A 111,939-nucleotide genomic window follows, 5' to 3' on the forward strand; every position below is an offset into this window, starting at 1 on the left:
CGGCAGCAACTGGGGCTTCATCCAGATACCGCGTATCGGCCAGGAGGTCATCGTCGACTTCATAGAGGGCGATCCCGACCTGCCGATCATCACCGGCCGCGTCTACAACGCGTCGCAGATGCCGCCCTATGGGCTGCCGGCCAACGCCACGCAATCCGGCTGGAAGTCGAATTCCTCGAAGGGCGGCGGCGGCTACAACGAGCTGATGTTCGAGGACAAGGCGGGCTCCGAGCTGGTCAATTTCCAGGCCCAGAAGGACCACCACCTGCTGATCAAGCACGATCGCAACAAGACGGTCCAGCACGACCAGTCAGACCGCATCGACCACGACGCCAAGCACTCAGTCGGCCACAACCTCGATGAGGACGTCGGCAACAACAAGACGGTCAAGGTCGGCGTCGACCAGACGACGAATATCGGGTCGAACGACACCGAGACGGTCGGCGCCAATCGTTCGCTGACGGTGATGGCAAACGAGACGATCCACGTCGTCGCCAATTCGACCGAGAATATCGACGCCAACCATTCGCAGACGGTGGGCCTCAACCAGACGGTGACGGTGGGCGTGGCGCGCGTCGATACCGTAGGGGCTGCCGAAGCGAGGACCGTGGGCGCCACGCAGACGAACACGATCGGAGCGACGCGATCGGTCAGTGTGGGAATCAGTCAAAGCCACGACATTGGAGCCGGCGACAGTTGGACTATCGGCGCGGCGCAGTCCGTAACTGTCGGCGCGGACCAAAGTTTCTCGATCGGCGGGGCGCAGTCTTCCCAGATAGGCAAGGCGAGGACCGCCGCGATCGGCGCGGACGATGCGACCGATGTCGGTGGAGCCCACGCGCTCAAGGTCGGTAAAGGCAGCGGCATCCAGATCGCGGAAGACAGCACGATCAAGGTCGGCAAAAAGCTTATGATCGATGCGACCGACGAAATCACGTTGGTATGCGGCGACGCCTCGATCAACATGAAGAAGGACGGAACGATTTCCATCAAGGGAAAAGATATCCGCATCCAAGGTAGCGGCGATGTCCAGGTGAAGGCCGACGGCGATGTCAAAATCAAGGGTAGCAATGTCTTCAACAACTGAAACCGCCAGCAGCGAGCACGGATCGATCGAACGCATCGACGGCGTCGTCATAGGGTTGCTGATCGGCTTCGACGACGGCGTGCCGCTGGTGGTGTTCGTGGGCAATCCCAGCGAGACGGCGCTCAAGGCACGCAGCTTGCAAAGCCTCGACTCTTCGGCCGTGGGCGAGGAAGTGGCGCTGCTTTTCGAAGGCGGCGATCCGCGCCGGCCGCTTGTTGTCGGGCGCATTGTCGATCCGGTGCGCGCGCGTGAGCAAGTGCAGGTGGTTCGGGACGGCGAAACGATGACGCTGACTGCCAAGGAGCGTCTGGAATTGCGCTGTGGCTCTGCCTCGATCATCCTTGAGAAGGACGGTCGCATCTCGATCCGGGGCAGTCAGTTGAGCAGCCAGGCAAGCGGCGTGAACCGCGTCCGGGGTGCGGCGGTTCACATAAACTGAGACGTCATGCAGCGGATTGCGACAATCCCGTCGATCATCGAGCAGCATGTCGAGGATGCCGCGTTTTTGTGGCATCGTCGCGCGCGGGAGATCGACGGTCCCGTCATGGGCGCCTTCGATATCGGCCGTATCGATCAGCGGCTCGATGCCAATCTCGACGGGCTGTTTGCGGCGGGGCAAGCCGCATGGGACCTCGCGGCATCACGTTTCGCGGACTACCAGGAGCCTCCCGAACTGTTTCTGCTGGGTGCGTTGGCATTCGAATGGCAATCCGCATCCGCCATCAAATTTGCCGTTGAGAGCGCGGGGCAACTTGGGAAGCGGGGGTTGTCGGCGCTGTCCGGCGCCGTCGCGCGCAGCGCGCCGGACAAGCTGAAGCCGTTCGTCGCGCGCTGGCTGGATTCCTCGGTTGCGCTGGAACGTGCGTTGGGCATAAGCGCGCTTCATCATCACAAGGTCAATCCGGGACCCAGGCTTAGGGAACTGCTGATAGACGGCGACGCCGAGGTTCGCCGAAGGGCGCTGAAACTCACGGGCGCGTTGCGACGCCGTGACGGAATCGTCGAGGTAACGGCATGCCTTGCGGCGCACATCGCGGAGGAACAGCTCGAAGCGGGATTGGCAGCCAGCCTGTTAGGCGAGTCGCGGCTGGCGCAGCCCGTGCTTGACAAGATCATGGTCAGTCATCCGGCGCTTGCGGGACCTGCGATGGAGGTCCGGTTGCTCATCACGCCGCCCTCTGCCGCCCGCTCCTGGTGGCAGCAATTCGTGGCCCCTGCCGAGACGCGCGAAGCGGCGGTCGCGGCTAGCGGATTGCTGGGCGACACGACGATCATGCCTTGGCTGATCGAGAAGATGCAGTTGCCGGAACTGTCCCACGCGGCTGGACTGGCATTGCGCGACCTGATCGAGATCGACTTCAACGACACCGACGTCTTCGTCACGGACCCGGCCAAGCTGGGGCCGGGCTTCGAAGCTGTCGAAGCGACGCCGCTGCCTTCCGCATCGCAGGTCGAAGCTTGGTGGGACAACGGCAAAGGCCCGACGAGGTTCGACCGGTTCCAATCGATGCGTCGGCTCAAAATGGATGCCATGAGGCAGGCCTTTGCCAACCCGGAAGCAACACTGGCCAACTGGCGGCGCTCGCGTCCGATCCCCGCCTGGATGTGAGGTACACGCGCCGCAAAGGCGTAGTCGGTGTTCACCGTCTCGCGGGAATGGCGAGCCTTTTCAAGCGATTCCGGCCGGGAGGGGGCATTCACGCTTTTCCGGCAAGTAGGCTACCTGCTGGCGACCGCGCTCACCAGGGCCGCGGCGCGCATTCCGGCTTCCGATGCAGCTTCGCACATTGCGACCTGGCCGGGGGCATAAGCCCTGGCGAAGCTGTCGGCGGCAATGAGCAGCGTGAGCGCGCCGGCGCCGGCGCCGATCTCGCCCATCGTCATCGCGGGATAGGCCATCGGAAAGGTCTCGCGGCGCGTGCGGTAGAAGCGTGGGCGCCCGATCAGCCCTTCCCAGGCGCTATACCGTTCGCCGTTGTCGTTGCTGACGATGAATTTGATATCGGGTTCGGTCGGACCTTTGCCCTCGATCGCGGCGCGGCAGGCCGCCACCAACGCCCTGCCTTGGCTATGGTTCTGAGACAGCACGGAGTTGTCCTCCAGCGCAACGCCGACGCCGTGAATGGCGCATTGGGCGGGCTGGGCGCGAGCCGGTGAGCGGCGCAGGCACACCACGGCGGCGCCTTCTCCCGGCACAAGACCTTGCGCGTTGTCCTCGGCCTTCAGGCGGTTGGCCGCCATGAGACGGGCGATATCCTTGTCGTTGACCAGGCTATCGACGCCGCCCAGCAGGACCTGCTCAACTCCGGGCGTTGCAAGCAGATCCGCTGCCCGATCCAGCAGTCCGATGCAGGCCGCCGCGCCTCCGTCGACGGCGCGCGAGGTGGGATGAAAATTTTCGCCCAGCCTGTCTTGCAGCCCTGCGAGGAAATCGCTGCCCGGCGTCTCCGAGAAAGCCGGATGTTCGCGGAACGCCTCCGGCATTACCAACAGCAGGGCGCTGGCGCCCGCCGTGGCGCCGCCTTTCTCCAGAGCTTCGCCCACGGCGCGCGCCGCCATGTTGGTGAGCCACGCGTTTTCAGTGAGGCGAAGGGAATAGTGCGAAGGAATGCGGGAAACGGTCTGGTCCTCGCCGAACGGGTCGCTAAGGGTCCGCCGTTCGAACGCGGACAGGCTGGCCCGAATAGCCGCGAGCGTCTGGCGCGCATCGAGGCCGGCCGGCGTCACGGCGCCGCCACCCACCACATAGATCGGAGCCTTCAGCCCAGCCATGTGTCCCTGCCGGCTATCGTTCCGTCATCGCCGCGCGGGCTGAGATAGGCCTTGCGCTTGCGTCGCGCCAGGAGGAAGGCCGGCGTGACATGGCCAAATACGATCTCCCGGAGCAGGGGCGCGTTGCGTCTGGTCACCATGGACAAGCGAGACCGCAACGTGACGCGACGCAAGTCCGGTTCGATGATGACTGTGTCGGGGCGGAAGGGACGATTTTCCACGCGATCGTCGAAAAGAAGGCGTATCGGCGCTACGACACGCGGCAGGCGGAAGTTCCAGCGACCGTCCGCAGTCATGCCCACGATGCTGACCTCCTCGCCCTCGTTCAACTGCCGCAGTTGCTGATCGGCGGGCGCACAGAGGTTGTAGCGCGTATCGAAATCCTTTGGCGGGAGAGGCCATTGGTTGTCGATCCAGGCTTGATCATATGTTCCCGCCAGCGGCAATCTTGGATGCCAGCCGCGGCCGATCACTCCAAACCCTGCCGGGCGCGGCTTGTCTGACGGGCTTTGGAAAGGCTCGTTCGCATAGGTGATGTTGGGTGCTTGTGTCTTCACGGCCTCATCCATGGAACGGGCATGATGGAAGCCGACGCCAAGCGGATTGCGCAGGTCGGTCCTGCCATTGTCGTCGGTGCCACCATAGGCGCGCTCGTAAACGATCGGCATTCTGCTGAAGGGATATGGCTGGCTATAGCTGCCCGCGTCGTAAAGGCGATCGCCGGTCACGTTCAGCACCTTGCGGATGGCCGCGAGTTTCAATCCAACCTGCATTTCAGCGACGCGGCCCCCGCGCGGTGCATGCGCCTGACCGTTCACGATCACGTCGACCCCGGGCTTGGTCGAAGCGATCTCTCCCTCATAGCGCGTCGACGAGCAGGCGGGATCGCCGAACGACATGTCGCCGAAGTGCACCGGCAGTTGCTCCACGGCCGGCTGAAGTTGCGAGGCGCTCTCCGGCATCTCGAAGCTTGCCGAGAAAACAGCCAGGAAAACCTCGTTGCCGTCGGCATCCGCCTGGACGAGCGTGTTGGCGACGAACGGCGTGTGATTTTCGATCCAGACCGCAAACATGTGGTCAGCACCAATTGCCGTTTTCGTCCTGGCCGATCGGCCAATAAGGCATGCAGGCGACGAGCTTGACCAACTCCTGCTCGCCGGCGTTGATAAGCCATTGCAGCAGGAAAATTTCGGCCGCGACGCCGGCACCCTCGCCGGCAGCGGCGTTGGCCGCGACGCATTTCAACCAATAGCGGCGTATCACCCAGACCACATTCGGGCTGGATGCGGCTCCTGCTATTCGATCATTGAACGCCTTCTCCAGGGCCTTCTCGCGGCTGCCCTGAAGCTCGTCTTCGGTGGAAACGATATCGGCCCACCATTCGGCCGCGATGTCGTAGGCTTCCGTCAGTTCCGCCACATACTCGACGAACAATGTTCCGTGCGCCGGGCTCGCTTCGTCGCGATTTTGCACCGTGCGGATGTCCGATGGCGGCGCTACGTCACGAGGCTGCGCGAGCAAGCGCCTGATACCGAGTTCAGGACTGTAACGCGTGATCAGTCCCATTATGCGACCTCGTCTTCAAGATTCATGGCCATCGGCACGAAACACAAGCCATCGATGATTGGTTGAAGCTGCGGCGCAAAATGCCGGACGTTGATGATCAGGATTTCGATGGGCCATTCGAAGCTCCGGCTCTTGCCGACGCTGTCGATCCCCCACTTTTCCTCGGGCTCCTCGCCTTCAAGGCGTTGCGCATCGTTCCAGTCGACGATCTCGAGATAATGCTTGCGGAAGATCGCCAACACCCGCGGGTGCCCCGCTATTCCGGTCGGCCAGCGCTTCCAGACGACCTGCCCTTCATTGGCGATCAGGTCATCCCACCAATCCTCCAGTTTGGGCTGGAGGGCGAGCAGTTCGTCGATGTAGCTGTCTCTGATTTCCTCGATGCTGCGCATCACTTGTCACCTAAATCGCCACGGGGACATCGTCGATGAAGTTCTTGGCATAGCTTGCGGCTGGGGAACCTTGCGACGTTGAGCATCTGCCGCAATGGGGCTTGACCGACTGCGGCGTGGAAAAATGAGCCAGGAACGCGTCCGGTGATTTTTGCATATTACAACCGCCCATCTCCCACGCTACGCAGAGTGGCGGTTGATGGTCATGGACCATCTCCTGTTTCATCTCGCCTGAAGGAGGGGTTGGAACCAGCTTTGAATAACGACCCCGTCTCGTCTTTTTGCATTGCCAGCAAGCCTTGCCGTTGACCTTGGCCGCCTGCTCGTCGTTACGTGGCGGGCGGTGTGCGACCCGGTCATATTTCTTAGCACACTTCGTCGTCTTCTGATCCTTGGTCAACGTGGCCAGGAACTTGTTAAACGCTGCCGGGTTGATGCAGTTGGGCGGTGGGTCGCTGGCGGTATTCTGGTCCATCATATCGCCATGCCGGTCGACACCTTTGCCTTCGGCTTTTACCGTGAACGACCAAAGCTTGAAGACGCCTTTCCCCTTGATCTTGTGGGTTATGACTCCTGCGCCGAGGCCTTGGGTAGCCGGTTCGTTACCGGTGCTGGTCGAGATTTCCGAGGCATTTTCGATGGCTGTCGGCTCGCCATCGATCTTGACGCTCTTGGTGCCCTTGGTCAGGTCGGACGACGACAACATGTTGACATAGGGTACCGGAACCGGGCCCGCCGGCGGGGAGGGGGGCGAGAGGCAGACGTCGCCGGGCGCTATGCCTTGGCCGTTGCTGCCCTTGTGAAAGAAGCCCATCTTCTCGGCGTAGACGCTAAGGCCCATGATCAGAACTCCTGGGGTACGGCGCGCGCCGCGCGCATCGCCGGCAGGGCGTTGTCCGCAAGGTCGTGAATGTCGGTGAAGGCGAGTTCACGCACCTCCCAGTCATCCGTCCAGAACACGATGCGATTTATCGTCGAAAATTCCCTTGGCGGCTCCAGCGCCCTCAGGCGCGCCGCGATATGCTGCTGGTCCCACAATTCCTTCACGGTCAGCTTGGCGATGTTGGCCATGCCTTCGAACCAGGGATCCGCTGTCTCGGGCATCGCGCCGATACCTACAACGGCGAACGGATAGCGGCGGCCCACCTTGTCCTGGCTCATGCGCCAGGCTCCGGCGCATGGTTGTTCGCCGAAAATCGCCCCCTGGACGACGAACCGCCAGATCCGGTCGTCGACTTCCTCGTCTTCGTCAGGTCGCGCGCGCAATTCCATCGACATCCACCGGTCCCAGCGGTCGATGAATATCCGCGGCAGGTTCGCGGCGACGAAATCGCCCGTCGCCGGAATCTTGCCGAAAAAGCCGGTGATCAGATCTGCGGCGGACATGTGAACTTCTTGAACATCTCTAACGTGTAGGGGTTTTCGACGCTGGCCGCCTTGAGCTCGAAATCGGCCCACATCCCCTTCGTGCCGAGGCGCAGGCTGTAGACGTCGGTTAGCTTGGTCGCGTTGAAGCGGCCGCCGCGCAGCATTCTCAGCCACGCCCAGCTGCCGGTTTCGTTGAGCATCACCTCGGGCGAGCCGTCGACCGGCTGGAAGGCGAGCGAGATCACGCCGGTGCCGTCCTTGCCCGGCCATGTCATCGGCTGCGGCCTCGTCGCGTTGTTGTAGTATTCCATGGTTTGGCCATCGAGGTTGAGGGTAATGCGAGCCACGTTGGGCGACAGGTCCTTCGGTTCCAGCGTGAAATTCATCACCGGGCCGGTGCCGCCCGGGAAAAGATCGTCGCGGATATGCCGCGCCTGCTCGAAGGCCGCCAGCGCCGCCGGGTCGAGACCGAAATCGGCGCGCCATTTCCACGGCTCGCTGGCGGTGTCGACATAGTTGATCAGATGGTCGTTGGTGAAGGCGTCGATCAGCCCGGTCGGCCCGAACAGGCGCTGGAAGTCGCGCACGTTGACATCGACCGCGCTGTCCGGGCTGAACGGATAGCGATTGTTGAGCGCGGCCTGGCAGAAGGGCAGGATGTCGGCGCGCCAGATCGCGTTTAGCTCGTTGGTGACGGCCTTCTGCGACAGGCCGCTCGTGTCGCCGGCAATGCCGCCCAGCCAGTCGTTGATCGGCGAAGGGAGGATCTGCGCCTGCCTGGCCACCGCGCCCGTCAGTTCGGCAAGCCCGCCCTGCTTCTTGATGGCGTCCTGCGGATTGGGGTTGGCGGTCACCGTCTGCAGCACGTTCGACAGCGCCGTCAGCGCCACGACGGCGGCATCGAGCGCCGGGGGCTGTCCGTCGACCTGCGCGATCGTGCCCTTGAGCGGCTTGAAATGCTCGGCCACCAGGCTGCCGGTCATGTCCACCTGGTTGGCGGAGCCGGCGCGCGGAAGCAGCTTTGCGCCTGTCGTCACCACCTTGCCGAGCTTGCCCAGTTTGCTCAAGAGCTTCGAGCCGGTCTTGGCGGCGCCGCCGCTCTTGTCGTCGGCTGCAGCATCGTCGGAGCGGGTGAGGTCGGTCTCCTGCACGACCGCGGTCAGCAAGCGCTTCAGGGCGGAGTCGGCGCTGGACAGATCCTTGAGGTTTTCGCTGGCGACGTTGAGGTCAGTCAGCGGCGCAAGCCGCATGTCGCGCAGGAAACTGTCCCACTGCGCGATATAGTCGTCATAGTAGAGCTTAAGCATATCTTCCGACAGCGCCGAGACCGACGTCTCCGAGTTCTCCGAGCAGCCGCCCGCGAACACGGCGCGGTCGAGCGCTGCCTGACCGGCGACGTCCTCCACCCGGTCGAGTATCGCGTCATGGAAGCCCGCATAGGTGTAGGGCCCCGGAACGCCGACGCGCAGCGTCTTGTCGGAACGGCGCGCAAACACCTTGGCGCCGTTCGGCCCGGCGAAGTTCGCCGGCACCCATTCCTTGGCGGCGGCCACTTCAGGGTCGGCCAGAAGCTGCTTGTAGGCGCGCTCCGGCAGCGAGATCGTGCACACCGTCTTCAGCGCCGCGGCGACCAGCTCCTTGTCCGGCGCGATGTAGCTGTCGTCGACCGCCATGCGGCGGATCGCGGCGAGTTGGTGCTCTTCGGCGTCGGCGGTTGGGAAGGGCGGGGCCGGCGCGAATTGCGGCAGGCTGTTCACCCACCAGTTCTGGACGAAGTCGGTGTCCATCTGCGACAGGCCGGTCATCATGCGGTAGGTCTTCAGCGCACCGAGCATGAAGTCCGGATCGCGGATCTGCCGCCACATCGTCGCTTCCAGCAGCGCGACCATATGCGGCTCCAGCACGTTGCGCAGCGCATGCTCGTAGGTGTCGGTCTGCGCGCGCACCAGCTCGGCAGAGGCGGTCGGGCCGAGCAGGTTGTGGATCGCGTTCGGCGGCACGGTCCGCGCCGTCGCCACGGCATCCATCGCCGCCAGCGCGCCGTCCATGGTCGGCTGCTCGACCGAAGCCGGCATGGCGGCGACATCCGTTAGCGGCTGCTGCAGCGCCTCGAACTGGCCGGCCTGTTCGGTGATCGCGTTGCGGTTGTCGAGATAGGACCAGGTGAACAGTCCGCCCGCGAGCAGGGCGGCCAGCGCGCAGCCGGCGGCGGCCCCGCGCCAGATCCAGGCGCGGCGGCGCTGCGCCAGCGGATCGAACGTGCCGAGGCCGGCCTCCTTGAAGATCACTTCGGTGAGCAGGTTCCTGAGGAAGAAGCTTCGCTTCTCGACGCGGGCAGCCGGCATGGCGCGGCGCGACGGCAATCCGAAGGATGAGGAAAGGGCGGCGGTCAGCCGGTCGATCGGCGCGCCTTCCTGGGTTGCGGAGGTCAGATAGAGGCCGCGCAGCCAGGCAGCCTCTTCGTAGCGGCTTTCGCCGAACATCGCCTCGACCAGCACCTGGATCGGCTCGGAGAGGCTGGCGAGCTGCGCCGGGAAACCGAAAATCTCGGCGCGCTGGCCGAGCTTGTCCTCGTCCTCCAGCCGCGGCACGAGCCGACGCTCCAGCTCGGTCGCAAGCCTGGCGAGTTCCGTCTGGATCGTGCCGGCGTTGACGCGGGCGTCGAGCGGGAAAGTCGTTCCCCATACCTGCTCGCGCGCCGTGGTCGACAGGCCGCCGAAGAACGCCTCGAAGCCCTTGATCAGGTCGGCCTTGGTCAGCATCAGGTAGACGGGCAAGCGGATCTCGAGCCGATCGTTGAGCTCCGCCAGCCGGCGGCGGATCTTTCTGCCATGCGCCTTGATCGCCTCGTCGCCTTCCGACAGCGCGTCGATCGACAGCGCGACGATGACGCCGTTGAGCGCGCGCCGGCCCCGGTGCTTCTTCAGGAGGTCGAGGAAACCAAGCCATTCCGCCGCGTCGACATCCGGCTGGCTCTCCTGCTGGACGTAGCGGCCGGCGGTGTCGATCAGAACCGCGTTCTCGGAGAAGAACCAGTCGCAATTGCGCGTGCCGCCGACGCCCTGCAGATCGTCGGTGAGATCGATCGGGAAATTGAGCCCGGATTGGCGCAGTGCTGTCGTCTTGCCGGTGGCCGGCGGCCCGACGATCACATACCAGGGCATCTCGCGCAGGAATTTCCGGCCGCCGAGCTTGCGGCGTTTCAGCTCGGCCATCACCTCGCCGAACTTGGCGCCTACCGCCGCGACGCTCTCCTCGCCGGGCGTAAGCTGCTTCTCGGCCACCGGGGCCGCGATCTCGGCCACGAACATGCGGTTGGCGCGGATCGCGCGGCGTTGCGCGATGATCAGCCAGATCAGCCACAGGATGATCAGCCCGGCGATGATGGCGATGCGCACATTGTCGGATTCAAAGGGCGCGTAGGGGCCGACCTGGACGATCGGGCCGAACACCCAGATCAGCAGCGAAAGCAGCGCGATGCCGATCAGCGTCCACAGGAAACGCGAGGTGATGACGGCCCAGAGGAAGCGCAGGATGAACATCTCAGAGCCTTTTCTCGACCAGGACCTCGACGCGCCGGTTGAGCGCGCGGCCCTCGCGCGTCGAGTTGTCCGCCACCGGATCGGTTTCGGCACGGCCCTCGGAAGAGATGCTCTCCGCCGGCACGCCGGCCTGCACCAGAAGCTTGGCTATGGTTTCGGCGCGCGCTTCCGACAGGCGCTGGTTGCTGGCAAGCGGATTGGATTTCTGCAGGCGCACATTGTCGGTGTGGCCGACGACGGTGATCTTTCCGATCAGTTCCTTGTTATCGAGGATCACCTTGGCGATCGACGCGATCAGCGGCTCGTAGCCTTCGGTCAGCGTCGGCCGCGACGACTGGAACAGCTCAGGATTGGAGGATTGGATGATCAGCTTGGCCAGCGAGACGCTCTCGGTGCCGCTGAGCGCTGTCTTGAGGTCGTCCGGCGCGGCGGCCTTGAACTCGGGCAGCAGCGCGAAATCGACCGGCTGCGGCGCTTCGGGCGCGGGGGCATCCTGCTTTGGCGGGGCGCGGGTGACGTCGCCGCGCGAGGCCGGCGGCAAGGTGCGCACCAGCGCGGAGAGTTCGACCGCCTGGCTGCTCAGGCCCATCGAAAGGCCGACATAGGCAGCGGCGGCGATGACGATCGCGGCAAGCGCCATCACCCAGATCGGCACGATGAAGCGCTGCGGCTCGTCCGATGCGATCACGCCTTTCCAGTTCGGCGACAGCGGTGCGTCCTCGGCGTCCGCATTGCGCAGGAAGCGCGCCGCCGCAACGCGTACGGCGTTGAGCGACCGGTCGCCGGCGCGGCCGGGTACGCGGTACTTGCCGCGGAAGCCGAGCGCCAAGCAGTAATATTGCAGCTCCAGCATTTCACGGTCGCGGTTGGGATGCCGCTCCAGTTCGTCGAGCCGGGTGAAGAACTGGGTGCCGGCGTCGACGTCGCCGCGCAGCATGACCACAAGCGGCTGGCGCGGCCAGGCGCTGGCGCCGCCCCACGGCGTGTTGAGCGCGAGATCGTCGAGCAGCGCCGCCACCGCCCATGCGGCCTGATCGGCGCGCTCCAGCGATGAGCCCGCGGCTACCGCGGCGTCGCGCGCCCGCACCAGCTCCTCGAGCAGGCGCGTGCGCATCACCTCCGGGTTCTCCGGCGCCAGCGCGCTTTCGAGTTCTGGGGCGAATTCGAGCAGTGGCGCGAAGATGTTGATGAGCGTGTTGGGATGGGCGCGCGCCCGCTTGACCGGCGCTCCAGGCGCCAGCGGCGCCATCGGCCGGGGCGCGGCACCGGTCAGCCGGATGCGGGTGCGCTCGCGATCCTCCGACAGTCCGAAAGGATCATCCCGGCTCATGGCCTCACCTGTTCACCGAATAGCAGTCGACCTGCGGCTCGCTCGGCAGTACGCCGGAAACGCCTATGACGAAGCCAGGCGCGTCGAGCAGCGAGGCCCAATGCTCGCTCTTCTGATCGAGCTCCAGACACAGCCGGTCGCCGTCATAAGGGATCTCGCGCGGCTGCGAATGAAGCGGTTTCAGCGGAATGCCGGGCAGGCGTGACTTCCACAAGCCCTCGAACTGATCCGCCGAGCCGACCGTCGCCTGATTGACGAAAATCTTGCGCAGCGCGTCTTCCGAAAGCTCGGAGCCGACGCGGATGACGATGCGGCTGGCGACCAAGAGCTTCGGGTTGTCGATGCGCACCTTCCAGACATTGGTCGCGTGCCGCATGACCGGCAGCGCGCGCGACTTCGGCTCGATGTGGCGCAGGCTGAGGATGAGCGAACGCAAGGCGTCGGCCAGCGCCATATAGGCGGGGCCGGGCGCCATGTGGTCGTAGGCCGGCAATTCGCCGAGCCGTCGCGAGCTCGAACCATAAGTGGCCATCTCGCCGGCGAGGCCCGCCAGCTCGAGATAGAGCTCGGCCGGATGGAAGACGTCCTGCGCCAGCATATGCGCAAGGCGCGGCCGCGCGGCATTGGCGAGGTGCAGCATCAACAGGTCCTCGACGCTGCGGCCGGCTCCGCCCATCACCATCTTGCCATGCGCCTCGGCGATCTGGTCGAGGCCGGTGACGACCTCCTGCAGCAACTGCCGGTACAAGTGCACGGCGCCCGTGATCAGCGTCGGCGGCAGGAAAGTCGGGTCGAGCGAGACGCCGCCGTCGGCGCGCACGCCCCTGATGTCGGCAACCGGCAGGGCGGTGTAGCCGCCGACCGATTTGCCGGGCGCCAGCAGCACCGCTTGCGGCCGGGCGACTTCGATCTCTTCCGGATCGGCGCCGCCCTGCACGGCGTCGCGCACCGGGACGATCTTGCCGTGGTAGCGCGCGCCCGTCGATGCGGCATGAGCCGGATCGAACCCGACGCCGCCGGGCGGCTCGAGCGGCAGCGCGACCAGCACCGGCCCTGCGCCGGTATCGGCCGTGACGGGCAACGGCTTGGGCGCATCCATCAGCTCCGGGATGGAGAAGGGCGTGCCGTCCGGGAAGATGCCCCGGGCGGACACGATCGACACCTGGCCGGCATCAAGCAGCGACTGGTCGAGCGTCAGCTGCTGGAAGCCGAATGTGTGGAGCTGGCCAGCCTGCAAGGCGCCGCGCACCATCCCCTCGAAGAACCGGTCCTGCTGCTGGAAATGCTGGGTCCTGAGGAACAGGCCCTCCGACCACAGCACCCTGTTTGCATCGCTCATGCCGTTGCTCTCTGCACTGCCTTGTTGCCGCGTTGCTAAGCGGAGATGCCGCCCTTGCCGAGGCTGACATTGATGGTGAATTTCGACCCCGGCGAAACCGACTTGGTCGTGCGCCAGTTGCGTCCGCCGGGTTCGCGGATCAGCGCGACGAAGCCGAGCGCCGTCGCGTTCGGTTCGACCGTGATGGTCTTTGCCGCCGTCTTGCCAGGCGCGACCGAGATCGAGTCCATGCCGATCAGATCCGCTCCGAGCGCCGCGCTGGCGCCTCCCTGCAACGCGAAATAATCGGCCGAATTGAACTTGCCGGTGCTGGCAAGCCGCATCACCAGAACCGTCACCGGCCGGTCGCCGCCGCCCGGTCCCGGATTCATGCCGGCGCCGCCGGTCACGTTGACCGAGATGACCGATGGTTTCGGCGGGCCGCTCTGGCAAGCCGCAAGCAGCCCCGTGGCGCCGATGGCAACGATGAATTCGCGTCTGTCGATCATGTCCCTACTCCTCTTCATATGCGTCCCTGAAGTCTGCGCCGATCTCGCCCAGGAAGCTCGATTCCGCGCTCTGGGCGATGTCGCGATGGCGTTTCTGGTAAAGCTCCCACAATTTGGCATTGCGTCCGCCGGACAGCAGGTTGCCGATCGCGGAATTGGACTTGAGCTCTTCCTCGATGGCGGCCGGGTCGAAACGGTCGATCATGCGTCTGAGCGCCGCCTGGACGCCCCGCCATGCGCGCACGTGATGCTGCGCCAAGTCCTTGACCGCGTCGCCGATCGCCGCCTCGCCGGAGAGGAAGCCCGGGCTGCGTTCCGCGATGATGGTGACGATGACATCCTCGACCGTCGGCAGGAACTTGAGCGGGTTGACTTCGGAGGCGCCGACCATGGTCTGTGCGACGCGCGCGCTGCCCTTCTCCTCGGCGCGTTTGCGCAAGAGCTGTATCAGTCCATCCAGCATCAGCCTGTATTCGCGCCCGAACTTTTCCATTTCGGCAATCGGATCGCGCCCGGGGAAATCGGCCTCCTCGACGCCCATGCCGCGCAGGAACGCCGCGCGCAGCGCCATGTCACTCGGCGCCGGTGACGTCGGACGCGATGGCCTCGGTGCTGGAGCAGGGCGAGCCGGCGGAGCAGGCGGTTCGGGCGCCCGCGCTGGTATCTCCCAAGGACGCGCGGCCTTCGACTTCTCGGCGGGCCGCCGCTCGCGACTGGCTGGATCGGCGGCGGCGGTGCCGGCAGCGGGCGTCGCGGCTGGCCCGAAACTGAAATCGTCGAAGCCTGACGATCTCAGTGCAGGCCCGGGCGTATCGTTGCGCGACGGCATCTCGCCGAAGCCGAACGGGTCCGACCGGCCGGCGGCCGGCTCTTCGCCCGAGGCCGGCGTCGCCACCGGGTCGAGGCTGAACGGGTCGTCGAAGGCGGGCGAGCTGCGCTGGCTCGACGCGCGGTCATAGGCTCCGGGCAAAGGCTGTTCGAAAGGGTCGGGCAGCCCTGCCGGGCGTGGCCGCTGCGGCTCCTCCTCGACCTTGGCTGAGAAGAAATCGTCACCGCCGATGCTAGGGGGCGTGCGCGGCCGCGGCGGCGACCACGCCGGCGCGGCGTTGGCAAGCGGCGCCTGGCCGATCGATGTCTGGCCGGCGCTGGGCTGGACCTCGACATGGAGCACATAGTCGCCCAAGCGCAGCCGCATGCCGCTCTGCAGCTGCGTCGACCGGCCGGCACCGAGCGGGCGGTCGGAATCGTCGATGAACAACCCGCTGCTGGACGTATCTGTGACGTAGTAGCCGTCGCGGCCGCCGGTGATCTTGCAGTGCGCCCGCGACACGAACATGTCCGGATCGTCGATCTGCCAACCGGCATCGGCGCTCCGGCCGATCACCAGTTCGCCCTCGTCCAACCGGGTCTGCCTTACCACTTGCGAACGCGGGCCTTGTTCGAGCGTCAGCAGCAGGCTCATGCGGCTGCCTCCGCCATTTCGGGCCGCCAGCCGACGACGGTGCGCAGCCTGAGGTCGTCGGCGTCCCCCTTTTCTGCGGGACGTGAAAGCCATGAAGTTCGGCCGAGCTGGATGGTTCCCATCTTCGGCGCAGGCACGGCATCGCGCGCGAGCACGATCCTGAGATCGACGTCGAGCGCTTCACCCATCATGTCGCGCACCGCCTTCTTGAACAGGGCAAGGCGCCGTTCTCCAGGCAGGAACGACCTGAAGTCGTCGAGGCTGAGCGGACCGATGCGCAATTCGATCCGGCTTTGGCGGCTGAAGACGCGCGGCCCGATTGTCGCGCCGCTGCCGAGCGACGCATAGGCCTTGCCGACTTGGCTCTGCAGCGCCTTCGGAATGGTGATCCAGGCTGCGACGAACTCCTTGATCTGCACCGGCACCTTGAAAGCGGTGGCGAGAAACAGCGTCAGCCGCTCCGCGCCGTCGACCTGGTTGGCCAATGATCCTGCCTGGCGCAGCCGAACCGCGTCTAGCTCGGGGTCCTGGGTGCCGGGAAGGCCGATGCCTGCCATGGCCTCCAGCATGCCGCGGACGCGTCCGCCGACCGAACGTTCGACCTGCACAGCCGGATGCGCGTCCGCCCATGCGCGGTAGTAGAGCGCGATCATGCGGTGCTGCAGGATGTTGACGAAATCGACGAAGGTCGTGTCGCTGGTCTGCTCGGCGTCGGCGCCCGTGAACCAGCGCTGCGACAGCCGGTCGAGCACCCAGCGCGTCAGATGCAGCGGCATCGGCCCTTCCGGTCCGAGCAGGCCGAGATTGGCTACGGTCACCCGCGCCGGAGCCTTGTCGCCGGCGTCCTGGAATTTGACCACGTCACGCGCCGAGAAGCTCAGGCGCACATGCTGGCCTATCCTTGCCGGCTCACGGTCCGCCGTCCCGGAGTGCCCGAACAGCCCGCGCCGCTGCTCCAGGCGGCGCAGCAGCTCGAAAAAGTCGTACCCTTCCGACAATGCCGCGGCTTCGTTCGGGGCCGGTTGCGTTAGATCAGGTAGCGATTGCCGGGCGTCATCGGCCATGGCACATCCTCCTGCTTCTGCAGCAGCCGCGTACGCGTCCGCACGAAACCATTTATCCCGGCATGGCGGGCAAAGAGCCGCGCCAGCAGGGCTGAAAGCAAAAGCGTGCTCTGGCCCGCCAGCACCGACTGGTCGACATGCAGCGTCACCTCCGTGCCGCGCCCGAAGCACATCGGCCCGTCGATCTGGAGCCGCTCGATCACCGGGCGCGAGTCGATGCGGGTGATCGAATGCACGTTGCGGGCAAGGCTAGGATCGCCGCGATCGGCGTAGAGGTCGAGCAGGGCATGCAGCGGATCGACGCCGCGGCCTTCCTTGGCGAGGCTCAGGAAATTGAGCGATAGCTGCGCCACGAGCCGCCAGGCGAGGTTGTCGGCGCGCGATTCGCCTTCGGCGCCCGCCGGCAGCGCTGCCGGGATCGCCGGCCGCGGCGGCCGCAGCGCGCCGAGCAGCCGCACCGCTTCCACCGGGTCGGCGGTCTCCAGCGTCAGCGTCGGCGTGTCGTCGAGGATCGGCAGGTCGCGGTTGGTGCAGAGCGCCATGATGTCCAGGCGCTTGAGCGGCCGGTTCGCCGGGTTGCCGGCCGGGCGCGAGATCGCGATAAAGACATCGTCGCCAGTGTAGGAGGTGCGGGTCAGGCCGTCGCGCCGCTCGTCCTCCGTCGCCCGGCGCGGGCGCCGCTCCGTCGAATAGACCCAGCCGCTGCCGCGGTTCTGCCCGAGGCTGAACAGTTCGGGAATGATCGCCTCGCTCCCTTCCGCCTCAGCGTCTTCAACCCGGGTGACCCGGAATATCTCGAAGTCGCGCGCCCGCGTGCGGTCGGCATGCAGCACCTGGCGCGTCCGGCGCGGATCGATTTCGATGACGTTGCACTCGCGTTCGAACAGATTGATGATCGGCGTCGCGAACAGCTCGAAATCGGCCGCCGTCACATCGGCGAGCTCCGGCACCGGACGCCGGAACAGGAAAATGATCTCCATTCCCCCATCGCATTTGCGCACCACGGGTTGCAGGCCGGCGACCCGCACATAGTGGAAGCGCTCGGGGATCATGAAATATTCGCGCAGCAGCCGGTATCCCTCGAAGGTCGGGCGGGTGCGCGGCATCAGCGCTTCGTCGTCATGGATCCCGATCATTTCGGGCTCGGGCAGCGCGGTCAGCGCGTTGGTCTTGCCTTCCGCCCGCGCGCCGACGGCCGAGCAGGCGCCGAAGATCGCGTCGAAGATGAGCGGCGCCTTGGTGCGACCGGCGAAATAGAGATCGAGACGGTCGAGCGACAATTCGCTGAGCTTGCCCTTTCCGGTGCGGGCCAGTGTGATGCGGAAAGCCGCTTCGGCGCGCACGCCGCCGATCGGCGCGACGCCGGCGGCCGCCAGCGCGCTGCGGTCCTGGAAATAGCTGACCGAGGTGATCGCGATCGGCCACAGCGTGACCTCCTGCGCGGTGGTGAAGGTCGAGCGGGTCGAGAGTCCCGGATGCAGGCCCGAGACCAGCCGTGTGCCGCGCGGGACAGCGTGGCCGGCGATCATCGACTGAACCTGCTGGCCTGGCTTCAGCACGGCCATCGCCGTCGCCGGCGCAGGCGTCACCAGGTCCGGATAGAGCACGTCGAGCACGGCGCGCGAAAAGCGCGAGCGCTCCGCGTCGACCTTGAGCCGCGTGCGCGCCGCGAGAAACGCCACGCCGTCGAGCAGTCGTTCGACATAGGGGTCCGGGCAGGGGACGGTGTCGAGGGAAAGGTTGCGGGCGACCGCCGGATGCATGTCGGCGAATTCCGCGGCCAGCGCCCGGATATGGGTCAGTTCCTCTTCGTAATACTCCACGAAGACCCGATCCATCTCAGGTCTCCCGGAATTCGGTTCGCGCCAGGCCGTTGTCGAGATTGATCGTGGTGCGCAGCCGCATGCGTTCCGGCGTCGGCGTCATGATCAGCACCGCGTCGATCTCGATCTTGAGGCCGACACTTTTGTCGCCGAGCGTGACATTGACGGTCGTGGCGCTCTCCTTGAGACGCGGCTCGAAGGTAGCGAGCACCGCGCGGATTTCGCGGGCCAGCGTATCGCGGTCGAAATCCCGCGACGAGCGGCCCGAAAAGGACGGCACGCCGTAGTTGACGACGCTGCGGCGCACTTCCGGGAAGTCGGCGAGCGACGGCAGTTCGTCCAAGGGCTGTTCTTGCTCGGCATCGGAAAGCATCGGTACGGATTCGAAGCGCTCGGTGTTGAACAAAGCCTCGATGTCGCGCCGCACGGCTTCCCGAAGCACGCGCGCCGAAACCACCACGCCGCGGCTTTCGATTTCGGTGCGATGCTCGGTCTGGAAGACAAGCCGATGCAGGCGTCGTTTCTGCTCGGGCGTAAGTTCGGCGTCGATATCGATGGCGCGCGCGCTGCCTGCCAGAAGAGCCTCGACGCGCTCGGCGCCGAGTTCTTCTTCCAGCAGACGGCGCAGCCCGTCGATCTCCGACGTCAGCCCTGGCAGGTCGTTGACGAGGCGGTCCCAGAGGGAGGGCTGGACCGCCTCGCTTTTTGCCCGGGAGCTGCCGGCAAACTGCGCTTTCGTGCCAGGCCGCTTGGCCTCACTTGCCGACATAGACGTCCATTTCGATCTCGTCGTCCTTGTCGTAGACGAACTTGATCTTCTTGTAGGCGAAGCTGACTTCTTCCTCGATCAGGTCCGCCTCGTCGCGAGCCTGCCGCATGTCGTACTCCATGATCGAGGCGTCGGTGAGCGTCACCACCAGATAATCGCTGGTCTCGCCGTCAATGGTGCGGCGTGCCGAGAAAACCACTTCGTCGAGCGCCTTGTTTTCGAACAGCGCCTTCTTCAGGTAGGGCGAGGACTTGTCGTAATGCTTGAAGAATTTGATCATTCCCATCGATACGCGGCCGCGCCGCGACAGCGAATTGGGATCGTAGGGCGCGATCATCTTGTAATCGACGCCATGGATCTCGATTTCGTCTTCGTGGCCGTCGCGCTTGCTCGGGCCCTTGATGTCGGGGACTTTCAGGAAACCGTCGATCTTCATCGAAGGCGCATCGGTTCTGTCTGGCATTGTCTTTCTCCACCGCTTTCAAACGAAATAAGATGACTTTGCTTGGCGATTTCAGCCCTTCACCGACGGCAGTTCCGACACCAGACGGAGCGAGGCGTTGATGCCTTCCAACTGGTAGTGGGGACGCAGGTAGAATCGGGCATTGTAGTAACCGGGCCGGCCCTCGACGCTGTCGACTTGCACCTCGGCCGCTGCAAGCGGGCGCTTGGCGCGCGCCTTGTCGTCGGCGAAGGCAGGGTTGGCCAGCACGTATCGGTTGATCCATTCGGTCAACCAGATCTCCATGTCGGTGCGTTCCTTGAACGAGCCGATCTTGTCGCGGGCGATCGCCTTGAGGTAATGCGCGAAGCGCGACACCGGGAAGAGGTAGGGCAGGTTGGCGGAGAGCCGCTCGTTGGACTGCGCGTCCGGGTCGACCAGGCGCCCGGCGCGGGTTTCGTCGTCCTGCAGCGAATGCGCTCCGATAAAGGCCGCGAGATCGGTGTTCTTGCGGTGCAGGATCGGCATAAGGCCGAGCTTTGCCAGTTCCGCCTCGCGCCGGTCGTCGATAGCGACCTCGGTCGGGCATTTCATCGCGATCGAGCCGTCGTCGGTCGGGAAGGCGTGCACCGGCAGGTTGAGCACCGTGCCGCCATTCTCGACGCCGCGGATCTGCGTTCCCCAGCCATAGAGCTTGTGGCTGCGGTTGATGTTGACGCCCATCGGGAAGGCGGCATTCATCCAGACATATTTGTTGTGATCGCCGCCCACCTCTTCCTCGAAGGTGAAGCCCTTCACCGGAACGGTTTCCGAGCCGTAGGGCAGGCGCGCCAGCACCCGCGGCATGGTCAGGCCGATATAGCGGGCGTCCTCGCTCTCGCGCAGCGACTGCCAGGACGCATAGGCCGGGTTGTTCACGATCATCTGCAGGTCCTGCGGGTTCGGCAGTTCCTGCCAGCTGTCCATGCGGAACAGGCGCGGCGAGGCGGCCGCGATGAACGGCGTGTGCGCAGACGCGCAGACGCCCGAGATGTTGCGCAGCAGGCCGACGTCGCGCGGGTGGTTTGAGAATTCGTAGGCGCCGATGATGCAGCCGATCGGCTCGCCACCCAGCATCGAATACTCGTCCGTGTAGACCTTCTTGAAGATCGGGCTCTGGTCCCACATCTGGCCTTCATAGTCTTCGAGCGTGTCGGCCAGCTGCTCCTTGGAGATGTTCATCACCCGGATCTTCAGCTTCGTATCGGTCTCGGTGTTGTTGATCAGGTACCAGAGGCCGCGCCAGGTGCCTTCCATCTCACGCACTTCCGGCGCGTGCAGGATCTCGTTGACCTGCGTCGTCAGCATCTTGTCGATGCCGGCGATCAGCGACTTGATAGACTTGATCGCGTTGGAGGAGATGGTCGTGGTCTCGGAGCGCGATTGCGCGGCCAAAGCCAGGTTGCGTACCAGTTGCTGCAGCTTCTCGCTGTCGTCTTTCTTGACCTTGAAATCCTTTTCAAGAAGGCCGCTGAATTCGCCGAGATCGATGGCTTCCGCCTCGGCGGTGGCGGCTGCGGTCTTTTGCTGTTCGGCCATGACTTACTCCTCGCCCTTGCCGTCATCCATCGCCTGGCTGGCGATCTTGCTCAGCAGCGGCTCGTTGTTCAGAAGCTGCGCGATGCGTTTTTCGGCGTCGACGCGGCCGTCCATGAAGCCCAGCAGCTCTTCGAGCTGGCGGCGCATCTTGAGGATCTCGGCCAGTTGCGGGACCTGCTCGGCGATCTTGTCCGGCGCGAAGTCGCCCATCTTGGAGAAGGTGAGGTCGATCGCGAGTTCTTCGTCTCGCTCCTGGCCCTCGGCCTGCGGCAGGGTGTTCTTCACCCTGGCCTTCACGCGCGGTCCCATCGCTTCCATGAATTTCGGGAAGCGGTTGGCGTCGGTTTCGACGAAGTTGCGGTCGAGGACCGACTTCGACGCTTCCTTGGTCTGCGAAGCGCCGGCAAGGTCGGCCATCACGGCCATCACGAACGGCAGTTCGATCGTCGTCGGGCTGCCGTAGGTTTCGACGTCGTAGGCGATCTGCACGCGCGGCGCGCGGTTTCTTTCGATGACCTTCGCTTTGCTCTCTGCTGGCATGCTTGTTACCTTTCATCCTTCTGGGCCGGCTTCTTGGGATCTGGGACACCGGCAAGCAGCCGGAACTCCTTCAGCCCCGACGGGGCGAGATCTTCCATCAGTTCCACGAAATCCATGTGCACCATCCGGCGCACGCGCCGGGCTAGATGCGGAATGGGGCTGGACGGTTCGGTCCGGTCGTAGAAGGCGATGACGAGGTCGAGGCACTTGACGACTTCGTCGCGCGAGTTGATCCGGTCCGGAAGACCGGCGCTCGCGTCCGCTAGGCTTGCCACACTTGCCATCGTCTCGGCTCCATGACCGTTTCGGGCGGGCATTGATGGTTCCGCTGCCTGCGGAGCAGGCTTCGCGGCGCCGTTCCCTGTCGCGCCGGCGCTGGAATTGCGCTCCAGCGTCGTCAGCAAACGTTGCAGGAACTTCCTCAATTCCGGGACGGTGGCGCCATTGCCTTCGATGCGGGCGTTGAGCGCGGTGTCCACTGCGTCGAGAGCTGCGATCGCGGCGCGCGCGTCGGCCAGCAACGACGCCATCGCGTCCGCCGCTTGATCCATCTGGGCCGCGCAGCCGGTGCGCACCCGGTTCAACAATTGGTTGTGGGCGCTCGTCAGGGCCGCCTTTTCGGCGGTCCCGAGGCCGGAGGCTGCTTCCTGGAGCATGACGCGCTCGTCGAGCGCCGCCTGCTCCAGGTCCCGGCCGCTGATCGGCCCGATCGCGCGCGGGGAGAAGAAGACCGCCTGCCTGAGGTTCGCCAGCAGGCCTTCCTGGCTGTTTTGCAGGTCGAGCAGCGCATTGATGCGGCGCAAGGCGGCTTCGCGCGGCGCGCCACTGCGCAGCGACGGGTGCATCGTGTCCCAGTACTGTTCGAATGTCCTGGCGATGAGCGTCAGGCCCTGGGCGAGGCCAGCCAGCCCTTCCTCATTGGCCAAGGCCCGCGCAACAATGACCAGCACGCGCAGGTCCCGGCCGCGGGCGCGTAACTCTGCAGCTCTTTCCAGGACCGCCGTCCAATCAACCGGACTGGCTTGCGAGGTGGGTTTGCTGTTGCCGTCATGGACAACCTTGACCTGAGGTTCGGTCAAGCGCTCCAGTTCATGAAAGGCCGGGTCGTTGCGCAAATCCTCTCCCGACGGATTCTCACCGTTCAGAGGATTCAGCCAGAGTGCGAGATCAATCACACAAACCCCCAGCCAGCGGCCCTGAGATCCTATGTGACGTTACGTTATCACCGGCCTCACGCGACGACAATTGAGCACCTGCGCAAAAACTAACGGAAGCTGAACGCAGCCGTTTTCTTCGACGAAACCAATTGCGCGATTGTCGGACCCGGTATGTGAAATGGCTCGCATAGTCCGGACGGCAATCCATGTTTGCTGCCAAGAGTTTGCAGGGCTTGTGTAACCGGGCGGTGCCGCCCGGATAGGTTTAAGGGGCCTTATCCTTCACGCCGCTTTGTAAAGCAGCCGCTTATATGGCAGGGTACGGTCGGCAGATTGCGGGATGAGGTTCGATGGAACAGCGCCGGTCATCGCAGAGCTTCAAGCGTAAGGAGTTGGTCGCCAAGCTCAACGCCACGGGGGTGCGAGCCTTCAAGGCCGCGGCCGACACGGCCAAGCTGCGCGGCAATCCCTATGTCGAACTGGCCCATTTCATCCAGCAGCTGGTTCTGTCCGAGCGCTCCGATGTGCAGATGATCGTCGCCGACGCCGGACTGGACGTCAGCCGGCTGACGGCCGACATGACCCGCGCCATCGACAAGCTGCCCTACGGCGCCACGTCGGTGGAGGAATTCTCCGACCACATTTTCCACGCCATCCAGGAGGGCTGGAACCTGGCGACGCTGGAGTTCGGCGTCGAAGAGGTGCGCAGCGCCCATATCCTGCTTGCCTGCCTGAAGACGCCGGCATTGGAAGGCTTGGTGTCCAAGATCAGCCCAGAGTTCGACAAGATCGACGCGGATGGTGTCATCTCCCGCTTCGCCGATGTCACCGAGGGGTCGCTTGAAGCCGGCTCACCTGCCGTGGCTCCCGCCGCAGAAACACCGATGAAGCGCGGCCCGGGCGGGGATTCGGCTTTGGCCAAATACGCCACCGATCTCACCCAGCGCGCCCGCGACGGCAAGATCGATCCGGTCGTCGGCCGTGATCCCGAAATAAGGCAGATCGTCGACATCCTGATGCGGCGCCGGCAAAACAATCCGATCCTGACCGGCGAGGCGGGCGTCGGCAAGACGGCTGCCGTCGAGGGCTTTGCCCTGCGCATCGCCCAGGGCGACGTGCCGCCGACGTTGCAGAATGTCAGCGTGCGGATGCTCGATGTCGGGCTGATGCAGGCGGGCGCCAGCGTCAAGGGCGAGTTCGAAAAGCGGCTGAAGGCGGTGATCGACGAGGTCCAGGCTTCCGAGGTGCCGATCATCCTGTTCATCGACGAGGCGCATACGCTGATCGGCGCTGGCGGCGCGGCCGGAACCGGCGATGCGGCCAATCTCCTGAAGCCGGCGCTGGCCCGCGGCGAGCTTCGCACCATCGCCGCCACCACCTGGGCGGAGTACAAGCAGCATATCGAGAAGGACCCGGCGCTGACCCGCCGCTTCCAGGTCGTCAAGATCGACGAGCCCCCGGAAGCCGTGGCCGTGCTGATGCTGCGCGGCGTCGCCGGTGTCCTGGAGCAGCACCACAAGGTGCAGATCCTGGACGAGGCGATCGAGGCAGCGGTTTCGCTTTCGCACCGCTACATCCCGGCCAGGCAATTGCCGGACAAGGCCGTCAGCCTGCTCGACACGGCCTGCGCCCGCGTCGCGGTCTCGCAGCATGCGACGCCGGCCGAGGTCGAGGATATACTGCGCCGCCGTCAGGCGCTCGAGGTCGAGAGCGGCATCATCGGCCGCGAGGCGGCGATCGGCATCGACGTGGCCGATCGTCAGACCCGTGTCGACGCCGGACTGGCGGAAACCGAGGCAAGCCTGGCTGCTGCCCAGGCGCGCTGGGACCGGGAAAAGGCTTTGGTCACCGAAATCCTCGACCTGCGCGCGAAATTGCGCGGCGACGGCGTGCCGCTCGACGAGACAGCGAGCGAGGAGCCTGCTGCCGGGACCGAGAATGCGGAGGGCGCGGCAAAGGCCCCCGAGAACAAGACCGGCGAGAACAAGACAAGCGAGAGCAAGACTGGCGGCGGCAAGGCCACCGAGGCCAAGAAGACCAAAGGCTCGAGAACCAAGGCGGCCAAGGCCGCGAGGGCTGAAACGGCTTCCGCCGAGCCGGCCGATGAAGCCGTCGCCGACCTGGCGCGGCTGCGCGAGTTGATGGCCGAGCTTGCCGCCGCGCAAGGCGAGACGCCGCTCATCCTGCCGTCGGTCGACCGCAATGCCGTGGCGGCCGTTGTTCAGGATTGGACCGGTATCCCGACCGGGCGCATGCTCTCTAGCCAGACCGAGAAGGCGCTGAAGCTCGCCGTCACGCTGTCCGAGCGTGTGGTCGGCCAGGACCATGCGATGGAGATGATCGCCAGGCGCGTGCAGACCAGCCGCGCCGGCCTCGGCGCGCCGGAAAAGCCGGTCGGCGTGTTCCTGCTTTGCGGCCCCTCCGGCGTCGGCAAGACCGAGACCGCGCTGGCGCTGGCCGAGACGCTTTACGGCGGCGAGCAGAACCTTATCTCGATCAACATGTCGGAATTCCAGGAAGCGCACACCGTCTCGACGCTGAAGGGCGCGCCGCCCGGCTATGTCGGCTACGGCAAGGGCGGCATCCTGACCGAGGCCGTGCGCAGGAAACCCTACTCGGTGATCCTGCTCGACGAGGTCGAGAAGGCGCATCCCGATGTCCACGAGATCTTCTTCCAGGTCTTCGACAAGGGCATGATGGACGACAGCGAAGGCCGTCGCATCGACTTCAAGAACACGCTGATCCTGCTTACCTCGAATGTCGGCTCCGACGTCATCATGGACCGCACCAGGAACGGCACGGTGCGGACCGGCATCGACGATCTCGACACCGCGCTGCGCCCCCCGCTGCTGAAGGTCTTCCCTGCAGCCTTCCTCGGCCGGGTCGTGACCATCCCCTATTATCCGCTGTCGGATGCGATGATCGAGGCGATCACCAGGCATCAGTTCGGCAAGATCGCGCGCCGGCTAAGGGCGACCAACGACGCCGAGCTGGTGATCGGCGAGGGCGTCATGGATCTGGTGAAGGCGCGTTGCACCGAGATCGAGTCCGGCGGGCGCATGATCGACGCCATCCTCACCAATACGCTGCTGCCGGAACTCAGCCGCGGCGTGCTCAACCGCTCGCTCGAGGGCAAGAAGATGACGAAGGTGATCGTCGGTGCCTCGTCGGAAGGATTCACCTACTCTTTCGAATAGGACCCGCGGCGGCTCGAGGCTCGACGGCACCGGCATGATGTGAAGTCCGTCCGCTTTTGATCACTCCGGCGCGATCTACCCGGCGGGCGGTGGTTTGACGGATTCGACCGCCCTCGCGCCCGAGGCCGGCCCGCCGCGCAGCGCCACGTAGATTGCAGGGATGACCAGCACCGTCAGCAGCGTCGAGGAGGCGAGGCCGAACAGCAACGAGATGGCCAGCCCCTGGAAGATCGGATCGGTCAGGATCACCGCCGCGCCGATCATGGCGGCAAGCGCGGTGAGCAGGATCGGCTTGAAGCGGATCGCGCCGGCCTCGAGCAGTATGTCGACCAGCGGCCGTCCGGTACCGCCGGAGTGGCGAATGAAATCGACCAGCAGGATCGAGTTGCGCACGATGATGCCGGCCAGCGCGATGAAGCCGATCATCGAGGTCGCGGTGAAAGGCGCGGCGAAAGCCCAATGGCCGAGCATGATGCCGATCAGCGTCAGCGGGATCGGGGTCAGGATCACCAGGGGCAGCCGGAAGGAACCGAACTGCGCGACCACCAGGATGTAGATCCCGAGGATGGCTACCATGAAGGCGGCGCCCATGTCGCGGAACGTCACCCAGGTCACTTCCCATTCGCCGTCCCACAGGAGCGTCGGCTTGGATTCGTCGTCCGGCTGGCCATGCAGCGCGATCTCTGGCTTCGGCACGGTCCCCCAATCCGCCTTGGCGATGGCGTCGTCCACGGCGAGCATGCCGTAGACGGGCGCCTCGAAAGCGCCGGCCAACTCCGCCATAACCATCTCTGCGGGGCGGCCGTTGTGCCGGAAGATCGGGTATGAGGCGGGTTCGCTTGCGACGTGCACTACATCGCCGAGCTCCACCACGTCGCGGGCGCCCGGCAAGGCATTGGCCGGCACCGGCGTCGCCAGCGCGCGCTGGTCGATGACGCCGTCGCCCTTCGAAAGGGCGATGCGGATCGGAATCGGATAGCGTCCGCCGCCACGGTGCGAATAGCCAACCGTCGTGCCGCCATAGAGGTAGCTGAGCGTGTCGTAGACGTCCGACTGCTCGACTTTGTAATATTCGAGATTGTCCTGGTCGATCGACAGTCTTTGTCTCTGCGGCTGGTTGTGGAAGCTGTCGTCGACGTCGACGATGAAGGGGACGCTCGCGAAGGTTTCGCGCACCTTGGCCGCGACGGCGCGGCGGGTCTCGGCGTCGGGCCCGTAGATTTCGGCGAGCAGCGTGCCGAGCACCGGCGGTCCGGGCGGGGGCTCGACCACCTTGATGACAGTGCCCGCCGGCATGGCCATGCCCTTCAGGCGCTCGCGTATGTCGAGCGCGATCGCATGGCTGGCGCGGCTACGCTCGCCCTTCGGCACCAGGTTCACCGTCACGTCGCCCTGTTCGGGGCCGGAGCGCAGATAATAATGGCGCACCAGTCCGTTGAAGTTGAAGGGCGCGGCGGTGCCGGCATAGGTCTGGAAGGAGACGACCTCGGGTACGCCAGACAGGCGGTCGACCGCTGCCTGCAACACCCGGTTCGTGTCCTCGACCGACGAGCCCTTGGGCAGGTCAGCGACCACCTGCAACTCGGTCTTGTTGTCGAAAGGAAGCAGCTTCACCGTCACATGCTTGGTATAGATCAGCGCCATGGACGATAGCGTCGCGACGCCGACGACGAGCAGGAACATCCACGCGCGACGGCGCGACTTCAGGATCGGCCGGGCGACCGCGACATAGGCGCGGCCGAGCGCTCCTATATGTCCGGCGCCATGGCCGCCCTGCCCACCCGCCTCATGCCGGCGGCCAAGCTTCATCATCAGCCAGGGCGTCAGCATCACAGCCACGAAGAAGGAGAACAGCATCGCGGCCGAGGCATTGGCCGGGATCGGGCTCATATATGGCCCCATCATGCCCGAGACGAAAAGCATCGGCAAAAGGGCGGCGACGACGGTCAGCGTGGCGACGATGGTCGGGTTTCCGACCTCCGCGACGGCGTCGATGGCGGCGGCGCTGCGCGAGCGCCCGTCGTCCATGGCCCAGTGGCGGGCAATGTTCTCGATGACGACGATGGCGTCGTCGACCAGGATGCCGATTGAGAAGATCAGCGCGAACAGGCTGACGCGGTTGAGCGTATAGCCCATGACGCGGGAGGCAAAGAGCGTGAGCAGGATCGTCGTCGGGATGACGACCGCCACCACCAGCGCCTCGCGCCAGCCTATGGCGACGGCGACCAGCACGACGATGGAGATCGTCGCCAGGCCAAGGTGGAAGAGCAGCTCGTTCGCCTTCTCGTTGGCGGTCTCGCCATAGTCGCGGGTCACGGTCATCCCGACGTCCTTGGGGAAGATCTGTCCGCGCGTCTGCTCCAGCCGCTTGCCGATGGCATCGGCGATGAGGACGGCGTTGGTGCCGGGCCGCTTGGCTATGGCGAGCGAGACGGCGGGAGCGCGCTGCAGCCCGTTGGCGGTCTTGACGACGTCCGTGACGCGGTTTTCAGCCGGCGACGTCGCCAGCACGATGCTCGCCACGTCTCGCACATAGACCGGCCGGCCGTCGCGGGCGGTCAGCAGCAGATTGCCGATGTCGGAGAGCCCTTGCAGCGTCTGGCCGGCGACCAGCACCCGCTGCTTGCCCTGCTCGCGCACCGTGCCGAGCTGAAATGAGCGGTTGGCGCCTGAAATCTTGGCGGTCAGCTGCTGCAGCGTGATGCCGTACAGCGACAGTTTCTCCGGATCGGGTTCGACCTGGATTTCCTCCGGCTGCTCGCCGACGATATAGGTCAGGCCGATATCGGGGAGTTTCGCCACCTCGACCTGAAGCTCGCGTGCCAGCCGGGTCAGGTCGGCCGAGGAATAGCGACTGGCGGCCTCCGGCGTCGGCGTCAGCGTCACCACCACGATGGCCACGTCGTCGATACCACGTCCGACGATCAGCGGCTCCGGAATGCCCACCGGGATGCGATCCATGTTGGCGCGCACCTTGTCGTGCACGCGCAGCACCGCCGCATCCGAGCTCGTGCCCACCTTGAAGCGGGCCGTTACTAGGGCACCGTCGTCCTCGGTCTGAGAGTAGACATGCTCGACGCCATCGATGCTCTTGATGATGGTCTCCAATGGCTCGGTGACCAGCTTGACGGCATCCTCGGCCTTGAGCCCGTTGGCCTGGACGTGGATGTCCACCATCGGCACGGAGATTTGGGGCTCTTCCTCACGCGGCAGCGTCACCAGCGCCACCAAGCCAAGCGCGAGCGCGGCCAGCAGGAAGAGCGGCGTCAACGGCGAGCCGATGAAGGAGCGGGTGAGCCCGCCGGCAATGCCAAGCTTCATGGCAGGACGACCTTGTCGCCGTCCGCGAGGCCCGTCAGCACCTCGATGCGCGCCTGGCCGGCGTCGTCGAACCGCTCGCCGAGCACCACGGCCACGTCGAGCGGGCCGTTCGCCGTTTCGACCGCGACGTAGTCGACGCCGTGGATGGTGCGCACCGCTTCAGGCGGAACGCCCAGCATGGCACGCTTGCCCACCGGAATGGACACCAGCGTGCGCTCGTTGACGAAATAGGTGCCGATATCGGCCACCTCGACATCGGCGATGACCCGGCCGTTCTCGATCTCCGGATAGACCTTGGCGATGCGCCCCTCGCGGGCCTTGACGAAGCCGGCATTCGACCCGGTGCCGCGTTCGCCGATGTCGACGGCGGCGCCTTCCGCGATCTCCGCGGCATGGCGTTCCGGCAGCGACAGACGAAGATAATACTGGCCGGAAGCGACGCGTGCGATCGTCTCGCCGGCCATGATGACGGAGCCGGCGGTGACCGGAACGGTCAGCACCCGCCCGGCGGCGGGCGCCAGCGTCTGTCCCTCGGTAGCGCTCTGTTCGATGACGGCCTTGTCCGCGACCGCCGCCGCGAGCTGGTTGGTCGTGACATCGAGCTGCAGCCGCGCGGCGTCGACCCGGCTCTGCGCGGCCACGCCCTTGGTCAGCAGGTCCTGCGCGCGCTGCATGTCCGTGCGGGCATTGTCCAGCTGCGAGTTGAGCGCCGCGATCTTGGCGTCTGCGGCGCGAAGCTGGAGGGCGATCTTGTCGTCGACCACGATGGCGATCAGATCACCCTGGCGCACCTCCTGGCCCTCGGAGACGCGGACCTCGCTGATGGTTCCCGAAATGCGGGCGCGCGCCGGCACCACCGTGCGGCTTTCGACCTGGCCGTAGACCGCTTTCATTTCGGTGACGGTAGTGGGTCTCACCGTGAATTCCGCGGCTTTCGCGTTCGATACCGCAAGGCATGCGGTGCCGATCAGGAGGATGTTGGCGATGGCCGATCGTGTGGTTCGCATTGCGCTTCTTCCGGTCGGTTGAAATGTTCCAGGAGGCGCGGCAAACGCCTCCTGGTTCGTGGTGGTGGGTTCCGAAGGGCGCGCCGCTACTTGAACGCGACGCCCGCCTTGCAGCCGAGTTTCTTGAACACCATCGCCGCCGGGCAGAAACCGGTGATCGAGGCCTGGACCATGTTGAGTCCGGCAAAGGCGGTCAGCAGCAGCCAATAGGGCGAATAGTAGGTGCCGAGCGCGAGTGAGATCAGCACAACGGACCCGGCGAACATCAGCACGGCTTTGTCGATGGTCATTTCATGTCTCCTTGGAAGTGAGCCGCCTATTCGACCGGCTCGATATGGATCGCCTTGAGCTTCTTGATGCCGAGCACGTCGAGCGCCAATCCCTCATAGAAGGTCTCGCTCTTTCCCTGCCGGACCTTGTGCAGGAAGTATTTCTCGAAGCCGACCTTGGCCGCGTGTACCCACTTGCCCTGCGAGGACCAGTTGACGTTGCGGGGAGGAATCTGAGGCTGCGCCACGAAGGCGATGCCCTCGTCGCCGAAGTCGGCAAGGCAGACCGCGTTCCACGTCGCCACAGCTCGCGGTTCCTCGCCGCGCAGCAGAGCGCTGATGTTCTCCGCCGCCGCCGTGACCATCGATTCGATCATGAACCCGGTCTTCGGCACACCGACGGGAAGCGGGGTCTTGCCAACCGGTGGGATGGCCACGCAGACGCCAATAGCGAAGACGTTCGGATGAGCCTGGTTGCGCTGATACTTGTCGATCGTGACAAAGCCGCGCGGATTGACCAGGCCCTCGACGCCGGCGACCGCCGCCACGCCGCGGAAGGCTGGCAGCATCATCGAGAAGGCGAAAGGAAGGTCGTGCCTGGCCTTGGTCGTTCCATCCTCGTTGACTTCCTCGACATGCATCATATCGGCCTCGACCGAGGTCACCTTGGCATTGGTGACCCACTTGATGTGCCGTTCGCGCATGGCGCTCTCGAGCAGGCCCTTGGTGTCGCCGACCCCATCGAGTCCGAGATGGCCGATATAGGGCTCCGGAGTCACGAAGGTCATCGGCACACGGTCGCGCACCTTGGCCTTGCGCAAGGCCGTGTCGAGGATGAAGGCGAATTCATAGGCCGGGCCGTAGCAGGACGCGCCTTGCACCGCGCCCACGATTACCGGGCCGGGCTTTCGGACCAGTTCGTCAAACCGCGCGCGCGTCGCGACGGCATGGTCGATATGACAGATGGACTGTGTATGGCCGGCAGGCCCGAGCCCCGGCACCTCGTCGAAGGCAAGGTCGGGGCCGGTCGCGATGATCAGATAGTCGTAGTCGACGAAGGAGCCGTCATTGAGCTCGATCCGGTTTTCCTTTGGATGCACCTTCCTAGCGCCTTCGGGACGAAGGGCGATACCGCGCCGCTTGAAGGTATCCGCCAGGTCGACGGTGACGTCGCCGCGCTCCCGCCAGCCGACGGCCACCCAGGGGTTGGAAGGGACAAAGGAATAGGTCGTGCCGAGCGTCACGACGCTCAGTTGGTCGTCGTGGCGTAGCTTGTCGCGCATTTCGTACGCCATGATGGTGCCGCCGAGGCCTGCTCCGAGGACGACAATGTGTGACATGATGAATCCTCCCGCTATTTTTGATCTCTCGTTGCAGACTGCGCGGGAAAGCCGCGCTCTGCATTGATCAGGCTCAATTTCCACACGGGCCGGCTTGATTGTAGGATAGAGGTTTCGATGGAGCCCGCATGGCAAGCTTGCATCTAACATTCAAAGATTATAAATTCAAGAGTATGAATGTAAAGGATATGATCCCTGCCTCCGGAGAGGCTGTCGAACTGCTTCGGAGCCTCTCCCACCCGCAGCGGTTGCTCGTGCTGTGCGCACTCGGCAACGAGGAGCGCTCCGTGGCTGAGCTGCGAGAACTCCTGGACATCGATCAGGTGCCGATGTCGCAACAGCTCATGCGACTGAGGGCTGACGGGCTGGTCGAGGCTCGCCGCGAGGGGACAACGGTTCACTACCGGATAACCCGTCCGGAGGTGCTCATCGTCATCGAGGCGCTGCATTCCGCCTTCTGCTCGATTTAACCTGGTTGATTGACCACGGCATCTTCCGCCATCAGGGATGGCTTGCTGCCTTGCCCCGGCTTTGATCAAGGTCAAAGCGATGCAGCTCCATCCGGGGTTACGTGTCTCGAAACAGCAATGAAATGATCGGTGGCGCCGCGGCGCTCGGCGATCCGGCGTTGGAGAGAAACATGATCCTGAATAACGGCACTCTTGTCGCGGTTACCGACGGCAAGAGCTTGCGGCTGTTTCACAACAAGGGACACGAACCTCATCTCGAGCTGATCGAAGCAGAGCATTCCGTCCTTGAAGTGGCTCACGCCGGATCTGGCGGCAGGCATCGCAGTTCAGCCGCCAATCCGGACGACTCCCGGCTGGGAGAAGACGACTTTGCTGCATCGATCGCGAACTACCTGAACCAGCAGGCCCGCGAGAAAGCCTGCGAGCACGTATTGGTGATCGCCGATCCGCGCACGCTTGGCGAGATGAGAAGGCACTATCAGCCGGCATTGAGCGCCAAGCTCGTCGGCGAGATCGCCAAGGACTTCGTCAAGCATTCCGTGATGTCGATCAAGAGTGCCATAGAAGCCGTCTGACGAGGGCTCCGCTCGATTGGATGCGAATGGTTCCCTCCAGGTTGAGCGCCATGCCTGGAGGGGAGGTATTGGTCACGTCGAAGGTCACCTTGCCGGCCGGCACGACCTTCTTGTCGAGCTGAATCTTCATCATCGCCATGCTCATGTTCGCCGGCATGCCCATCCCCATCTTGGCATCGGCGTTCATGTCGCCGTTCCTGTCCCACAATTTGACGTTGATGATGGAACCCCCGAACGCCGGGGCCGCAACCGTCAGCGTTTCAACGCCAGTCCTATTCTCAGAAACTGCATTCGAAATGCTCCGTCCATCATCCGGCGACCACGGCTGGCGGCTGCTTTAAAACATGATCGGTCGCAAGCGCCGTCTAGCAAGCGGTGCTGACAGGACGCCGACGGCGGCCGGCGGTCCGGACGCGCGATTACTGGCGCGAACCCCAAGACAATTGATTTGACGCAAAACGTCGGACGCGACTCCGCCCTAGCATCCGGCGGATCGTTTGGACGGGATCGCGATGCTGCAGACAAATACGCAATTCAACCCCCGGGCCATGGGGCGGGTAAGACGAACCGTCCTCCCCTTTGTGTCCGCCAACAAATGGCTTGTCGCCGCGCTATTGATCGCGGTGGCCGTAACGGCATGGCTCCTTGCCCGTTGGCTCATCGGCCCCGCGGTGGTTGTTTATCCGGTGGTGCGTGGCGACCTGGTGAAAACGGTTGTCGCCAGCGGCCATGTGGAATCCCCGTATCGTGTGAACATCGCAAGCCAGATCACCGGCACCGTGCGGGATGTCCTCGTCACCGAAGGCCAGACCGTCAAGCAGGGCCAGCCGCTTGTCGAGCTCGAACCCAGTGAGCTGAATGCGGCGACGATCGCCGCCGAGGGCGCGGTGGCGGAAGCCGAAGCCCGGGTTCGTCAGATGCGGGAGCTTACATTGCCGGCGGCCGAGCAGGCGCGGAAGCAGGCCGAAGCCAGTCTTGTCGACGCGCGCGCCGCCTACCAGCGTGCCGAGAATCTGTTCAGGTCCGGGTTCGGCACCAAGCAAACCCTGGACGAAGCCACCAAGAACTTCGACATCGCGCAAACGCAGGTTCGTACGGCCGAATTGCAGGTATACTCGTCGCGGCCCGGCGGCAGCGACTATGTGATGGCTGAGACCGCGCTCAATCAAGCCAAGGCCAATCTCGCCACAGCCAAGGCGCGCCTCGACTACGCCACGATCAGATCGCCGCGCGATGGAGTTCTCATCACGCGTAGCGTCGAACGTGGAACCGTGGTGCAGCCGGGGATGGCGCTGCTCGTTCTAGCGCCGAGCGGGAGCATAGAGCTGGTGCTGCAGATCGACGAGAAGAACCTTGGACTGGTTGAATTGGGGCAGTCTGCGCGGGCTTCCGCCGATGCCTATCCCGACAAGCTTTTCGACGCCACGCTAACCTATATCAATCCCTCCGTGGACATCACCCGCGCCTCGGTCGAGGTGAAGCTCACGGTCGCGGACCCGCCGCCCTATCTGCGCCAGGACATGACGACCTCGGTCGACATCGCGGTGGCCCGCAGGCCGTCGACCCTGATCGTTCCCGGTCGTGTCGTCCACGAATCCACTTCCGGGGCGCCTTGGGTTCTGGTCTACCGGGATGGCCGTGCCCGCGAGCAGCCGGTCCAGCTGGGCTTGCGCGCGGCCGACCAGGTCGAGATCCTGAGTGGCCTGGCGCAGGGCGAGCTCGTCGTGCCGGTCGCGGCGGGGGTGAGGGCGGGCCAACGCATCCGCCCGGTAAATTCATGAGACGCTGGCTGACATTTGCCTGGATCGCCGCCCTGCGCTTCCTGGGCGAGGGGCGTATGCAGACGGGATTCATCCTGGGCGGCATAGCCATCGGCGTGGGCGTGATCGTCTTCATGTCGGCGTTGCTCGCCAGCGTCCAGGCGAACTTCACCAACAGGGTTCTCACCTCGCAGCCGCAGATTCAGCTCAAGCCCCCGGACGAGGTGGCGCGCCCGTTGCGGCAGCTGGACGGGGTGGTCGAGGCGGCCATCGTGCAGCGGCCCACGCAGCGGATACTGTCGCTCGACCAGTGGCAGACGATCCTCTCCAGCATGCGGGCCCGATCCGACATCGTCGTCGCGACGCCTTCCGTATCGGGTTCGGCGCTCGCCGTGCGCGGCGACGCCAGCCGCAGCATAGGCATTCTCGGCATAGAGCCCGACGACTATTTCCGTATCGTCCGCTTGCCTGACTACATCATCGCGGGCGAGCCTAGCCCGGGGACCGACGACATTCTCGTCGGCATCGACCTCGCCAATGATCTCGGCGCCACGGTCGGCGACAAGCTTAACGTCACGACGGGGACAGGGGGGAGCCGCATCCTCACCATCCGCGGAATTTTCGACCTCGGCAACAGGGGAGCCAACGAGCGCAACGCCTACGTCCAGTTGCGGACCGCGCAGAGCCTGCTGAACCTGATCGGCGGCGTCACGGAAATCGACCTTACGGTCGACGACGTCTACGCGGCAGAAACGATCGCCCAGGATATCGGCGCCGTCTTGCCGGTGAAAGCCGAGAGTTGGATTGTCACCAACGCCCAGTTCTTCACGGCCATCTGGGCGCAAACCCTCTCCAGCCTGCTCATTCGCGTCTTCGTCGGACTCTCGGTGGCGTTTGGCATCGCCGCGGTCCTGATCGTTTCGGTGCTTCAGCGCTCCAAGGACATAGGCATCCTGCGAGCCATGGGCAGCTCGCGCGGCAAGATCCTGAGGATATTCCTCATCCAGGGCGGCGTCCTGGGCTTTCTCGGGTCGCTTCTCGGAAGCCTGTTGGGGGGCATCGCGCTGTTTGCATGGCACAACCTCGCGCGCCAGGCCAACGGGACCGAGCTCTTCCCGCTGGTTATCGAGCCCAGCCTGTTCGTGTTTTCGGCGCTGCTGGCCACGGTCACCGGAGTGGTGGCAGGGATGGTTCCGGCTCTTCGCGCCGCCAGGCTTGATCCGGTGGAGGCGATCCGTGGCTGAGCTTCTCGTCCTCGATGGGATCCGCAAGTCCTATAACGTCGGCACCCCGGTCGAGACCGAGATACTGCACGGCATCGACCTGGTAATGAAGGCGGGTGAATTCGTCGCGCTGATGGGGCCGTCGGGCTGCGGCAAGAGCACGCTCCTCAACATCATCGGTCTGCTCGATCGCCCCACGTCTGGCCGCTTGTTCATCGACGGCAAGGACACGACGTCGCTCGACGAAGCGGCGCTGACCAGGCTGCGTGGGCACTCGATAGGCTTCGTGTTCCAGTATCATCACCTCATCTCGGCTTTCACGGCCCGAGAGAATGTCGTCATGCCGATGCTCGTCGACCGCGGCCGGCCGGATATTGCAATGGAAGAGCGGGCCGACGAGCTGCTGGATCAGGTTGGCCTCGTCAAGTGGCGCGATACCCGCGCGCTGAACATGTCGGGCGGCCAGCAGCAGCGCATCGCGGTGGCGCGCGCGCTGGCCATGAATCCGCTCCTGGTTCTGGCGGACGAGCCAACCGGGAACCTGGACACGGCTTCGGCCCAGGGGGTGTTCGAATTGATGCGCCGCTTCAACATAGAGCGAGACACGACCTTCCTGATCGTCACTCACAACCACAATCTCGCCGCCCAGTGCGATCGCGTCATCGAGCTGGTCGACGGCCGGCTGACCGGCGACCGGCGCAATCCGGCCATCAACGGTGTCGCCCAATCGCGTTGATTTTCGCGGCCGCCTTCTAGTTTCGCTGGCCGTCCGGCCGCGAAACGGATTCGCTGACGGGCTGGCCAAGGTGGATCGATTGAGGCGGCAGTGCGCCCGAAGTCGAGAAGGGTTCCGCTGGCGAAACCTTGGCGCCGTCAGGCTCCGCGCCATCCGGCAATTGCTGCACGACCATTTCCTGCTCCCATACGGCAAGGACGCTTCGCCGGGTCGCCTCGGCGACGATGCAGTAGCCTCTGGGATCCAGGATCGAAAGCACGGCGTGATCGTCGCCGCGCGCCAGGCGGAAGGCTCGGTCGATCACGTCCAGGCAAGTGGCGAGGTGCTGCGGATCGGGCAGGCGCGTGTCGCGGAGCATGTCGGCGAGCCGGAAGGCCACAAGGCCCCGTTCGCTGATCGCTGTCCCTTCGCGAGCCAATTCGAAGAAGACGCTGACGACGGGCAGCATGCTTCTGATCGAGGCATAGATCGCCATCGCCTCTTGCGGGCCGCAGGCGGCGAGATGCGGCGCATCGGGCGGACCCGGTTCCGCTGACGGACCAAGTCCCAGCGAATGCGCGATCTCATGTTCCAGCCATTGCCGGACCGCCGGTGGAGCGGTTCGGATCTGTTCGGGGCTCAAAGTGATGCCGACCATTTCTAGCGTCTCCCGTTGATTGCCGTCGCCATCAGAACAGCAAGGGGGGCGCCGCAACCTTGATCCGCATCAAGTCCGACAGGCGACCCTCCAGCCAATCCAAGGATGACTTGGATGTTCAGATCACAAGAGGGTGAAATGCGAGCCAAGGAAGACGAGGACCTGACCGGTGATCAAGGGAATCCGCAACTGCGGACCGTTCTCTCCTATATCTTGCACCGGTTGCCCGCGCACGTATGGGTGCGCCTTCAGCACATCCCTCCAGATGGATGGAAAGTCGGATTCCTTGCTTCTTTCGGCGTTGCAGGTGTCAACAAGCCTCGCGACGGCTTTTTTCATGGAAGTGGCGTTACCTTAAGTCCCTGATTTCGTGACATATGAACGATCTCGGGACGAAGAAATTGATTTTGGTCAATGCATCGAAAAGAGTCGCTCACAAGGGCACCCACGCATTTCCTGCCTTACGGTAGCGATGCTTCACTGCGGCCCATGCGACACGATGGGCGATCTCCTCCCGCCTCTCGCCGCGGTCGACATATTCGTCCCAGGCGTTGTTGAACGCGGACCGGTAGATTTCTCTCGCATGCAGGGGGAGATGTTCGCGGATTGGTAGGGGCAGGTCCTCGATTGACGCGTATGGCAAGACTGCATCTCCAGAATCCCAACCGAGACGAATTGCCGATCCTCATAAGGACGGCGATTCCAGAATAAGCTTGGCGAAGGGATGTTCCTTGATTTCGCTCAAGGAGGCACCGGTGCCGCAACCCGCCGCGCGCTTCCGGGCGACATGCATCAGCCGGGCAGGAACATCATGATCGACGCTGCGGCCATGACTGCCGTTGCTGTCCAGCCCAGAATGACGATCGGCCGTCCGGACGTAAAAGGACCCATGACGGAGCGGCTTGAAGCCAGCAATATGACCACCACCATCAGTGGCACCGCGACAACTCCGTTTATGACGGCGCTCCAGAACAGCGCCTTCATCGGGCTGATGGGAAGGTACTGTATGACCAGCGCCGCGAGGATGCTCACGGCGATGACGCCGTAGAAGCCGCGCGCATCGCTTGCCTTGAGTTCGAGGCCCTCCTGCCATCCCATGGCCTCCGCCAGCGCGTATGCCGCCGAGCCCGCCAGGACGGGCACGCCGATCAGTCCGACGCCCATGATCCCGGTCGCGAAAAGCACGAAGGCGAAATCGCCCGCCAGCGGCTGCAGCGCGCTGGCGGCCTGCGCCGCGGTTTCGATGTTCGTGACACCAGCGACATGGAGCGTCACCGCGGTTGCCAGGATGATGAAGTAGGACGTCACATCCGAATAGAACATCCCGCTCCAGGTGTCCCACCGCAACCGCCGCAGTTCCGCTCCCGACCTGGTGGGGTCCTCGATAAGGGGAGCATCACCTTTCATTTCCTCGACCTCTTCGGATGCCTGCCAGAAAAAGAGATAGGGGCTGATCGTGGTGCCGAAGATCGCCACCGCCATGATGGCGGTGTCGGAATTGAGCGCAAGTTTGGGCCATACGGTGCGAAGTGCCACCTCGCTCCACGGCACGTGGACCGTGAACAGCACGGCGGCGTAGGCAAGCAGCGAAAGCGTCAGCCATTTGAGGAAATTTACATAGCGATGATAGGGAACGAGCACCTGCAGGACCAATGTGCCCAAGCTGAAGAACAGTGTGGCCAGATGCCTGTTCATGCCGGTGACAAGTTCCGCGACCTCGCCCATGGCCGCTATGTCGGCGGCGATGTTCAGCGTGTTGGCTACCAGGAGCAGGACGACGACGGATTTGAGTACGCCAGGCGGAAAGAATGCCCTTATGTTCGCGGCAAGCCCCTTGCCCGTGACACGGCCGATGCGCCCGCACATCGACTGGAGCGCCGCCATGAGCGGAAAGCAAAGCGGCATCGTCCAAAGCATGTTGAGGCCGAAATGCGCGCCTGCCTGCGAGTAGGTTGCGATACCGCTCGGGTCGTCGTCGGCCACGCCGGTGATCAGACCCGGACCGACGCGAGCGAGAGGATGTTCTCTCAGGCGGCCGATCAAACCCCGCAATCCGGAGGAGACGGAGACTTCGTTGGTGTTCTTGTCGACGATGTTCATGGCCGTGGGTCTTCAGTCACAGCCTGGGGGCTACATTGTCAGGCGCGGGTAGATTCGCGCCGCGATCGCGGTCATCATCGCGGCGATGGCGGCAAGCACGATGAAGTCGACGCCAAGGCCGTACCTGCTTTCGCCTCGCGCAAAGGATTTCGACAGCCGGTTGGTCTCGATCAGAAGATCGGATTTGTGTGGCGGAGAAGTGTCCATAGGTCACTCGCATGCAGTCTTCGCTTGGTAGGCTCTACAAACAGGGCGCTCCTTGATTTCGCTCAAAGTCTGGATGGCGCTGCGCGGATAGGCTGCGCAGAAGTTCCAGCCCTGCGAGGTTGATGATGGTCCGTTTCGGTGTCCCATCTGCCTCCATGCGAAAGGCGAACCGATCAACGCACATTGGCACGCCTGGTGATCTAAGCTGAAACAGCAAGTTTTCGCCGGAGACATTGATGGACAAGAAGCACGGTTTCAACATCGGATATTTCATTCTCGCGCTGGTTCTGGTCAGTCTGTTCCAGCTCTGGCTCGGTTGGCGTGACGTCGCGCAGCTCTCTTACAGCGATGTCATGAGGCTGGTCGGCGAGAACAAGATCGCCTCGGTGACGCTGACGGAAACGACCATCCAGGGCCAGTTCAAGGAGCCACAGGACGGCAAGAGCCTTTTCGTCGCCGCGCGCGTTGATCCGACCTCAGCCGAAGCCTTCGAGAAGGCAGGCGTGAAGGTGTCGGGCGGCAGCGACAGCAACTGGCTCACCAGCATCCTTTCGTGGATCCTGCCGGCGTTGCTTTTCTTCGGGCTCTGGATGTTCCTTTTCCGCGGCTTCGCCGAACGACAGGGAATGGGCGGCCTGATCAACATCGGCAAGTCCAAGGCCAAGGTCTATGTGGAGAGGCAGACCGGCGTCACCTTCGGCGACGTCGCCGGCGTCGACGAGGCCAAGCTCGAGCTGCAGGAGATCGTCTCGTTCCTCAGGGACAAGGACAAATATGGGCGCCTTGGCGCGCGCATTCCCAAGGGTATTCTGCTGGTCGGGCCACCCGGGACCGGCAAGACGCTGATGGCGCGCGCGGTGGCCGGCGAGGCGGGCGTGCCCTTCTTCTCGATCTCCGGTTCCGAGTTCGTCGAGATGTTCGTCGGTGTGGGCGCCGCGCGTGTCCGTGATCTGTTCGAGCAGGCAAGACAGGCCGCGCCATGCATCATCTTCATTGACGAACTGGACGCGCTAGGACGAGCGCGCAGCCCCTTCGCGGGCTACGGCGGCGCCGACGAGAAGGAACAGACGCTCAACCAGCTCCTGTCGGAGCTGGACGGCTTCGATCCTCGCGTCGGCATTGTGCTTCTTGCCGCCACCAACCGGCCGGAAATCCTTGATCCGGCGCTCACCCGCGCCGGTCGCTTCGATCGGCAGGTGGTGATCGACAGGCCTGACCGGAAGGGACGCGTGGCTATCCTCAAGGTCCATGTCCGCAGCGTCGCGGTGGCGCCGGGCGTGGATATCGATGAAGTGGCGGCGATCACGCCCGGGTTCACGGGCGCCGACCTTGCCAATCTCGTCAATGAAGCCGCGATCTTTGCCACCCGGCGCAATGCCGACAAGGTGACGATGGATGATTTCACCAATGCGGTGGAGCGCATCGTGGCCGGTTCCGAACGCAAGAGCAGGCTGCTCAATCCGGACGAGCGCGAGAGGGTTGCCTACCATGAGATGGGGCATGCGCTTACCGCGGCCGCGCTCCTCAAGACAGACCCCGTGCACAAGGTGTCGATCATCCCACGGTCGATCGGCGCGCTCGGCTACACCATGCAGCGTCCGACCGACGATCGCTTTCTGATCACCGAAAGCGAGCTGAAGGAGCGGATGGTCGCGCTGCTGGCGGGCAGGGCCGCGGAGGATATCGTCTATGGCGAGGTCTCGACCGGCGCGGCCGATGATCTCGCCAAGGCAACGGATGTGGCGCGCCAGAGCGTTACTCGCTTCGGCATGAGTTCCGCCGTGGGGCAGGCCGTGCTCGAGGAGCAAAAGCAGCAATGGCTGGGAGACGGATCGCTGCGCCAGCGCGATTATTCGGAGGCCACCGCGCGGGAGGTCGATATTGCCGTCCGCCAGATGCTGGACGAAGCCTTCGCCACGGCGCAGGAACTGCTCAGGTCCCGGATGGATGACCTAAAGGCGGGGGCCAGCCTGCTGCTCGAACGCGAAACGATCACACCGGACGACTTTCCGCCGCTGCGGCGGGCGGCCTTGGTTGCTCCTCCCGCCAAGAAGGCTGCCGCGGTGCCGGCGTGACAAGCAGCAGGCCCCGCGCGGCCCGCGACGACGCCTGCTGCGAATCCGATCGGTATTTGACGGCGATCAACGCCACCGCGCCACGCACGGGCCATACTTGCAGCGTTGCAAGAAATATCCCCTGAAACAGCGAGGTGGAAAATGAGTGACGGCATCCTGAAGCAGGACATCATCGATGAGCTGGACTTCGAACCCAGCATCGATGCCGCCCATATCGGCGTGGCTGTGGACAGCGGCGTCGTGACGCTGACCGGCCATGTCCCGACCTACGCTCAGAAGCTCAAGGTCGAAGACGTGGTGCGAGACCTCAAGGGCGTGAAAGCTATCGCCCAGGAAATGGAAGTGCGTCCCTTCGGCACCCACAGGACCGCCGATGACGAGATCGCCAAGCGCGCGGTCCACACGATCGCCTGGAACACGTCCATTCCAGACGGAGCGGTGCAGATCCGCGTGCAGGATGGTTGGGTCAAGCTCACCGGCAAGGTCGAATGGCAATATCAGAAGACCGCGGCGGAAGATGCCGTGCGTCACCTCGCCGGCGTCATCGGCGTTACCAGCCAGATCGAGATCAAGCCGCGACCGTCGACCGACGACATCAAGCAGCGCATCGAGAACGCGTTGAAGCGCAATGCGGAGATCGAGGCGCAGGAGATCAAGGTCGATGTCCTGGACAACGGCGCGGTCAGGCTCGAAGGCCGGGTGCATGCCTGGTCGGAACGGAGGGCAGCCGAGCGCGCGGCCTGGTCGGCCGCGGGCGTGAAGACGGTCGAAGACCGGATCACCATCGGCTGACAACCGGGCGGGCGAAAAGCGCCTGCCACCCGTCGACGTCAAGGTGTCGGTGCCCGCGAGCAGCACCGGCACCTTTTTAATTCGACGAGGCGATCGTATCGATACCCGGCATGCCATTAGCCCGGCAGGTTGACTTCGTTTCTTGAGGCTTTGTCTTATCTTTGTCTTGTCGTTTGTTCATTCTCCACACGACGGCCCGTTGGAGCAGGAGGACGGCAATGCCCACGCGCCAAGACCGGTTCGTGCATGAAGAGAATGTTTGCCGTTTCGAGAAATGTCTGGAAGCGAAGACTGATCTGGACAAGCGCTCAGTCCTGAGGAAGCTTTTTGTAGAAGAATGGAAGCAACTGGAGCATCTGCTGGAAGCACCTCGTTGCAAGCAGCCCGCGCAAACCGGCCTTGCCGAAAGCATGTGACCCGACATGACAGTGTCAGTTTGACATCAGCCGATTTAGCCAGACCTCGTCCAGCAACGAGCGGGTAACGCCGCCGAACACCCACTCCCTCAATCGGCTGTGCCCGTAGGCACCCGACACGACGAGCTCGGCGTTCACCGAGGCGAAGAAGTCGACCAGACAATTGTTCTCGTCATCGTCCGCCTTGATGATTTCGGTGCGCGCCTTGATACCGTGACCCGCCAGGAAGCTCGCCGCGTCGTCGACGCTGTCCTTGACCCACTCGTCGGGATTGCGGTCGACCGCCGCGACGATAACTTCGGTGGCCAGGGCCATGAACGGCACGGCGTCCGCCACCGCGCGCCTGGCTTCGCGTGTGTCCTTCCAGGCCACCACCACCTTGCGAGCCGGCAAATTTGCGGCGCCATCAGCCGCGACCAGGACCGGCCGGCCCGCGCGCAACACCAGCGATCCTGGATCGACCGCGCGGTAGGAATCGCCGAAAGATGCGCCTTTCGCTGCGCCGGTGACGATGATGTCGGCCATGCGAGCCCGCCTTGCCAGGGCATGATCCGGGTTTTCGACCTCCCCATACCAGCCGGTCTTGACCGCTCCTCCCGCAAGAGAGCCGAACTCGCCTTTCAGGTCGTGGAGGCGCCGTCGGATTTCATCCCGCGACTGTTCCCATATCTCGGCGGCGATGGCCGCGCCCTCGGGCGCCATCGTCACCGGCAATGGAGCGTCCGCGGCGCAGAATCCGATCAGACGGGCGTCGAAGCGCTTGGCGAGGTCCACCCCGATGCGCGTGAGCGGTTCGATCGGACCGTCAATACTGAGGTTCAGGAGGATTGACTTGTAGCTCATCGCACACGCTTCCGGTTTGATCGTTCTCGATGAGCTGAACCTATTTTGGCGGAGCGCGCATGCCTTGATGTGGATCAAACTCGCTTCACGGCATGCGGGATTGGAAATGGACAACTTCGCCATCGACCACGAAGGCGCCGTTCCCGATGTGATGGATGGTTTTCGGCCTCGGCTGTCCCGGATCGATCCAGGCCTTGACGACTTCCAGCACGAACAGATTATATCTGTTGACCAGTCGCGTATCGACCACGCGGCATTCGAGGTTGGCGAAGCACTCGGCCACCAGCGGCGCCGATACCTGTTCGGCGGGAAGCGGCGTAAACCATGCGGTTGCGAACTTGTCGGTGTCCCGGCCGGAGCAGTTGCCGACCTTCACGACCTTCTCCGCAAGCTCGACGGCGGGGATTGCGATCACGCATTCCCTCGTTTGGCGCAAGGCGAAGAACGAGAGGTCATTGCTAGATACGACGCATGCGATCGTCGGCGGGGCGAATTCCACCATCATATGCCAGGACATCGTCATGACGTTCGAGCGCCCTTGCCTGGATCGCGTCGAAAGCAGGACGACCGGACCGGGTTCGATGAGCCGGTAGACTTCGGCAAGCGGCAGTTCCTTCATATCAGTCTCTCGGTTCGCATCTGCAACAGGCTTGTTCCCGAAGACTTGTCGCTGGCATAGCCGTCATCCGCCTTGATCAGGGTCAAAGCCGGGACGCCTCTCTGAATGGCGGTCTAGCCGGATTGATCATGATCAATGCCAGCTCGCCCCGGACCTGCAATGTTCAAAAAACGAAAGGATGAACAAGGGGCCTATCCATGTCCACCGAAGACATCCTCCTGTGGGGTGCAGTGCTCTGCCTCGCCTTCATCGCGGGAGCCGCGATCTATTTCGATCTGGCATCGTTCAGAAGAAGCAAGCGCTTGTCCGCCGATCACGACTTGGGACCCTCACGACCCCACCAGCCGAAACCAAGAAGTTGAACGAGAGCGAAGGGAAAGACACCATGATCTGGAATTCGGAAGAGTTTCGTGCGCCCGAGCTGCCCCCTTTCGCACAAACCGGCCAGAAGCTCATGCGGGCGACCGCCGCGATGCAGGCCTATTCGATCCGCGCGTTGCTGCGCTATCAGATTGAAAGCCTATCGTTCCTCAAGCGAAGGTTCGAGGACGACCTGAAGCTTCTTGAAAAGCTGACGGCCGGCGACGAATTCGTCGACGCGTTCGACGTGTTCTCGAACTTCGTCCAGAAAGCTACGTCCGACTACGCAAATGAAGCCGGCAAGTTCGCCTCCATCGGCGCCAGACTTGCCTCGGAGACAGCCGGTCAAGTCCGCAAGGAGGCGGAGACGACGATCGACGACATGGCCGCGGCGACGCTTGCCCCCTGAAATGTCGCCGCCAAGGAAAAGCAGGCTGAAACCAGCCCCCGGTAGGGCCGCCGTCTTGAATGTTCATGACAAGGCTGGGCGGGCGGGGACATTGCAGAAGTCCGGCCCCGGCGAAGTCGCGGGCGCGGTCGGTTTCCCCACGCCGGCGCTGCCGGATGAGGGAACCGCAAGTGTCTATCGCGATGTCGACAGGCTGTCGCATGCATGGTTTGCGGCCTTCACGGCGGGCATTTCGCCGATCAGCCTCCTGCAGGCCTGGCAGGATTGGCTGCTGCACCTGTCCGCATCACCGGGCAAGCAGGCAGAGGTCTCCGCCAAGGCGGTCGAGAAGGTTGCGAGGCTGAGTGATTTCCTTTTTCGCTGCGCGTTCGCAACGGGAACCGCCACGCCGACGATCACGCCCCTGCCGCAGGACAGGAGGTTCCAGCACCATGCCTGGCAGACATTCCCATTCAACGCCGTTCAGCAAGCCTTCCTGCTTTCGCAGCAATGGTGGCATAACGCGACCACCGGACTTCCGGGAGTCACCAGAAGGCATGAGCGCCTCGTCGAATTCTACAGCCGACAGATCCTGGATACCGTCTCGCCCTCCAATTTCCCGGCGCTCAACCCGGAGGTCATAGACAGGACCTTTCGGAAGAATGGCGCCAATTTCGTCAACGGCGCCAACAACCTGGTTGACGACCTGCTTCGTCTGGCCGACGGCAAGCCTCCGGCTGGCGCTGAGAACTACCGGCCGGGTATCGAGGTCGCCGCCACGCCGGGCGAGGTGATCCTCCAGAATGAACTGATCGAGCTGATCCGCTACGCGCCGATGACGGACGTTGTGAAGGAGGAGCCGATCCTCATCGTTCCCGCCTGGATCATGAAATATTACATCCTCGATCTCTCGCCGCGGAACTCGCTGGTCCGCTATCTTGTCCAGAGCGGCTACACGGTGTTCTGCATCTCCTGGCGCAATCCTGGCAGCGATCAGGCCGGGGTGTCGCTGGACGACTATCGCCGGCTCGGCGTGATGGCGGCCATGGATGCGATCGAGGAGGCGACGGGAAGCGGCCGGATTCACGCAGTGGGGTATTGCCTTGGCGGGACGCTTCTGTCGATAGCCGCGTCGGCAATGGCCCGTGACGGCGACGAGCGGCTCGCCAGCCTGTCGCTGTTCGCGGCGCAGGTCGATTTCGAGGAGCCGGGCGAGCTCGGCTTGTTCGTGGATGAGAGCCAGATCACGCTGCTCGAGGACGTGATGTGGGTCGAAGGCACCCTCGATCAGCGCCGCATGGCTGGCGCTTTCCAGATGCTTCGTTCGCAGGATCTGGTCTGGTCACGCATCGTGCGCGAATATCTTCTCGGCGAGCGCGCTCCGATGACCGACCTCATGGCTTGGAATTCCGATTCGACCCGCATGCCGTCCCGCATGCAGTCGCAATATCTGCGGCAGCTCTATTTGGACAATGACCTGGTCGAGGGGCGCTTTTGCGTGGAGGAGAGACCTGTTCATCTGGAGGACATTCGAGCGCCGGTGTTCGCGGTCGGCACCGAGACGGATCACGTCGCGCCATGGCGTTCGGTATTCAAGCTGACCTATCTCTTCGATACCGACATCGACTTCGTCCTGACCAGCGGCGGGCACAATGCCGGCATCGTTTCCGAGCCCGGCCACCCGGGCCGCTCCTTCCGGCGGCTCAGCTGCCGCCACGCGGATATCCGTCCGAGCGCCGATGAATGGGTGAGGAACGCGACCGTGACATATGGTTCCTGGTGGCCGGCGTGGGTTGAATGGCTGGCGCACCATTCCGGCCGCGAGGTCGCGGCCGACCGGTTTGGCGCTCCGGGCGGCCTTAAGGCGATCCGCGCGGCGCCCGGCACCTATGTTTTCCAGCGATAAGCGTCTTCGGCAATTTGAGCCAGGTCAAGGTCCTGGCTCGTTCGTCACGTATTTTGGTGGACCATGGAACGTCGAACAGCATTCGTGATCCTGCCATTTGCGGCCGCCATCGCTTTCGCGTTGCCCGCTTGGGCCGGCGATGGCTCGCGGATTGCCTATGGCAAGAGGCTGGTCGAAGCGAACTGCGCGCGTTGCCATGCCGTAGGTCGCACTGGCGCAAGCACCCACCCGGACGCTCCGCCGTTTCGTTCCCTGGAACGCCGCTATCCAATCGAAGACCTGCAGGAGGCCTTGGCTGAGGGAATATCCACCGGCCATCCGGATATGCCGGAATTCGTGGCCGCTCCTGACCAGATCGACGCGATCATTGCCTACATCGGAAGCCTCGATCGATGATGGCGGCTCAACGACCGGCTCGGCGTCGAGGCAAGGGTGGATCCGTCCCTGGCACGGTAGCTATCGACGTGAATGGTTATGGCGGAGAGAAGAGGAGCTGCTGGAATGAAGCGCGGAATCGGAAATGAAGACGCCGAGGCCCCTGAACTTGCAATTCCCGTCGCGAAAGTCTGTTTCATAATCGCCAAGGCGCACGGATTCGACGTCAAGGTTGCCGTTACTGAACCGGACACGGGATCCAATCCCACGGACGATAATGAAATTGCGGTGCTTCAGGACCATGAGGACGACCCCGTGCGCGAAGAACTCGGGGCGCTGATCTCGGAGCTCTCGGCCGATGAGCAGGTCGACCTCGTGGCGTTGACCTGGCTCGGCAGGGATGACGGCCAGGCGGTCGATTGGGATGAAGTTCGCCAGCAGGCCACTTATGCCCACAACACGCGCACGGCCGACTATCTCTGCGGCAATCCGCTGTTGGGCGACCACCTTGCGGCCGGACTGGATGCCCTTGGCCTGTCATGCCCGGATTGAACCGAAGTTGACGCATATCAAGGTAGGACGCTTTCGGCCGTGCTGACCTACCCGCCTCTGATGGAGTCCGAGGATGATCTACACGACGGTACTGGTCCAGCTCGATATCGATGCGCCGGCAACGCCACGCGTGGTTTTCGCGCAGCAGATCGCAAGAATGTTCGAGGCCGATCTGATCGCGGTGGCGGCCGCCCAGCCTTCCACTTTGGTTTCGCCCAGCGAATCGTCTCCCGCCGTGGCCGAGGTGCTGCGCCAGCGAACCCTTGAGATCGAGGATCGTATCGGAAAGCTCAAGGAGGAATTCCTCGCCGTAGCCGGCGACGACCCGCGCGCATCCTGGCGCGCGGAACTTGACGATCCTACGCGCGCCGTGGCGCTCCACGCGCGGGCCGCCGATCTGGTCATCACCGGAGCGCCGGCCGCGGCCGCCGCCGGTGACTTTCAGAGAACCGTGGATCCGGGCGCGTTGGTGCTGTCGGTGGGCAGGCCGGTTCTGTTTGCAGCAGACGATCTCGCCGTCTTCAAAGGCGAGAGGATCATGGTCGCCTGGAAGGATTGTCGTGAGTCGCGGCGTGCAGTGGTCGACGCGATGCCTTTCCTGCGCAATGCCGAGGAGGTGACCGTCTTCAACGCGGCCGAGGACGGAAAACTCGTCGCGCGGGATAGCGCGGCCGATGTGGTGCGATTCCTGATGAAGCATGGTGTGAAGGCCCGATCCCGGTTGCTCGAAGCCGATGAGGGCTCGGCGGGCGACTCGATCATCGTCGAGGCCGAACGTGTCGGAGCCGATCTCGTCGTGGCGGGTGGCTATGGTCACAGCAGGTTCCGCGAATGGGCGTTCGGGGGCGCGACGCGATCCTTGCTCAAGTCAGGCTCGTTCCACAGGCTGCTGTCGAACTGAATAGCCATGTCGGTCCCGCCAGGTAGGCGCAACTTGAAGGAGACAAGCCTATGCAGCTGTCAGCATCACTGTTCCTGCCGACCTATCCGGACCCGCCGGGACCGAAGATCGCCTCTAACGCGGTGGCGGTGGCCAGCTACCTCGGCGCTACGCTGGACGTTGCGGTCATCAACGTCGACATTCCGGATGTTTCGAACGCGTTGTCCGGCTTGCTGCTCGATCTCCCCGAAAAGATCCGCGAGGTCAAGGCGGCCAGCAGGAATCGCGGCAAGGCCCAGCTGGAAAAGGCCGCGGCCGAGGCCGCGCGATGCAAAGTCACCATGACCAGTCAGGAGCTGAAGGCGCAGCCCGCCTTGATCGGGGAAGCCGCCGCCACGGAAGGACGTTATTTTGATCTCTGCATGGTTGGATGGTCGCGCGATACCGAGTCCGTGCGCATGACCGCGGAGGAGGTCGTGTTCGGCTCCGGCCGGCCGACCCTGATCCTTCCGGGCGACGAGGATGTCGGCACGCTTGATCATGTGGTGATCGCCTGGGACGGCAGCCGCGTGGCCGCAAGAGCCGTGGCCGACGCCAGGCCATTTCTGGAACGGGCATCGGCAATCTCGATCATCACCGTGACGGACGAGAAGGTTCTGCCGCGCGAGGATATCGGCGATCGCCTTGCGCATGGCCTCGCGGCGCGAGGTCTGCGGGCCAAGGCGGAGTCGATTCACGCCGGCGACAACGAAATCGGCGCCGCGCTCGAGGACCATGCCATAAGGATCAATGGCAGCCTCCTCGTCATGGGAGGGTGGGGCCATTCTCGTATCCGGGACTTCGTACTCGGTGGAGCAACCGAGGGAATACTATCGGATCTGCGCTTGCCGGTGTTGATGTCGCATTGAAGCTTGTCGCCCAGAGGTACGCAACCGACCTGGAACAACGACATGCATCAGGACCAAAAGCGCGTCGCCTGGAACTGTCTCGGCACGACGCGCTTCAGAGACTACGCTTCAGAGACTACATCGGCATCTCCGGCTCGAGCGCGCGCTCCTTCGCCGGTTCCGGGATCTCGGTCATGGTCGCTTCGGTCAGCAGGAGCACGCTGGCGACGGAGACGGCGTTCTCCAGCGCGATGCGCACGACCTTGGTCGGGTCGATGATGCCGGCCTCGACCAGGTCGACATATTCCTTGCGGCCGGCATCGAAGCCGAAGTTTCCCTTGCCTTCGATCATCTTGGCGATGACCACGCCGCCATCGACGGCCGAATTCTCGGCGATCTGGCGCACGGGCATTTCGAGCGCGCGCCTGAGGATCTGGACGCCGGTGCGCTCATCGCCTTCGCATCGCGCTTCCTCCTCTGTCACCGCGCCGATGCAGCGCAACAAGGCAAGTCCGCCGCCGGGCACCACGCCTTCCGCGACCGCAGCCTTAGTGGCGCTGATGGCGTCGTCTAGCGCCTCCTTCCTGGACTTCATCTCGGCTTCGGTCGGCGCCCCCACCTTGATGACGGCCACGCCGCCGGCGAGCTTGGCGAGCCGTTCCTGGAGCTTCTCACGATCATAATCGCTGGTCGTATCGCTGATCTCCCGCCGGATCTGCTCGACGCGCCCCTTGATCGCCTTCTGGTCGCCGGTGCCACCGATGATCGTGGTGTTGTCCTTGTCGACGACCACGCGCTTGGCGCGCCCCAATTGAGCCATCGCCACGTTCTCGAGCTTGAGACCGATGTCCTCCGAGATGACCTGCCCGCCCGTCAGGACGGCAATGTCCTGCAGCATGGCCTTGCGTCGGTCGCCGAAGCCCGGCGCCTTCACCGCGCAGTTCTTGAACGTGCCGCGGATCTGGTTGACGATGAGCGTGGCCAGCGCCTCGCCCTCGACGTCCTCCGCGATCACAAGCAGGGGCGAACCGGATTTCGCCACGGCCTCGAGCAGCTTGATGAGGTCGTTGAGCGAGGAGATCTTCTTCTCGACGATGAGCACGAGCGCGTCTTCGAGCACCGCCTCCATCTTTTCGGTGTCGGTCACGAAATAAGGGGAAAGGAAGCCGCGATCGAATTGCATGCCTTCGACCACGTCGAGGACCGTTTCGGTGGTCTTCGATTCCTCGACCGTGATCACGCCTTCGCCGCCGACCTTTTCCATGGCCTCGCCGATCAGTTCACCGATGAGCGGATCGTTGTGGGCGGAGATCGTTGCCACCTGTTCCTTCTCGCGCCTGGTCGAGACCGGCCGCGATATCTGTTTGAGCGTTTCGACCGCCCGCTTCGTCGCTCGGTCGAGGCCGCGCTTGATGTCGATCGCGCTCGCGCCGGCGACCACGTTGCGCACGCCGTCGGCGAACATCGCGTGGGCGAGTATGGTCGAAGTGCTCGTTCCGTCGCCGACCATGTCGCCCGTCTTCTCGGCCGCCTGCCTCAGCATGCGCGCGCCGAGATTTTCTTCCGGATCCTTCAGGTCGAATTCCTTGGCGATCGTCACCCCGTCGTTGCAGACGATAGGCGCGCCCCATTTCCTCTCTATCAGAACCGACTTCGAACGCGGGCCGAGCGTCACCCGCACGGCGTCGGCAAGTTGGGTCGCGCCGCGCAGGATCTTTTCGCGCGCCGCCGAACGGAACAATACCTGTTTATGGGCCATGGTGGTCTCCAAGACTATCCGATCGAATCCCATAGCTGCGTTGTCGCCGACCGGCCTTGATGCGCGTCAATTGTGCATCCTGGTGGCGGGGCCGATCAGGAGCCGCACTTCCACGACAAGCCGTCTGGAACGTCTCTAGGGCCGGTTGGACGCCGAGCTTTCTTCCTCTGCGGTCTTTCCGTCGTTGCCGAGGGTCGGCGTCAGCCAGCGGACGAAGCCAAGGCCGAGAAGCGCCAGCACCGTGAAGCCCGCGCCCGCCAGGAAGGTCATCCTCGGTCCGAAAAGATCCCAGAGCGTGCCTGCCATCAGGCTGGCGGCGAGCAGCGCAAGTCCACTCGACAGATTGAACATGCCGAAGGCGGTGCCTCGCAGTTCCGTCGGGGCCGTATCGGCGACGAGCGTTGCCAGCAGGCCTTGCGTGAGCCCCAGATGCAGGCCCCACAGGCCCACGCCAAGCGCTGCGCCCACCAGATTTCCAGGGAACGCCAGCACGATGTCCGAAGCAATCAGGACCAGGAAGCCGAGAATGAGCATCGTCAGGCGATTGATGCGATCCGACAGCGCGCCGGCCGGATAGGCCGAGAGCGAATAGACCACGTTCATAACCACCAGCACCAACGGCGCGAACACGATCGGCAGACCCAGGCCCTGCGCGCGCAGTATGAGAAACGCTTCGCTGAACCTGGCCAAGGTGAACACGGTGGCCACGCAGACGACCAGCCAGAAGGACGAACCCTGGCGCTTGAGCTCCGGCAGGCTCAAGGGAGCGCGCACTTCGCGCAGGCCCGTGGGCCGGGCCGGCTCCCGGACGGCAACAATAAGCAACACCACCGCCAGAAGGCCGGGAACAACCGCGGCCCAGAACACGGTCCGAAACTGATTGGCGGTCAGCCACATGAGGCCGATCGCAAGGAGCGGCCCGACAAACGCGCCAACCGTGTCCAGCGCCAGTCGAAGGCCGAAACTCGCGCCGCGCGCGCCGGCGGGAGCGATGTCCGCAACCAGCGCATCGCGCGGAGCATCGCGAATCCCCTTGCCCACACGGTCGATAAAGCGAGCCGCCACAAGCCAGCCGATCGAGGAAGCCAGCGGGAATACCGGCTTGGTGAGAGCGGCGAGACCGTAACCGATGACCGCCAGCAGCTTGCGTCTTTCCAGCCAATCCGACAGCGCGCCCGAAAACACCTTGGTGATGGCGGCCGTCGCCTCGGCAATGCCTTCGATGGTGCCGACCGTCACCATCGATGCTCCCATGACGGTGACGAGATAGACCGGCAGCAAGGCGTGGATCATCTCCGATGAGACATCCATCAGCAGGGAGACGAAGCCCAACGCCCAGATTCCCGCGGGGATGATTCCAAGGCGGGTGCGGGTGGTTTCCACAGTCTCGAACTGCTTCATGACTCCCTTCGGCGAGTCGACATTGGGCACGGTTCAAATAGCGAACTCAAGGTGCGCGCAGTGTCCCCCGCGACCAGCTATGCCTCCTTGGCCGGGGCTTCCAACCAGGTACCGCGCTCTCCCCTGACGATTTCCAGGGCATCGTCGAGCTTGCCGATCAAGGCAGGCTTGCCCGTTGCTTCGGCGAACTCGACCGCCGCTCCGACCTTCGGCCCCATGGATCCGGCAGGAAAATTACGTCCGGATATCTCTGTCGTGGCAACGCGCCGGAGCGCGCGGGCCTGCGGCGTGCCATAGTCGGCATAAACAGCATCGACGTCCGTCAGCATGAGCAGCATATCGGCCTTCAACTGGCGCGCGAGAAGCGAGCTTGCCAGATCCTTGTCGATCACGGCCTCGACACCGCAAAGGCTGCCGTCGGTTCCCTCCACGACAGGGACGCCGCCGCCGCCCGTGCAAATGACGATAACGTCCCTTTCGGTGAGGAACGAGATCACGGATGCCTCCAGGATCTCCAGCGGCCTGGGGGAAGGCACCACCCGGCGCCACTTGTCGCCATCGGGCGCGATCTGCCAGCCGCGCTCCGCGGCAAGCCGGCGGGCGGTTGCTTCGTCGTAGACCGGGCCTATCGGCTTCGTCGGCCGCGCGAAGGCCGGATCGCGCGGGTCCACCTTCACCTGCGTCAGCAAGGTTGCAAACAACCTGTTTCGGAGGAGGTTGCCGAGTTCCTGCTCGATCACATAGCCGATCATGCCGGCGCTCTCGGCGCCGAGCACGTCCAATGGAAATGCACCGCCATCCGATGTCGCCGCCGCCTGCAGCGCGAGCAGGCCCACCTGTGGGCCGTTGCCATGCGTGATGACGATCGAATGCCCTTCGCCGACAAGGTCGGCCAGCACGGATGCGGCGCGCGCAACGTTGGCGCGCTGGTTTTCGGCGGTCATCGGTTCTCCACGACGCAGGAGCGCGTTTCCGCCGAGGGCAACGACGATCAGCATCTCAGTTGCCGATAGTGGCGACGAGCAGCGCCTTGATCGTATGCATGCGGTTTTCGGCCTGGTCGAAAACGATCGAGGCGCCCGACTCGAACACCTGATCCGTGACCTCCATGCAGTCGATCCCGAATTCGCGCGCGACATAGGCGCCGACCTCGGTCTCGGCGTTATGGAACGCCGGCAGGCAATGCATGAATTTCACGTGCGGATTGCCGCTGGCCGACATCACCTCGCTCGTCACCCGATAGGGCGTCAGGAGACGGATGCGCTCGGGCCAGGCCGACTTGTCCTCGCCCATTGAGAGCCACACGTCCGTGTAGATGAAGTCGGCGCCTTCGACGCAGCTCTTCACGTCCTCGTCCAGCCTGAAGCGGCTGCCGCTGCGCTCCGCCAAGGTTCTCACATGGGCGCAGAACTCGTCGTCCGGCCAAAGCTGCTTGGGGGAAGCTATACGCATGTCGATGCCGACCTTGGCTGCGCCCACGGCCAGCGATTGCGCGACATTGTCCCGGCCCTCGCCGACGAAGGCGACCGTCATGTCGGACAAATGCTTATGCGTGAATTCGCGCATGGTCATGAAATCGGCGAGGATCTGCGTCGGATGCGCCTCGTCGGTCAGGCCGTTGTAGACAGGCACGCCGGCATGCGTGGCAAGCAATTCGGCCTGATGCTGCGCGAAGCCGCGATATTCGATCGCGTCATACATGCGGCCGAGCACGCGCGCGGTGTCCTTCATGGACTCCTTGTGCCCGATATGGCTGCCGCTGGGACCGAAATAGGTGACATGGGCGCCCTGATCGTAGGCGGCTACCTCGAACCCGGTCCGCGTACGGGTCGAGTCCTTCTCGAAGATGAGGGCGATGTTCTTGCGAACCAGGCGCGGTATCTCGTGCCCGGCCTGCTTGGCGGCCTTCAGATCGGCCGCCAGCTTCAGGAGGAAACGAATCTCGTCGGCTGAGAGATCGTCCAGCGAGAGCACCGAACGTCCATGAAGGTTGATCGACATGTTGGGGTCCTTTTCAGAGCGGGTCTCGGGCGATGGGGCAGGTCATGCAATGGCCGCCGCCGCGCCCGCGGCTGAGCTCGGCGCCCTCGACGGTGATCACCTCGATACCCGCGCGGCGCAGCAGCGTGTTGGTGTAGACATTGCGGTCGTAGCCGATGACGACGCCCGGCTCGACCGCGACGACGTTGTTGCCGTCGTCCCACTGCTCGCGCTCGGCCTCGTAGCGGTCGCCGCCCGTGGCGATGATCCGCAGCGACTTCAGCCCGAGGGCCTCCGCCACGACCGTGATGAATGGCTCTTTTTCTTCCCTGACCTCGACCGACGCATCGCCGTCTCCGGGCCGGATCGAGAAGGTGCGCAGCCTTTCGACCACGGGCGGATACATCGTGGCGAGGTCCCGGTCGCAGAAGGTGAAGACGGTGTCCAGATGCATGAAGGAGCGGTCCCGCGGCATCAGAGCCGCGATCACGCGTGTGGCTTCTCCGGCGGCGAACAGGCTGCGGGCAAGATCACCGACCGCCTGCGGCGTGGTGCGCTCGCCCATGCCGACGAGAACGACGCCCCCGCCGACGGGCATGACGTCGCCGCCTTCGAGGCTGACGCCTGTTCCTGCCTGGGGCGAAACGAACGGGATGCCGCTGTCGCGGAACCTCGGGTGGAAGCGGTAGACGGCCTCGACGTTGGCCGCCTCCGGCCGCCTGGCGGGCCAATACATCGGGTTGGCCGACACGGCGCGGTAGATCCAGCAGGAGCTGTCGCGGGTGAACAGCTGGTTGGGCAGCGGAGGCAGCACGAAGTCCTGTGGCGCGAGCGTCCTTCCGGTCAGTCCCTTGGGCTCGAACGGGAGTTCGGCGCGGGCTACGCCGCCGACGAGACAGGTTGCCAGCAGGCCGGCCGACATCTCGTTCAGCCAGGCACGCATCTCGTCGACCATGTCGAGGCCGACCACGCCGGCATGCACCCGGCGGTCGAGAAGCCAGTCGCGAGCCTTGCCGAGGGCCATCGTCTCGGCAAGCAGTTCGCCGAACGAATGCACCACCACGCCCCGCTCGCGTAATGCGTCGACGAATACGTCGTGCTCCTGGCGCGCCCGCTTCACCCACAACACGTCGTCGAACAGCAGCGCCCTGCAGTTGTCCGGTGTCAGCCTGCGCAGGCTGAGATCCGGCCTGTGGACCATGACCTCGCGCAGGCGACCGACTTCCGAATGCACTCCAAGATCAGTCATCGGATAGCCTCTCAAAGTGCGCTGACGGCGCCGGTCCACATCTCGTAGACGGCAAGGATTGCGACCCCGACGAGGGCGACCGCGATGACGGCTTCCACCGGGTGGAAGACACGCTGGTTAGCCTCGCGGCGGGCCCAGACGTAGAAGATGATGCCAGGGGCATAGAGGATCGCGCACATGAACAGGTACGCGGGCCCCGCCGCATAGACGAGCCACAGCCCATAGATCGTGGCCAGCGCGCCGGCCAGGAGCGGTCCGGCACGCCCCTCGCCGCCCTGGTAGCTTTCTCCGGTCAATGCCAGTTTCGCGGCGAAGGCTCCGGAGAAGATGTAGGGCACGAGGATGGCGGTCGAAGCGATGTAGAAGAGCGCCTGGTACGTGCTGTGGGCAAAAAGCGTGATCACCAGGAAGGCCTGAACCAGCAGGTTGGTGATGAGCAGCGACGCCGAAGGGACGCCGCGTTCGCTTTCCCGGCCGAAGAATTTCGGCATGGTTCCGTCTTTTCCGGCGACATGCGGAACTTCCGCCGCAAGCAGCGTCCAGCTCAGGAAGGCGCCGACGACCGAGACGACGAGCGCGAGATTGATGAGCATGGCGCCCCAGGGCCCGACAACCGCCTCAAGCACGCCCGCCATCGACGGGTTCTTCAAGGCGGCGAGTTCGGGCTGGCTCAGGATGCCGAGCGAAAGCAGCGATACCAGCGCGTAGAGCGCCAGGCAGGTGAAGAAGCCGAGCACCGTCGCGGTCGCGATATCCTTGCGGCGCTCCGCCCTGGCGGAGAAGACACTGGCGCCTTCGATGCCGATGAAGACCCACAGCGTCACCAGCATCGTGCTCTTGACCTGGGCGGCGATGGTGCCGAGCGAGGCGTTGCCGAGCCCGGTGAAGTCGAGTGACCACACATTGAGCTTGAAGGCGACGGCGACGATCCCTACGAACAGGATGACAGGCGCAATCTTGGCCACGGTCACGACGGTGTTGACGATCGCGGCCTGACGGATGCCCGCGAGGATCAGAAAGTGGATGAGCCACAGCAGGACCGATGCGCCGAGCACCGCCTGCCACGTATTGCCGTCACCGAAGGCTGGGAAGAAGTAGGACAACGCGCTGAAAACGATCACGGCGTAGGAGACATTGCCGACCCATGCGCTGATCCAATAGCCCCAGGCGCTGTTGAAGCCTACGAACGGACCGAAGCCGGCCTTGGCATAGGCGTAGGGGCCATTGTCCAGCTCGGGCCTGCGCACCGCCAGCGACTGGTAGACGAACACCAGCGCAAGCATGCCGACCGCGGTTATGGTCCAGCCGATCAGGATGGCAAGCGGACCGGCGCCGGCCGCCATGTTCTGGGGCAAGCTGAAGACGCCCGAGCCCACCATGGAGCCGATCACGAGCGCGGTCAGCGATCCCAGCCGGAGCTTTGTCGACACCGGGGTCGCGGCTTTTTCCCGGATAGGGACATTGATGTCTGTCGTGGCCATGAGGCCCTCCCACTTTGGAACTATGGGAGCAGTTCAACAGGAAAGAGGAACGGGCGGCTTTGATACCGGTCAAATCCGGATCCTCATGCTGGCCGCTAGGCTGTGACGACCCCCTATCCGAGCAGCATGGCGCCGTAGCCAGCGGCGGCTGCGGTCAAAGTCATGCCGGCGAGGGGCAACCAGTACCTCGCCGGACCCGCGAACACAGCCAGGGACAGGCGCCCGGTCGCGTTGGCCATCAGCGCCGTCAGCACCGCCTGTCCCACTATCTCCCTCGACATCGAACGGTTGACCAGCCTTAGGGCGCTGAGCACCGAAGCATCGACATCAAACGCGCCCGCGATCGCGGAGCTCATCAGCAGGCCTTGTTCCTTGAATTGGAGGGCCAAGGCGGCGCTCGCCGTCGAGGCCACTGCGAACAGGAGCGCAAAGATCAGCAACGGCACCAGTTCGAACGGGTTGCGCGCGGCGCCAGGGCTCTCCGGCCTTCGCCCGTGGATTGCCAATGCGATTGCTCCACAGATGCCGAATGCCAGCGCCGCGGCGAGCGCCGGTAAGGCGATGAACGCGCTCACGGCCGGCGCCAGCATCAGGACCACCAGGCAGACGCGCAGGATCGAAGTCATCGCGGCGAGCGAAGCAGCGCCGGCGAAGGACAAGGAATTGTCCGACGCATTGGCGGTGCGGGCCAGCGACAGGGTGACGGCGGTCGACGAGACCACGGCGCCGGCCAGCGCGCTCACAATCAGACCGCGGGCGTTTCCGAGGACGCGCGTCGCCACATAGCCAGCGAAGGAAATCGAGGCCATCAGCACCGTCAGCAGCCAGATCTCCCGCGGGTTGAAGCCTCCCCATGGGTCAAATGTGCGGTTCGGCAGCAAGGGCAGGATTATGGCGGTCATCACCGCCAGGACCAATGCCGAGCGAAGCTCGATCCAGGTCAGGCGTTTTAGGAGCCCATGCAGGATTTCACGGCTGGCGAGCAGCGCCGCCAGCGCCGCGCCACCCGCGGCGGCAACACGAAAATCGCCGGCCACGCAAAGCGCGCCAAGGGCGAAGACAGTCAGGCCCGCGATAACGGTCGTCACACTGAAATCCTCGTCGTGCGCGGCCTCGCGTGCCTTGTACCAGGCTAAGATGCCGGCGAAGGCAAGGAAGCCCGCGACCAACACCGAAATCGCGTTGAGCGCTTCGGCCAAGGCCGTGACAAGCCCGCCGAGAAGTCCCGCGATGCCGAATGTGCGAATGCCGGCTGTTCGGCTGCGGTCAGGCGCGTCGCGCTCTCTCCAGCCACGTTCCAGTCCGACGAGCAGGCCTATCGCCAGGGCGACTCCGAGCTGGGCGATGAGCGTGTCCATGGCGGAACCTCAGCTTGGCGGCATAGGTGAGAACCGCATTGACGAGTGGTCGGCTTGGCGCGGGCTCTGCTCCCTGCCATGGTAAGGCTAGAGTAATTCCAGGAAAAGTGTGAGCGGTTTTCCGTCCGCAATTGCGTAAAAACAAAGAGATAGAACGGTTTGCCGTTTCCAGGAAATGGTGAAGCGCTTTAGCCTCTTCGATGCTTCTCGGCGGCCCGAGACTTCCGTGTTGGAGATCCTGTAGAACACGTGCGAAAGATGTTCCAGATCCGCGAAGTTGGCCGGCTGAGCGCACCCGTCTCCCACCAGTCGGCGCGCTTGCTCAGCACGTGCCATGCATGGTCACGCTGCGTCTCGTGTCCGGTCGGCTTTCGAACGACATCAGGCTCTAGCTGCCGGCCTCGGGGCGCGATTTTCTCGCGGTGTGCGCACCGGAGCGCCTCCTTTCGTCAGCATTCACTCGGGCGAGGGCCATGATGTCCAGGACCTCGCTGTCGGAGAGCTGCGGGAAGTTGCCATAGTAATAGCTGAGCGCCCGGAACCGGGCAGGCTGGCTGAGGCAGATCATCAAATCCGCTTCTTGCGCAAGTTCGTTCGCGGTGTCTGTCGGCGCCACGGGAAGCGCGACAACGATCTTCCGCGGTGAACGCCGCTTCAACGCGCGAATGGCGACCTTCATCGTCGTTCCGGTCGCCGCCCCGTCGTCGACGACGATCACGGTTTTGCCGGCCACCGCCAGGGGCAGGTCTTTGCCGCGATATGCCGCCCGTCGCCGTTCCAGTTCGGGGCGCTCCTGTGCGATCAGAACACGAAGCGCGCCGTCATCGAGAGCGTATGCCTCCACGATCTCGCGATTGAGAACGACGTCCGGCGGGTCGCCGTCCACGATGGCCGCCACGGCCAGTTCGGGATTGCCGGGTGCTCCGACCTTGCGGACGATCATCAGATCCAGCGGCGCTTCGAGGGCCTTGGCCACCTCGGCGGCCACGGGAACGCCACCTCGCGGCAAGGCCAGTACAATCGGGTCCTTCAACTGAAGCGGCTTCAGGGCTGCCCCAAGCTTCTGTCCGGCCTCCTGGCGATCGCGAAACATCGGTCATCCCTCCGGCCAGAGTTGGCGCAGTGACTTCTTCATCGAGTTTCGGACCTGGACGATCTCGCCGTGGGAAATGTGCCGATCAAGCAGCTTGAACACCGCCGCGATCGCCTTGTCGGTGTCGATCTCCTGCTCGTAGCCAAAGCTGTCGCGGACGCGGATGACGAAGTCGTGCTTCGTCCGTTCCCAAGCCGGCTTGGCCGGGCTCCATCCTTCAAAATAGATGCCTCTGATGAGTGTCGGCAACTGGGCCGACAGGTCGGCCATCTCCTCCGGCGAGAGCCAGTCGCGCAAGGTGTGCAGTACCGCCTTTAACAAGCGGAATGCGCTCTGCTCGTTCCAGTCCAGATCCCTGGCAAGCTCGTTCACCCATTGCCGCGCCTGGTCGGCGGCATGCGTGATGGAAGTGTGCGAAACAGGGTGTGCCATCCTCGTCATCCTTCGGCTGTTTTCATTCTCCGACGCTGGAAATCGCTGTGCATTGCTCCGGATCAAAAAATTTACGCCCTGGATTTCAGCCGCCCGCTTTGTTCACCAGCAGTGGAATGATGCGATCGGTCTTGGCGACGGCGGGTCGGCCGGAGCCGGCATAGGGGATGCCCAGCGCATCCCAGGTCTCGACCAGTGCGTCCTGCAATTCGGCGATCAGCGCGTCGGAGTGGAACGGCGTCGGCGTGATGCGCAGCCGCTCGGTGCCGCGCGGCACCGTGGGATAGTTGATCGGCTGGATGTAGATGCCGTGCACGCCGAGCAGCCGGTCGCTGGCCATCTTGCAAAGCTCGGGATCGCCGACCAGCACCGGCACGATGTGGGTGGCCGATTCCATCACCGGCAGCCCGGCCGCGGCAAGCACCTGCTTGGTGCGCGCCGCCTGGCGCTGCTGCGCGTCGCGTTCGGCCTGCGAGCGCTTCAGGTGACGGATCGAGGCGGTGGTGGCGGCCGCGATCGCCGGCGGCAGCGCCGTGGTGAAGATGAAGCCCGGCGCGTAGGAGCGCACCGCGTCGATCACGGCACTGGTGCCGGTGATGTAGCCGCCCAGCGTCCCGAACGCCTTGGCCAGCGTCCCCTGGATGATGTCGATGCGGTCGGCCAGGCCTTCGCGCTCGGTGATGCCGCCGCCGCGCGGCCCGTACATGCCCACCGCATGCACCTCGTCGATATAGGTCATGGCGTTGTAGCGCTCGGCGAGCTCGGCGATCTGCCTGATCGGCGCGATGTCGCCGTCCATCGAATAGACGCTCTCGAACACGATCAGCTTGGCGCGCTCGCGGCCCGCCGCCTGCAACAGGCTCTCCAGATGCGCGACATCGTTGTGGCGGAAGATCTTCTTTTCCGCGCCCGACCGGCGCACGCCCTCGATCATCGAGGCATGGTTCAGTTCGTCGGAAAGCACCAGGCAGTTGGGCAGCAGCCGGGCAATGGTCGAGATCGAGGCCTCGTTGGAGACGAAGCCGGAGGTGAAGACCAGCCCGGCTTCCTTGTCATGCAGGTCGGCGAGTTCCTGCTCGAGCTCGACCAGCGGGTTGGAGGTGCCGGAAATGTTGCGGGTGCCGCCGGCGCCCGAGCCCATCTTGCCGGCCGCGGTCTGGAAGGCGGCGATCACATCCTCGTTCTGGCCCATGCCGAGATAGTCGTTGGAGCACCATACGGTGATCTCCTGGGCGCGGCCGTTGGAACGCCAGATGGCGCGCGGGAACTTGCCCACGATGCGCTCGAGATCGGCGAAGACGCGGTAGCGTCGCTCAGCGTGCAGCTGGTCGATCGCATCCTCGAAAAACCGCTGGTAATTCATGTCGAGCTCCTGTGCAACAAATCCATATCCGCGGTAGTGCGTGGACCAACGCAAGTTGCACTTTATGAGGCTTGCGAACGCCTCACTTTGAGCTATGTCAATTTGCTGAGCCCGACCCGCCGGGCTTGCGTTTCACGAGAAAAATCGCTGACGGCGATATTTGGAGTACTGCCGCGATATTTGGAGTACAAATGATAAGATACAGCGAGCATTGAAGGTGGCAGGTCGTGGACAGGTTCATTGCAAGGGCTAATATTGCCCATTTCGAAGACCTGCTCGCCAGGGAAACCGAGCCGGAGAAACGTCGGGTGATCGAGGCGCTGCTTGCGCGTGAAAGGCAGAAGCTCGAAATTGCGGAGCAACAATCCAACGCATCCGGGAAACCTTCGTATCCATTGAAACCCGACGATTCATCAAGCTAGATCGAACAAGGCCTGGTAGAGCGGATAAGGTATCTCAGTGCACCGCTCGGTGCACTGAGAAACAATTTCCCACGCCGCTAGGCAGCCTTGACGGTGATCTTCTTCTCGGCCTTCTGGGCTTCGGCCGTCTTGGGCAGCTTCACGGTCAGAATACCCTTGGTGAATGAGGCATCGATCTTGTCGACATCCACACCCTCGGGCAACTGGAACGAGCGCTGGAAGGATCCATAGCGGCGCTCGGACAGGTAGTAGTCCTTATCCTTTTCCTCTTTTTCTTCCTTCTTCTCGCCCTTGATCGTCAGCACGCTGTTGGCGAGCCTGATCTCGACGTTCTTTTCATCGATGCCCGGAAGTTCGGCCGTAATTTCATACGCATCGGCCTTTTCCACCAGGTCCATCGCCGGCGCCACGGACCATTCACCGCGCAACTTCGACCGTACATCCCTGCCAAAGAGCGAACGGGTGGAAGGAAGATGGAAATCAAAGGGATGGAAATCATCGAACAGCCGGTCGACTTCGCGTCGCAGGCTCTCGAAAGGTCCCACCCAGTTGTCCGATCGGGCGGGAGCGTTCTTCTCGGTCTTCACGGGTAGTTTGGTAGCAACTTCAGCCATGGTTCTTCTCCATCAGATGGATTGAGGAATAAGCTCCGCTGTCTTCACTCTTTCACCTGGTTTTCCGGCACGCGTCGGAGACAAGCCAGCGAATCCGCTCGGCAGGCTTCTCGCTGACTGGGCCATCTGCTTGGCGGTTTCCGCATCTGCACGGTCGATCGCCTCCGCATCGCCATTCATGCTCAACCTGTCGAGATCGGTATCAAAGCACCGGAGTGCGCGGCCGTTGTTGATCCGCGTCAAAGCGCGACGAGAATCTTCGATCACATTGGGCGAATGTGGAATCCGATCGAAAGCGCGCCCTCCGGTCGCAGTCTCGAACTAGCCGTCATCGACGCCGATGGCGTGCATGCGCTCGTGTTCCCATGTGAGAAGGCGCCGGCGGGTTGGAAGAACGCTGTGACAGGCGCGAGAGTCGATATACGCCCGACCCACTGGCGTGCCTGGAACACGGAGACAGGGCAGCGGGACTTTTGGCGACATCCAAGCTAAGATCTGTCGCGCGTGAGTGCGTTGCGGTCCCCAGGGGGACGACAAAACAAGCCTTACCGCGCTTGAGATCGTCTGGCGCGACCGGCTTCAGCCCTTCGGGTCGGCGATCAAGGCCATTCGCACCAGATGCGAGAGGCTGCCGGCCCCCATCTTGCTCATGACATTGGCGCGATGGATTTCAACAGTTCGCGGACTGATCCCAAGATCATAGGCAATCGTCTTGTTCGGCAGCCCGGAAACGAGGCCATCGAGCACTTGGCGCTCTCGCTCCGACAGCGTGGCCAGATTCTTCCGGATCTCGGTCGATTGCGGGTGCGCCGCAACGGGCTCGCCGCGATTGTCCAGGGCGGAACGAATCGCATCGATGAGCACCTGATCGTCGAAAGGTTTTTCGATGAAATCGGCGGCGCCCTCCTTCATCGCCTGGACAGCCAATGCGACATCGGCGTGCCCGGTCATCACAATCACGGGCACGGCAAGGCCACGAGCCTTCAGCTGCCGCAGGAACTCGATCCCATCTATGCCGGGCATACGTACGTCGGTGACGACGCAGCCGTCGACCTCCTTCGGTTCTGTCGCCAGGAACGCGGTTGCCGATTCGTACAGACGCACGGCGAAATCGGCCGTCGCGAGAAGGAATCCCAGCGACTTGCGGACGTCGACATCGTCGTCGACGATATGAACAACGTCATTGGCCAATTGCGACCTCTTCCTCTTCAACCGAGCGCAACGTGAACCGAAACGCGGTCCCTCCGCCCGGCATCGCTTCCGCCCAAATATGGCCGCCGTGAGACTCGACGATCGTGCGACAGATCGACAGGCCGACGCCCATTCCATGCTTCTTTGTAGTGACAAAAGGCTGAAAGAGTTGGTCTGCAACTTCGGGTGCAAGTCCCGGACCGGTGTCGATCACACCAACTTCGGTCATGCCATCGTGCCGCGCCTTGGTCACGACACGCAATTCCCGGCGGGGGGCGCCCTGCATGGCTTCTACGGCATTTCTCATCAGATTGAGCAATACCTGCTCGATCTGAATTCTGTCGGTCAAAACAAGCACCGCCGCCGGATCGAGATCATAATCGACCCGCACATCCACTTCCCTTGCGCCGACCAGAGCAAGCGATGAGGCGTCGTCGATGAGCGTTGGCAGGCGTTCGACCTGACGCTCGCTCTCGCCCCTGGCGACAAAATCCCTGAGGCGACGGATCACATCGCCGGCGCGCAAAGCCTGTTCGGCAGCCTTTTCCACGGCTTCCCGCAACATTGCGGCGTTCTCATCCTTGCTCTTTTCGAGCAGTCGGCGGCTGCCCTTGAGATAGTTCGTGATCGCCGTCAGAGGCTGGTTTATCTCATGGGCCAATGTCGAGGCCATTTCGCCGAGCGCGGTGAAACGTGCCATGTGCAGGAGCTCCTGCTGCTGTTCCTGCATCCTGGCTTCCGTTGTGTGGCGCTCCGTCAGGTCGCGACAGAAGCCTGTGAAGAAGCGGCCGGTCCCGGGATGCATCTCGCCGACCGCGAGTTCCATCGGAAAGGTCGATCCGTCCTTGCGCATCCCGGTCACCGTGCGGCCGAGACCGATAATGCGACGCTCCCCCGTTGTCAGGTAACGCTGCATGTATGCGTCGTGCTCTTCCCGGTATGGAGAGGGCATCAACATCTTGACGTTTCGTCCGAGAACCTCGCCGGCCTTGTAGCCAAACAAGATCTCCGCCGCCGTGCTGAAGGACTGGATGTTGGCGCCTTCGTCGATGACAATCATGGCATCGGGCACTGTCGCCAGGATCGAACGCAGATGATCCTCGCGCAGCCGCAGCGCGGCATTGGCAAAGGAAAGATCGCTGACGTCGGTACCCTGAATGAAAATTGCGGTAATCCGGCCGTCACTGGCCCTTATAGGCTGGTAGACGAAGTCCAGGATACGTTCCTCCGGAAGGCCGGTTTCGTCGTTGCGCAGGACGATTTTGGCATTTCGGCCGACGTAAGGTTCGCCGGTTTCGCTGACGCGATCGAGCAATTCGAAGAACCCCTGACCCTCGAGCTCGGGCAAGGCCTCGCGGAACGGCTTGCCGATGACCTGCCGCTGGCTGATCAAACTTTGAAACGCGGCATTGGTCAGCTGAAAGATGTGGCCCGGCTCGCTGAGCAAGGTTATGAAACCCGGAGCCTGGTCGAACATCAGGGCGAGAAGCTCGTGTTCCGGCAAGCTATCGACGACCGGCGATGCCGCGGCTTCTGGCCTCCCTTGCTCCATCTTGCTCACAAGCGGTCTCCGGATCGGGCAACTGCGGCGGCCGCCGAATTAGCACTCATTTTCGCCCGCCAACCGGCCGCGCCGTCATTACGATTTTGATCTGCATCAAGGCGCCAAACGCCCGCACAATGCAAGTGACGAGGCATTCCGCGTTAAGAGCGAGGTGATTGCATGTCCTATAAAACGATGATCGTCAATCTGGCCATTGATGCAAACCCCGCCCCGATCTTGAAGCTGGCAGCGGAACTGGCGCAGCGTTTCGATGCGCACCTCATAGGGCTTGCCGCCGCCGATGTTCCGCCTTTGGTGTCCACGGGAGAGGGTCTGGTCTACGAAGGCGAGGTTATGCAGGTCGAGCGCGCCGAGATCGAGAAGCGACTTGCCGAATTGCGCGACACCTTCGAGAAGCTCGTCCCGGACTCCGTCAGCAGCGAATGGACGCAGTACATTTGCGGACCGACCCGCGCTCTCGGGCTGGCCGCCCGTTCAGCCGATCTCATCGTGACAGCCGATGGCGGGGAGGACGTCTTCCGCGCCGTAGATGTCGGAGGCCTGGTGCTCGGCGCGGGCCGGCCGGTTCTGGTCGCGGCGAGCGATGCCGAGCACCTCCTGGGGAAGACCGTCCTTGTCGCCTGGAAGGACAGCCGGGAAGCGCGAAGGGCCTTGTCTGATTCCTTGCCGTTTTTGGCCATGGCCAACGACGTGGTCATCGTCACGATGCAAACCGAGGCCGGAGACGATGTGCGAAACAGCCTTGCCGACGTCGCGGTCTTTCTGGAGCAACATGGCGTCACGGCGCGGACCGAGGTGATCGCCGGCAATGCGGATGGTGGGAAACTGGCGGCGTTTGCGCGCTCAATCCACGCCGATCTGATCGTCTCCGGGGCCTATGGACATAGCCGGCTGCGGGAATGGGCCTTCGGCGGGGTGACACGCACGCTCATCGGCGAGAGCGGCATCAATCGCCTCCTGTCGAACTGATGGGCCGGCCATGGTGAGCGGTGGAGCCGATCCTGCGGAACGGGCGACGGTCCGGCCCACCGAGCTCCCGCCGATCGGCCGCGCGCCCGATGTCGCAAAGCAAGCCTACTGGTCGCTTGAAACGGATCAACTGGTCGGGCAGCTGGAGACCTCCACCTCGGGACTCCTGAGCGTGGATGCAGCCGCTCGGCTTGCCAAATTCGGACCAAACGCGCTGACGCCGCGGTCGAGCCGGTCGGGATTGGCTGTATTCGCGCGCCAGTTCCGCAACCCGCTGGTCCTCATCCTGGTCTTTGCCGCTGCCGTTTCGGCGTTCGTCGGCGAGGGTCGTGAAGCCGTGATCATTGGCGTGATCGTGCTTGCCAGTTGTATCCTCAGCTTCACCCAGGAATATGGCGCCTCTCGCGCCATGGAGACGCTGCAGCGGCGGATTCTCCCGCAAGGCCACGGTGCTTCGGGACAGCTTCGAACGGAGTGTCGATGTCGAGGCCATCGTTCCTGGCGACATCATCTGCCTGTCGGCGGGAAATCTCATTCCCGTCGATGGCGTCATCCTTGAGTCGCGGGATTTCAACGTCAGCGAATCCGTGCTGACCGGCGAGACCTTTCCCGTTGTGAAATCCGTCGGCCGCTCTGCGCCCGAAGCCGGGATCGCGCAGCGCACAAATGCTGTCTTCACCGGCACCTCGGTTCGCAGCGGAACGGCGAAGGTGCTCGCCGTCGCCACTGGAGCGCGGACCGAGTTCGCGTCGATCGCCGAGGCCTTGCAGCGACGGATCCCGGAAACCGAGTTCGCCCGGGGCATCAGAATGTTCGGATATCTGATGACCGAGATCATGCTTGCGATAGTCATCATTGTGTTCTTCGCCAACGTGATGCTCGACAGGCCGCGGATCGAATCCCTCTTGTTTTCGCTTGCACTCGCTGTCGGCCTGACGCCTGAACTGCTTCCGGCAATCATCAGCGTCACCCTGGCCAGAGGTGCGCGGATGATGGCCGCCAGCGGCGTGATCGTGCGTCGCCTCGACGCGATCGAAAACCTCGGCAGCATGGACCTGCTCTGCACCGACAAGACAGGAACGCTGACGGAGGGCGTCATTCACCTCGACGGAACGTTCGATGCCGGGGGCGCCGCTTCGAAGGACGTCCTGCTTTGGGCACGATTGAACGCGACTTTGCAAACGGGCCTGAAGAATCCCCTGGATGAGGCAATTGCAGGTGCTCCGCCTGGCGAGGAGGATTTGTCCCGCTTCAGCAAGATCGACGAGATTCCCTACGATTTCGTCCGTAAGCGGTTGTCCGTCGCGGTGCAGGACAGCGCGCGCGAACAGATACTCATCACCAAGGGCGCCGTCCAGAACATCGTCGAGGCATGTGGCTTCGTGCAAGGCCCGCACGGCTCGACACCCCTCGGCGCCGCGGAACGCCAGGCGATCGACGAGAAATTCCGGGGCTGGAGCGCGCAAGGGTATCGCGTTCTGGGCTTGGCGACCCGGAGATTCCAGAACAAGGCGGGCTTCAGCCGCGACGACGAAACCGGAATGGAATTCGCGGGATTCCTGCTCTTTCTCGATCCCCCAAAGGAGGGCGTACGGAAAACACTGTCGGCGCTGGCCGACCGCGGCATCGGCGTGAAGGTCATTTCCGGCGACAACCGCTATGTCGCCGCGCATCTGGCAGAGGCTGTGGGACTCCGGTCCGACAGGATCATGACCGGCGAGGATCTGTCCAAATTGACGAAGAATGGGTTGCTGGCCAGTGTGCGCCACACCGATCTCTTCGTGGAAATCGATCCGAACCAGAAAGAGCGGATTGTCGAGGCGCTGCGCCGGAACGGCCATGTCGTCGGCTATCTTGGCGACGGCATCAACGATGCGCCGGCGCTTCACGAAGCCGACATCGGCATCTCGGTCGATACCGCTGTTGATGTCGCTCGCGAGGCCGCGGACATCATCTTGCTGAAGCGCGACCTGGATGTGCTGGTGCGGGGCGTCGACGACGGCCGAAAGACGTTCGCCAACACGATGAAATACATCTCCATCACCACCAGCGCCAATTTCGGCAACATGATCAGCATGGCCGCCGCCTCGCTCTACCTGCCGTTCCTGCCGCTGCTGGCCAAGCAGATTCTGCTGAATAACTTCTTGTCCGACATTCCGTCGCTTGCGATCGCGGGCGACAGGGTTGATGCCGACCAGTTACGCAGACCGCGCCACTGGGACATTCATTTCATAAGACGTTTCATGGTGAGTTTCGGATTGGTAAGCTCCGCGTTCGACTTCGCCACCTTCGCGTTCCTTCTGTTGGTTGCGCATGCTGCGGAGGCCGAGTTTCAGACGGCCTGGTTTGTTGAATCGGTGTTGACCCAGTTGGCCATCCTTTTCATCGTGCGTACCCATGTGAGGCCGTGGAACAGCCGTCCCAGCCGCTTGCTTGCTGGGCTCGCCCTCTGTGTCGGTGTTATTGCTGTTGCTCTTCCCTACGCCCCGTTCGCCAGTTGGTTCGGCTTTGTGCCGCTGCCGGGGCTGGTGCTTGCCGGGCTTCTCGCGATTACCGCGCTATACGTGCTTGTGTCGGAGGTCACGAAGAGCTGGCTGTTCGCCCATGGCAGCCGAGGCAAGCGCAGACGAAAGGCGATTGGCCCGCATCTGGACCGAGCCACAACCAGCCCCGGCCGAACCGCGGGCTAAGGGATGTAGCTCGATGACCGCCCGTGAGCGCCACGCGCGCCGGTCTCCAAGTGGAGGCGTGCGCTTCTTGCGTGGCGGCGGATCAAGGTCGACCGCCGAAAAGTCACCCTCCGACCGCGGCCTTGGTGACGTTCACGCCGAGGTCGTAGACCAGCTGCCCGCCATAATAGCCTGTCACGGTGACCAGCGCCGCGCCGGCTATTTCAATGGCGGGAATGGCGGGTGTCAGCGTGCCCAGCTCTCGATTCCGCAACCACAGCACAAGCCGGAGCAGGCCCCAGCCCAGAAAGCTAAAGGCGCTGATCTCGCCCAGGCCCTCATGGATTTCCGCTATCTCGCTGCTGAAGCCGGCGGCTTCCGCATGATCGAGGGCCATGCCGCCGAAGTACCACGTGCAGACGGCAAACAGCCCTGCGCCGACTGCGGCAAACGTGGAAATCGTCCCCACGCCCGAGCGTGTCGTCACGGCGTTGCGGTTGGTGAGCGCGGCAAGGTCTATGATCACGAGCACGTACATGAGCACGATAGGGAAATGTACGAGCATGGGGTGGATATGCTGAATTTCGGGCATTGCGAATATTCTCCAGGACGATTGGGGCTGATGGTCGTTGGCCGCTCGGTCGGCCGTCAGTCGTCGCTGTCGCCGATTTCCTCGTCTTCGCGGCCACTGCGGGCGCCGGATACAGTCTTGCCGTCGCCGCATTCGTCGTCGCCTATACCCTTGACTGACTTGGGACCGGTGGCGCTCATCACGGGGATGGCATTGAGGTCGATTGTCGCCGAGGAAGCGGCGGGTGCGGTTGCGCAGGATCCATGGTCGGATTCCGCGGCGGCGGGTATGACAAAGGCCGTCAGACCTCCGAGGGCGACAAGCAAGACAGGAAAGTTGCGCATGGTTTCGTATCCTTCTGCGAGCACCCGTCATCGGGCGCGACGGCTCTTGATAGAGGTGTGCGCCTTGCCGTCGGCTGACGTTGATTGACAGCGGTTTGACAGCTTCCGCATGCAACAGCTCTTTTCCATGAAAACCGTGTCGATGAGCCTGGCAGCTCTGGGCGTGGCCGCACTCGTGCTGGCCGCGCCATTGGCCGTCAGGGCGCAGGATGACGACGATGACCACGACCGGGCGCGCGACCTTTACGAGCGCGGCGAAATCGAGGGCCTCGCCGATATCATGGCCGTTGTCCGCGCCAAGGCTCCCGGTGAGATTGTCGCGGTCGACCTCATTCGCGCCGGAGGCAAGTGGATCTATCGGTTCCAGGTAGTCGCTGCCGACGGCAGGCGCCGGATCGTTGACGTCGACGCGGGCGCGGGCGGTGTTTTGAGCGGCGAAAGCGACCACAAATGAAGATACTCGTGGCGGAAGACGAACCCCGTATCGCGGCCGACATCGCGGCGGTCTTGAAGGCCTCGGGCATGGCCGTCGATATCGTGGACAACGGTGAAGCGGCCTGGTTCGCAGGCGATGTCGAGAACTACGACGCGGCGATTCTCGACCTTGGATTGCCGAAGCTCGACGGCCTTACCGTGCTGAAGCGCTGGCGCGCCAATGGTCGCCGCTTTCCCGTCCTCATCCTGACGGCGAGAGGGCTGTGGACCGAGCGCGTGGAAGGCATCAACGCCGGCGCCGATGACTATCTACCCAAGCCCTTTGAAATGGAGGAACTGCTGGCGCGACTGCGAGCCATCCTGCGCCGCTCGAGCGGGCAGGCCGCTCCGGTGTTGCAATCAGGTCCCTTGCTTCTCGACACGCGCCAGATGCGCATCTCGCTTCGCGGCGTTCCGGTAGCGCTTTCGCCGCTGGAGTATAGGCTTCTGGCGTTCCTAATGCATCATGCCGGCCGTGTGGTCTCATCGACTGAACTTTCCGAGCATCTGTACAGCTCCGACAATGAACGCGATCCGAACACGATCGAAGTCATCGTCGCGCGCCTGCGGCGGAAACTCGGCAGCGATGTCATCGAGACCCGGCGCGGTTTCGGCTACCTCGTGCCAGACGGGCCTGGTTGATGCGCAATTCGATCCGTTTCAGGCTCTGGTCGGCCGCGGCAATATCGATCCTCATTGCCCTTGCCATCGCTGGTGTCGGTCTCCGTTATCTGTTTGAACTGAACGTCGAGCGGCGTGTTGTCAGTGAGCTGACGGACGATCTTAACGAATTGATCGCAGCGACGAGCTTCACGGCCGATGGTCGTCTGGTGGTGGCGTCTACGCTCGCCGACCAACGCTTCTCCAGTCCGTTGTCCGGCCATTACTGGCAAGTGGAGGATGTGGCCACGCACAGCCTTGTTCGATCGCGTTCCCTGTGGGATGCAACGCTGACCCTGCCCAAGCAGGCCGCCAGTGGTGAGCTGCGGAAGGAAGAACTCAAGGGTCCGGGCGGCGAGCTGACCGTAGCCGTCATACGCACGATCACTGATGCCGACGGGAGGGCATTTCGCGCCGTGGTGGCGGAAGACCACCGCAATGTGGAAGTTTCGGTCGGCGAGTATGTTCGTGACCTTGCGCCCGCGCTCATTGTGCTGGCGTCCGCCCTGATGGGAGCTTTCTTCATCCAGATCACCGTCGGTCTGGCCCCGTTGGAGAGCCTGAGAGTTGCCCTCAAGAACGTGATCGCGCTGCGGACGGCGCGACTTGACGTGGCCGCGCCGAGCGAGGTGCAGCCCCTCGCCAACGAGATCAACCGACTTCTCGATGCCCAGGAGAAAGCGCTTTCTCGCGCGCGCTCGCGCGCCACCGACCTTGCGCACGGCCTCAAGACGCCGCTCCAGGTTCTGTCGGCCGACATCCGGACTTTGCGCAAGAAGGGCGAAAGCGAGCTTGCCGACGAAATCGAGAAAAGCGCGAGCGCCATTCGCCGCCACGTCGAGCGGGAGCTGGCACGGGCTCGTCTGGCGCCCGGCGTTTCCGGCGACGCCGCGTGTCTTGTCCGGGACGTGGCGAGCGGCGTCGTTGCCGTCGTCAAACGCACGCCAAGGGGCAGGCAGCTCTCATTCGTGATCGATGCCGCCGAGGATTTCATCGCGCCGGTCGATGAAGGCGACCTGTCCGAGATTCTCGGCAATCTGGTGGAAAACGCGACGCGTTTCGCGAAATCCGTGGTTCATGTGAGCGCATCCGCGAGCGCCGGCGAAGTGATCATCAAGGTCGTCGACGACGGGCCGGGCATTCCCGAAGCCGCCCGGGACGCCGCCTTGCTGCGCGGCGTTCAGCTCGACAGCAAGGGCGGCGGTAGCGGCCTTGGCCTGGCGATCGTTTCGGACATCGTTGAAGCCTATGGCGGCCGTATCGAAATGGCCAATGCTCATTCCGGTCTGGCGGTCACTATCCACCTGCCGCGTCATTGTTGAGCGGCGGTCAAGCAAATCCGGGGAAGTAATCGACCTTGATCCTGGAACGCCTGACGCCCATTGCCAAGAGCGTCTTGCGCACTGCCTTGACCATGCTCTGCGGCCCGGAGACGTAGAAGGTGCGTTCGAGATAGTCGGGCATTGTGAGGCGCACCAGGCGGGCGTCGATATAGCCGGGATACTGGCCGCGCACCGCGCCTTTGGCGACGGCATGGAATATCCTTACGCCCAGCTTGCGCCGCGCTGCGTCGAGCACGTCGCGATAAGCGATGTCGTCTTGCCTCTCTGTGCCGTAGAGGACAACAACAGGCCGCGCTTCGTCGCGGTCGATGAGATATTGCAGCATCGAACGGAATGGCGTGATGCCGATGCCGCCGGCCAGGAAGGCGATCTTGGTCTTAGGGTCGGATGGGAGCGTGAAATCGCCGGCCAGTTGCGACGCGTGGATCGTGGCGCCGGGTCTCATGCCGCCCAACGCCCGCTTGAAGGCGCTCGACTGCGGATAGAACTTGACGCCCAGCCGCACCGATTGTTCGGTAGGTGATGAAGCGACTGTGAAGTAGCGCCGGTTGCCGCGATTGTCGGAACGATCGAGCCCAAGCGTCCATTCAAGGTATTGGCCCGCCTGAAAGGCGAGCTTCCGCTGCGACCTGAAGATGAAGTCGTAGCTGTCGACGGCGGTTTGCTCGATGCGTTCCAAAGTCAACACGAACCGGCCCTTCGGGCTCACGGCGTAGGCGAAGAGGTTACCCGCCAAGAGAGCGAGTTCGGGCGTGAAGTAGAACGAGCCGATATGGATGTTGGGTGCGAACAGGAAGCCGACGATGCCGGCAAACGCGATACGCGGCCAGCGTGTCGTGGGCGCCGTCAGTGGCTCGGTCAGCATCACGAAGGCGAAGAACAGCAGCGGTGACGAGCTGAAAGTCTCCGTGAGCGCGGCGCCATATTGAGACGGGTCGGTGGTGGCCAGTATCGTCGCCAGCGCCGCCCCAAGGAACGTGGCGACAAGATCGAGCCGGCGCAGCTTGCGTACCACCAGAGCGCCGCCCACAAGCACCAGGGGGAGCAGCCAGATGCTGCCGCCCACCCACCATGTGGCGGGACGGTCGAGCAGGAGCGCCGTCAAGGCAACGCCCAAAGCGGCCGGATTGAACAGGTGCTTCCTGCCGACGGCCAGGATATATTTCGACGAGATCGCCCACACCGAGGCGAATGCCACGGCGCCTATGGCCTTGGCGTCGGTCACGGCAACCGGATCGAGGATGAGCGCCAGGATCATCGCGGTGATGTGGACCGACTCGCCATTGGCCGGAACCTCGAAGATGCGTGCAAAAACCCTGTTGGTGATCCAGCAGGTGGCCAGCACCAGGGCGGTCGTAAAGGCGAGCTCCATCGGGTCATGCGGTACAAGCTTCAGGAAGCCCAGGACGAAGGCGGCACCAAGCAGCGCCACCAGATAGTAGAGCACCAGCCGGTACATGGTGATGTGGTCGAGAAGCCGGTCGATGGTCTTGATCATGGCTGGCAGAAGGCTCCAAAACCGCTTGTCGGCGTGGCACGGCGGTTGCTGTCGATAAGATATCCCTCGAGCCCCGGTGTCTGCTCGATGAAGAGGATGCCGTCCCTGCCCATCGCAAAGGCGGCGGTGGCGAAGCGGTCGGCCTCGAGCACATCGGGGCCGATGACGGTCAGGCTGACGATGTCGCTGATGGGGTCATGAGGCGCGCGAGGATTGTAGATGTGCTGTCCGCGCGCATATGTACCGGACGTGGCGACGCCATGCCCGCGCGGATAGATCACCTTGACGATCTCATTTGCCTGGAAGGGATTGCGGATGCCGACGCTCCAGTCCTGGCCGGACACATTCCTGCCGGAGGATTGGATGTCGCCGCCGGCCTCGATGAAGAAGTCGCTGACGTTCGCCCGGCGGACGATCTCGGCAGCGTTGCGGATGGCCCAGCCCTTTACGATTCCGGAGGGGTCGAGCGCGCCGTCGGGCTTGTGGATGTCGAAATACCCGTCGGTTTCCCTCCTGGTCTGCTCCGCGATCCTGATCACGTCCATCATCTGGCCGCTCCAGTCGCGGACCGGAATGTCGCCCCGGTTTATGGCCGAGATCTCGCTGTCCTGACGGTAAGTGCTGAAACGCCGGTCGACCTCGTCGAAATAGTCGAAGACCCTCCCGACGAGGTCGCCTGCCGAGTGGCCGAGGTCGACGGTGATGGGCATGCCCATCATTATTCTCGTCTCGCGCATGCGATTATGACGACGCCTTCTTCAGGGCGCCGCCCAGCGACTGGATGAAAGCCCTGCTGGTCAGCGTGGCGCCCGAGATGATGTCGACATCGGCGCTTTGCGCGCTGATCGCCTCGTCGCGCAGCATGGGCAACGCCTGCCGGTTGATGCTGATGGAGGTGCGGCGGTCATTGGGGTATTTCAGGACCTTGAGCGCCGTCAGGCGGCCTCCCTGGACGAGCGCCTGGATCTGGATGATGCCGTAATAGGCGTCGGCCGCAGGGCCGGTGTAGACCCCGTCGGCATAGCCCTGGGCAGCGGGCTTCATGGCTGCATGGATCACGCGCGCGGTTGGTTGGGGATAGGCCGGTCGCGGCTGTGGGATCGGAATATAGACGGCAGGTGTCGCCGCGAACGTCGGCTCAACCGGCGTGGGCGCGCTCGCAATCGCCGGCGCGGGATCATGCTTCGGCGGAAGCGCCGGCTTCGCGGCCTGCGGCGGACTGACGCTGTCCGGCTCCGGCTTCGGAGCCGTTGCGATCGATGCCGTGGTGTCCGCTTTCACGTCGACCGGCCTCCGTGGGGCAGGCTCCCCCTGCGCATCCTGGGGAACTATGCGCTGCGATTTCGCTGGCGCTATGATCGGATCGGCCGACGCCGATGAGGCGGCCGGCGGGACAAATGGCTGGTAAGTGCCCTGCGTCGCGGCATTGGCGGCGCCATCCATGTCGACGAGGTCGTTGGCGGGCGGCGTGCCTGCCTGATCCCAGACATAGGCGCCCGATGAGGCGATAACGAAAAGCGATAAGGCGATCTGTTTCATAAGCATTGCATCCCGGCTTCAAGGCGCGCAGCGGCCGGACCGCTGCATGCCTTCTCGCAGCAATATCTCATGAGTTAGCTGACAGCTGGCTGTCAGCGCCTTGGCCGGCAAAAAGTGTCGCACCGGCAATCCATGCAGCCATTTGACTTGGATCAGGGCATTTGCTCCGATCATGACGCAATGAAGCAGCATTCCCGCGCTTGCCAGCCGCCCAGCCTGGCAATGTTTGCCGACCGAGGAGTGTGCCGACATGAATTTTCTCGAATACCTGATTGGAACGGATGCTCGAACCGCCTTGATGGGGCGCATGATGCAGAAAATGGGCGTCGACAGGCAGCTGAAAGTCGTGGCGGATCACATCGCTGTCACCAATCGCGCCGTCGATCGGTGCCGGTCTTGCGGCCATCAGGATGAATGCGCGGCCTGGCTCGACGAAAATCAGCACGTGGATCACCCGCCGGCCTATTGCCGCAACGACGATCTGATCGCACGTCTGCAATCCATCCGTTGATTGGACGCCAACCCGGAGCCTGATCCGGCCAGGCCGGACGAGAATAGGCGATTTCGCCCTCGCAATATTCGACGGTTCTGGAAGCGTTTGACGACGGCCCGCGCAGGTGGGACGGTTTATAGGTTGGGTGCGAGGCAGGCAGTTTGGACAATCCGCATTTTCTGGAGGCATTTCTTCTTTTCGCCGCGCCGGGGCCGACCAACGCTCTTCTGGCGGCGGGCGCAGCCAAGCGAGAGAACGCCATCACGCTCCTTGTCGCGCAGGCATGCGGATACGGGGTCGCGGCGGCCGTCTGGCTTTTGCTGCGTTCCCTGGTGCCGCCCGCCGCTATCCAGGCGGTTCAACTGGTTGCCGCCGCATGGCTGGTGATACTCGGCTATCGCCTGATAGCCGTCAAACGCGCCGACGCCGCTGAAAGCGGCGGCACGATCTCCATCCTCGCAACCACCGCCCTCAATCCGAAGGCGTTTATCTATTGTGTGGCCATCGTGCCGATGGACATCGAGGCGGCCGCGTTGGGCGGCGCCTGGATCGCGCTGCTCGCGGTCACGGCAATTACCGGGGCGATGTGGCTGCTGCTGGGCGGGCGGCTGTGTGGCGGCAAGAGGATGGCAGACACAATCGCCGGCGCGGCGCTCATTGCCTTTGCGCTGCTGTTGGTTCGACCCTTGATACCCTTGTCCGGGATTTGAGAGGTCCGGGACCAGCAGAGCGCGCCGGAAGCGCGACGCTCTTCAAGAGACAAGCACGACCGACAACGGCCCGGCGCAGAAGAGCTTGTCCGTGACCTTCTTGACCCCGGCAACGTTCTCGGCGGCAACGAGCGCGGCTTTTCGCTGACGTTCGTCGAAGATGACGCCGCTCAGTTCGACTTCTCCCTTGTCAACGGCGACGCCGATAAGGTCGCCGCCGCTCCAGGACTGCCCCTGCAGCTCGGCAACGATGTTCGCGCGTATGACCTCGTCATCGGCGGTCGCCGCGCCTGATTTGGGCAGGATCCTGAGCAGGGCGCGCAACAGATCCGAGCGGGTTATGATTCCTACCATTTTACCGTGGTCAAGAATTGGCACGTTCTTGATGTCGTGGCGGGTCATCAACTCGACGATCTCGGCAAGGGATGCGCCAGGCGGCGCCGACACGACGTGCGTCGTCATGACGTCGCCGATCCGGCGGCCGCTTGTGCGCACATATTCATCGGCGATCTTGCCGGGACCGGTCAGGAACTCGAGCCAGCGCGGACGAACACGCTGTGTGCCAAATTCCTTGCGGCGGAGGAAGTCTCCCTCGCTGATGATGCCGACCATGGCGCCGTCGCGCGTGACCGGCAGACAGCTGATCCGCCTGGTCAGCATCAGGTCTGCCGCGTCGGTGACCGAGGCCGAAGCATCGATCGAGATCGCCGGCGTCGTCATGATGTCCTGGGCCTGCATCAATACGTTCTGCTCCTCGTCAGGTTTTCTGGGCGCCGGCGACGACGACGCCTCGATCCATATCAGTCTGGTCGCCCGCCTTCGTCGTTTTGCGCGTCAGGTTCGATCAGTATCCGTTCGGCGGCTCCATCGAGATCATCGTACTGGCCGCTGCGCAAGGCCCACAGAAAGCCGGACAAGCCGAGCGCCCCCAGGAACAGGGCTACGGGAATGAGGTAGACGAGCGTGGTCATGGATGGGCCGCGCTGACGACGTCGGTGTGGCGCCTTGCCGGAGCCGCTTCAGGTGCCGCATTCGCCGTCGACTGAAGCCGCATCGCATTTGCGATCACGATCAGCGAGGACGCGCTCATCGCGATCGCCGCGAGGAGCGGCGTCACATGTCCGAGGATGGCGATCGGCACCGCGACCGCGTTGTAGACGATCGCGATCGCGATGTTCTGGCGGATGAGCCGGCCTGCCTGGCGCGAGACATCCAGGGCAAGCGGCACCGCCAACAAGCTCTCGCGCAGGAAGACGAAGTCGGCGGCCTTGCGGCCGATGTCGGCCGCGGTCGCCGGAGCCATCGAGACATGCGCGGCCGCGAGCGCCGGCGTGTCGTTGAGACCATCGCCCACCATCAGCACCTTGTGACCGGCGCGGGTCAGCATCTCGATCCTCTCGACCTTTCCCGAGGGCAGCAAGGCCGGCACGAAATCCTCTATGCCCACAGCCCCCGCCGCCTCGCCGCAGGCTCTCGCGGTGTCGCCGGAGAGCATCTCGACCGCGATGCCCGCGTCCTTCAATCGTTCCACCGCCGCCTTCGCGTCGGCCCGCGTGACATCCTCGAAGGCGAAGCATGCAACGATCCTGCCGTTTTTCGCCAGAACTGTGCCGCCAATGCCATCGGAGGGTCCCTCACCACCTGTACGGGCCTTCCATCCGGCCCAGCCGCGCCGGCCAAGGCGCCAGGTGTCGCCACCTGCGGAGGCCTCGATGCCGAAGCCGGGCTCCTCCTGCACGCGGTCGAACTTGGTTCGGGCACGGGCGCCGCCATAGATCGCCAGCGCCTTTGAAAACGGATGCCGGGAATGGGCCGCCATATCGGCCGCGATCGCCAGCATGTCCGGCTCGATCGAAGCGGCGTTGACCAGCCGGGGCTGCCCCAGGGTGAGTGTTCCGGTCTTGTCGAGAACGGCCGCGTCGACCGCAGCGAGACGTTCCATGGCTGAACCGTCCTTGACCATGACGCCGGCCTCGAACAGGCGCCGGGCCGCTACCACCTGCACGATCGGAACCGCAAGGCCGAGCGCGCACGGGCAGGTGATGATGAGCACGGCGATGGCGATAGTCATGGCGCGGTGCCAGTCGCCGGACGCAGCCATCCAGCCGAGGAATGTAGCGAAGGCCGCCAGATGGACCACGGGCGCGTAGAGCGCCGATACCCTGTCGGCGATCCGCCTGTAGCGTGAGCGGCCTCCCTCGGCGGCTTCCATCAGCCGGACCATTTCCGCCAGGAAGGAATCCTTGGCGGCGGCGGTTGCCTGCATCGTCAGCGGGCCCGTCAGGTTCAGCGTGCCGGCCTGGACATGCGTGCCGGCGCTCACGGCCTTTGGCGCGCTCTCGCCGGAGACGATCGAGCAATCGAGATCGGAATTCCCGCCCACGATATCGCCGTCGACCGGTATCCGCTCTCCAGCCGCGATGAGAAGGCACATCCCCGGGGCGAGTTCGGTGACGGGCACGTATTCGCGTATCCCATCGTCCCGCAGCACGACGGAGCCTCGTGCGGCAAGCCGGGACAGGCCATTGACCGCGGTTCGCGCCCGTTCCCGCATCACGTGATCCAGCGTGCGTCCGATCAGCAGGAAGAAGAGCAGCGATACCGAGGCGTCGAAATAGGCATGCTCACCGTGGTTGATGGTCTCGTAAAGGCTCATCGCGTAGGCAAGCGAAACCCCCACCGCGATCGGCACATCCATGTTCATGCGGCCATGGCGCAACGCGTTCGCCGCGGAGCGAAAGAAGATTCCGCCGGCGAAGGCGAGCGCCGGAATGGCGATCAGAGCGGATAGCCAATGAAACAGATCGCGTGTCGCGCCTTCCGCGCCGGACCAGACCGATACCGAGAGCAGCATGATGTTGCCGGCCGCGAAGCCCGCCACGGCGACGGCGCGGATCAGCTCCGAAAGCGTCGTGTCCTTCTCATGGATTTCCGGGTCGAACAGGTGCGCCTGGTAGCCGAGCCGGCCAAGCACGGCGAAGAACGGCGGGACGTTGTCTCCGTGCCAGCGGATCGACACACGCTTCGTCGACAGGTTGACGCGGGCGGACGCAACGTTCTCCACCGTACCAAGCGCGGTCTCGATCGCCTGGATGCAAGCCCCGCAATGAACCGTCGGCACCGACAGGTCGGTCTGGTGAATGTCGCCGCCCAGCGAGCGGCTGGCCAGCCTTATCTCCTCGCTCGACGGCGACGCGGCCGCCTCGGCGGCGACCTCCAGCGCCATTTCCGCCCCTGGCGCGCAACAGCTCATTGCAGGGCTCCATTGGAGATCATGACGCGGCGAACATCGCGAAACGGTGACGTCAGCCCGGCATCCGCGTCGATCTCCACGATCCAGACGCCGTTCCTGGGCGTGTGCCGAACAGCAAACGCGTCCGTATCCCACGAAGCGCCGCCAGGCACCGCGGCAAGAGTCAGGGCTTCGTCCTCGGCGTCGTAGGCCGGGTGGCGGAACACGATCCTGACACCGCGCAGCGGCACCGGCTTGCCCAGCCTGTCGACAAGGCTGTAGCGGACCTCGCCGGAAGCGACCGTCAGCTTGCCTGTCCAGCCCAGCGCCGCCTGTGCCCTTCCTTTCCTCGCTTCCTCGTTGAACTGCTGGCTGGCGACATAGGTGTTCTCGACGACGAGGCCGGTCCAGCTCTTCTCGGCAAGCGTGGCCATGGTGACGTTGACCCCGATCACCACCGCGAAGAACGCGAGAATGGAGATCAGCATATGCTTGCCGGTGAACTCGCGCGGCTTCCGCATTTCGGCATTCATCTGCTGTTCTCCGGGGCATTGAAAGTGGCGGTGTATTCGGCGCTCTCGGAACTTGCTTCGTCGTTGATGCGGAATTCGAAGCTCTGGGCCGGCTTGCTGATCTGGTCGGCCGGTTGCCTGACGAAGATCCTCAGCGTCTTCAGACGGTCGGGTTCGACCGGAATGGAGAACGAGCGACTTGGGGGCTGGTCGATGCCGACGATGCTCATCTCGCCGCCCTCGAGGCCCTGCAGCGTGACCTCGATGGCTCTCGGCTCGGGTATCATGTTGAGCAGCTTGACCGTGTAGCCGTTCCGGATGGAGCCGTCCGAGAGCGTCACGAACTGCGGATTGCGATCGTGCAGGACATTCAGTTCCAGCCGTTCGCGCGTCAGCAGCGAATAGACGAGCACAAGGCCGATTGCCGACCATACGCCGAGATAGATATAGGTGCGCAGCCGGAAAATCTTGCGAAGGTGGAAATGCGCCAAACCGTCGGCGAAACTGCCGCTTGGCGTTCTTACCAGCGCCGGATTGACCGGGCCGGTGCCCCCGGATGTGGCCAGCGCCATGTTGGCGTTGTAATCGGCAAGCGTCGCATAGGAAATCAGCCCGCGTTCCCGGCCAAGCTTGTCCATGACGCCGTCGCAGGCGTCGATGCACAGCGCGCAGGTTATGCATTCCAACTGCTGGCCGTCGCGGATGTCGATGCCCATGGGACAGACGGCGACACAGGCGTTGCAGTCGACGCAATCGCCGACCGATTGTCCCGCGGCCGAGGCCTTCTTGGCGTGGCGCGAACGCGGCTCGCCGCGCCAGTCGTTATACGTCACCGTAAGCGAATTCTCGTCGAGCATGGCCGCCTGGATGCGCGGCCACGGGCACATATAGGTGCAGACCTGTTCGCGCATCAGTCCGCCGAACACGTAGGTGGTGCCGGTGAGCACCGCGATCGTGACATAGGCGACGGGCGCCGCCGTTCCGGTGACGACTTCGCCGATCAGCTTCGGCGCATCGGCGAAGTAGAAGATCCAGGCGCCGCCCGTGGCAACAGCGATGACGAGCCAGACAGCGTGCTTCGTTATGCGCAGAAAAAGCTTGCGCGCGGTCCATGGGGCGGCGTCCAGCTTCATGCGGGCATTGCGATCGCCTTCGATCGCCCGCTCCACGACAAGGAACAGGTCGACCCAGACGGTCTGCGGGCAGGTATAGCCGCACCAAGCCCGCCCGACCGTTGACGTGATCAGGAAAAGACCGACGCCCGCCATCATGAGAAGGCCGGCGATGTAGTAGAATTCCTGCGGCCAGATCTCGATGAAGAAGAAGTAGAACCGGCGGTTCGCCATATCGATGAGAACGGCTTGGTCGGGGGCGAAGGGGCCCCGATCCCAGCGCAGCCAGGGGGTCAGGTAATAGATACCGAGCGTGATCGCCATCACCACCCACTTGAACTGGCGGAAACGGCCGGAGGCCCGCTTCGGAAAGATCTTCTTGCGCGCCGCATAAAGCGGCTGTCGCGTCCTTGCGGAGTTGACCGCTTCGGCCTCAAGCCGTTCCACCTGCGACTGATCCAGCACTACGATCTCCAATCGCGGCGAAAAGGCGCCGCCTGTCTTTCATCAATTTCGCAATCGCTGGCAGGCGTCGCGTTGATGCAGGTCAAATCGAGCCGTCAAAAACAAGTCGAGGCCCGGCTGCGCCGGGCCTCGTCGCTTAACGGCTGAGGGCTGAGAATAGGCCCCGCTCCTATTCTCCGCCGCCAAGCGAATGGACATAGACAGCCAGTTCCTTGACCGTCGTCTCGCCGAGGCGACCGCCCCAGGCGGGCATCACTCCGTTCTTCGGGGCCCGCACCTGGGAAGCAATCGCGGCTTCGCCGGAACCGTGGAGCCAGATCGCATCCGTCAGATTGGGTGCTCCGAGATCCCGGTTGCCCTTCGCGTTCTCGCCATGGCAGGCGGCGCAATTGTCCGCGAAGACCTTTGCGCCGGGCTCGATCAGGCTTTTGTCCCGTACCGGCCCGGAAAGGCTGGCCACGAAAGCGCTGACCTGAGCGATCTGCTCGGGCTTGAGCACATCGGCAAAGGCAGTCATCTCCGACTGACGCGTGTCGGGGTCCGCGGCGAAGCGGATGCCGTGTGTGATCGTCTGCTGGATCTGCTCCGCCTTCCCGCCCCAAAGCCAGTCGTCATCGTTGAGGTTCGGAAAACCTGTGGACCCTTGCGCGCCCGAGCCGTGGCACTGCACGCAGTTCACCTTGAATGCCGCGCCGCCGGCCGCGACGGCGAATTCGCGCAACGTGTCGTCAGCCGCGATTTCCGAAACGGTCTTGGACTGTATCGCCGCGACATATTTGGCCTTGGCGGCTTCAGCCGCGGCCATTTCGTTCTTGACCTCATTGCGGCTGGAGAAGCCCAGAACGCCCTTGGTGGCGGAACTCAGCATCGGCCAGGCGGGATAGGCAATCGTATAGGCGAGCGCCCAGGCGATGGTGATGTAGAAGGTGATCACCCACCAGCGCGGCAGGGGGTTGTTGAGCTCCTTGATACCGTCCCAGTCATGGCCGGTCGTCGTGACGCCCGAGATTTCGTCGATATGCTCGCTGCTCATGATCAATCGTCCTGGAGAGGAATTTTGGCGGCGTGGTCGGCATGCTCCTTGCCGCCCGGACGCAGCGCGAAGGCAATGCAGCCGACAAAGAACAAAGCCATGGCGAGCAGGCCCCAGCTGTCGGCGAACTCCCGCATCAAGTTGTATTCCATCGGTCAGCTCTCCTCAGCGGTAACCAGCTGCTTCGTCGTAGTTCTTGAAATCGACCAGCGTGCCGAGCATCTGCAGATAGGCAACCAGGGCATCCATTTCGGTGACTTGCTGCGGATTGCCGTCGAAATCGCCGACCTTGGCCTTGGGGTAGCGCTTTTCCAGGCCGGACGTGTCGGCATTGGGATCGGCCTGCGCCAGCAGGTCGGCGTTCGCGTTGGCGATCATGTCGTCGGAATAGGGTACCCCGACGCGTCTGTTCGCTGTCAGATGCGTCGAGAAATCCTTCACCTCGATGGGCGTGTCCTTCAAGAACGCATAGTTCGGCATGATCGATTCCGGCACCACGGAACGCGGGTCGGTAAGATGCTGCACGTGCCACGCGTTCGAATAGCGATCGCCGACGCGCGCGAGGTCGGGGCCGGTTCGTTTTGATCCCCACTGGAACGGATGGTCGTACATCGACTCCGCCGCCAGGCTGTAATGCCCGTAGCGCTCCACCTCATCGCGGAACGGCCTGATCATCTGGCTGTGGCAGAGGTAGCATCCCTCGCGCACATAGATGTTGCGTCCGGCGAGCTCCAGCGGAGTGTAGGGGCGCATGCCGTCAACCTTCTCGATCGTGTTGTCGAGATAAAAGAGCGGCGCGATCTCGACGATACCGCCGACGGTCACGACCAGCAGGAATCCGATCAGGAGAAGCGTCGCGTTCTTCTCGATCAGAGCGTGTTTGTCTATCAGACCCATGTCTGGCTCCTATTCGGCAGGCTGGAGGGCGGGCGTGGAACCCGGCAAGGGCTGTTCTTCGCGCTGGTAGCCGCGGATGGTCATGGTGACATTCCAGGCCATGACCAGCATGCCGGCGAGATACATGGCGCCGCCCGCGGCGCGCATGAGGTAGTAGGGATGCATCGCGGCGACCGTCTCGGCGAAGGAGTAGACGAGGAAACCCTGCTCATCGTACTCGCGCCACATGAGCCCCTGCATGATGCCCGAGACCCACATGACCGCGGCGTAGACGACGATGCCGAGCGTCGCCAGCCAGAAGTGCCAGGTGACGAGCCGCATCGAATAGAGCCGCTCACGGTTCCAGAGCTTGGGGACCATGTAGTAGATTGCGCCGAAGGTGATCATGCCGACCCAGCCCAGCGCGCCCGAATGGACGTGGCCGATTGTCCAGTCCGTATAGTGCGAGAGCGAATTGACCGTCTTGATCGACATCATCGGTCCTTCGAAGGTCGACATGCCGTAGAAGGCGATAGCCGCCACCATCATGCGGATGATCGGATCGGTGCGGATCTTGTCCCAGGCGCCGGAAAGCGTCATCAGGCCGTTGATCATGCCGCCCCATGAAGGCATCCACAGCATGATCGAGAACACCATGCCGAGCGTCTGCGCCCAGTCGGGCAGGGCGGTGTAGTGGAGGTGATGCGGCCCGGCCCAGATGTAGAGGAAGATCAGCGCCCAGAAGTGGATGATCGACAGCCGGTAGGAATAGACCGGGCGGTTCGCCTGCTTGGGCACGAAGTAATACATCATGCCGAGGAAGCCTGCCGTGAGGAAGAAGCCCACGGCATTGTGCCCGTACCACCACTGCGTCAGCGCGTCCTGGACGCCCGAGAAAGCCGAGTAGCTCTTCGAGCCGAGGAACGAGGCCGGCATCGACAGGTTGTTGACCACATGCAGCATCGCGATGGTTATGATGAAGGACAGGTAGAACCAGTTGGCGACGTAGATATGCGGTTCCTTGCGCTTCAGGATGGTGCCGAGGAACAGGATCAGGTAGGCGACCCAGACGATCGTCAGCCAGATGTCGACGTACCATTCCGGCTCGGCATATTCCCGGCTTTCGGTGATACCGAGCAGATAGCCGGTCGCGGCCATGACGATGAAAAGCTGGTAGCCCCAGAAGACGAACCAGGCGAGATTGCCGCCAAACAGTCGGGCCCGGCAGGTGCGCTGGACAACGTAAAGCGACGTGCAGAGCAGCGCGTTGCCCCCGAAGGCGAAGACGACACCCGAGGTGTGCACCGGACGCAGACGGCCGAAATTGAACCAAGGCTGGATGTTGAGTTGAGGATATGCAAGTTGCAGCGCGATGATCAGGCCGACCAGCATGCCGACGACGCCCCAGAACACCGTTGCGATGGCTCCGTAGCGGATTGGGCCATCCATGTAAGCGGAGGGGTCGATCGGCGCCGCGGGCTTGAGATCCGTGTTGCGCAGTAGGACTGCGGTGAAGCCAGCCACGGCGAAGAACAAAACCCACATGTGCTGGCGAAAAGGTTCGTCCACGCCCAAACCGGCGGCTACGAGGGCGCCAAAGGCAAATAGGCTTAGAAGGACGATCTCCGTGCCAAATTTCATCGCAAGTCCCCGATCTCGTCTCGAAAGTTCCAGCGGAAACGTCCGCTCTCGGCACCTTTTCGAGATTTCCCGTTTCCGGGCTTTGATCCAGGTCAAACGCGAAACGCTTTTGTTTTGGAGAAGGCCGGCCGCCAAAAACCCGGCTCCAGCAGCGCCGACTGGAGAACGATGCCGAAAGGCGTGAGGCGGTTTGGGACGACGTTCTGCTCGAGCCGGGCGACGCTTGCAAAGGATGCGGCCGCCTTTCAGTCGCCGCAGCGTTCCTCCAGCTGAGCCATGCTTGCAAGGCTGATATGCCGCTTGTTTACAATATGGATTGCGCCATCCGATCGCAGCCTGGAGAATTCCCGGCTCACCGTCTCGATGGTCAGCCCGAGAAAATCGGCGATATCGGCGCGTGTCAGCGGCAGGTCGAAGCTTCGCGGGTTTGCTGGATGATGAGCGGGCCCCATGTTTCTGGCGACCATGAGAAGGAAACTTGCGACCTTCTCGGACGCGGTCTTGCGCCCAAGCGCCGCCATCCAGTCGCGTGCCTCGTCAAGCTCGCTCAGCGCGTGTTTCAGAAGCAGGCGTCCGAGCTCCGGCGCCTCGCCGGTCATTCGATCGACGATCGCCCTTGGAAACGAGCACAATCTGACATTCGTCAGGGCTTCGGCTCTGATCTGCCTTTTTGCCTCGTACGGCCTGCCCAGGAAGTCGGGCGCGAAGTGGAACCCGACAATCTGCTGACGGCCGTCCGGAAGGTTTCTCGTGAGCTTGACCACGCCGGACAACAGGTTCGAATAGGTTCCGCCGTCGGGCAGTTCCGTTCCCGCCGCAATCTCGTGCCTGGACGAGGCCTTGGCCAATTCGGCAAGTTGGCGGGAGTTGAGCGCGCCGCATAGGTTGCCCTGCCGCGCTTCGCAGGATTTGCAAATTGCGGGAACCTCGACTTGCTGAGCATCCTGTCCTGCGGCCATGCCATGCCCGTTATCAAATGGGTCGGCAATCTGCGCCGGCTGCGGTGTGAGCCGCCTTGATCAAGATCAAGGTTTTGCCGGCGTCGTTCAGGCACTTTGGCAGCCATGACCGCTCTCGCCGCCACCATCCATCCCCCGCGCCCCGCTTCGACCGTGGGGCTTGGCGACAATGTGCCGCGTTACACGAGCTATCCGACAGCGCCGCATTTTCATCCTGGCGTCGATGCGGTGACGGTTCGCGGGTGGATGGATGCGCTCGAAGGCGACGACGAGATATCGCTGTATCTCCATATCCCCTATTGCGACCGGTTGTGCTGGTTCTGCGCGTGCCATACCAAGCAGACACGTCACTATGAGCCCGTGGCAACCTTTCTGCGCTCACTCCACAAGGAGATCGAAACGGTCGGCGGCCTATTGAATGGGCGTGGCAGGGTGCGCGCCGTCCATTTCGGTGGCGGTTCCCCGACGATGCTGAAGCCCAACGACATACTGATGCTTGGACAGGTGTTGCGGGATCGGTTCAATTTCCTCGACGATGCGAGCCTCAGCGTCGAGATCGACCCGAACGACATGGATGAGGGGCGGCTCGATGCCTTCGCCGCGATCGGCATGACGCGGGCAAGCCTCGGTGTCCAGGATTTCGATCCCAAGGTGCAGAAGGCGATCAATCGTGAGCAAAGCTTCGCGCTGACCAAGAGCATTGTCGATGCGGTGCGGGCGCGGGGCGTTACTTCCGTCAACCTGGATCTGCTCTACGGCCTGCCCCACCAGACCAGCGAAAGCGTCGCGGCGACCGTCACACAGGCATTGACGTTGACGCCGGACAGGCTTGCCCTTTTCGGTTACGCGCATGTGCCATGGTTCAAGAAACATCAGACGATGATCGATGAAGCCTGGCTGCCCGACTCCGCCGCGCGTCTCGCGCAGTCGCAGCTTGCCGCGCAACTGATTGTCGATGCCGGCTATGAAGCGCTGGGCTTGGACCATTTCGCCAAGCCGCAGGACTCGCTGGCGGTTGCCGCCCGTGCCGGCAAGATCCGCCGCAACTTCCAGGGCTACACCGAGGACCAGTGCGAAACCCTGATCGGGCTCGGCCCCTCGTCGATAAGCCGGTACCGCGAGGGCCATGCACAAAACATCGTTGCGACGGGCGAATTCCAGAAGGCCGTGAATTCAGGAGAGCTGGCGATAGCACGCGGCATCGAATTCAGCGTCGAGGATCAGGCGCGCGGCTGGGTCATCGAGCGCCTGATGTGCAGCTTCGCCTTTTCAGCGGTAGAGCTTGTCGAACGCTTCGGAAATGTCGGCCAGAGGCTGCTTTGCGAAGCGAGCCGGCTGGCCATCAGCGAAGCAGGCCAGCTTCTGCGGTTGGAAGGCGAGAATTTCGTCGTGCCGGCCCCGAGCCGCCCGCTTGTCCGGGCGGTAGCGGCAAAATTCGACAAATATCTCAGCAATGGTACCGGCAGGCATTCGGTAGCGGTTTGAGACGGCCTTGGGCAGGTCAAAAATGCTCGCCCACCCTGAACGGGCCGACACGGGTACCAGCCGCGATCAGATAGGCGGTCGACCAGCCTATCAGCAGAAAGCCGTTGATGCCTTCCAGGGCCGCCAGCACGCGCCAGTCATGGGCCGGCACCACGTCTCCATAACCGACCGTCGAAAAGGTGATGGTCGAAAAGTAAAGCGCGGTCTCGAAATCGTTGAAGATTCCGAGCAGCCGGTAGATCCCGCCCCATAGCCAGACCTCCGCCGTCATGACCGCGAAGAGTCCCATGACCACGCTGATCATGGCCAGGATCCGGCTGCGCCGCCCGTGCATGCGAAACAGCGCCCCAAGGCGTGCCGTCACGTGAGTGATCGCGATAAGGCCGAAAGTATGGATCACGACCGTCAGGCTTATGACGATCGTTCCGATGCAAAGATTGAGGATCATCGGGTGAAATTAGGGGCTCCGATGGGCATAGTCCATGCGTAGAATCAAAGCGCATATGCCGTAAATTCAACCGCGCCTGCGGGAATCTATTCGCCGGCCGCGTTAGAGTCGGGCTGAATCATCGGACTCCGGGGGCTGGACCGAGGCGAAAGAACATGGCGAGCTTCAGGCTCGTTGCTATCCTTTCCGCCCGCTCGACAAACACCGCCGCGACCTCGGGGGTGAAGAGCTCGGACGCCGTCTCGCCGAAAAGAGCCAGCCAGATCCCGAAGTCTGCTTCGGTCACATCCTTGAGCCTCAGATGAGCCGGCACCGGTCGGCCATGATAGTCGCCGCTTTTCAATATGACGGAGCACCAGAAGTCCGTCATCTTCTCCAGGTGAGGCTCCCAGTCACCAACGATCTCCCGGGCAAAGATAGGCCCAAGCCTCTCATCCTTTCTCACCCTTGAATAGAACTCGCGAACCAGTAGTCCTATCGAGGCCCGGTCCACGCCGGGGAGTACCAAAGGCTGTTCAGCGACAGGGCGCACTCGGTCGAGCAGTACCGGTTTCGAAGTCATCCAAGTTCCTTAGTCGAGCGGTCAGGTGAGGCCCAGTCGGCGAAGCGCGGCCTGCAGGAATCCAGCGTGATCATGGACAAGCCGGAAACCCAGATTGTCGGGCGGCGTTCCGACCGCGCAACCGCCGCTTTTGCCATCACGGATGAAGTTCGACATGTAGGTGCGGTGGAAGCCCTCCACAACATGCACGCCGCAATTGCTGATCGAACTGGCAACGGCACCGTCCGACATCGTCGCATGCACATAGCAGGTCGATGTCCATTCCCAAACATTGCCGGCTACATCCGCAACGCCCTTTGAATTGGCTCCAAATGCTCCAAGAGGCCGGGGTTCAGGTTCCGGTTTGCGGGCGAGCGCCGCCTCGTTGCGATATTGGGTGAGCCATCGCCGCGCCGGGTCAGACGGATCGCCGGCGCCCCCTTCGATATCGGCCCGAAATCGCTCGCCCGCGGCATAGGCCCATTCCACGTCGGTCGGCAGCCGCCACGCTTCACCTGTCTTCTCGGACACCCAGTTCGCATAGGCCTGTGCATCAATGAAGCTGACGCCCGTCGCCGGAACGTTGCCGGCAAGGCGCGAGTCGGCGGGTTTGCAGGCGCCGTCCAGCACGCAACGGTCATAGTCTGATGCGGTCACCTGGAACTTCATGATCTCCAAGGGGGTTTCGACGGTTTCCTTCGCTACCGGCGCCGGCACGGGATGGTTGTTCCTGAGGAATTCGCCCGGCTGCGGGTGGTCGAAGGAGCCGGGCGCCAAAGTAACCATTTCGGTCAACACGCCTGGACCCCGCGGTTGCGGGGACATGCCGTCGATCGCGTGGCTGACGCCCAGCCCGATGAGGGCGGCAGCCGCGGCGGTTCCAAATGCGACGACGGGATCAAAGGGCATATCCAAACTCCGCCTACCGGTGCAATCCGCCGGCGCTGCCGGCGCATTGGGGGGCGATCGGCCTTTCTTCCTATGAGGCGATCGCCTTGGGCGCTTCGACCTGCGTCATCAGATCGTCGTCCCAGCTTCCATCGACCGTGAAGTGCGCCGTGGCACCGAGCTCGACCGCCTCGATCAGATTGTGGTTGACGTAGGCGTAGACCCCGGGCTGCCGGAAGGTGTAGAGCGCCGCGCCCGCCGAACCGCCACGAATGAACCAGGTTTCCATGTCCTTGGCTGGCGGGTTCGCGAACTTGCCGGCTTCCCACACAAAGTCGCCGTGGCCGCCGATCAGGTGCGGACGGGTGTCGCGATTGGCCTGGGAATGGACGATCAGCACCGTTTCCCCGACCTTGGCCTTCATGGCGTTCTCGCCGGTCAGCGATCCGGCCCTGCCGTTGAAGACGACATGCGTCGGGATCAGGCCGCGCATCACCTTCACGGTGTCGTCGTAGTTGTCGCCGGCCGAGTCGTACTTCTTGAATTTGCCCTGCTCGTCACGCGGGATGTAGAAGTCGTTCTCGCCGATATAGTAGATGCGGTCGTAACGGACAGGCTTGCCCTTTTCGTCCTTCAGGCCGTCGCGCGGCAGCACCATCACCGCCCCGCTCATTCCCGATACGACATGCCATGGGATCATCGCCCCGCCGGGCGCGCAATGGTAGACGAATGTGCCGGGTCGGGTCGCCTTGAAGCGCAGCGTCACCTGCTCTCCGGGATTGATCAGCGTCAGCGCGCCGCCACCTAGCCCGCCGGTCGCGGCGTGGAAGTCGATGTTGTGGGCGAGCGTATTGGTATCGGGGTTGATCAGCGTAAGCTCGAGATAGTCGCCCTCATGCACGACCATGAGCGGGCCGGGAATGGAGCCGTTATAGGTCATGGCGTTGAGCTGCGTGCCGTCGGCGTCGATGACCGTCGGCTTCTCCTCGATCTTCATGGTGAACTCGACAACCTTGGGGCCGCCCTTGGCCACCTGGTCGTGCGCGTGCACGAAAGGCGGTGCCACAAGGGTCACTTTCTCGCGCGGCAGTCCGGCCACGTCGTTGACGGCCGCCATTGCCGGCATCGAGCCGACAGTGGCAACAGCGGCGGCGGTGAGAACAGAGCCAAGCAAAGCTTCCCGTCTCGTAAGCATTTTGTCATCTCCTCGACTTCAACATTTTCGATGGAGCCAGGATAGTGATTTGGCGCGGCGCGTCTTTGCGTTTGCGCAAATCTGGAACAAGCGAAGTTTTGACTTGATATCTTCGTCGAAGATTGCCGTTGCAATGACGTTTCCTGGCGGGGAGCCAAACGGCAAAATGAAAACGGCCGGGTCGGACCTCTCTTCAGGTCCCGCCCGGCCAGTCCCCTCCGGCTCGCCATTGCCGGAAGCAGGTCTCTTAGGTTGTCGGATCAGTTCTTGGTCGCTTCGGTGAACAGTCCGGCAAAGACAGTCTTTGCCTTGCCGATCTGCTTGACGGCTTCCGCCGCTTCCAGGTTGACCGGCTTTCCGACGACGATCAACGCCACCATCCCCATGCCATAGTGGGGAGCGCACTTCACGCCGTAGACACCTTCCTTGGTGAGGGTGACTGTGATCTCCTCGCTCGGCTTGCCCTTGAACGGCTCGGCGCCGTCAGGGAGCATTCCATTGATGATCTCGGCATTGTGGGTCTTGTCAGTCGGCACGAACTTGATCGTGTCCCCTGGCGCGGCCCGGACGAAGTCCGGCTGGAATACCATCGAACCCTTCTCACCCTTGTTCAGCATCTGGATGATATGTTCCTCGGCGTTTGCGGCGCCGGTGATTGAGAGCAACGCGATTGCTGCGGCAATGAGGGGCAGTTTCATCGGAGAATTCCTTTCTTGTTTCACTACGGCGTCAACCGTTGCGCACTTGTAGATCGTCGGAAGACCTGACGATTTGCGCTCGCTCAAACTGCTGCGATGAAAAATGATTGCGCGAAGCCGGTATCATGGTCAGTTTGGGTTCATGCAGCGCTGTTGCGCGCTTGCCGGCGTGGCCGCGTGAGCATTCCGCCAAACAGCACGGCGTAGCCGACGAAGGCGATAATCCACAGCCCCGCCGAGATGTGCAGGAGAATCGGAGCGTCTGGAGCCAGCGCCGCCGCTACGCGCAGGATGGCTGCGATGACGATCGCGACGAAGATCACACGTGTTCCGGCGCTTGCCGCCAGCTCGCGGCCTGTGTGGCCGAGGGTGGCGCGTGTCATCACGGCAAGCGTCATGCAGGCCACCGCTCCGACGGCGAATGCGTGAATGCCTGCTGCCGCCGGAACCGCACCCGGTGCGAGCACGGTCAATCCGGCAAGCAACAGGCCGAGCGGCACAAAGGCGAAGGCAACATGCAGGATCAGCACCAGCGGATCGGCCAGCGTCCGATCGCCCGCCCAGCGCGCAAGCCGAACAACATTGAAGACCGCTCCCCCGATCAGAAGCGCGCCGGTCGCGGTATAGGCGGGAAAGAAGGTCCAGGCGGCGAGGCCGATGGCGGACAGCGCGATGGTTCCGATATCGAATTTGCCAAATGATGCTGGGATCCGGCCGGGGTTCTCGCGAACCAGCCAGTTGCGGGTGAAGCTCGGGATTATCCGCCCGCCTACGATCATGATGAGGATGACGACCGCTCCAAGGCCCAGGCGCCGGCTCATGTCGGAGACTCCCTGGTAATGCGCTTCAACATGAAACATGACGTTTGCAGCAAAAAGGGTCGCGACTGGCAGCAGCACCTTGAGGTTCCGCCAGTTCCGCCCGGCGATGATTTCCGTTGCGGCGGCCGCCACCACCGCGAGAAGAAAGCAGCAGTCTATGACCATGCTCAGCAGCCAGCCCGTTTCCGCGGAAAGGAACACGGCGATGCGGCCCGCGACCCACAGCAGCACGAGCACCAGCAGACGAAAATCCTGAACTGGAAGTCGTCCCGTCCAGTTCGGAATTGCGGTCAGCAGGAAGCCGGTCACGACTGCGGGCAGGTAACCGAACAGCAATTCGTGAATATGCCAGTCGACGGGCAGGAAGGTGCTCGAGGTCTCAAGCTTGCCGTAATAGAAAGGCAGCCACAAAAGGACCGCTGTAGCGGCTTGCAGCGAACCCAGCAGAAAGAAAGGCCGGAATCCGTAGGAGAGAATTGCTGGATAAGCGCTCGGCCGCGTCCGTGGAATCGCCATGAGATGCCTCATTGAGAAGCAGGCAAGGCGCCTGCTGGACGCTTCTATCCCGCGACGGAAGGGTGGAATTTGCCGCAGCGCAAATAACAGAGTGATTGCCGGGCCCTATCGAGGGGGCGGCTTCACTTGTCGGCGGGCGGTCGTCCGTGACACAGTCTGGCAGGCTTTGGCGCGTTGCGCTGATGAAGTTGGGGAGGAAGGCAGTTGGCAAGCCTTGATCGATCACTGATCGCCGGACTGTCCGTTTTCGAGGGGATCGCTTCCGCGGACCTCGATCGCATAGTCGGACAGGCAAGGTCCATTCGAATCGCCAAGGATCAGCCCGTGTTCGAGCAGGAGCAGGAGGCCCACTCGTTCTTCCTGTTGCTCGACGGCCATGTGCGTGTGGTGAAATCGACTCCGGATGGGCATGAGGTGACCGTGCGCTACATAAGCCCGGGCGAGATGATGGGGATCGCCAGCGCGCTGGGCCGGACGACCTATCCGGCAAATGCGGTCGCTGCCGTCGATTGCGTGGCGCTTGCCTGGCCGAGCCAGCTCTGGCCCACATTCGCGGCGAGTTTCCCGAGCTTCAGCGCCAACACTTACAAGGTTGTCGGATCCAGGCTTCAGGATGCCCACACGCGCGTCATCGAGATGTCCACCGAGCAGGTGGAGCAACGCGTCGCGCATGCGTTGCTCAAGCTGATCAAGCAGTCGGGGAAAAAGACCGAGGAAGGAATCATGATCGACTTCCCGATCTCACGTCAGGACGTCGCCGAAATGACGGGCACCACGCTTCATACTGTCAGCCGGCTGTTGTCCGCCTGGGAAGACCGGGGGCTCGTGAAGAGCGGACGACAGAGGGTGGTCGTGGTCGAGCCCCATCGCCTCCTTGTTATCGCAGAGGGTCGCCCGACAAAGAGTTAATCCGCTCAGCCGGCGCCGATGGCCGCCTCTAGATCGCGGCGGAGCTGGTCCTCGTCCAGGTCATGCTCGCGTGCCGCGTCGGAAACAGTGTGAAAGGAAGCGATCGGGCAGCCGACGCACAGCATTCCGCGCTCAAGAACGACACGAATTGCCGCCGGTGTCTCGCGCATGATCCCATCCATCGTCGCATCGTCGTTCAATTTGCGTTTCATCTTGCTTGTCCGCATTGTGCAGCCAACTATCCTGCCTGGCATTTCCAGTGGGCTCGTTGCTCCGAAGCAAAGACGGCGCTGTCTTGTCTTGGGAGACGCAGTTCTTGAGATACTGTTGGAGCGGCTTTGCCCGCCCGGGTATTTTGCGATGGATCAAAGCCGGGCGGCCGTTCGCCGGATAGATCGATGGCTCCCGGTTTTGACACGGCCCGGTCATCAGCCGGTGGCAGCGTCGATGCATCGAGCGTCAGCCGGAACGGCTTAACCAGCGAAGGAATCGGAAATGACCGAGCGTCCCAGCACCAATCGCTTGTCCGCGCAGGAACTGCGCGACATTGATGCCTATTGGCGTGCCGCAAATTACTTGACCATCGGGCAGATCTACCTGCTCGACAATCCGCTGCTTCGCGAGCCTCTCCGGCTGGAACATGTCAAGCCAAGGCTGCTCGGACATTGGGAACCTCGCCGGGTCTCTCCTTTATCTATGCGCATCTCAACCGCGCCATCAGGCAGCGCGATGCCAATGTCATCTATGTCTGCGGTCCCGGCCATGGTGGGCCAGCGATGGTGGCAAACACCTATCTCGAGGGCACCTACAGCGAGACCAATCCGGACATTGCGTTGGGCGAGGTCGGAATGAAGAAGCTCTTCCGCCAGTTCTCGTTTCCGGGCGGCATCCCAAGCCATGCGGCGCCCGACGTACCCGGCTCGATTCACGAAGGCGGTGAGCTTGGCTACGCGCTCTCGCACGCCTACGGAGCGGCCTTCGATAACCCGGATCTTGTCGTCGCTTGCGTCGTTGGCGACGGCGAGGCGGAGACCGGGCCGCTCGCCACGTCCTGGCATTCCAACAAGTTCCTCAACCCGGCGCTTGACGGCGCGGTGCTGCCGATCCTCCATCTCAACGGGTACAAGATCGCCAATCCCACCATTTTGAGCCGCATCCCCGCGGAAGAGTTGCGCGCGCTGTTCATCGGCTATGGCTACGAGCCGCTGTTCGTCGAGGGTGACGATCCGGCCTTGATGCATGAGCGGATGGCGGTCGTGCTCGACGATGCGCTCGATCGCATCAAGGCTATACAAGACACAGCTCGCAGCGGCGCGAAGACCGCGCACCCGCGGCCGAAATGGCCGATGATCGTGCTGCGAAGCCCGAAGGGCTGGACCGGTCCCAAGGAAGTCGACGGGCTGAAGACCGAGGGATTCTGGCGCGCCCACCAGGTTCCGCTCTCCGGCCTGGCGGATAACCCACAGCATCTGAGGATGCTTGAGGAGTGGATGAGAAGCTACCGGCCCGAGGAGCTTTTCGATGCCGCCGGCGCGCCTGTGGCCCCGATCCGCGCCACCGCGCCGGACGGTGACAGGCGCATGAGCGCCAATCCGCATGCCAATGGCGGCCTGCTGCGCCGGTCTCTCGAATTGCCTGGTCTGGACCGGCACGCCGTCCCGGTCGAGCGGCCCGGCTGCGTCAAGGCGGAGTCGACCCGTGTCATGGGCGGTTTCCTGCGCGACGTCATCACGTTGAACCGAGCCGCACGGAACTTCCGCATCGTCGGGCCCGACGAGACGGCCTCGAACCGGTGGCAGGACGTCTTCGAGGTGACGGAGCGCGTCTGGATGGAAGAGATCCTTCCCGAGGACGTCCACCTGGCGCGGGAAGGCAGGGTTATGGAAATCCTATCGGAGCATACGTGCCAGGGTTGGCTGGAAGGCTACCTGCTGACGGGGCGCCATGGCTTCTTCTCCTGCTACGAGGCCTTCACGCATATCGTCGATTCGATGTTCAACCAGCATGCGAAATGGCTGGACGCCTGCCGCAAGCTCGCCTGGCGGCGGCCAATCGCTTCGCTGAACTATCTGTTGTCCAGCCATGTCTGGCAGCAGGAGCACAACGGTTTCAGCCATCAGGATCCAGGCTTCATCGACGTGGCGCTGAACAAGAAGGCGGATGTCGTGCGCGTCTATCTGCCGGCGGACGCCAACAGCCTGCTTTGCGTGACCGACCATGTGCTTAAGACATGGAACCGCATCAACGTCATCGTCGCCGGCAAGGCCAATTCCTGGCAGTGGCTGACCATCGACGAGGCGAAGGTCCACTGCGGCGCCGGCATCGGCATATGGGAATGGGCATCGACCGACGGCGGCGCCGAGCCTGATGTGGTGATGGCCTGCGCCGGCGACGTGCCGACGCTCGAGACGCTTGCCGCCGTTCAAATCCTGAGACTCCACATTCCCGACCTTAAGGTCCGTGTCGTCAACATCGTCGACCTGATGGCACTGCAGCCGAAGGAACATCATCCGCACGGGCTGTCGGATCGCGAGTTCGATGCGTTGTTCACCAGGGACAAGCCCGTCATCTTCGCCTATCACGGCTATCCGTGGACCATCCACCGCTTGACCTACCGGAGGACCAATCACGACAACATCCACGTGCGCGGCTACAATGAGGAAGGGACCACGACGACCCCCTTCGACATGACCGTGCTCAACGGGCTCGACCGCTATCATCTGGTGCTCGGCGTGCTTGACCGGATTCCCGAGCCGGCCGGCGCGCACGTCCAGCTGAAACAGGCCATGGAAGGCAAGCTGATCGAGCATGCAGCCTATATCCGCGAGCACGGCCAGGATATGCCCGAGATACTCGGTTGGCAGTGGGAGCGGTAGCCGATGACGAAGCGCCGTGCCGGAAGGATCGTGTCCGCCAGGGCTGGGACCAGTCGGCCATGACCGATGCAATCCTGGTCCTCAATGGCGGTTCGTCAAGCCTGAAGTTCGCCGCCTTCCATGGGCACGACGAACTTCATCTGCTGGTGCGTGGCAGCGTTTCGTCGATCGGCGAGCGGCCCCGGCTCCACGTCGCGCCCACGGCAACCACACCGCCGTTCGACAGGAGCCTTGGCGGACAATCGATCTCCATAGGCAAGGCGTTCGAGGCCGTTATCTCCTACCTGGGGGACCGCGGCGTCTTGAACCGGGTGCGCCGGGTCGGGCATCGCATAGTTCATGGCGGTCGGGAGTTTACCAGCGCAACGTTGCTCGACGAACGCACGCTCGAGGCCTTGCGCAGGCTAGAGCCGCTTGCCCCGATTCATCAGGCGATCAACCTGGAGCTCGTCGGCCTGGCCGCCCGCCTTTTGCCCGGCGCCACCCAGGTGGGCTGCTTCGATACGGCCTTTCACGCGACACGGCCCGAGCTCGCAAGACTGTATGGCCTGCCGCGCGAGCTGTCGGAGCAAGGTATCGTGTCCTACGGGTTCCACGGCCTCTCCTACAGCCATATCGCCAGCGAGCTCCACAACCGCTACGGCGCCGCCGCTGGTGGCCGGACGATCGTTGCCCATCTCGGCAGCGGAGCGAGCCTGTGCGCGATGAAGGCGGGAGTCAGCCACGCAACCACCATGGGCTTCTCGACGCTTGACGGCCTCGTCATGAGCACGCGTTGCGGAGCGATCGATCCCGGCATCGTCCTTCACCTTCTGCAAGACCGGAAGCTGTCGGTCGATGAACTTGCCGACCTGCTTTACGAGCGCTCCGGTCTGCTGGGGATATCAGGCATATCCGGGAGCATGCAGACGCTGCTTGCGTCGAAGGATCCGGCGGCGATACGCGCGGTCGATCTTTTCGTCTACCGTGTCGGGCGAGAGATCGGATCGCTTGCCGCGGCGATAGGCGGGCTCGATACGCTCGTGTTCACCGCGGGCATCGGCGAGCATGCGCCTGTGATCCGGCAGAGCATCTGCGAGGCCGCGGGATGGCTGGGCGTCGCGCTCGACAAGGGGTTGAACACGAGCGGCGAGGAGTTGGTCAGCGCTCCAAATTCCCTGGTCGACGTGCTTGTCATTCCCGCTGACGAGGAACGTGCGGTGGCCGCCGAGCTGCTCGACTTCGCTGCAAAGATTAAATGATATCGCCCGCAAGTGTGAGGCACTTGCGGGCGATATCATCAGAACAAGGCGACACGCCTTAACCCGGCAACTTGGCGCGGAGCTTTCGACGAACCAGGACGAGCGTCGGGTCGTCGGGATACGTCGTGACGATGAAGCCCATTTCGCGCTCGAGTTCGATTGCCGCGCGGTTCTCGCGGCTCTCGATCGACTCGATCGTCTCGATGCCATGATCGTCGGCGTAGCGCGCTATATAGCCGAGCAATTCCCAGCTGACGCCCAGATGCTTTCGATCCGCACGGATGCAGATGGCGACTTCGCCACGGCGGTCGGCCGGGTCGGCGGCGAGGGTCGCCACCGCGATCAGCATCCCGTCGGTCGAGAAGGCAAGAAAATTATGGACGTGCGGATCGTCGGAGCGGGTCATAGCCACCAGCCGCTCATGCGAAACTTCCTTCACGGCCCCGAGGAAGCGGAAGCGCAAGTCCTCCGGCGTCACATGGGTGAAAAATTCGGCCACGGTCGGCTCATCCTCGGGGCGTGCGCGACGCACTTCGAAGCGAAATCCGGTGTGGGTGGTAAGCGTGCTCTTGGTCATTGTCGTCCCTTCAAGGATTGACGAGCGGAGGACCGTGCCTCTCACTCTCCCATTGCCAGCAGCGTGTCGCGCTTCAGGATCTCGATGCTGCGCAGGCTGAGAAGGCGAATCATGCCCTTCTCCTTCAAGCGGGTGAAGACCCGCGACACGGTTTCGATAGTGAGGCCGAGATAGTCGCCGATGTCGTTCCGCGACATCGGCAGTTCCACCTGCCGCAACCCGCCCTGACGCTCCGACATTTCGACGAGGAACGCCGCGACGCGCTCGATGGCATTCTGGCGGCCGAGCACAAGGAGATGCTCCTGCGCCCGGGTCAGGCCCTTGAGTGCGAGAGGCAGGATCTGGCGGGACATGTCCGTACCAGATGGAGCGCGAAAGACGCGGACGCCGGTAGCGTTGATCGCCTCGGCGAAGAAGTGGTGCGTGGCATCGGCCTCGAAACCGAAGGTCTCGCCCGCCAGATGGAATGCGCTTATCTGCCGGCGGCCATCGGCGAGCAGACGGTAGATGCGGACCGCTCCGAATTCGACCTGGTAAAGGGCGCCAGCCTTCTCGCCCTGGGCGTAGATTTCGGCGCCAGCCGAGAAGAAGCTGACCGGCGTTGCTGGCCCGTCGAAGACGGGCGCGTGGCTCTGGTGAGGGAGATACGACGGCAGTTCGATCTTGGCGGCTGCTTGAGCGTACATGGCGGTGTTCCCTGTGAATTCCTGACGACAGCAATCGCGCAAAACCGGCCATGCCGAAATTCGGTTATCTCCCTAGGGGAAACTACTTAGAGCGACCGAAATCAGCCGAACGGGGCGGCCGCGGCGAGGGAGCCTCCTGGTCCAAGCGCCTCCTGGTCCAAGCCATGCGATTGACCCCGATCAAGGCCGACATGATCCGGCCCGGCAATCATCTGGCCGGAATCAATCAGGGAATCCTGGCCATGACCTCCGACATGATTGAAATCTGGGCTGGGATACTGAGTCTCGCCTATCTTGCCGCCGCGAGCCTTTGTCTCGAGCTGTTTCATGCGCTGAAGCATGTTCCGGTGAGCCATGGTCACGCACGGCTGTTCCAGGTCAAGGTCAGCCGCCCGCGACAGGAACGAGGGCCAGTCAGGCGCATTTCCATTCCCGTTGTGGAATGAAAGCGGGTCTGTTTGCGTCCGAGAACGGGGAACGTGATGAAAGCAATGGTGCTGGAAAAGCCCGGTACGCTCTTGAACCTCATTGACCGTCCCGATCCTCTGCCGGGAACGGGTGAGATCAGGCTCAAGGTGGAAGCATGCGCGGTATGCCGTACCGATCTGCACGTCGTCGATGGTGACTTGCCACGGCCGAAGCTGCCGCTCGTGCCAGGTCACGAAATCGTCGGCATCGTCGATCTTGTCGGCGAAGGCGTGTCACGGTCCCGACTTGGGCACAGGGTAGGCGTCCCATGGCTGGGGCACACTTGCGGACATTGTCCCTATTGCAGCGCCGGCGCCGAAAACCTGTGCGACGAGCCGCTTTTCACCGGCTATACGCGCGACGGCGGCTTCGCCAGTCATGTCGTTGCCGATGAGCGTTTCGCCTTCGAGCTCGATGCCGACGCGGATCCGGTGTCGTTGGCGCCGCTCCTGTGCGCGGGTCTGATCGGCTGGCGTTGCCTCAAGAAGGCCGGCGATGGCCGCAGACTGGGCATCTATGGCTTCGGCGCCGCCGCGCATATCATCACCCAGGTCGCGATCTGGCAGGGTCGTGAAATCTATGCGTTCACGCGGCGCGGTGACATTCAGGCGCAGGAATTCGCGCGCTCATTGGGCGCCGCCTGGGCAGGGGCATCCGACGAATTGCCCCCGGCCGAGCTTGATGCCGCGATCATATTCGCACCCGTCGGCGAGCTGGTGCCGGCGGCGTTGCGGGCTGTCCGCAAGGGCGGGCGGGTGGTCTGCGGCGGCATCCACATGAGCGACATTCCATCGATGCCTTACAAGCTTCTCTGGCAAGAAAGGGAATTGGTGTCGGTCGCGAACCTCACCCGTCGTGACGCGGAGGAGTTCTTTCCGATAGCAAGGCGCGCCCAGGTGCGCACGCACACAAAACTGTATCCGCTGGAGCAGGCAAACCAGGCCCTGGATGATCTGCGCACGGGCAGGCTGACTGGCGCCGCCGTCCTCAAACCGTGACGGTGCCGGGGCAATTTCGGGAAAAGTGTGTAACGGTCGGGCTCGACGGTTTCGCCGTAGCCCTCCGCCCGGAGTGCACCAAGGCAGAGAGAGACCGGTTGCAGTCCCGTGGAACGGTGAAACGCTCTAAACCGCGCGTTCGCCCAGCCGCCGCATCTGCTTTAGCCAGTTCGCCCGCCTGGTGTCGCTGGCTGTGTCGACCATACCGAACAATGTTTCCCGCACCGGCCTGATGCCGACAAAATTGAGGATGCCGCGCCGCACGCCGGCAATCCCGTGGCTGAAGAACCATATCCGGTAAACGGCGGCGGGCATTCCCATTGTCACGACAAGGCGGGCGGAGCGGCCGCGCAGCAAGGATTTGGCGAACCCCTTGCCTTTGGCCGGATAGGCGAACGCCGTACCGGGCCGCATCACCTGCTCCAGGAAGGCTTTGAGCATGGCCGGCACGGTGCCCAGCCAAAGCGGGAAGACAAAGACGAAATGCTCCGCCCAGACGACTGCCTCGGCCGCTTCCCCGAGGCTGCTTGGAATCTCCCCATGCTCGAACTCCTGCATTGTCCGAAGCATCGGAAAGTCCAGCAAGGCCAGGTCGATCTTGCACACGCTATGGCCCGCCCGCTCCGCCGCTTCGGCATATGCCGAGGCCAAGGCCCGGCAGAGGCGGTCCGGAGACGGATCGGGATGGCCGATGAGAATGAGGACGCGGCGTGGCATGGCTCCCTCTGTCTACCTGCGGGCTGGCCAGCTACGGTTGCTCGACCCTGGCCACCTGGTAGGTGTGCATGGTCCCGTTGCGCTTGATCGAGACATACTCGCCGGTGACGAACCGCTCCTCGCCGAGATGAAAGCCGATCTCGTCGTCACGATCGCCCTCGGCGTAGTCGAAGTACCACTGGCCGCCCGGCTTGCGCCGCAAGCGCCCGACCAAATCCTCCTCGCCGGTGCGGAAACGCCGAACACGGCAGACGCCCTTGTGCGATTTCCACTCCTCCGCGTCCAGCCGTCCTTCATCGGTGAGCGGCGCCAGCACGTCATAGCCTTCCTCGCGGTCACCCTCCGGATGGCCTTTTTCGCGCGCCAGAAGCAGGCGGATGGTCCTGAATTTAGGGGTAAGGTCGTGCAAGCTGGTCATGGAAAACTCCTTTCACCCCTTCCTACCGCGGCGATCGGACGGGACCTTGATCAAGGTCAAACGGGTTCTGGTTCGGCGGGAGGCTCAACTGGCTGCTGTCGGCACATGGCCGCGAACCCAGCCGATGATCTGGCTGGCGCTCATCGCCCCTGAGATGCGCGCGATTTCCCGCTGGTGGTGAAACAGGATCATGGTTGGAATGCCGCGGATGCCCAACCTCGCCGCGACGGTCTGCTCCTTGTCGGAATTGAGCTTGAGCAGCCGAATATGAGGCTCGAGCGCCTTGGCGGCCGCTTCATAGGCCGGCGCCATCATCTTGCAGGGACCGCACCAGGGAGCCCAGACGTCGACGAGCACGGGCAGGCTGCCGCGGCCGATCTGACGGTCGAAGTTCGCAGCGTCGATGTCCTGGGGGATCCTGAAAACAGTCGTACGCCACACTTTCCGCATTGCGCTTCGGCACCGTTTCGGTTCGGCGGCAGGCGGTTGACCACGCCGCATTTGGTGCAAACCACCAGTTTCGCTTGCGTCATGATCTTTCAATCCTCCCGGTTTGACTGTGTTCGGGACACCCGTCGCCAAGGGCCCGCAGTGCGTTGAGGATAACGGCGACGTCTATACCCTCCTGAAGCACTGCTCCCGCCACCGGGGTTATATGTCCCATGGCGGCCGCGATCATCGCCGCGCCCGAGAGCGCCGGCGCCGCGAGATGATGCCGATGCCACTCCACCAGGCGCCCAGCCCGCCCGCCAGACCGGGAACGGCCACGCTCAGCAACGCCCGCCGCACCAAGGTTTCGTTCATGGCGGCCGTCAAAGTTCGTCGATCATCTCCCGCAGCAGCAGCTGGACGTCCTTCGCCGTCGCGGCAAGCTGCGGGTTGTCGATGGCTCCCATCGACGCCACAGGATCGACAGCCGCGACCTCGACCTGTCCGGGAGCGGTCTCGGTCACAACCACGTTGCAAGGCAGCATGGCGCCGATCTTGTCCTCGGTCTGCAGCGCGCGCCATGCGAAATGCGGATTGCAGGCGCCGAGGATCATGTATGGCTTGAAGTCGACGCCGAGCTTGACCTTCATCGTGTGCTGGACATCGATCCTGGTCAGGATGCCGAAGCCCTTGCCGGCAAGTTTCTTGGTGACGTGTTCGATCGCCGCGGCGAACGGCATGTCGAGGTTTTTGCTGAAATAATAGCTCATCGGATTCTCCTTCGAGGGCGATCTCCGCCAGCAGGACTGTGTCGCTGTAGCTAGTCCCAAGGCCCGGATGACGCTTTGATCCAGCGCAATGAATGCCCGCCGCCTTCGGTGAATGTGGCGGCAAGGAGTCTTCCAGAATGACAATTCGAAATCTTGAATACGCGATCTCGCCGAAATCCATCGTTGTCGTCGGCGCGACAGAGCGCGTTGGTTCGGTCGGTCGCGTTGTCTTCGGCAACATCGTCGGCGGCGGCTTCGAGGGAGAGATCTGGCCGGTCAATCCCAAATATTCCGAGGTGGCCGGGCGCCCCTGCTACGGCAGGGTTACAGATCTGCCGGGCGTTCCCGACCTGGCCGTGATCGTGACCCCTCCCGACACCGTTCCCGACATCGTGCGGGAACTCGGCGAGAAGGGCACAAGAGCTGCCGTCGTCATCACCGCAGGGCTCAATCACCGGAACGGTCTGCGCCAGGCGATGCTCGATGCGGCCAGGCCTTCGCTCATGCGCATCATTGGACCGAACACGGTAGGGCTGATGGTCCCCCCGGCGAAGCTCAACGCCAGTTTCGCCCATATGGCGGCGAGGCCCGGGAACATTGCGCTAATCTCGCAATCCGGCGCGATAGCCACGTCGCTGATCGACTGGGCGGCCCAGAACAATGTCGGCTTTTCCCGGATCATCTCCCTCGGCGACATGGCGGACGTCGACGTCGGCGACTGCCTCGACATGCTGGCGGGCGATTTTCACACGCGTGCCATCGTGATGTATCTCGAAACCATACCCAATCCGCGCAAGTTCATGTCTGCCGCGCGGGCGGCGGCGCGCCTCAAGCCGGTCATCGTGATCAAGCCCGGCCGGCACGAACAGGCGGCCAAGGCGGCGGCGACGCACACCGGTGCGCTTTCGGGCGCGGACAGGGTGGTGGACGCCGCCTTGCGCAGGGCGGGGGTGCTGCGTGTGGATGATCTCGCCGAGCTGCTCGATGCCGCCGAGACGGTCGCGCGCCACGCTCCCCTCGAGCGGGCACGGCTCGGCATCGTCACCAACGGCGGCGGGGCCGGTGTTCTTGCCGTCGACAAGCTCGTCGACCGTGGCGGCGAGTTGGCTGAACTTGCGCCTTCCACGATCGAGCGGCTCGACCGCGTGCTGCCCGCGACCTGGTCGCATGCAAATCCGGTTGACATCGTCGGCGACGCCGCGCCGGAGCGCTACGGGGTGGCGCTCGAAGCCCTGGCGGCGGATCCGGGAACGGACGTCATCCTGGTCATGAACTGCCCCACCGGGCTCGGTTCTTCGCCGGACGCGGCCAGGAAGGTCGCCGAGCTTGGCGACGAGGGCGAGATCGGCGGGAAGCCGCTTCTCGCGTGCTGGCTCGGCGAGCATACCGCGCGCGAGGGCCGGCGTGTGCTGACGGAAGCAGGCATTGCCAGCTTCGAGACGCCGGAAGACGCGGCGATCGCGGCGTCATATCTCAGCGAGTGGTCGCGGGCCCAGCGGGCGCTCCTGCGGACGCCCTCAAGCCAGGGTGGCGACAAGGCTGACGGCAAGGCATCGGCGCAAGCCATCTTCCGGAAGGTGGCCGCCGAAGGGCGGCGCATGCTGACGGAGCCGGAAGCAAAAGCGACGATAGCCGCCTACGGGATTTCCGTGCCGCGAACTATTGTCGCCCGTTCCGCCGCCGAAGTGGCGCGGGCGGCCGGCGAGCTTCTCGAAAGCTCGGAAGCCGTGGTCGTCAAGCTGCTGTCGAAGGTGGTCTCGCACAAGTCGGATGTCGGCGGTGTGGTCCTCGACATTGCGACCGCCGAGCAGGCCGCGGAGGCAGCCCGGTCGATCGAGACACGTCTGCGTACGCGGTCGCCGGAGGTGAAGGCGGACGGCTACAGCGTGCAAGCCATGGTGGTGCGCAAGCATGCGCAGGAGCTCATCTTGGGCATGAACCTGGATCCGATGTTCGGCCCGGTCATTCTGTTTGGCGCAGGCGGCACGGCGGTCGAGGTCATGAACGACACCGCGATCGCCCTGCCGCCGCTCGACGACGTGCTGGCGGGAGACGCGATCGACGAGACCAGGATAGGCCGGCTGCTTGCCGGCTACCGCGATCGCAAGCCGGCCGACCGTAGCGCGATCATCGCCGCGCTGAACGGCCTGTCGCAAATGATCGTCGACTTTCCTTGCCTGGTCTCCCTCGACATCAATCCGTTGCTGGCCGACGCCGAAGGCGTCATCGCGCTCGATGCCCGCATCGAAATCGACCCGCGACGGGTGGATGAACCGGCGCCGAACCCTGCGCTTGCCATAAGACCCTATCCGTCGGGATGGAGCCGCGATTTCCTGTCGGACGGCATGACCTTTCACATCCGGCCGATCATGCCGGCGGACGTGGCGCTCTATCCCGCGTTCCTGGCAAGGATCTCCCCTGACGACCTGAGATTCCGGTTCCTGTCGCTGCGGAAGAACTTCCCGGACCAGATGCTGAAGCGGCTGACGCAGATCGACTACGATCGCGACATCGCCTTTGTCGCGCTTGAAAAGGACACGGGAGCGCTGGCGGGAATTGGCCGGATTTCCTGCGACCCCGATCACAGAACCGGCGAATATGCGCTGCTTGTGCGGTCGGACCTGCAGGGCCATGGCCTGGGATGGGATCTGCTGAACCAGGTCGTCGACTATGCGAGGGCTGAACGTATCAGCCGCATTGAGGGCATAATCCTCAACGAAAACAGAAAGATGCTAACAATGTGCCGGGAGTTCGGGTTCTCGATAGCCCACCACCCCAGCGAGGCGGGCCTGTCCATGGCGACCCTTGAGATCAGCTAGCGCCGGTCGCCTTTATCCCCCCGCCTTCCTGAGGCTGACCGCGAATGATGCGGTGTCCCCCAAAGAGGCCAGCATCTCGGCTGTGATCTCGGCCACCTTGCGGTCCGCCTCGATCTTGCGCCAGCTCAAGGCGCCGGCATCGCGCTGCAATTGCCTCGACAGGATGTCGACCGTCGCATCGGAGGGACCGCCCTTGCGTTCGCTGACCCGGCGCCAAAGCACCGACGGATCTGCCGCCAGCCAAAATCCCGCAAATGGGACGTTTGCTCCGCTCGCCGCTCGCTCGATCCTGTCGCGATCCTCAGGCTTGTCGAAGACGGCGTCGGCGACGACGGAGCCGCCCTCGGCAAGGATCAATTCCGACAGCCAGGCGAGTTGGCGATAGACGCGCTCCGATACGCCGGGCCGGTAGGCCTTGTCGGGCAGCCTCGTTTCGGCCGCCACGCCATGCATGGCCTTGCGGATGCGGTCGCTCTCGATGATCCGGGCGCCCGGCGGCGGGCCGATCCGGGGGGCGAGCGCCTCGGCCACCGTCGTCTTGCCCGTACCGCTCAAACCGCCGATTGCGATGAGCCGGGGCGGCGTTTCGGTCAGCAGCGCTTGCGCGAGCTGGAGATAGGACCGCGCTTCGGCGATCAGCTTCGCGGAGTCCCGGCTGCCTTCCTCGACCTGCGTCGCGGTCACGTGGGCGCGCACCGCAGCCCGCACCGCCATGAAGAAAGGCAGGAGAATGAAGCCGTCTTCGTCATCGGCGTCGTCGAGATAGCGATTCATCACCAGATTGGCGAATTGCGGGAAACCGCGATGCCAAAGATCCATCAGCAGGAATGCGAGATCATAAAGGACATCGACGGTGGCGATCTGATCATTGAACTCGATGCAATCGAACAGGCGAGGCTCGCCCTCGAAAACGCAGATGTTGCGCAGATGCAGGTCGCCGTGGCACAGGCGGACCCGGCCTGCCGCCTCGCGCCGGTCAAGCAGGCTGGCATGGCGGGCGAGGGCGGCGCGAAACGCCGCGGCGAGTGTTTCGATTTCCTTTCCGTCGAACACATGGCTCGTCGCGAATCCGGCCGCATTGATCTCAAGAACACCGCCGATATTCGCCGACCCGCTGGCGGCGTGGATCACTTCGGCGCCGCGGTGGTATTGCGCGATCATGCGCGCCACGCCCGTCATCAGCGCGGGTGTCAACGTTCCCGCGGCGGCCATGCGGTCGAGAAGCTTGGACTGATCGAAGCGGACCATCTCGATTGCAGCGTCGACCAGTTCCCCCGACCCGTCCATGACAAGCCGATCTCCCGAGCGCGTGATGCGGTGAACATCGAGATAGAGGCCGGGCGCCGTCCTGGAGTTCAACCCCACTTCCCTCTCGCACGCGGCGAGCCGCAACGCTGGCGTCGAAAAATCGACATAGGGCAGCTTGACCGCCCGCTTCATCTTGAACGCGCGTCCCCCGACAAGGAAGATCCGGGAAATGTGCGTTTCGATCGTCTCGACGGGGCCTGCCTCGCCATAGCTGGCGGGATCCTTCAACATCTCGACCGCGACATCCTGATTCTCGGCGATCATTGCGTCTTCCCTTGGCTTTGGTTGCATCATTGCTCCCGCCTCGCCGCTGAAGTCGCGCCGGACTTGCTAGCGCTGAAGCGTCTGGAGGTAACCGGTGAGGTTTTGGATGCGTTCCGTGGTCACGGCCTGCCCACCATAGGGGCCATAACGCTTCACGTCCTCAGGCAGGAACTGATTGCCCCAGACAGGCATGTCGCGTTCGCCATGCGCCGGGACAAGACCGCGGCCGTCGATCGTGGCATACACTCGCCAGTACGGAAACTCGCCGCCATTTCGCTTCGTCAGCGTCGTCAGATCGGAGGGGCGCTTGCGCAGTTCATCGCCCAACGGCCCGTCGCCCTTGCCGTCCACGCCGTGGCAGACCGCGCAGGAGTTAAGATATTCCTGTTGTCCATTGCTCATCTGCTGCGCAGCCGCGGTGTTCAGCGTCAGCGCGAAAAGACACATCGTCGTCCAGAATCTCATGGATCCGCCTCCAGCTATCCATGTCAGGCTAAGCCGCGCGAAGGGCGCGTACGTTGACAGGGATCAATCCTGAGAGGGGATCAATTTGATTCAGCGCAAGGAAGGGTGCCGGCTGGCTCGCTACGACTGCGTCCTCTGTTAAGCTTTCTCGAACAAGGAGCGGCCGCCATGCCATTCAAGACATTGCTCACGGTTACCGGGCCCGATCACGGAGACGGTGATCTGAGGCTCGCCGCAGGTCTGTGCGAGGAAATCGAGGCGCATCTCTCCGTGCTGGTCGTGGTCGTCGCTGCGCCTCCATCAGGCGGAGAATACGCGGCGGTCGTTTCGCCGGCCTGGCTCGCCGAACGCGAGGCCGAAATGCAAGTCCTGGAGAAGCGCAACTCGGCGGTATCCAGGATGCTGTCGGAAAGCCCCGTATCGGCAGACCTCAGCAGCGATTACCCGGAGCAGTCCTGGGCCGATGAAATTATCGGCCGGCGCGCCCGCTACGCCGATTTGACCATTATCGGGCCGGAAATGCTCGCGAGCCACCTGCTTAAGGAAAAGGTCGTTGCCGGCGCGCTTTTCTCATCCGGGAAGCCGATATTGCTGGTTCCCGAGGGAGCGCGCGCGACGCTGAAGCCGAAACGCGTCCTTGTCGCCTGGGACGCCAGCCTGGAAGCCTCGCGTGCCGTGCGGGAGGCGCTCGACATACTGTCGTCCGCCGATGAGGTCCGTATTGCCATGATCGACCCGATCGATGACGAACGGCACCACGGCGCGGAACCTGGAGCGGATGTAGCGGCCTATCTCTCTCGACATGGCGTGAAGGTCGCGGTGGATCGCCTGCCGAGCTCGGGCCATTCCGTCGCCGGCGTTCTACGCCAGCATGCGGTCGACACCGGTGCCGAGCTCATGGTTATGGGGGCTTACGGTCATTCCAGGCTGCGCGAACGGATTTTCGGCGGCGTGACCAAGTCCATGATCGAGGACGCGGGGCTGGCGGTTCTTATGGCGCGCTGAAAGGCGCGCATTCGCCGAAAGACCAGATTGAACCAGCATGCCTGGCTTGCCAGAGTTACCTCGATGGCGCCGATACCGCGGCTGTATCTGACAACATAAGCGCTTGCGCGATTGCGAAATCTGGACGGTATTGACGGCAATCAACGCCACCGCTGCCGCACGGGCCAAACCTGCAACGTTGCGACATTTCTGTCCTGCACTGGTGAGATGACCATGCGTTTGTTTGCCTTGAGAGAAACCAACCGGCTGGGCGGGCATGTCGCGAAGGCCCTGGATGTCGATCTCGACCCCCATGAGGAGCGCGATTTCGAGGATGGCGAGCACAAGGCGAGGCCCCTCGTAAGCGTGCGCGGCGAGGATGTTTACATCCTGCATAGCCTCGCAGGCGAACAGGGTGTCTCGGCCAATGATAAGCTGCTTAAGCTTCTCTTTTTCATCGCCACATGTCGGGAGAACGGCGCGGCGCGCGTAACTGCAATCGCCCCTTATCTTTCCTACGCGCGCAAGGATCGGCAGACCAAGGCCCGAGACCCCGTGAACACGCGCTATGTCGCGCAGCTGTTCGAAGCGGTGGGCACCGATTGCCTTGTGACGCTCGACGTCCATAATTTCGCGGCGTTTCAAAACGCTTTCCGTTGCCGAACGCTTCATCTCGATGCCGGAGGCCTGTTCGGGCCCGTTCTTGGCGAACTGGCCGGCGCTGACCCCATTGTGGTGTTTTCTCCTGATGGCGGCGGCGTAAAGCGTGCGCAGTTGCTGAAGGAAAGATGCGAGGCGACAATCGGCAACGAAATCGGATTCGGCTTCATGGAGAAGCGTCGAAGCCGAGGCGTCGTATCGGGCGATCTTTTTGCAGGCGAGGTGGATGGAAGGGTCGTCTTTCTCATCGACGATATGATCAGCACCGGAGGTACGATGATCCGCGCCGCCCATGCCTGCCGGGAACGCGGCGCCAAGGACGTTCACGCCATAGCCACCCACGGTCTGTTCAGCAAAGGAGCGGAAGCCCTGTTCACCGAGCCCGCCATCGGCCGCGTCGTGGTCACCGACAGCGTGGCATCGGTATCGAGAGTGGCGCCCGGACGCGCGGCAAAGCTGCAGATCCTGTCAACCGCGCCGCTGATCGCGGAGGCGATCAAGCGTTTGCATGCGAATGGCTCGATTTCCCAACTGGCTGGAATGGAGAACTGAGCTCTTCCTTCGCGGCGGCGATATAGGAGAGCGCCATGCGCGGCCACTTGCCGGGTTCACGCACGACCCGGTCGAGCAGATGCGCCAGGCAAAGCCGTGCCCGAAGCAACATCCGGAATGCACCGTAAAAAGCCAGGACTTCATCATCGGGCCGTCCGCCCAGGCGTGCTTCGAGCAGATCAAGCAGGGCCGGGCGAACCCAGCCTGCTCCCAGCATCGCACATTCGAGGCCGAGATAGTTGATCTCGTCATAGGGATCGACGATGCGCAGTGACCGATCGAATTCGAGGCAGTCTATGACCTGCGTCGGGGTGCCGATGTACACGTGCTCGGGCCGCAGGTCGCCATGCCCTTCGACAATGCGGCCCGCCTCGATGCGAGCCTTGATGTTCGGGATCAACTGCGCAAAGCGTGCGTCGGCGGCTTCAAGCACGGGCAGGGCGGCATCCGAGACGCCGAGCGTCGGCTGACCCAGGATGGCTCGATTGACTGTGTGCTCTCTGACGAGGCTTTCCAGATAGAGACTGCCGTCTTCGATCTCCGGCGGGGCGAGGGAATAGAAGCCGACCATCAATTCGCCTGCCTTGCGGATGTCCACCTCGGTCACGAGGCCTTCACGAAGCCTGACATCCAGCAAGTCGGCCTCGGGTAGCCGTTTCATTTCGACCAGCCAGTCGACGGCGCGTCCTCGCCCCGAAAGGGCGAGGTGGCCGGCCTGGGTGCATCGCAGCGGGATGACGGCGTAGTAGGTGTCGGCCGCGAGCCGCCTGTTCAGTCGCAGTTCCTCCTCGCAGAAGAACCGGCGCCTGGCGAGCGTGCCGAAATCGAGAAAGGGGTATCGCACCGGCTTTTTCAGCTTGTAAACGCGGTCGTCGGTCAGGAAGACCCAGGACATGTGCGTTTCCCGGGCCGCAACAGAGGATGTGGCATGAGGATACGAGCCTGGATCGCTCAAGAAGCGGACCTTTGCCGCCAGATCGGTCATCGATAATCACCCCTGCATCGCTCGCGCGCAACATATCGAACAAGCCTGCCAAAAGGCGCGGCGCGCCTTGATGCGTATCAATGAACCCGGCGCTCGTTCGCGCGTAAATTGCTTTGTCCATCCGACGAGGTACTTCAGGATGACCGTTCAGGCCGGCATTCAGACCGTTCCCGCGATGAAGATCGCTTCCCAAGGCCCGCCGGCCATCAACTTGCTGATTGCAGGCCGGCTGCGTGATTACGCCGATCTCTTGACCCGCCAAGGCGAGGATGGATTTCGCGCCAGAGCCTTCGAAAGCGCAGCCGAGGTGATCTCGGCGCTCGGCCGGCCGATCGACGAGATTCTCTCACAAGAGGGCCGCGAGGGATTGATGGCGCTTCCTGCGATTGGAACGGGTATAGCCGGCGCGATCGCGGAAATGGTCACCACGGGGCGCTGGTCGCAAATGGACAGGCTGCGGGGAGACCTTGCGCCGGAGGTTCTGTTCCGCAGCATTCCAGGCATCGGCGCGAAGCTGGCTGATCGCCTTGCCAAGGAAGGCCAGCTCGAGAGCCTGGAGG

The 111,939-nt window shown here is 63.5% G+C and carries 107 protein-coding genes and 3 pseudogenes (2 of these 110 running past the window's edge); 36 read left to right on the plus strand and 74 right to left on the minus strand.

All coding sequences use genetic code 11. From position 1 onward, the window contains the following. The 3 genes from ACR64R_RS26900 to ACR64R_RS26910 all read left to right on the plus strand — a co-directional run. Positions 1-1,087, plus strand: the end of a protein-coding gene (locus tag ACR64R_RS26900; RefSeq protein WP_487359260.1) for a type VI secretion system Vgr family protein. It extends 1,238 nt beyond the left edge of the window; 1,087 of the gene's 2,325 nt are visible here — the last part of the coding sequence; its start codon lies beyond the left edge, outside the window; its stop codon occupies positions 1,085-1,087. Further along, complete coding sequence (locus ACR64R_RS26905) at positions 1,071-1,526, plus strand: DUF6484 domain-containing protein (protein WP_487359261.1); 456 nt, start codon at positions 1,071-1,073, stop codon at positions 1,524-1,526. The genes ACR64R_RS26900 and ACR64R_RS26905 overlap by 17 nt, the downstream gene beginning before the upstream one ends. Before the next feature lie 105 nt (positions 1,527-1,631). Next, positions 1,632-2,696: a hypothetical protein gene (locus ACR64R_RS26910; protein WP_487359262.1), complete on the plus strand. Its 1,065-nt coding sequence runs from the start codon at positions 1,632-1,634 to the stop codon at positions 2,694-2,696. A 110-nt stretch (positions 2,697-2,806) separates the two neighbouring features. On the opposite strand, the gene ACR64R_RS26915 is transcribed toward ACR64R_RS26910, so the two are convergent. From ACR64R_RS26915 to tssA, 18 genes are all read right to left on the minus strand, one after another. Beyond that, positions 2,807-3,814, minus strand: a complete 1,008-nt coding sequence (locus ACR64R_RS26915; RefSeq protein WP_487359263.1) for a hypothetical protein — start codon at positions 3,812-3,814, stop codon at positions 2,807-2,809. A 32-nt stretch (positions 3,815-3,846) separates the two neighbouring features. Beyond that, complete coding sequence (locus ACR64R_RS26920; RefSeq protein WP_487359264.1) at positions 3,847-4,932, minus strand: DUF2169 family type VI secretion system accessory protein; 1,086 nt, start codon at positions 4,930-4,932, stop codon at positions 3,847-3,849. A gap of 4 nt (positions 4,933-4,936) precedes the next feature. Continuing rightward, positions 4,937-5,425: a hypothetical protein gene (locus tag ACR64R_RS26925; RefSeq protein WP_487359265.1), complete on the minus strand. Its 489-nt coding sequence runs from the start codon at positions 5,423-5,425 to the stop codon at positions 4,937-4,939. After that, positions 5,425-5,817 carry a hypothetical protein gene (locus tag ACR64R_RS26930; RefSeq protein ID WP_487359266.1) on the minus strand — a complete coding sequence of 131 codons (393 nt, stop codon included), beginning with the start codon at positions 5,815-5,817 and terminating at the stop codon, positions 5,425-5,427. Before ACR64R_RS26930 ends, ACR64R_RS26925 begins: the two co-directional genes overlap by 1 nt. 10 nt (positions 5,818-5,827) lie before the next feature. Continuing rightward, the gene (locus ACR64R_RS26935) at positions 5,828-6,658 is read right to left on the minus strand and encodes a DUF4150 domain-containing protein (protein ID WP_487359267.1); all 831 of its coding nucleotides are present in this window, start codon (positions 6,656-6,658) and stop codon (positions 5,828-5,830) included. Between the two features lie 2 nt (positions 6,659-6,660). Then, the gene (gene tagF, locus ACR64R_RS26940; protein ID WP_487359268.1) at positions 6,661-7,203 is read right to left on the minus strand and encodes a type VI secretion system-associated protein TagF; all 543 of its coding nucleotides are present in this window, start codon (positions 7,201-7,203) and stop codon (positions 6,661-6,663) included. Beyond that, complete coding sequence (gene tssM, locus ACR64R_RS26945) at positions 7,185-10,727, minus strand: type VI secretion system membrane subunit TssM (RefSeq protein ID WP_487359269.1); 3,543 nt, start codon at positions 10,725-10,727, stop codon at positions 7,185-7,187. Before tssM ends, tagF begins: the two co-directional genes overlap by 19 nt. Position 10,728: 1 nt before the next feature. Next, complete coding sequence (gene icmH / locus ACR64R_RS26950; protein ID WP_487359270.1) at positions 10,729-12,057, minus strand: type IVB secretion system protein IcmH/DotU; 1,329 nt, start codon at positions 12,055-12,057, stop codon at positions 10,729-10,731. A gap of 4 nt (positions 12,058-12,061) precedes the next feature. Beyond that, a complete protein-coding gene (gene tssK / locus ACR64R_RS26955; protein ID WP_487359271.1) occupies positions 12,062-13,396 on the minus strand; it encodes a type VI secretion system baseplate subunit TssK in 1,335 nt (444 codons plus the stop codon). A gap of 35 nt (positions 13,397-13,431) precedes the next feature. Further along, the gene (gene tssJ / locus ACR64R_RS26960; protein WP_487359272.1) at positions 13,432-13,884 is read right to left on the minus strand and encodes a type VI secretion system lipoprotein TssJ; all 453 of its coding nucleotides are present in this window, start codon (positions 13,882-13,884) and stop codon (positions 13,432-13,434) included. Positions 13,885-13,888: 4 nt separating this feature from the next. Then, the gene (gene tagH / locus ACR64R_RS26965; RefSeq protein ID WP_487359273.1) at positions 13,889-15,346 is read right to left on the minus strand and encodes a type VI secretion system-associated FHA domain protein TagH; all 1,458 of its coding nucleotides are present in this window, start codon (positions 15,344-15,346) and stop codon (positions 13,889-13,891) included. Next, a complete protein-coding gene (gene tssG / locus ACR64R_RS26970) occupies positions 15,343-16,410 on the minus strand; it encodes a type VI secretion system baseplate subunit TssG (protein WP_487359274.1) in 1,068 nt (355 codons plus the stop codon). Before tssG ends, tagH begins: the two co-directional genes overlap by 4 nt. Next, the gene (gene tssF, locus ACR64R_RS26975; RefSeq protein ID WP_487359275.1) at positions 16,374-18,248 is read right to left on the minus strand and encodes a type VI secretion system baseplate subunit TssF; all 1,875 of its coding nucleotides are present in this window, start codon (positions 18,246-18,248) and stop codon (positions 16,374-16,376) included. The genes tssG and tssF overlap by 37 nt, the downstream gene beginning before the upstream one ends. A 1-nt stretch (position 18,249) precedes the next feature. Next, positions 18,250-19,002, minus strand: coding sequence for a type VI secretion system baseplate subunit TssE (tssE, locus tag ACR64R_RS26980; RefSeq protein WP_487359276.1), 753 nt, complete (start codon positions 19,000-19,002; stop codon positions 18,250-18,252). Further along, positions 18,989-19,438, minus strand: a complete 450-nt coding sequence (locus ACR64R_RS26985) for an Hcp family type VI secretion system effector (RefSeq protein ID WP_164772067.1) — start codon at positions 19,436-19,438, stop codon at positions 18,989-18,991. The genes tssE and ACR64R_RS26985 overlap by 14 nt, the downstream gene beginning before the upstream one ends. Before the next feature lie 78 nt (positions 19,439-19,516). Then, the gene (gene tssC, locus ACR64R_RS26990; protein WP_010910844.1) at positions 19,517-21,022 is read right to left on the minus strand and encodes a type VI secretion system contractile sheath large subunit; all 1,506 of its coding nucleotides are present in this window, start codon (positions 21,020-21,022) and stop codon (positions 19,517-19,519) included. 3 nt (positions 21,023-21,025) lie between these two features. After that, complete coding sequence (tssB, locus tag ACR64R_RS26995) at positions 21,026-21,562, minus strand: type VI secretion system contractile sheath small subunit (RefSeq protein WP_040985731.1); 537 nt, start codon at positions 21,560-21,562, stop codon at positions 21,026-21,028. Between the two features lie 5 nt (positions 21,563-21,567). Then, complete coding sequence (gene tssA / locus ACR64R_RS27000) at positions 21,568-22,737, minus strand: type VI secretion system protein TssA (RefSeq protein WP_487359277.1); 1,170 nt, start codon at positions 22,735-22,737, stop codon at positions 21,568-21,570. Between the two features lie 332 nt (positions 22,738-23,069). Between tssA and tssH the strand changes: the two genes are divergently transcribed. Then, positions 23,070-25,916, plus strand: coding sequence for a type VI secretion system ATPase TssH (gene tssH, locus ACR64R_RS27005; protein ID WP_487359278.1), 2,847 nt, complete (start codon positions 23,070-23,072; stop codon positions 25,914-25,916). A 75-nt stretch (positions 25,917-25,991) separates the two neighbouring features. On the opposite strand, the gene ACR64R_RS27010 is transcribed toward tssH, so the two are convergent. The 4 genes from ACR64R_RS27010 to ACR64R_RS27025 all read right to left on the minus strand — a co-directional run bounded on the left by ACR64R_RS27010 (position 25,992) and on the right by ACR64R_RS27025 (position 31,853). Beyond that, a complete protein-coding gene (locus ACR64R_RS27010; protein ID WP_487359279.1) occupies positions 25,992-29,237 on the minus strand; it encodes an efflux RND transporter permease subunit in 3,246 nt (1,081 codons plus the stop codon). Beyond that, a complete protein-coding gene (locus tag ACR64R_RS27015; protein ID WP_487359280.1) occupies positions 29,234-30,244 on the minus strand; it encodes an efflux RND transporter periplasmic adaptor subunit in 1,011 nt (336 codons plus the stop codon). The genes ACR64R_RS27010 and ACR64R_RS27015 overlap by 4 nt, the downstream gene beginning before the upstream one ends. Before the next feature lie 86 nt (positions 30,245-30,330). Continuing rightward, a complete protein-coding gene (locus tag ACR64R_RS27020; protein ID WP_487359281.1) occupies positions 30,331-30,534 on the minus strand; it encodes a YgaP family membrane protein in 204 nt (67 codons plus the stop codon). A 26-nt stretch (positions 30,535-30,560) separates the two neighbouring features. After that, the gene (locus tag ACR64R_RS27025) at positions 30,561-31,853 is read right to left on the minus strand and encodes an NAD(P)/FAD-dependent oxidoreductase (RefSeq protein ID WP_487359282.1); all 1,293 of its coding nucleotides are present in this window, start codon (positions 31,851-31,853) and stop codon (positions 30,561-30,563) included. 188 nt (positions 31,854-32,041) lie between these two features. On the opposite strand from ACR64R_RS27025, the gene ACR64R_RS27030 reads away from it, so the two are divergent. Both ACR64R_RS27030 and ACR64R_RS27035 read left to right on the plus strand, forming a co-directional pair. Next, a complete protein-coding gene (locus ACR64R_RS27030; RefSeq protein WP_487362558.1) occupies positions 32,042-32,323 on the plus strand; it encodes an ArsR/SmtB family transcription factor in 282 nt (93 codons plus the stop codon). Positions 32,324-32,445: 122 nt separating this feature from the next. Next, positions 32,446-32,898 (plus strand): host attachment family protein, encoded by a 453-nt coding sequence (locus ACR64R_RS27035; RefSeq protein ID WP_487359283.1) that lies wholly within the window; start codon positions 32,446-32,448, stop codon positions 32,896-32,898. On the opposite strand, the gene ACR64R_RS27040 is transcribed toward ACR64R_RS27035, so the two are convergent. Next, positions 32,873-33,085, minus strand: a complete 213-nt coding sequence (locus tag ACR64R_RS27040; protein WP_487359284.1) for a hypothetical protein — start codon at positions 33,083-33,085, stop codon at positions 32,873-32,875. The genes ACR64R_RS27035 and ACR64R_RS27040 overlap by 26 nt on opposite strands. A gap of 361 nt (positions 33,086-33,446) precedes the next feature. Here ACR64R_RS27040 and ACR64R_RS27045 point away from each other — a divergent pair, with 361 nt between their 5' ends. From ACR64R_RS27045 to ACR64R_RS27055, 3 genes are read left to right on the plus strand one after another with little or no spacing between them, the layout of a single operon-like run. Further along, complete coding sequence (locus ACR64R_RS27045; RefSeq protein ID WP_487362559.1) at positions 33,447-34,679, plus strand: efflux RND transporter periplasmic adaptor subunit; 1,233 nt, start codon at positions 33,447-33,449, stop codon at positions 34,677-34,679. After that, positions 34,676-35,902 carry an ABC transporter permease gene (locus ACR64R_RS27050; protein ID WP_487359285.1) on the plus strand — a complete coding sequence of 409 codons (1,227 nt, stop codon included), beginning with the start codon at positions 34,676-34,678 and terminating at the stop codon, positions 35,900-35,902. Before ACR64R_RS27045 ends, ACR64R_RS27050 begins: the two co-directional genes overlap by 4 nt. After that, positions 35,895-36,617 (plus strand): ABC transporter ATP-binding protein, encoded by a 723-nt coding sequence (locus ACR64R_RS27055; protein ID WP_487359286.1) that lies wholly within the window; start codon positions 35,895-35,897, stop codon positions 36,615-36,617. The genes ACR64R_RS27050 and ACR64R_RS27055 overlap by 8 nt, the downstream gene beginning before the upstream one ends. Positions 36,618-36,633: 16 nt before the next feature. Here the strand turns inward: ACR64R_RS27055 and ACR64R_RS27060 are convergent, their stop codons facing one another. The 5 genes from ACR64R_RS27060 to ACR64R_RS27080 form a co-directional block, all read right to left on the minus strand. Beyond that, complete coding sequence (locus ACR64R_RS27060; RefSeq protein WP_487359287.1) at positions 36,634-37,254, minus strand: hypothetical protein; 621 nt, start codon at positions 37,252-37,254, stop codon at positions 36,634-36,636. Positions 37,255-37,377: 123 nt separating this feature from the next. Further along, positions 37,378-37,593, minus strand: a complete 216-nt coding sequence (locus tag ACR64R_RS27065; RefSeq protein WP_487359288.1) for a hypothetical protein — start codon at positions 37,591-37,593, stop codon at positions 37,378-37,380. 94 nt (positions 37,594-37,687) lie between these two features. Continuing rightward, positions 37,688-37,897, minus strand: coding sequence for a ChaB family protein (locus ACR64R_RS27070; protein WP_487359289.1), 210 nt, complete (start codon positions 37,895-37,897; stop codon positions 37,688-37,690). Between the two features lie 149 nt (positions 37,898-38,046). Further along, a complete protein-coding gene (locus tag ACR64R_RS27075) occupies positions 38,047-39,354 on the minus strand; it encodes an NRAMP family divalent metal transporter (RefSeq protein WP_487359290.1) in 1,308 nt (435 codons plus the stop codon). Positions 39,355-39,384: 30 nt separating this feature from the next. Next, positions 39,385-39,561, minus strand: coding sequence for a hypothetical protein (locus tag ACR64R_RS27080; RefSeq protein WP_487359291.1), 177 nt, complete (start codon positions 39,559-39,561; stop codon positions 39,385-39,387). A 236-nt stretch (positions 39,562-39,797) separates the two neighbouring features. Here ACR64R_RS27080 and ftsH point away from each other — a divergent pair, with 236 nt between their 5' ends. From ftsH to ACR64R_RS27095, 3 genes are all read left to right on the plus strand, one after another. Further along, positions 39,798-41,636: an ATP-dependent zinc metalloprotease FtsH gene (gene ftsH / locus ACR64R_RS27085; RefSeq protein WP_487359292.1), complete on the plus strand. Its 1,839-nt coding sequence runs from the start codon at positions 39,798-39,800 to the stop codon at positions 41,634-41,636. Between the two features lie 141 nt (positions 41,637-41,777). Continuing rightward, positions 41,778-42,428, plus strand: a complete 651-nt coding sequence (locus ACR64R_RS27090; protein WP_487359293.1) for a BON domain-containing protein — start codon at positions 41,778-41,780, stop codon at positions 42,426-42,428. 218 nt (positions 42,429-42,646) lie between these two features. Next, complete coding sequence (locus ACR64R_RS27095) at positions 42,647-42,844, plus strand: hypothetical protein (protein ID WP_487359294.1); 198 nt, start codon at positions 42,647-42,649, stop codon at positions 42,842-42,844. Between the two features lie 15 nt (positions 42,845-42,859). Here ACR64R_RS27095 and ACR64R_RS27100 read toward each other — a convergent pair whose 3' ends face one another. Continuing rightward, positions 42,860-43,687: a universal stress protein gene (locus tag ACR64R_RS27100; RefSeq protein WP_487359295.1), complete on the minus strand. Its 828-nt coding sequence runs from the start codon at positions 43,685-43,687 to the stop codon at positions 42,860-42,862. An 85-nt stretch (positions 43,688-43,772) separates the two neighbouring features. Continuing rightward, complete coding sequence (locus tag ACR64R_RS27105) at positions 43,773-44,306, minus strand: flavin reductase family protein (RefSeq protein WP_487359296.1); 534 nt, start codon at positions 44,304-44,306, stop codon at positions 43,773-43,775. Between the two features lie 385 nt (positions 44,307-44,691). On the opposite strand from ACR64R_RS27105, the gene ACR64R_RS27110 reads away from it, so the two are divergent. The 6 genes from ACR64R_RS27110 (at position 44,692) to ACR64R_RS27135 (ending at position 49,675) form a co-directional block, all read left to right on the plus strand. Beyond that, positions 44,692-45,075 carry a phasin family protein gene (locus ACR64R_RS27110; protein ID WP_487359297.1) on the plus strand — a complete coding sequence of 128 codons (384 nt, stop codon included), beginning with the start codon at positions 44,692-44,694 and terminating at the stop codon, positions 45,073-45,075. 1 nt (position 45,076) lies between these two features. Further along, positions 45,077-46,960, plus strand: a complete 1,884-nt coding sequence (locus ACR64R_RS27115; protein WP_487359298.1) for a PHA/PHB synthase family protein — start codon at positions 45,077-45,079, stop codon at positions 46,958-46,960. A 63-nt stretch (positions 46,961-47,023) separates the two neighbouring features. Then, positions 47,024-47,356, plus strand: coding sequence for a c-type cytochrome (locus tag ACR64R_RS27120; RefSeq protein WP_487359299.1), 333 nt, complete (start codon positions 47,024-47,026; stop codon positions 47,354-47,356). 105 nt (positions 47,357-47,461) lie between these two features. Beyond that, positions 47,462-47,887, plus strand: a complete 426-nt coding sequence (locus ACR64R_RS27125) for a DUF3775 domain-containing protein (RefSeq protein WP_487359300.1) — start codon at positions 47,462-47,464, stop codon at positions 47,885-47,887. 157 nt (positions 47,888-48,044) lie between these two features. Next, positions 48,045-48,788: a universal stress protein gene (locus tag ACR64R_RS27130; RefSeq protein WP_487359301.1), complete on the plus strand. Its 744-nt coding sequence runs from the start codon at positions 48,045-48,047 to the stop codon at positions 48,786-48,788. Positions 48,789-48,910: 122 nt separating this feature from the next. Further along, positions 48,911-49,675 (plus strand): universal stress protein, encoded by a 765-nt coding sequence (locus tag ACR64R_RS27135; protein WP_487359302.1) that lies wholly within the window; start codon positions 48,911-48,913, stop codon positions 49,673-49,675. 115 nt (positions 49,676-49,790) lie between these two features. Here the strand turns inward: ACR64R_RS27135 and groL are convergent, their stop codons facing one another. The 10 genes from groL to hemA all read right to left on the minus strand — a co-directional run bounded on the left by groL (position 49,791) and on the right by hemA (position 61,770). Next, the gene (gene groL / locus ACR64R_RS27140) at positions 49,791-51,413 is read right to left on the minus strand and encodes a chaperonin GroEL (RefSeq protein WP_487359303.1); all 1,623 of its coding nucleotides are present in this window, start codon (positions 51,411-51,413) and stop codon (positions 49,791-49,793) included. A 135-nt stretch (positions 51,414-51,548) separates the two neighbouring features. After that, positions 51,549-52,814 carry an MFS transporter gene (locus ACR64R_RS27145; RefSeq protein ID WP_487359304.1) on the minus strand — a complete coding sequence of 422 codons (1,266 nt, stop codon included), beginning with the start codon at positions 52,812-52,814 and terminating at the stop codon, positions 51,549-51,551. A 77-nt stretch (positions 52,815-52,891) separates the two neighbouring features. Further along, positions 52,892-53,812 carry a carbamate kinase gene (gene arcC / locus ACR64R_RS27150; RefSeq protein WP_487359305.1) on the minus strand — a complete coding sequence of 307 codons (921 nt, stop codon included), beginning with the start codon at positions 53,810-53,812 and terminating at the stop codon, positions 52,892-52,894. A 1-nt stretch (position 53,813) separates the two neighbouring features. Continuing rightward, a complete protein-coding gene (gene argF / locus ACR64R_RS27155; protein ID WP_487359306.1) occupies positions 53,814-54,815 on the minus strand; it encodes an ornithine carbamoyltransferase in 1,002 nt (333 codons plus the stop codon). A gap of 13 nt (positions 54,816-54,828) precedes the next feature. Continuing rightward, on the minus strand, positions 54,829-56,043 hold the full coding sequence (locus ACR64R_RS27160) for an arginine deiminase (RefSeq protein WP_487359307.1): 1,215 nt from the start codon (positions 56,041-56,043) through the stop codon (positions 54,829-54,831). An 11-nt stretch (positions 56,044-56,054) separates the two neighbouring features. Next, positions 56,055-57,524: an arginine-ornithine antiporter gene (gene arcD / locus ACR64R_RS27165; protein ID WP_487359308.1), complete on the minus strand. Its 1,470-nt coding sequence runs from the start codon at positions 57,522-57,524 to the stop codon at positions 56,055-56,057. A 113-nt stretch (positions 57,525-57,637) separates the two neighbouring features. Beyond that, on the minus strand, positions 57,638-58,882 hold the full coding sequence (locus ACR64R_RS27170; RefSeq protein ID WP_487359309.1) for an MgtC/SapB family protein: 1,245 nt from the start codon (positions 58,880-58,882) through the stop codon (positions 57,638-57,640). Positions 58,883-59,270: 388 nt separating this feature from the next. Beyond that, on the minus strand, positions 59,271-59,975 hold the full coding sequence (locus ACR64R_RS27175) for a phosphoribosyltransferase (RefSeq protein ID WP_487359310.1): 705 nt from the start codon (positions 59,973-59,975) through the stop codon (positions 59,271-59,273). Between the two features lie 3 nt (positions 59,976-59,978). Then, positions 59,979-60,407 carry a DUF2267 domain-containing protein gene (locus ACR64R_RS27180; protein ID WP_487359311.1) on the minus strand — a complete coding sequence of 143 codons (429 nt, stop codon included), beginning with the start codon at positions 60,405-60,407 and terminating at the stop codon, positions 59,979-59,981. Between the two features lie 85 nt (positions 60,408-60,492). Then, on the minus strand, positions 60,493-61,770 hold the full coding sequence (gene hemA, locus ACR64R_RS27185; RefSeq protein ID WP_487359312.1) for a 5-aminolevulinate synthase: 1,278 nt from the start codon (positions 61,768-61,770) through the stop codon (positions 60,493-60,495). Between the two features lie 227 nt (positions 61,771-61,997). On the opposite strand from hemA, the gene ACR64R_RS27190 reads away from it, so the two are divergent. After that, positions 61,998-62,192, plus strand: a complete 195-nt coding sequence (locus ACR64R_RS27190) for a hypothetical protein (protein ID WP_487359313.1) — start codon at positions 61,998-62,000, stop codon at positions 62,190-62,192. A gap of 77 nt (positions 62,193-62,269) precedes the next feature. Here ACR64R_RS27190 and ACR64R_RS27195 read toward each other — a convergent pair whose 3' ends face one another. The 3 genes from ACR64R_RS27195 to ACR64R_RS27205 form a co-directional block, all read right to left on the minus strand. Continuing rightward, entirely contained in the window at positions 62,270-62,806 is a 537-nt protein-coding gene (locus tag ACR64R_RS27195; protein WP_487359314.1) for an Hsp20/alpha crystallin family protein, read from the minus strand. A gap of 579 nt (positions 62,807-63,385) precedes the next feature. Next, entirely contained in the window at positions 63,386-63,997 is a 612-nt protein-coding gene (gene fixJ / locus ACR64R_RS27200; protein ID WP_487359315.1) for a response regulator FixJ, read from the minus strand. Beyond that, positions 63,987-65,474: a PAS domain S-box protein gene (locus ACR64R_RS27205; protein ID WP_487362560.1), complete on the minus strand. Its 1,488-nt coding sequence runs from the start codon at positions 65,472-65,474 to the stop codon at positions 63,987-63,989. Before ACR64R_RS27205 ends, fixJ begins: the two co-directional genes overlap by 11 nt. Before the next feature lie 246 nt (positions 65,475-65,720). Here ACR64R_RS27205 and ACR64R_RS27210 point away from each other — a divergent pair, with 246 nt between their 5' ends. Together ACR64R_RS27210 and mgtA are read left to right on the plus strand one after the other, a co-directional pair. Continuing rightward, the gene (locus ACR64R_RS27210; RefSeq protein ID WP_487359316.1) at positions 65,721-66,530 is read left to right on the plus strand and encodes a universal stress protein; all 810 of its coding nucleotides are present in this window, start codon (positions 65,721-65,723) and stop codon (positions 66,528-66,530) included. 10 nt (positions 66,531-66,540) lie between these two features. After that, positions 66,541-69,220 (plus strand): annotated as a pseudogene (gene mgtA, locus ACR64R_RS27215) (magnesium-translocating P-type ATPase). A gap of 103 nt (positions 69,221-69,323) precedes the next feature. On the opposite strand, the gene ACR64R_RS27220 reads toward mgtA, so the two are convergent. Together ACR64R_RS27220 and ACR64R_RS27225 are read right to left on the minus strand one after the other, a co-directional pair. Continuing rightward, positions 69,324-69,791: a DUF2231 domain-containing protein gene (locus ACR64R_RS27220; protein ID WP_487359317.1), complete on the minus strand. Its 468-nt coding sequence runs from the start codon at positions 69,789-69,791 to the stop codon at positions 69,324-69,326. 56 nt (positions 69,792-69,847) lie between these two features. After that, positions 69,848-70,114, minus strand: coding sequence for a hypothetical protein (locus tag ACR64R_RS27225; RefSeq protein WP_487359318.1), 267 nt, complete (start codon positions 70,112-70,114; stop codon positions 69,848-69,850). A 109-nt stretch (positions 70,115-70,223) separates the two neighbouring features. Here ACR64R_RS27225 and ACR64R_RS27230 point away from each other — a divergent pair, with 109 nt between their 5' ends. From ACR64R_RS27230 to ACR64R_RS27240, 3 genes are read left to right on the plus strand one after another with little or no spacing between them, the layout of a single operon-like run. Then, positions 70,224-70,568, plus strand: coding sequence for a PepSY domain-containing protein (locus ACR64R_RS27230; protein ID WP_487359319.1), 345 nt, complete (start codon positions 70,224-70,226; stop codon positions 70,566-70,568). Next, on the plus strand, positions 70,565-71,230 hold the full coding sequence (locus ACR64R_RS27235; RefSeq protein ID WP_487359320.1) for a response regulator transcription factor: 666 nt from the start codon (positions 70,565-70,567) through the stop codon (positions 71,228-71,230). The genes ACR64R_RS27230 and ACR64R_RS27235 overlap by 4 nt, the downstream gene beginning before the upstream one ends. Continuing rightward, the gene (locus ACR64R_RS27240) at positions 71,230-72,570 is read left to right on the plus strand and encodes a sensor histidine kinase (RefSeq protein WP_487359321.1); all 1,341 of its coding nucleotides are present in this window, start codon (positions 71,230-71,232) and stop codon (positions 72,568-72,570) included. Before ACR64R_RS27235 ends, ACR64R_RS27240 begins: the two co-directional genes overlap by 1 nt. 7 nt (positions 72,571-72,577) lie before the next feature. Here the strand turns inward: ACR64R_RS27240 and ACR64R_RS27245 are convergent, their stop codons facing one another. The 3 genes from ACR64R_RS27245 to ACR64R_RS27255 are packed head-to-tail and all read right to left on the minus strand — an operon-like array spanning position 72,578 to position 75,628. Continuing rightward, complete coding sequence (locus tag ACR64R_RS27245) at positions 72,578-74,089, minus strand: RnfABCDGE type electron transport complex subunit D (RefSeq protein ID WP_487359322.1); 1,512 nt, start codon at positions 74,087-74,089, stop codon at positions 72,578-72,580. Next, positions 74,086-74,805, minus strand: coding sequence for an FAD:protein FMN transferase (locus ACR64R_RS27250; RefSeq protein WP_487359323.1), 720 nt, complete (start codon positions 74,803-74,805; stop codon positions 74,086-74,088). Before ACR64R_RS27250 ends, ACR64R_RS27245 begins: the two co-directional genes overlap by 4 nt. 25 nt (positions 74,806-74,830) lie before the next feature. Further along, on the minus strand, positions 74,831-75,628 hold the full coding sequence (locus ACR64R_RS27255; RefSeq protein WP_487359324.1) for an FMN-binding protein: 798 nt from the start codon (positions 75,626-75,628) through the stop codon (positions 74,831-74,833). A gap of 250 nt (positions 75,629-75,878) precedes the next feature. On the opposite strand from ACR64R_RS27255, the gene ACR64R_RS27260 reads away from it, so the two are divergent. Next, a complete protein-coding gene (locus ACR64R_RS27260) occupies positions 75,879-76,139 on the plus strand; it encodes a DUF6455 family protein (protein ID WP_487359325.1) in 261 nt (86 codons plus the stop codon). 143 nt (positions 76,140-76,282) lie between these two features. Continuing rightward, positions 76,283-76,831 (plus strand): hypothetical protein, encoded by a 549-nt coding sequence (locus ACR64R_RS27265; protein WP_487359326.1) that lies wholly within the window; start codon positions 76,283-76,285, stop codon positions 76,829-76,831. Between the two features lie 42 nt (positions 76,832-76,873). On the opposite strand, the gene ACR64R_RS27270 is transcribed toward ACR64R_RS27265, so the two are convergent. The 10 genes from ACR64R_RS27270 to ACR64R_RS27315 all read right to left on the minus strand — a co-directional run bounded on the left by ACR64R_RS27270 (position 76,874) and on the right by ACR64R_RS27315 (position 86,661). Then, positions 76,874-77,569 carry a CBS domain-containing protein gene (locus ACR64R_RS27270; RefSeq protein ID WP_487362561.1) on the minus strand — a complete coding sequence of 232 codons (696 nt, stop codon included), beginning with the start codon at positions 77,567-77,569 and terminating at the stop codon, positions 76,874-76,876. Between the two features lie 62 nt (positions 77,570-77,631). Further along, positions 77,632-77,802, minus strand: a complete 171-nt coding sequence (gene ccoS / locus ACR64R_RS27275) for a cbb3-type cytochrome oxidase assembly protein CcoS (protein WP_487359327.1) — start codon at positions 77,800-77,802, stop codon at positions 77,632-77,634. Next, positions 77,799-80,084 carry a cation-translocating P-type ATPase gene (locus tag ACR64R_RS27280; protein ID WP_487359328.1) on the minus strand — a complete coding sequence of 762 codons (2,286 nt, stop codon included), beginning with the start codon at positions 80,082-80,084 and terminating at the stop codon, positions 77,799-77,801. Before ACR64R_RS27280 ends, ccoS begins: the two co-directional genes overlap by 4 nt. After that, on the minus strand, positions 80,081-80,596 hold the full coding sequence (locus ACR64R_RS27285) for a FixH family protein (RefSeq protein ID WP_487359329.1): 516 nt from the start codon (positions 80,594-80,596) through the stop codon (positions 80,081-80,083). The genes ACR64R_RS27280 and ACR64R_RS27285 overlap by 4 nt, the downstream gene beginning before the upstream one ends. Then, entirely contained in the window at positions 80,593-82,152 is a 1,560-nt protein-coding gene (gene ccoG, locus ACR64R_RS27290; RefSeq protein WP_487359330.1) for a cytochrome c oxidase accessory protein CcoG, read from the minus strand. Before ccoG ends, ACR64R_RS27285 begins: the two co-directional genes overlap by 4 nt. A 169-nt stretch (positions 82,153-82,321) precedes the next feature. Continuing rightward, positions 82,322-83,185 (minus strand): cytochrome-c oxidase, cbb3-type subunit III, encoded by an 864-nt coding sequence (ccoP, locus tag ACR64R_RS27295; RefSeq protein WP_487359331.1) that lies wholly within the window; start codon positions 83,183-83,185, stop codon positions 82,322-82,324. Positions 83,186-83,187: 2 nt separating this feature from the next. Beyond that, positions 83,188-83,337 (minus strand): cbb3-type cytochrome c oxidase subunit 3, encoded by a 150-nt coding sequence (locus ACR64R_RS27300; protein ID WP_487359332.1) that lies wholly within the window; start codon positions 83,335-83,337, stop codon positions 83,188-83,190. Between the two features lie 13 nt (positions 83,338-83,350). Next, positions 83,351-84,082: a cytochrome-c oxidase, cbb3-type subunit II gene (gene ccoO, locus ACR64R_RS27305; RefSeq protein ID WP_487359333.1), complete on the minus strand. Its 732-nt coding sequence runs from the start codon at positions 84,080-84,082 to the stop codon at positions 83,351-83,353. A gap of 9 nt (positions 84,083-84,091) precedes the next feature. Next, a complete protein-coding gene (gene ccoN, locus ACR64R_RS27310) occupies positions 84,092-85,702 on the minus strand; it encodes a cytochrome-c oxidase, cbb3-type subunit I (RefSeq protein ID WP_487359334.1) in 1,611 nt (536 codons plus the stop codon). A 245-nt stretch (positions 85,703-85,947) separates the two neighbouring features. After that, positions 85,948-86,661: a Crp/Fnr family transcriptional regulator gene (locus ACR64R_RS27315; RefSeq protein WP_487359335.1), complete on the minus strand. Its 714-nt coding sequence runs from the start codon at positions 86,659-86,661 to the stop codon at positions 85,948-85,950. Between the two features lie 105 nt (positions 86,662-86,766). On the opposite strand from ACR64R_RS27315, the gene hemN reads away from it, so the two are divergent. Continuing rightward, the gene (hemN, locus tag ACR64R_RS27320) at positions 86,767-88,146 is read left to right on the plus strand and encodes an oxygen-independent coproporphyrinogen III oxidase (RefSeq protein WP_487359336.1); all 1,380 of its coding nucleotides are present in this window, start codon (positions 86,767-86,769) and stop codon (positions 88,144-88,146) included. A gap of 16 nt (positions 88,147-88,162) precedes the next feature. Here hemN and ACR64R_RS27325 read toward each other — a convergent pair whose 3' ends face one another. The 6 genes from ACR64R_RS27325 to ACR64R_RS27350 all read right to left on the minus strand — a co-directional run bounded on the left by ACR64R_RS27325 (position 88,163) and on the right by ACR64R_RS27350 (position 93,253). After that, positions 88,163-88,594 carry a potassium channel family protein gene (locus ACR64R_RS27325; RefSeq protein WP_487359337.1) on the minus strand — a complete coding sequence of 144 codons (432 nt, stop codon included), beginning with the start codon at positions 88,592-88,594 and terminating at the stop codon, positions 88,163-88,165. A gap of 118 nt (positions 88,595-88,712) precedes the next feature. After that, the gene (locus ACR64R_RS27330; protein ID WP_487359338.1) at positions 88,713-89,156 is read right to left on the minus strand and encodes a group III truncated hemoglobin; all 444 of its coding nucleotides are present in this window, start codon (positions 89,154-89,156) and stop codon (positions 88,713-88,715) included. 21 nt (positions 89,157-89,177) lie between these two features. Beyond that, entirely contained in the window at positions 89,178-90,044 is an 867-nt protein-coding gene (locus tag ACR64R_RS27335) for an SUMF1/EgtB/PvdO family nonheme iron enzyme (protein ID WP_487359339.1), read from the minus strand. Positions 90,045-90,114: 70 nt separating this feature from the next. Next, positions 90,115-91,218, minus strand: a complete 1,104-nt coding sequence (gene nirK, locus ACR64R_RS27340; protein ID WP_487359340.1) for a copper-containing nitrite reductase — start codon at positions 91,216-91,218, stop codon at positions 90,115-90,117. Positions 91,219-91,478: 260 nt separating this feature from the next. Further along, positions 91,479-91,916, minus strand: a complete 438-nt coding sequence (locus tag ACR64R_RS27345; protein ID WP_487359341.1) for a pseudoazurin — start codon at positions 91,914-91,916, stop codon at positions 91,479-91,481. Between the two features lie 140 nt (positions 91,917-92,056). Continuing rightward, positions 92,057-93,253, minus strand: coding sequence for an NnrS family protein (locus ACR64R_RS27350; RefSeq protein WP_487359342.1), 1,197 nt, complete (start codon positions 93,251-93,253; stop codon positions 92,057-92,059). Positions 93,254-93,457: 204 nt separating this feature from the next. Here ACR64R_RS27350 and ACR64R_RS27355 point away from each other — a divergent pair, with 204 nt between their 5' ends. Then, the gene (locus ACR64R_RS27355; RefSeq protein WP_487359343.1) at positions 93,458-94,162 is read left to right on the plus strand and encodes a Crp/Fnr family transcriptional regulator; all 705 of its coding nucleotides are present in this window, start codon (positions 93,458-93,460) and stop codon (positions 94,160-94,162) included. 5 nt (positions 94,163-94,167) lie between these two features. Here ACR64R_RS27355 and ACR64R_RS27360 read toward each other — a convergent pair whose 3' ends face one another. Beyond that, on the minus strand, positions 94,168-94,362 hold the full coding sequence (locus tag ACR64R_RS27360; RefSeq protein ID WP_487359344.1) for a DUF1858 domain-containing protein: 195 nt from the start codon (positions 94,360-94,362) through the stop codon (positions 94,168-94,170). A 295-nt stretch (positions 94,363-94,657) separates the two neighbouring features. Here ACR64R_RS27360 and ACR64R_RS27365 point away from each other — a divergent pair. Both ACR64R_RS27365 and ACR64R_RS27370 read left to right on the plus strand, forming a co-directional pair. Next, positions 94,658-97,038, plus strand: a pseudogene (locus tag ACR64R_RS27365) (phosphoketolase family protein). A 59-nt stretch (positions 97,039-97,097) separates the two neighbouring features. Beyond that, entirely contained in the window at positions 97,098-98,279 is a 1,182-nt protein-coding gene (locus ACR64R_RS27370) for an acetate/propionate family kinase (RefSeq protein ID WP_487362562.1), read from the plus strand. Positions 98,280-98,337: 58 nt separating this feature from the next. On the opposite strand, the gene ACR64R_RS27375 is transcribed toward ACR64R_RS27370, so the two are convergent. Continuing rightward, positions 98,338-98,856, minus strand: coding sequence for an N-acetyltransferase family protein (locus ACR64R_RS27375; protein WP_487359345.1), 519 nt, complete (start codon positions 98,854-98,856; stop codon positions 98,338-98,340). 41 nt (positions 98,857-98,897) lie between these two features. Then, positions 98,898-99,542 (minus strand): helix-turn-helix domain-containing protein, encoded by a 645-nt coding sequence (locus ACR64R_RS27380; protein ID WP_487359346.1) that lies wholly within the window; start codon positions 99,540-99,542, stop codon positions 98,898-98,900. Between the two features lie 170 nt (positions 99,543-99,712). Between ACR64R_RS27380 and ACR64R_RS27385 the strand changes: the two genes are divergently transcribed. Both ACR64R_RS27385 and ACR64R_RS27390 read left to right on the plus strand, forming a co-directional pair. Then, complete coding sequence (locus ACR64R_RS27385) at positions 99,713-99,988, plus strand: hypothetical protein (protein ID WP_487359347.1); 276 nt, start codon at positions 99,713-99,715, stop codon at positions 99,986-99,988. Positions 99,989-100,024: 36 nt separating this feature from the next. Further along, positions 100,025-101,008 carry a zinc-dependent alcohol dehydrogenase family protein gene (locus tag ACR64R_RS27390; protein WP_487359348.1) on the plus strand — a complete coding sequence of 328 codons (984 nt, stop codon included), beginning with the start codon at positions 100,025-100,027 and terminating at the stop codon, positions 101,006-101,008. A gap of 126 nt (positions 101,009-101,134) precedes the next feature. Here ACR64R_RS27390 and ACR64R_RS27395 read toward each other — a convergent pair whose 3' ends face one another. From ACR64R_RS27395 to ACR64R_RS27410, 4 genes and pseudogenes are all read right to left on the minus strand, one after another. Then, complete coding sequence (locus ACR64R_RS27395; protein WP_487359349.1) at positions 101,135-101,725, minus strand: NAD(P)H-dependent oxidoreductase; 591 nt, start codon at positions 101,723-101,725, stop codon at positions 101,135-101,137. Between the two features lie 31 nt (positions 101,726-101,756). Then, positions 101,757-102,143, minus strand: coding sequence for a hypothetical protein (locus ACR64R_RS27400; RefSeq protein WP_487359350.1), 387 nt, complete (start codon positions 102,141-102,143; stop codon positions 101,757-101,759). A gap of 84 nt (positions 102,144-102,227) precedes the next feature. Beyond that, a pseudogene (gene trxC, locus ACR64R_RS27405) lies at positions 102,228-102,676 on the minus strand (thioredoxin TrxC). A gap of 279 nt (positions 102,677-102,955) precedes the next feature. Further along, positions 102,956-103,342: a DUF302 domain-containing protein gene (locus tag ACR64R_RS27410; RefSeq protein WP_487359351.1), complete on the minus strand. Its 387-nt coding sequence runs from the start codon at positions 103,340-103,342 to the stop codon at positions 102,956-102,958. 137 nt (positions 103,343-103,479) lie between these two features. Between ACR64R_RS27410 and ACR64R_RS27415 the strand changes: the two genes are divergently transcribed. After that, positions 103,480-106,161 (plus strand): bifunctional acetate--CoA ligase family protein/GNAT family N-acetyltransferase, encoded by a 2,682-nt coding sequence (locus ACR64R_RS27415; protein ID WP_487359352.1) that lies wholly within the window; start codon positions 103,480-103,482, stop codon positions 106,159-106,161. A 12-nt stretch (positions 106,162-106,173) separates the two neighbouring features. On the opposite strand, the gene ACR64R_RS27420 is transcribed toward ACR64R_RS27415, so the two are convergent. Together ACR64R_RS27420 and ACR64R_RS27425 are read right to left on the minus strand one after the other, a co-directional pair. Then, positions 106,174-107,733 carry a bifunctional aminoglycoside phosphotransferase/ATP-binding protein gene (locus tag ACR64R_RS27420; protein WP_487359353.1) on the minus strand — a complete coding sequence of 520 codons (1,560 nt, stop codon included), beginning with the start codon at positions 107,731-107,733 and terminating at the stop codon, positions 106,174-106,176. A gap of 66 nt (positions 107,734-107,799) precedes the next feature. Next, positions 107,800-108,198 (minus strand): c-type cytochrome, encoded by a 399-nt coding sequence (locus ACR64R_RS27425; RefSeq protein WP_487359354.1) that lies wholly within the window; start codon positions 108,196-108,198, stop codon positions 107,800-107,802. Positions 108,199-108,366: 168 nt separating this feature from the next. Between ACR64R_RS27425 and ACR64R_RS27430 the strand changes: the two genes are divergently transcribed. Both ACR64R_RS27430 and ACR64R_RS27435 read left to right on the plus strand, forming a co-directional pair. Continuing rightward, positions 108,367-109,203, plus strand: a complete 837-nt coding sequence (locus tag ACR64R_RS27430) for a universal stress protein (protein WP_487362563.1) — start codon at positions 108,367-108,369, stop codon at positions 109,201-109,203. A 213-nt stretch (positions 109,204-109,416) separates the two neighbouring features. Continuing rightward, entirely contained in the window at positions 109,417-110,394 is a 978-nt protein-coding gene (locus ACR64R_RS27435; protein ID WP_487359355.1) for a ribose-phosphate diphosphokinase, read from the plus strand. On the opposite strand, the gene ACR64R_RS27440 is transcribed toward ACR64R_RS27435, so the two are convergent. Then, a complete protein-coding gene (locus ACR64R_RS27440) occupies positions 110,339-111,379 on the minus strand; it encodes a hypothetical protein (protein WP_487359356.1) in 1,041 nt (346 codons plus the stop codon). The two genes, ACR64R_RS27435 and ACR64R_RS27440, sit on opposite strands and share 56 nt — an antisense overlap. A 139-nt stretch (positions 111,380-111,518) precedes the next feature. Here ACR64R_RS27440 and ACR64R_RS27445 point away from each other — a divergent pair, with 139 nt between their 5' ends. After that, positions 111,519-111,939: the 5' portion of a DNA-binding protein gene (locus ACR64R_RS27445; protein ID WP_487359357.1), read on the plus strand. The gene runs 479 nt beyond the window's last position; the window shows 421 of its 900 coding nt (coding positions 1-421); its start codon is at positions 111,519-111,521; its stop codon lies off the right edge, out of view.

Source organism: Mesorhizobium sp. MC2-1-1 (assembly GCF_057597255.1).

What these genes read in the sequence shown, in the direction of transcription:
- ACR64R_RS26905 (WP_487359261.1), top strand. Translation starts at nt 1,071, where the DNA reads ATGTCTTCAACAACTGAAACCGCCAGCAGCGAGCACGGATCGATCGAA.
- ACR64R_RS26910 (WP_487359262.1), top strand. Translation starts at nt 1,632, where the DNA reads ATGGGCGCCTTCGATATCGGCCGTATCGATCAGCGGCTCGATGCCAAT.
- ACR64R_RS26920 (WP_487359264.1), bottom strand. Translation starts at nt 4,932, where the DNA reads ATGTTTGCGGTCTGGATCGAAAATCACACGCCGTTCGTCGCCAACACG.
- ACR64R_RS26925 (WP_487359265.1), bottom strand. Translation starts at nt 5,425, where the DNA reads ATGGGACTGATCACGCGTTACAGTCCTGAACTCGGTATCAGGCGCTTG.
- ACR64R_RS26930 (WP_487359266.1), bottom strand. Translation starts at nt 5,817, where the DNA reads ATGCGCAGCATCGAGGAAATCAGAGACAGCTACATCGACGAACTGCTC.
- ACR64R_RS26935 (WP_487359267.1), bottom strand. Translation starts at nt 6,658, where the DNA reads ATGGGCCTTAGCGTCTACGCCGAGAAGATGGGCTTCTTTCACAAGGGC.
- tagF (WP_487359268.1), bottom strand. Translation starts at nt 7,203, where the DNA reads ATGTCCGCCGCAGATCTGATCACCGGCTTTTTCGGCAAGATTCCGGCG.
- tssM (WP_487359269.1), bottom strand. Translation starts at nt 10,727, where the DNA reads ATGTTCATCCTGCGCTTCCTCTGGGCCGTCATCACCTCGCGTTTCCTG.
- icmH (WP_487359270.1), bottom strand. Translation starts at nt 12,057, where the DNA reads ATGAGCCGGGATGATCCTTTCGGACTGTCGGAGGATCGCGAGCGCACC.
- tssK (WP_487359271.1), bottom strand. Translation starts at nt 13,396, where the DNA reads ATGAGCGATGCAAACAGGGTGCTGTGGTCGGAGGGCCTGTTCCTCAGG.
- tssJ (WP_487359272.1), bottom strand. Translation starts at nt 13,884, where the DNA reads ATGATCGACAGACGCGAATTCATCGTTGCCATCGGCGCCACGGGGCTG.
- tagH (WP_487359273.1), bottom strand. Translation starts at nt 15,346, where the DNA reads ATGAGCCTGCTGCTGACGCTCGAACAAGGCCCGCGTTCGCAAGTGGTA.
- tssG (WP_487359274.1), bottom strand. Translation starts at nt 16,410, where the DNA reads ATGGCCGATGACGCCCGGCAATCGCTACCTGATCTAACGCAACCGGCC.
- tssF (WP_487359275.1), bottom strand. Translation starts at nt 18,248, where the DNA reads ATGGATCGGGTCTTCGTGGAGTATTACGAAGAGGAACTGACCCATATC.
- tssE (WP_487359276.1), bottom strand. Translation starts at nt 19,002, where the DNA reads ATGTCGGCAAGTGAGGCCAAGCGGCCTGGCACGAAAGCGCAGTTTGCC.
- ACR64R_RS26985 (WP_164772067.1), bottom strand. Translation starts at nt 19,438, where the DNA reads ATGAAGATCGACGGTTTCCTGAAAGTCCCCGACATCAAGGGCCCGAGC.
- tssC (WP_010910844.1), bottom strand. Translation starts at nt 21,022, where the DNA reads ATGGCCGAACAGCAAAAGACCGCAGCCGCCACCGCCGAGGCGGAAGCC.
- tssB (WP_040985731.1), bottom strand. Translation starts at nt 21,562, where the DNA reads ATGCCAGCAGAGAGCAAAGCGAAGGTCATCGAAAGAAACCGCGCGCCG.
- tssH (WP_487359278.1), top strand. Translation starts at nt 23,070, where the DNA reads ATGGAACAGCGCCGGTCATCGCAGAGCTTCAAGCGTAAGGAGTTGGTC.
- ACR64R_RS27010 (WP_487359279.1), bottom strand. Translation starts at nt 29,237, where the DNA reads ATGAAGCTTGGCATTGCCGGCGGGCTCACCCGCTCCTTCATCGGCTCG.
- ACR64R_RS27015 (WP_487359280.1), bottom strand. Translation starts at nt 30,244, where the DNA reads ATGCGAACCACACGATCGGCCATCGCCAACATCCTCCTGATCGGCACC.
- ACR64R_RS27020 (WP_487359281.1), bottom strand. Translation starts at nt 30,534, where the DNA reads ATGACCATCGACAAAGCCGTGCTGATGTTCGCCGGGTCCGTTGTGCTG.
- ACR64R_RS27025 (WP_487359282.1), bottom strand. Translation starts at nt 31,853, where the DNA reads ATGTCACACATTGTCGTCCTCGGAGCAGGCCTCGGCGGCACCATCATG.
- ACR64R_RS27030 (WP_487362558.1), top strand. Translation starts at nt 32,042, where the DNA reads ATGATCCCTGCCTCCGGAGAGGCTGTCGAACTGCTTCGGAGCCTCTCC.
- ACR64R_RS27035 (WP_487359283.1), top strand. Translation starts at nt 32,446, where the DNA reads ATGATCGGTGGCGCCGCGGCGCTCGGCGATCCGGCGTTGGAGAGAAAC.
- ACR64R_RS27040 (WP_487359284.1), bottom strand. Translation starts at nt 33,085, where the DNA reads ATGAACGCCGATGCCAAGATGGGGATGGGCATGCCGGCGAACATGAGC.
- ACR64R_RS27045 (WP_487362559.1), top strand. Translation starts at nt 33,447, where the DNA reads ATGGGGCGGGTAAGACGAACCGTCCTCCCCTTTGTGTCCGCCAACAAA.
- ACR64R_RS27050 (WP_487359285.1), top strand. Translation starts at nt 34,676, where the DNA reads ATGAGACGCTGGCTGACATTTGCCTGGATCGCCGCCCTGCGCTTCCTG.
- ACR64R_RS27060 (WP_487359287.1), bottom strand. Translation starts at nt 37,254, where the DNA reads ATGGTCGGCATCACTTTGAGCCCCGAACAGATCCGAACCGCTCCACCG.
- ACR64R_RS27065 (WP_487359288.1), bottom strand. Translation starts at nt 37,593, where the DNA reads ATGAAAAAAGCCGTCGCGAGGCTTGTTGACACCTGCAACGCCGAAAGA.
- ACR64R_RS27075 (WP_487359290.1), bottom strand. Translation starts at nt 39,354, where the DNA reads ATGAACATCGTCGACAAGAACACCAACGAAGTCTCCGTCTCCTCCGGA.
- ACR64R_RS27080 (WP_487359291.1), bottom strand. Translation starts at nt 39,561, where the DNA reads ATGGACACTTCTCCGCCACACAAATCCGATCTTCTGATCGAGACCAAC.
- ftsH (WP_487359292.1), top strand. Translation starts at nt 39,798, where the DNA reads ATGGACAAGAAGCACGGTTTCAACATCGGATATTTCATTCTCGCGCTG.
- ACR64R_RS27090 (WP_487359293.1), top strand. Translation starts at nt 41,778, where the DNA reads ATGAGTGACGGCATCCTGAAGCAGGACATCATCGATGAGCTGGACTTC.
- ACR64R_RS27095 (WP_487359294.1), top strand. Translation starts at nt 42,647, where the DNA reads ATGCCCACGCGCCAAGACCGGTTCGTGCATGAAGAGAATGTTTGCCGT.
- ACR64R_RS27100 (WP_487359295.1), bottom strand. Translation starts at nt 43,687, where the DNA reads ATGAGCTACAAGTCAATCCTCCTGAACCTCAGTATTGACGGTCCGATC.
- ACR64R_RS27105 (WP_487359296.1), bottom strand. Translation starts at nt 44,306, where the DNA reads ATGAAGGAACTGCCGCTTGCCGAAGTCTACCGGCTCATCGAACCCGGT.
- ACR64R_RS27110 (WP_487359297.1), top strand. Translation starts at nt 44,692, where the DNA reads ATGATCTGGAATTCGGAAGAGTTTCGTGCGCCCGAGCTGCCCCCTTTC.
- ACR64R_RS27115 (WP_487359298.1), top strand. Translation starts at nt 45,077, where the DNA reads ATGTCGCCGCCAAGGAAAAGCAGGCTGAAACCAGCCCCCGGTAGGGCC.
- ACR64R_RS27120 (WP_487359299.1), top strand. Translation starts at nt 47,024, where the DNA reads ATGGAACGTCGAACAGCATTCGTGATCCTGCCATTTGCGGCCGCCATC.
- ACR64R_RS27125 (WP_487359300.1), top strand. Translation starts at nt 47,462, where the DNA reads ATGAAGCGCGGAATCGGAAATGAAGACGCCGAGGCCCCTGAACTTGCA.
- ACR64R_RS27130 (WP_487359301.1), top strand. Translation starts at nt 48,045, where the DNA reads ATGTTCGAGGCCGATCTGATCGCGGTGGCGGCCGCCCAGCCTTCCACT.
- groL (WP_487359303.1), bottom strand. Translation starts at nt 51,413, where the DNA reads ATGGCCCATAAACAGGTATTGTTCCGTTCGGCGGCGCGCGAAAAGATC.
- ACR64R_RS27145 (WP_487359304.1), bottom strand. Translation starts at nt 52,814, where the DNA reads ATGAAGCAGTTCGAGACTGTGGAAACCACCCGCACCCGCCTTGGAATC.
- arcC (WP_487359305.1), bottom strand. Translation starts at nt 53,812, where the DNA reads ATGCTGATCGTCGTTGCCCTCGGCGGAAACGCGCTCCTGCGTCGTGGA.
- argF (WP_487359306.1), bottom strand. Translation starts at nt 54,815, where the DNA reads ATGTCGATCAACCTTCATGGACGTTCGGTGCTCTCGCTGGACGATCTC.
- ACR64R_RS27160 (WP_487359307.1), bottom strand. Translation starts at nt 56,043, where the DNA reads ATGACTGATCTTGGAGTGCATTCGGAAGTCGGTCGCCTGCGCGAGGTC.
- arcD (WP_487359308.1), bottom strand. Translation starts at nt 57,524, where the DNA reads ATGGCCACGACAGACATCAATGTCCCTATCCGGGAAAAAGCCGCGACC.
- ACR64R_RS27170 (WP_487359309.1), bottom strand. Translation starts at nt 58,882, where the DNA reads ATGGACACGCTCATCGCCCAGCTCGGAGTCGCCCTGGCGATAGGCCTG.
- ACR64R_RS27175 (WP_487359310.1), bottom strand. Translation starts at nt 59,975, where the DNA reads ATGTTTCGCGATCGCCAGGAGGCCGGACAGAAGCTTGGGGCAGCCCTG.
- ACR64R_RS27180 (WP_487359311.1), bottom strand. Translation starts at nt 60,407, where the DNA reads ATGGCACACCCTGTTTCGCACACTTCCATCACGCATGCCGCCGACCAG.
- hemA (WP_487359312.1), bottom strand. Translation starts at nt 61,770, where the DNA reads ATGAATTACCAGCGGTTTTTCGAGGATGCGATCGACCAGCTGCACGCT.
- ACR64R_RS27195 (WP_487359314.1), bottom strand. Translation starts at nt 62,806, where the DNA reads ATGGCTGAAGTTGCTACCAAACTACCCGTGAAGACCGAGAAGAACGCT.
- ACR64R_RS27205 (WP_487362560.1), bottom strand. Translation starts at nt 65,474, where the DNA reads ATGTTCGACCAGGCTCCGGGTTTCATAACCTTGCTCAGCGAGCCGGGC.
- ACR64R_RS27210 (WP_487359316.1), top strand. Translation starts at nt 65,721, where the DNA reads ATGTCCTATAAAACGATGATCGTCAATCTGGCCATTGATGCAAACCCC.
- ACR64R_RS27220 (WP_487359317.1), bottom strand. Translation starts at nt 69,791, where the DNA reads ATGCCCGAAATTCAGCATATCCACCCCATGCTCGTACATTTCCCTATC.
- ACR64R_RS27225 (WP_487359318.1), bottom strand. Translation starts at nt 70,114, where the DNA reads ATGCGCAACTTTCCTGTCTTGCTTGTCGCCCTCGGAGGTCTGACGGCC.
- ACR64R_RS27230 (WP_487359319.1), top strand. Translation starts at nt 70,224, where the DNA reads ATGCAACAGCTCTTTTCCATGAAAACCGTGTCGATGAGCCTGGCAGCT.
- ACR64R_RS27235 (WP_487359320.1), top strand. Translation starts at nt 70,565, where the DNA reads ATGAAGATACTCGTGGCGGAAGACGAACCCCGTATCGCGGCCGACATC.
- ACR64R_RS27240 (WP_487359321.1), top strand. Translation starts at nt 71,230, where the DNA reads ATGCGCAATTCGATCCGTTTCAGGCTCTGGTCGGCCGCGGCAATATCG.
- ACR64R_RS27245 (WP_487359322.1), bottom strand. Translation starts at nt 74,089, where the DNA reads ATGATCAAGACCATCGACCGGCTTCTCGACCACATCACCATGTACCGG.
- ACR64R_RS27250 (WP_487359323.1), bottom strand. Translation starts at nt 74,805, where the DNA reads ATGGGCATGCCCATCACCGTCGACCTCGGCCACTCGGCAGGCGACCTC.
- ACR64R_RS27255 (WP_487359324.1), bottom strand. Translation starts at nt 75,628, where the DNA reads ATGAAACAGATCGCCTTATCGCTTTTCGTTATCGCCTCATCGGGCGCC.
- ACR64R_RS27260 (WP_487359325.1), top strand. Translation starts at nt 75,879, where the DNA reads ATGAATTTTCTCGAATACCTGATTGGAACGGATGCTCGAACCGCCTTG.
- ACR64R_RS27270 (WP_487362561.1), bottom strand. Translation starts at nt 77,569, where the DNA reads ATGCAGGCCCAGGACATCATGACGACGCCGGCGATCTCGATCGATGCT.
- ccoS (WP_487359327.1), bottom strand. Translation starts at nt 77,802, where the DNA reads ATGACCACGCTCGTCTACCTCATTCCCGTAGCCCTGTTCCTGGGGGCG.
- ACR64R_RS27280 (WP_487359328.1), bottom strand. Translation starts at nt 80,084, where the DNA reads ATGAGCTGTTGCGCGCCAGGGGCGGAAATGGCGCTGGAGGTCGCCGCC.
- ACR64R_RS27285 (WP_487359329.1), bottom strand. Translation starts at nt 80,596, where the DNA reads ATGAATGCCGAAATGCGGAAGCCGCGCGAGTTCACCGGCAAGCATATG.
- ccoP (WP_487359331.1), bottom strand. Translation starts at nt 83,185, where the DNA reads ATGAGCAGCGAGCATATCGACGAAATCTCGGGCGTCACGACGACCGGC.
- ACR64R_RS27300 (WP_487359332.1), bottom strand. Translation starts at nt 83,337, where the DNA reads ATGGAATACAACTTGATGCGGGAGTTCGCCGACAGCTGGGGCCTGCTC.
- ccoO (WP_487359333.1), bottom strand. Translation starts at nt 84,082, where the DNA reads ATGGGTCTGATAGACAAACACGCTCTGATCGAGAAGAACGCGACGCTT.
- ccoN (WP_487359334.1), bottom strand. Translation starts at nt 85,702, where the DNA reads ATGAAATTTGGCACGGAGATCGTCCTTCTAAGCCTATTTGCCTTTGGC.
- ACR64R_RS27315 (WP_487359335.1), bottom strand. Translation starts at nt 86,661, where the DNA reads ATGGCCGCAGGACAGGATGCTCAGCAAGTCGAGGTTCCCGCAATTTGC.
- hemN (WP_487359336.1), top strand. Translation starts at nt 86,767, where the DNA reads ATGACCGCTCTCGCCGCCACCATCCATCCCCCGCGCCCCGCTTCGACC.
- ACR64R_RS27325 (WP_487359337.1), bottom strand. Translation starts at nt 88,594, where the DNA reads ATGATCCTCAATCTTTGCATCGGAACGATCGTCATAAGCCTGACGGTC.
- ACR64R_RS27330 (WP_487359338.1), bottom strand. Translation starts at nt 89,156, where the DNA reads ATGACTTCGAAACCGGTACTGCTCGACCGAGTGCGCCCTGTCGCTGAA.
- ACR64R_RS27335 (WP_487359339.1), bottom strand. Translation starts at nt 90,044, where the DNA reads ATGCCCTTTGATCCCGTCGTCGCATTTGGAACCGCCGCGGCTGCCGCC.
- nirK (WP_487359340.1), bottom strand. Translation starts at nt 91,218, where the DNA reads ATGCTTACGAGACGGGAAGCTTTGCTTGGCTCTGTTCTCACCGCCGCC.
- ACR64R_RS27345 (WP_487359341.1), bottom strand. Translation starts at nt 91,916, where the DNA reads ATGAAACTGCCCCTCATTGCCGCAGCAATCGCGTTGCTCTCAATCACC.
- ACR64R_RS27350 (WP_487359342.1), bottom strand. Translation starts at nt 93,253, where the DNA reads ATGGCGATTCCACGGACGCGGCCGAGCGCTTATCCAGCAATTCTCTCC.
- ACR64R_RS27370 (WP_487362562.1), top strand. Translation starts at nt 97,098, where the DNA reads ATGACCGATGCAATCCTGGTCCTCAATGGCGGTTCGTCAAGCCTGAAG.
- ACR64R_RS27375 (WP_487359345.1), bottom strand. Translation starts at nt 98,856, where the DNA reads ATGACCAAGAGCACGCTTACCACCCACACCGGATTTCGCTTCGAAGTG.
- ACR64R_RS27380 (WP_487359346.1), bottom strand. Translation starts at nt 99,542, where the DNA reads ATGTACGCTCAAGCAGCCGCCAAGATCGAACTGCCGTCGTATCTCCCT.
- ACR64R_RS27390 (WP_487359348.1), top strand. Translation starts at nt 100,025, where the DNA reads ATGAAAGCAATGGTGCTGGAAAAGCCCGGTACGCTCTTGAACCTCATT.
- ACR64R_RS27395 (WP_487359349.1), bottom strand. Translation starts at nt 101,725, where the DNA reads ATGCCACGCCGCGTCCTCATTCTCATCGGCCATCCCGATCCGTCTCCG.
- ACR64R_RS27400 (WP_487359350.1), bottom strand. Translation starts at nt 102,143, where the DNA reads ATGACCAGCTTGCACGACCTTACCCCTAAATTCAGGACCATCCGCCTG.
- ACR64R_RS27410 (WP_487359351.1), bottom strand. Translation starts at nt 103,342, where the DNA reads ATGAGCTATTATTTCAGCAAAAACCTCGACATGCCGTTCGCCGCGGCG.
- ACR64R_RS27415 (WP_487359352.1), top strand. Translation starts at nt 103,480, where the DNA reads ATGACAATTCGAAATCTTGAATACGCGATCTCGCCGAAATCCATCGTT.
- ACR64R_RS27420 (WP_487359353.1), bottom strand. Translation starts at nt 107,733, where the DNA reads ATGATCGCCGAGAATCAGGATGTCGCGGTCGAGATGTTGAAGGATCCC.
- ACR64R_RS27425 (WP_487359354.1), bottom strand. Translation starts at nt 108,198, where the DNA reads ATGAGATTCTGGACGACGATGTGTCTTTTCGCGCTGACGCTGAACACC.
- ACR64R_RS27430 (WP_487362563.1), top strand. Translation starts at nt 108,367, where the DNA reads ATGCCATTCAAGACATTGCTCACGGTTACCGGGCCCGATCACGGAGAC.
- ACR64R_RS27435 (WP_487359355.1), top strand. Translation starts at nt 109,417, where the DNA reads ATGCGTTTGTTTGCCTTGAGAGAAACCAACCGGCTGGGCGGGCATGTC.
- ACR64R_RS27440 (WP_487359356.1), bottom strand. Translation starts at nt 111,379, where the DNA reads ATGACCGATCTGGCGGCAAAGGTCCGCTTCTTGAGCGATCCAGGCTCG.